General features: G+C 41.1%; 101 protein-coding genes, 1 tRNA gene, 1 other RNA gene and 2 pseudogenes (1 of these 105 running past the window's edge). 40 read left to right on the top strand and 65 right to left on the bottom strand.

Annotation, left to right across the window (positions count from 1 at the left end):
• Nucleotides 1-310: 310 nt before the first annotated feature.
• The gene (locus tag FDF36_RS08740) at nt 311-2,470 is read right to left on the bottom strand and encodes a glycoside hydrolase family 97 protein (RefSeq protein WP_220391070.1); all 2,160 of its coding nucleotides are present in this window, start codon (nt 2,468-2,470) and stop codon (nt 311-313) included.
• 151 nt (nt 2,471-2,621) lie between these two features.
• Between FDF36_RS08740 and crcB the strand changes: the two genes are divergently transcribed.
• The 3 genes from crcB (at nt 2,622) to eno (ending at nt 5,120) form a co-directional block, all read left to right on the top strand.
• Nucleotides 2,622-3,008, top strand: coding sequence for a fluoride efflux transporter CrcB (gene crcB / locus FDF36_RS08735; RefSeq protein WP_220391069.1), 387 nt, complete (start codon nt 2,622-2,624; stop codon nt 3,006-3,008).
• Between the two features lie 8 nt (nt 3,009-3,016).
• Nucleotides 3,017-3,682 (top strand): pentapeptide repeat-containing protein, encoded by a 666-nt coding sequence (locus tag FDF36_RS08730; RefSeq protein WP_220391068.1) that lies wholly within the window; start codon nt 3,017-3,019, stop codon nt 3,680-3,682.
• 148 nt (nt 3,683-3,830) lie between these two features.
• A complete protein-coding gene (gene eno, locus FDF36_RS08725) occupies nt 3,831-5,120 on the top strand; it encodes a phosphopyruvate hydratase (protein ID WP_005775910.1) in 1,290 nt (429 codons plus the stop codon).
• A gap of 172 nt (nt 5,121-5,292) precedes the next feature.
• On the opposite strand, the gene FDF36_RS08720 is transcribed toward eno, so the two are convergent.
• Nucleotides 5,293-5,366, bottom strand: a tRNA-Thr gene (locus FDF36_RS08720).
• Between the two features lie 307 nt (nt 5,367-5,673).
• On the opposite strand from FDF36_RS08720, the gene FDF36_RS08715 reads away from it, so the two are divergent.
• From FDF36_RS08715 to FDF36_RS08690, 6 genes are all read left to right on the top strand, one after another.
• The gene (locus FDF36_RS08715) at nt 5,674-6,222 is read left to right on the top strand and encodes a DUF4199 domain-containing protein (RefSeq protein ID WP_011202309.1); all 549 of its coding nucleotides are present in this window, start codon (nt 5,674-5,676) and stop codon (nt 6,220-6,222) included.
• A gap of 26 nt (nt 6,223-6,248) precedes the next feature.
• On the top strand, nt 6,249-7,202 hold the full coding sequence (locus tag FDF36_RS08710; protein ID WP_220391067.1) for a glycosyltransferase family 2 protein: 954 nt from the start codon (nt 6,249-6,251) through the stop codon (nt 7,200-7,202).
• 24 nt (nt 7,203-7,226) lie between these two features.
• The gene (locus FDF36_RS08705; RefSeq protein ID WP_220391066.1) at nt 7,227-7,754 is read left to right on the top strand and encodes a DUF6452 family protein; all 528 of its coding nucleotides are present in this window, start codon (nt 7,227-7,229) and stop codon (nt 7,752-7,754) included.
• Complete coding sequence (locus FDF36_RS08700; protein ID WP_220391065.1) at nt 7,711-8,466, top strand: DUF6048 family protein; 756 nt, start codon at nt 7,711-7,713, stop codon at nt 8,464-8,466. The genes FDF36_RS08705 and FDF36_RS08700 overlap by 44 nt, the downstream gene beginning before the upstream one ends.
• Nucleotides 8,467-8,470: 4 nt before the next feature.
• Nucleotides 8,471-9,055: a manganese efflux pump MntP gene (locus tag FDF36_RS08695; protein WP_008768073.1), complete on the top strand. Its 585-nt coding sequence runs from the start codon at nt 8,471-8,473 to the stop codon at nt 9,053-9,055.
• A gap of 71 nt (nt 9,056-9,126) precedes the next feature.
• The gene (locus FDF36_RS08690; protein WP_220391064.1) at nt 9,127-10,143 is read left to right on the top strand and encodes an FAD:protein FMN transferase; all 1,017 of its coding nucleotides are present in this window, start codon (nt 9,127-9,129) and stop codon (nt 10,141-10,143) included.
• A gap of 544 nt (nt 10,144-10,687) precedes the next feature.
• Here FDF36_RS08690 and FDF36_RS08685 read toward each other — a convergent pair.
• Together FDF36_RS08685 and FDF36_RS08680 are read right to left on the bottom strand one after the other, a co-directional pair.
• Nucleotides 10,688-11,056, bottom strand: a complete 369-nt coding sequence (locus tag FDF36_RS08685; protein ID WP_005785723.1) for a DMT family protein — start codon at nt 11,054-11,056, stop codon at nt 10,688-10,690.
• 13 nt (nt 11,057-11,069) lie between these two features.
• Entirely contained in the window at nt 11,070-11,819 is a 750-nt protein-coding gene (locus tag FDF36_RS08680) for a PP-loop family protein (RefSeq protein ID WP_220391063.1), read from the bottom strand.
• Nucleotides 11,820-11,960: 141 nt separating this feature from the next.
• Here FDF36_RS08680 and FDF36_RS08675 point away from each other — a divergent pair, with 141 nt between their 5' ends.
• From FDF36_RS08675 to FDF36_RS08655, 5 genes are all read left to right on the top strand, one after another.
• The gene (locus tag FDF36_RS08675) at nt 11,961-13,388 is read left to right on the top strand and encodes a tetratricopeptide repeat protein (protein WP_220391062.1); all 1,428 of its coding nucleotides are present in this window, start codon (nt 11,961-11,963) and stop codon (nt 13,386-13,388) included.
• A gap of 6 nt (nt 13,389-13,394) precedes the next feature.
• Entirely contained in the window at nt 13,395-13,865 is a 471-nt protein-coding gene (locus FDF36_RS08670) for an NfeD family protein (RefSeq protein ID WP_005785717.1), read from the top strand.
• A 25-nt stretch (nt 13,866-13,890) separates the two neighbouring features.
• The gene (floA, locus tag FDF36_RS08665; protein ID WP_005785715.1) at nt 13,891-14,892 is read left to right on the top strand and encodes a flotillin-like protein FloA; all 1,002 of its coding nucleotides are present in this window, start codon (nt 13,891-13,893) and stop codon (nt 14,890-14,892) included.
• A 127-nt stretch (nt 14,893-15,019) separates the two neighbouring features.
• Nucleotides 15,020-15,898: a nucleoside phosphorylase gene (locus FDF36_RS08660; RefSeq protein ID WP_220391061.1), complete on the top strand. Its 879-nt coding sequence runs from the start codon at nt 15,020-15,022 to the stop codon at nt 15,896-15,898.
• A complete protein-coding gene (locus FDF36_RS08655; protein WP_220391060.1) occupies nt 15,898-16,425 on the top strand; it encodes a 3'-5' exonuclease in 528 nt (175 codons plus the stop codon). Before FDF36_RS08660 ends, FDF36_RS08655 begins: the two co-directional genes overlap by 1 nt.
• Here FDF36_RS08655 and FDF36_RS08650 read toward each other — a convergent pair.
• Both FDF36_RS08650 and FDF36_RS08645 read right to left on the bottom strand, forming a co-directional pair.
• A complete protein-coding gene (locus tag FDF36_RS08650; RefSeq protein ID WP_135186877.1) occupies nt 16,409-17,059 on the bottom strand; it encodes an NAD(P)-dependent oxidoreductase in 651 nt (216 codons plus the stop codon). The two genes, FDF36_RS08655 and FDF36_RS08650, sit on opposite strands and share 17 nt — an antisense overlap.
• 90 nt (nt 17,060-17,149) lie before the next feature.
• Nucleotides 17,150-19,057 carry a PAS domain-containing hybrid sensor histidine kinase/response regulator gene (locus tag FDF36_RS08645; RefSeq protein ID WP_220391059.1) on the bottom strand — a complete coding sequence of 636 codons (1,908 nt, stop codon included), beginning with the start codon at nt 19,055-19,057 and terminating at the stop codon, nt 17,150-17,152.
• Nucleotides 19,058-19,178: 121 nt separating this feature from the next.
• On the opposite strand from FDF36_RS08645, the gene mnmE reads away from it, so the two are divergent.
• The 7 genes and pseudogenes from mnmE to FDF36_RS08610 form a co-directional block, all read left to right on the top strand.
• On the top strand, nt 19,179-20,576 hold the full coding sequence (gene mnmE / locus FDF36_RS08640) for a tRNA uridine-5-carboxymethylaminomethyl(34) synthesis GTPase MnmE (RefSeq protein WP_220391058.1): 1,398 nt from the start codon (nt 19,179-19,181) through the stop codon (nt 20,574-20,576).
• A 248-nt stretch (nt 20,577-20,824) separates the two neighbouring features.
• Nucleotides 20,825-21,727 (top strand): helix-turn-helix domain-containing protein, encoded by a 903-nt coding sequence (locus FDF36_RS08635; RefSeq protein ID WP_220391057.1) that lies wholly within the window; start codon nt 20,825-20,827, stop codon nt 21,725-21,727.
• Nucleotides 21,728-21,814: 87 nt separating this feature from the next.
• On the top strand, nt 21,815-22,921 hold the full coding sequence (locus FDF36_RS08630) for a site-specific integrase (protein WP_220391056.1): 1,107 nt from the start codon (nt 21,815-21,817) through the stop codon (nt 22,919-22,921).
• Nucleotides 22,922-22,987: 66 nt separating this feature from the next.
• Entirely contained in the window at nt 22,988-23,290 is a 303-nt protein-coding gene (locus FDF36_RS08625; RefSeq protein WP_220391055.1) for a helix-turn-helix domain-containing protein, read from the top strand.
• Nucleotides 23,291-23,293: 3 nt separating this feature from the next.
• Nucleotides 23,294-24,550, top strand: coding sequence for a type II toxin-antitoxin system HipA family toxin (locus tag FDF36_RS08620; protein WP_220391054.1), 1,257 nt, complete (start codon nt 23,294-23,296; stop codon nt 24,548-24,550).
• Nucleotides 24,551-24,716: 166 nt separating this feature from the next.
• Nucleotides 24,717-25,427: a hypothetical protein gene (locus FDF36_RS08615; protein WP_220391053.1), complete on the top strand. Its 711-nt coding sequence runs from the start codon at nt 24,717-24,719 to the stop codon at nt 25,425-25,427.
• A gap of 180 nt (nt 25,428-25,607) precedes the next feature.
• Nucleotides 25,608-25,805: pseudogene (locus FDF36_RS08610) on the top strand (helix-turn-helix domain-containing protein); the annotation flags it as partial.
• 139 nt (nt 25,806-25,944) lie between these two features.
• Here FDF36_RS08610 and istB read toward each other — a convergent pair.
• The 3 genes from istB to istA are packed head-to-tail and all read right to left on the bottom strand — an operon-like array spanning nt 25,945 to nt 28,268.
• Nucleotides 25,945-26,697, bottom strand: a complete 753-nt coding sequence (gene istB / locus FDF36_RS08605) for an IS21-like element helper ATPase IstB (RefSeq protein ID WP_009859890.1) — start codon at nt 26,695-26,697, stop codon at nt 25,945-25,947.
• A gap of 16 nt (nt 26,698-26,713) precedes the next feature.
• Nucleotides 26,714-27,253 carry a Mu transposase domain-containing protein gene (locus FDF36_RS21210; protein ID WP_259281399.1) on the bottom strand — a complete coding sequence of 180 codons (540 nt, stop codon included), beginning with the start codon at nt 27,251-27,253 and terminating at the stop codon, nt 26,714-26,716.
• Between the two features lie 28 nt (nt 27,254-27,281).
• The gene (gene istA, locus FDF36_RS21205; protein ID WP_259281398.1) at nt 27,282-28,268 is read right to left on the bottom strand and encodes an IS21 family transposase; all 987 of its coding nucleotides are present in this window, start codon (nt 28,266-28,268) and stop codon (nt 27,282-27,284) included.
• A gap of 113 nt (nt 28,269-28,381) precedes the next feature.
• Between istA and FDF36_RS08595 the strand changes: the two genes are divergently transcribed.
• The 4 genes from FDF36_RS08595 (at nt 28,382) to FDF36_RS08580 (ending at nt 32,061) form a co-directional block, all read left to right on the top strand.
• Nucleotides 28,382-29,146 carry a Fic family protein gene (locus FDF36_RS08595; protein WP_259281397.1) on the top strand — a complete coding sequence of 255 codons (765 nt, stop codon included), beginning with the start codon at nt 28,382-28,384 and terminating at the stop codon, nt 29,144-29,146.
• Between the two features lie 31 nt (nt 29,147-29,177).
• Complete coding sequence (locus FDF36_RS08590) at nt 29,178-29,942, top strand: metallophosphoesterase (protein WP_220391052.1); 765 nt, start codon at nt 29,178-29,180, stop codon at nt 29,940-29,942.
• 20 nt (nt 29,943-29,962) lie between these two features.
• On the top strand, nt 29,963-30,781 hold the full coding sequence (locus FDF36_RS08585) for a DUF2971 domain-containing protein (RefSeq protein ID WP_220391051.1): 819 nt from the start codon (nt 29,963-29,965) through the stop codon (nt 30,779-30,781).
• A gap of 395 nt (nt 30,782-31,176) precedes the next feature.
• A complete protein-coding gene (locus FDF36_RS08580; RefSeq protein ID WP_220391050.1) occupies nt 31,177-32,061 on the top strand; it encodes an SDR family NAD(P)-dependent oxidoreductase in 885 nt (294 codons plus the stop codon).
• Nucleotides 32,062-32,270: 209 nt separating this feature from the next.
• Here the strand turns inward: FDF36_RS08580 and FDF36_RS08575 are convergent.
• Nucleotides 32,271-36,137 (bottom strand): annotated as a pseudogene (locus FDF36_RS08575) (TIM-barrel domain-containing protein).
• 455 nt (nt 36,138-36,592) lie between these two features.
• On the opposite strand from FDF36_RS08575, the gene FDF36_RS08570 reads away from it, so the two are divergent.
• From FDF36_RS08570 to FDF36_RS08550, 5 genes are read left to right on the top strand one after another with little or no spacing between them, the layout of a single operon-like run.
• Nucleotides 36,593-38,587, top strand: a complete 1,995-nt coding sequence (locus FDF36_RS08570; protein WP_220391049.1) for a site-specific DNA-methyltransferase — start codon at nt 36,593-36,595, stop codon at nt 38,585-38,587.
• Between the two features lie 21 nt (nt 38,588-38,608).
• Nucleotides 38,609-41,641 carry a type III restriction-modification system endonuclease gene (locus FDF36_RS08565; protein WP_220391048.1) on the top strand — a complete coding sequence of 1,011 codons (3,033 nt, stop codon included), beginning with the start codon at nt 38,609-38,611 and terminating at the stop codon, nt 41,639-41,641.
• Nucleotides 41,642-41,656: 15 nt separating this feature from the next.
• Nucleotides 41,657-43,276, top strand: coding sequence for an RluA family pseudouridine synthase (locus FDF36_RS08560; RefSeq protein ID WP_220391047.1), 1,620 nt, complete (start codon nt 41,657-41,659; stop codon nt 43,274-43,276).
• Between the two features lie 10 nt (nt 43,277-43,286).
• Nucleotides 43,287-44,186 carry a GNAT family N-acetyltransferase gene (locus FDF36_RS08555; protein ID WP_220391046.1) on the top strand — a complete coding sequence of 300 codons (900 nt, stop codon included), beginning with the start codon at nt 43,287-43,289 and terminating at the stop codon, nt 44,184-44,186.
• A 58-nt stretch (nt 44,187-44,244) separates the two neighbouring features.
• The gene (locus tag FDF36_RS08550) at nt 44,245-47,103 is read left to right on the top strand and encodes a TolB family protein (protein WP_220391045.1); all 2,859 of its coding nucleotides are present in this window, start codon (nt 44,245-44,247) and stop codon (nt 47,101-47,103) included.
• A 13-nt stretch (nt 47,104-47,116) separates the two neighbouring features.
• Here FDF36_RS08550 and FDF36_RS08545 read toward each other — a convergent pair whose 3' ends face one another.
• From FDF36_RS08545 to FDF36_RS21200, 6 genes are all read right to left on the bottom strand, one after another.
• Nucleotides 47,117-47,536 (bottom strand): pyridoxamine 5'-phosphate oxidase family protein, encoded by a 420-nt coding sequence (locus FDF36_RS08545; RefSeq protein ID WP_005818742.1) that lies wholly within the window; start codon nt 47,534-47,536, stop codon nt 47,117-47,119.
• A gap of 91 nt (nt 47,537-47,627) precedes the next feature.
• On the bottom strand, nt 47,628-48,503 hold the full coding sequence (locus tag FDF36_RS08540; RefSeq protein ID WP_220391044.1) for a helix-turn-helix domain-containing protein: 876 nt from the start codon (nt 48,501-48,503) through the stop codon (nt 47,628-47,630).
• 101 nt (nt 48,504-48,604) lie between these two features.
• The gene (locus FDF36_RS08535; protein WP_005775879.1) at nt 48,605-49,819 is read right to left on the bottom strand and encodes a sodium ion-translocating decarboxylase subunit beta; all 1,215 of its coding nucleotides are present in this window, start codon (nt 49,817-49,819) and stop codon (nt 48,605-48,607) included.
• An 11-nt stretch (nt 49,820-49,830) separates the two neighbouring features.
• Nucleotides 49,831-50,271, bottom strand: a complete 441-nt coding sequence (locus tag FDF36_RS08530) for a LapA family protein (protein WP_005818740.1) — start codon at nt 50,269-50,271, stop codon at nt 49,831-49,833.
• Nucleotides 50,272-50,415: 144 nt separating this feature from the next.
• Complete coding sequence (locus FDF36_RS08525; protein WP_220391249.1) at nt 50,416-50,799, bottom strand: hypothetical protein; 384 nt, start codon at nt 50,797-50,799, stop codon at nt 50,416-50,418.
• 163 nt (nt 50,800-50,962) lie between these two features.
• Nucleotides 50,963-51,097 carry a hypothetical protein gene (locus tag FDF36_RS21200; protein ID WP_005775876.1) on the bottom strand — a complete coding sequence of 45 codons (135 nt, stop codon included), beginning with the start codon at nt 51,095-51,097 and terminating at the stop codon, nt 50,963-50,965.
• Between the two features lie 219 nt (nt 51,098-51,316).
• Between FDF36_RS21200 and FDF36_RS08520 the strand changes: the two genes are divergently transcribed.
• Nucleotides 51,317-52,912, top strand: coding sequence for a YfcC family protein (locus FDF36_RS08520; RefSeq protein WP_220391043.1), 1,596 nt, complete (start codon nt 51,317-51,319; stop codon nt 52,910-52,912).
• A 106-nt stretch (nt 52,913-53,018) separates the two neighbouring features.
• A complete protein-coding gene (locus FDF36_RS08515; protein WP_220391042.1) occupies nt 53,019-55,697 on the top strand; it encodes a transglutaminase family protein in 2,679 nt (892 codons plus the stop codon).
• Here FDF36_RS08515 and FDF36_RS08510 read toward each other — a convergent pair.
• From FDF36_RS08510 to ssrA, 6 genes are all read right to left on the bottom strand, one after another.
• Nucleotides 55,638-55,985 (bottom strand): hypothetical protein, encoded by a 348-nt coding sequence (locus FDF36_RS08510; RefSeq protein WP_220391041.1) that lies wholly within the window; start codon nt 55,983-55,985, stop codon nt 55,638-55,640. The two genes, FDF36_RS08515 and FDF36_RS08510, sit on opposite strands and share 60 nt — an antisense overlap.
• Nucleotide 55,986: 1 nt before the next feature.
• Nucleotides 55,987-56,415 (bottom strand): MBL fold metallo-hydrolase, encoded by a 429-nt coding sequence (locus tag FDF36_RS08505; RefSeq protein ID WP_220391248.1) that lies wholly within the window; start codon nt 56,413-56,415, stop codon nt 55,987-55,989.
• A gap of 112 nt (nt 56,416-56,527) precedes the next feature.
• The gene (gene dinB, locus FDF36_RS08500) at nt 56,528-57,622 is read right to left on the bottom strand and encodes a DNA polymerase IV (protein WP_220391040.1); all 1,095 of its coding nucleotides are present in this window, start codon (nt 57,620-57,622) and stop codon (nt 56,528-56,530) included.
• Nucleotides 57,623-57,755: 133 nt separating this feature from the next.
• Nucleotides 57,756-58,772 carry a response regulator transcription factor gene (locus FDF36_RS08495; protein ID WP_220391039.1) on the bottom strand — a complete coding sequence of 339 codons (1,017 nt, stop codon included), beginning with the start codon at nt 58,770-58,772 and terminating at the stop codon, nt 57,756-57,758.
• 38 nt (nt 58,773-58,810) lie between these two features.
• On the bottom strand, nt 58,811-61,498 hold the full coding sequence (locus FDF36_RS08490) for a sensor histidine kinase (protein ID WP_220391038.1): 2,688 nt from the start codon (nt 61,496-61,498) through the stop codon (nt 58,811-58,813).
• A 639-nt stretch (nt 61,499-62,137) separates the two neighbouring features.
• Nucleotides 62,138-62,535: a transfer-messenger RNA gene (gene ssrA, locus FDF36_RS08485) on the bottom strand.
• A 193-nt stretch (nt 62,536-62,728) separates the two neighbouring features.
• On the opposite strand from ssrA, the gene FDF36_RS08480 reads away from it, so the two are divergent.
• Both FDF36_RS08480 and FDF36_RS08475 read left to right on the top strand, forming a co-directional pair.
• Nucleotides 62,729-63,883: a lactonase family protein gene (locus tag FDF36_RS08480; protein WP_220391037.1), complete on the top strand. Its 1,155-nt coding sequence runs from the start codon at nt 62,729-62,731 to the stop codon at nt 63,881-63,883.
• 113 nt (nt 63,884-63,996) lie between these two features.
• Nucleotides 63,997-65,181: an OprO/OprP family phosphate-selective porin gene (locus FDF36_RS08475; RefSeq protein WP_220391036.1), complete on the top strand. Its 1,185-nt coding sequence runs from the start codon at nt 63,997-63,999 to the stop codon at nt 65,179-65,181.
• Here the strand turns inward: FDF36_RS08475 and FDF36_RS08470 are convergent.
• From FDF36_RS08470 to hpt, 6 genes are all read right to left on the bottom strand, one after another.
• Nucleotides 65,120-65,851, bottom strand: a complete 732-nt coding sequence (locus FDF36_RS08470; protein WP_005785544.1) for a M23 family metallopeptidase — start codon at nt 65,849-65,851, stop codon at nt 65,120-65,122. The genes FDF36_RS08475 and FDF36_RS08470 overlap by 62 nt on opposite strands.
• Nucleotides 65,852-65,862: 11 nt before the next feature.
• A complete protein-coding gene (locus FDF36_RS08465; protein WP_220391035.1) occupies nt 65,863-66,528 on the bottom strand; it encodes a B3/B4 domain-containing protein in 666 nt (221 codons plus the stop codon).
• 21 nt (nt 66,529-66,549) lie between these two features.
• Nucleotides 66,550-67,362: a peptidoglycan editing factor PgeF gene (gene pgeF, locus FDF36_RS08460; RefSeq protein ID WP_220391034.1), complete on the bottom strand. Its 813-nt coding sequence runs from the start codon at nt 67,360-67,362 to the stop codon at nt 66,550-66,552.
• The gene (obgE, locus tag FDF36_RS08455; protein ID WP_005785536.1) at nt 67,359-68,519 is read right to left on the bottom strand and encodes a GTPase ObgE; all 1,161 of its coding nucleotides are present in this window, start codon (nt 68,517-68,519) and stop codon (nt 67,359-67,361) included. Before obgE ends, pgeF begins: the two co-directional genes overlap by 4 nt.
• An 89-nt stretch (nt 68,520-68,608) precedes the next feature.
• A complete protein-coding gene (locus tag FDF36_RS08450; protein WP_005785533.1) occupies nt 68,609-69,178 on the bottom strand; it encodes an adenylate kinase in 570 nt (189 codons plus the stop codon).
• A gap of 55 nt (nt 69,179-69,233) precedes the next feature.
• A complete protein-coding gene (gene hpt / locus FDF36_RS08445) occupies nt 69,234-69,770 on the bottom strand; it encodes a hypoxanthine phosphoribosyltransferase (protein ID WP_005785529.1) in 537 nt (178 codons plus the stop codon).
• 247 nt (nt 69,771-70,017) lie between these two features.
• Here hpt and FDF36_RS08440 point away from each other — a divergent pair, with 247 nt between their 5' ends.
• Genes FDF36_RS08440 through FDF36_RS08430 form a run of 3 tightly spaced genes read left to right on the top strand, consistent with a single transcriptional unit; the run spans nt 70,018 to nt 74,270 of the window.
• Nucleotides 70,018-72,081 carry a TonB-dependent receptor plug domain-containing protein gene (locus FDF36_RS08440; protein ID WP_220391033.1) on the top strand — a complete coding sequence of 688 codons (2,064 nt, stop codon included), beginning with the start codon at nt 70,018-70,020 and terminating at the stop codon, nt 72,079-72,081.
• Between the two features lie 16 nt (nt 72,082-72,097).
• The gene (locus tag FDF36_RS08435; RefSeq protein ID WP_220391032.1) at nt 72,098-72,742 is read left to right on the top strand and encodes an HmuY family protein; all 645 of its coding nucleotides are present in this window, start codon (nt 72,098-72,100) and stop codon (nt 72,740-72,742) included.
• 13 nt (nt 72,743-72,755) lie between these two features.
• The gene (locus FDF36_RS08430) at nt 72,756-74,270 is read left to right on the top strand and encodes a PepSY-associated TM helix domain-containing protein (protein WP_220391031.1); all 1,515 of its coding nucleotides are present in this window, start codon (nt 72,756-72,758) and stop codon (nt 74,268-74,270) included.
• 100 nt (nt 74,271-74,370) lie between these two features.
• On the opposite strand, the gene FDF36_RS08425 is transcribed toward FDF36_RS08430, so the two are convergent.
• From FDF36_RS08425 to FDF36_RS08315, 23 genes are all read right to left on the bottom strand, one after another.
• Entirely contained in the window at nt 74,371-75,327 is a 957-nt protein-coding gene (locus tag FDF36_RS08425; RefSeq protein ID WP_220391030.1) for an MraY family glycosyltransferase, read from the bottom strand.
• Between the two features lie 118 nt (nt 75,328-75,445).
• Complete coding sequence (locus FDF36_RS08420) at nt 75,446-76,342, bottom strand: NAD-dependent epimerase/dehydratase family protein (RefSeq protein WP_220391029.1); 897 nt, start codon at nt 76,340-76,342, stop codon at nt 75,446-75,448.
• A gap of 1 nt (nt 76,343) precedes the next feature.
• Entirely contained in the window at nt 76,344-77,465 is a 1,122-nt protein-coding gene (locus FDF36_RS08415; RefSeq protein WP_220391028.1) for a glycosyltransferase, read from the bottom strand.
• On the bottom strand, nt 77,443-78,510 hold the full coding sequence (locus tag FDF36_RS08410) for a glycosyltransferase family 4 protein (RefSeq protein WP_005798389.1): 1,068 nt from the start codon (nt 78,508-78,510) through the stop codon (nt 77,443-77,445). Before FDF36_RS08410 ends, FDF36_RS08415 begins: the two co-directional genes overlap by 23 nt.
• Nucleotides 78,511-78,512: 2 nt before the next feature.
• Entirely contained in the window at nt 78,513-79,574 is a 1,062-nt protein-coding gene (locus tag FDF36_RS08405) for an EpsG family protein (protein ID WP_220391027.1), read from the bottom strand.
• A gap of 13 nt (nt 79,575-79,587) precedes the next feature.
• Complete coding sequence (locus tag FDF36_RS08400; RefSeq protein WP_220391026.1) at nt 79,588-80,616, bottom strand: glycosyltransferase family 2 protein; 1,029 nt, start codon at nt 80,614-80,616, stop codon at nt 79,588-79,590.
• The gene (locus tag FDF36_RS08395) at nt 80,606-81,391 is read right to left on the bottom strand and encodes a glycosyltransferase family 2 protein (RefSeq protein ID WP_220391025.1); all 786 of its coding nucleotides are present in this window, start codon (nt 81,389-81,391) and stop codon (nt 80,606-80,608) included. Before FDF36_RS08395 ends, FDF36_RS08400 begins: the two co-directional genes overlap by 11 nt.
• Nucleotides 81,392-81,451: 60 nt before the next feature.
• Entirely contained in the window at nt 81,452-82,015 is a 564-nt protein-coding gene (locus FDF36_RS08390; protein WP_229128121.1) for an acyltransferase, read from the bottom strand.
• Nucleotides 82,012-83,439 carry a lipopolysaccharide biosynthesis protein gene (locus FDF36_RS08385; RefSeq protein ID WP_220391024.1) on the bottom strand — a complete coding sequence of 476 codons (1,428 nt, stop codon included), beginning with the start codon at nt 83,437-83,439 and terminating at the stop codon, nt 82,012-82,014. Before FDF36_RS08385 ends, FDF36_RS08390 begins: the two co-directional genes overlap by 4 nt.
• Nucleotides 83,440-83,494: 55 nt before the next feature.
• A complete protein-coding gene (locus FDF36_RS08380) occupies nt 83,495-84,487 on the bottom strand; it encodes an alpha-2,8-polysialyltransferase family protein (RefSeq protein WP_220391023.1) in 993 nt (330 codons plus the stop codon).
• 11 nt (nt 84,488-84,498) lie between these two features.
• Complete coding sequence (locus FDF36_RS08375; RefSeq protein WP_220391022.1) at nt 84,499-85,596, bottom strand: N-acetyl sugar amidotransferase; 1,098 nt, start codon at nt 85,594-85,596, stop codon at nt 84,499-84,501.
• A gap of 46 nt (nt 85,597-85,642) precedes the next feature.
• A complete protein-coding gene (locus FDF36_RS08370; RefSeq protein ID WP_005798400.1) occupies nt 85,643-86,380 on the bottom strand; it encodes an SDR family oxidoreductase in 738 nt (245 codons plus the stop codon).
• On the bottom strand, nt 86,377-87,294 hold the full coding sequence (locus FDF36_RS08365; protein ID WP_220389928.1) for a Gfo/Idh/MocA family protein: 918 nt from the start codon (nt 87,292-87,294) through the stop codon (nt 86,377-86,379). The genes FDF36_RS08370 and FDF36_RS08365 overlap by 4 nt, the downstream gene beginning before the upstream one ends.
• A complete protein-coding gene (locus tag FDF36_RS08360; RefSeq protein ID WP_220389927.1) occupies nt 87,291-88,013 on the bottom strand; it encodes an acylneuraminate cytidylyltransferase family protein in 723 nt (240 codons plus the stop codon). Before FDF36_RS08360 ends, FDF36_RS08365 begins: the two co-directional genes overlap by 4 nt.
• Nucleotides 88,014-88,016: 3 nt before the next feature.
• Entirely contained in the window at nt 88,017-89,054 is a 1,038-nt protein-coding gene (locus FDF36_RS08355) for a nucleotidyltransferase family protein (RefSeq protein ID WP_220389926.1), read from the bottom strand.
• A 5-nt stretch (nt 89,055-89,059) separates the two neighbouring features.
• Nucleotides 89,060-90,214, bottom strand: a complete 1,155-nt coding sequence (neuC, locus tag FDF36_RS08350; protein ID WP_220389925.1) for a UDP-N-acetylglucosamine 2-epimerase — start codon at nt 90,212-90,214, stop codon at nt 89,060-89,062.
• Nucleotides 90,211-91,218, bottom strand: a complete 1,008-nt coding sequence (neuB, locus tag FDF36_RS08345) for an N-acetylneuraminate synthase (RefSeq protein WP_220389924.1) — start codon at nt 91,216-91,218, stop codon at nt 90,211-90,213. Before neuB ends, neuC begins: the two co-directional genes overlap by 4 nt.
• Nucleotides 91,218-91,850: an acetyltransferase gene (locus FDF36_RS08340; protein WP_220389923.1), complete on the bottom strand. Its 633-nt coding sequence runs from the start codon at nt 91,848-91,850 to the stop codon at nt 91,218-91,220. The genes neuB and FDF36_RS08340 overlap by 1 nt, the downstream gene beginning before the upstream one ends.
• Nucleotides 91,847-92,995, bottom strand: coding sequence for a LegC family aminotransferase (locus FDF36_RS08335; protein WP_220389922.1), 1,149 nt, complete (start codon nt 92,993-92,995; stop codon nt 91,847-91,849). The genes FDF36_RS08340 and FDF36_RS08335 overlap by 4 nt, the downstream gene beginning before the upstream one ends.
• 11 nt (nt 92,996-93,006) lie before the next feature.
• Nucleotides 93,007-94,215: a UDP-N-acetylglucosamine 4,6-dehydratase gene (locus FDF36_RS08330; RefSeq protein ID WP_220391021.1), complete on the bottom strand. Its 1,209-nt coding sequence runs from the start codon at nt 94,213-94,215 to the stop codon at nt 93,007-93,009.
• A 23-nt stretch (nt 94,216-94,238) separates the two neighbouring features.
• Nucleotides 94,239-94,634: a UpxZ family transcription anti-terminator antagonist gene (locus tag FDF36_RS08325; RefSeq protein ID WP_220391020.1), complete on the bottom strand. Its 396-nt coding sequence runs from the start codon at nt 94,632-94,634 to the stop codon at nt 94,239-94,241.
• Between the two features lie 147 nt (nt 94,635-94,781).
• A complete protein-coding gene (gene upcY, locus FDF36_RS08320; RefSeq protein WP_032531822.1) occupies nt 94,782-95,300 on the bottom strand; it encodes a capsular polysaccharide transcription antiterminator UpcY in 519 nt (172 codons plus the stop codon).
• A gap of 700 nt (nt 95,301-96,000) precedes the next feature.
• Nucleotides 96,001-96,636: a class I SAM-dependent methyltransferase gene (locus tag FDF36_RS08315; protein WP_032531821.1), complete on the bottom strand. Its 636-nt coding sequence runs from the start codon at nt 96,634-96,636 to the stop codon at nt 96,001-96,003.
• Nucleotides 96,637-96,883: 247 nt separating this feature from the next.
• Here FDF36_RS08315 and FDF36_RS08310 point away from each other — a divergent pair, with 247 nt between their 5' ends.
• From FDF36_RS08310 to FDF36_RS08300, 3 genes are all read left to right on the top strand, one after another.
• On the top strand, nt 96,884-98,224 hold the full coding sequence (locus FDF36_RS08310; protein ID WP_101602835.1) for a DUF5690 family protein: 1,341 nt from the start codon (nt 96,884-96,886) through the stop codon (nt 98,222-98,224).
• Between the two features lie 43 nt (nt 98,225-98,267).
• Nucleotides 98,268-99,779: an NAD(P)H-hydrate dehydratase gene (locus FDF36_RS08305; RefSeq protein ID WP_220391019.1), complete on the top strand. Its 1,512-nt coding sequence runs from the start codon at nt 98,268-98,270 to the stop codon at nt 99,777-99,779.
• A 72-nt stretch (nt 99,780-99,851) separates the two neighbouring features.
• Nucleotides 99,852-100,907 carry a DUF4831 family protein gene (locus FDF36_RS08300; protein ID WP_005801184.1) on the top strand — a complete coding sequence of 352 codons (1,056 nt, stop codon included), beginning with the start codon at nt 99,852-99,854 and terminating at the stop codon, nt 100,905-100,907.
• Nucleotides 100,908-101,040: 133 nt separating this feature from the next.
• On the opposite strand, the gene FDF36_RS08295 is transcribed toward FDF36_RS08300, so the two are convergent.
• The 14 genes from FDF36_RS08295 to FDF36_RS08225 all read right to left on the bottom strand — a co-directional run.
• Nucleotides 101,041-101,406: a PqqD family protein gene (locus FDF36_RS08295; protein WP_032562508.1), complete on the bottom strand. Its 366-nt coding sequence runs from the start codon at nt 101,404-101,406 to the stop codon at nt 101,041-101,043.
• 2 nt (nt 101,407-101,408) lie between these two features.
• A complete protein-coding gene (locus FDF36_RS08290; RefSeq protein WP_032562507.1) occupies nt 101,409-102,020 on the bottom strand; it encodes a hypothetical protein in 612 nt (203 codons plus the stop codon).
• Between the two features lie 50 nt (nt 102,021-102,070).
• A complete protein-coding gene (locus FDF36_RS08285; RefSeq protein WP_032562506.1) occupies nt 102,071-103,186 on the bottom strand; it encodes a 6-bladed beta-propeller in 1,116 nt (371 codons plus the stop codon).
• A gap of 6 nt (nt 103,187-103,192) precedes the next feature.
• Nucleotides 103,193-103,522: a hypothetical protein gene (locus tag FDF36_RS08280; protein WP_032562504.1), complete on the bottom strand. Its 330-nt coding sequence runs from the start codon at nt 103,520-103,522 to the stop codon at nt 103,193-103,195.
• Between the two features lie 750 nt (nt 103,523-104,272).
• Nucleotides 104,273-105,943 (bottom strand): MFS transporter, encoded by a 1,671-nt coding sequence (locus FDF36_RS08275; RefSeq protein ID WP_032562503.1) that lies wholly within the window; start codon nt 105,941-105,943, stop codon nt 104,273-104,275.
• Nucleotides 105,944-106,099: 156 nt separating this feature from the next.
• Complete coding sequence (gene secG, locus FDF36_RS08265) at nt 106,100-106,480, bottom strand: preprotein translocase subunit SecG (RefSeq protein WP_005785472.1); 381 nt, start codon at nt 106,478-106,480, stop codon at nt 106,100-106,102.
• A gap of 4 nt (nt 106,481-106,484) precedes the next feature.
• Nucleotides 106,485-107,240, bottom strand: coding sequence for a tetratricopeptide repeat protein (locus tag FDF36_RS08260; RefSeq protein WP_220391018.1), 756 nt, complete (start codon nt 107,238-107,240; stop codon nt 106,485-106,487).
• Between the two features lie 5 nt (nt 107,241-107,245).
• Nucleotides 107,246-107,767: an LPS assembly lipoprotein LptE gene (gene lptE, locus FDF36_RS08255; RefSeq protein WP_008658877.1), complete on the bottom strand. Its 522-nt coding sequence runs from the start codon at nt 107,765-107,767 to the stop codon at nt 107,246-107,248.
• Nucleotides 107,754-108,980 carry a sigma-54 interaction domain-containing protein gene (locus FDF36_RS08250; RefSeq protein WP_220391017.1) on the bottom strand — a complete coding sequence of 409 codons (1,227 nt, stop codon included), beginning with the start codon at nt 108,978-108,980 and terminating at the stop codon, nt 107,754-107,756. The genes lptE and FDF36_RS08250 overlap by 14 nt, the downstream gene beginning before the upstream one ends.
• 24 nt (nt 108,981-109,004) lie before the next feature.
• Nucleotides 109,005-110,102 (bottom strand): 4-hydroxythreonine-4-phosphate dehydrogenase PdxA, encoded by a 1,098-nt coding sequence (gene pdxA, locus FDF36_RS08245; protein WP_220391016.1) that lies wholly within the window; start codon nt 110,100-110,102, stop codon nt 109,005-109,007.
• Between the two features lie 4 nt (nt 110,103-110,106).
• On the bottom strand, nt 110,107-111,153 hold the full coding sequence (locus FDF36_RS08240; protein ID WP_220391015.1) for a DUF4837 family protein: 1,047 nt from the start codon (nt 111,151-111,153) through the stop codon (nt 110,107-110,109).
• Between the two features lie 74 nt (nt 111,154-111,227).
• Complete coding sequence (rlmN, locus tag FDF36_RS08235; RefSeq protein ID WP_220391014.1) at nt 111,228-112,262, bottom strand: dual-specificity RNA methyltransferase RlmN; 1,035 nt, start codon at nt 112,260-112,262, stop codon at nt 111,228-111,230.
• A gap of 178 nt (nt 112,263-112,440) precedes the next feature.
• Nucleotides 112,441-114,579, bottom strand: coding sequence for a peptidylprolyl isomerase (locus FDF36_RS08230; RefSeq protein ID WP_220391013.1), 2,139 nt, complete (start codon nt 114,577-114,579; stop codon nt 112,441-112,443).
• A 120-nt stretch (nt 114,580-114,699) separates the two neighbouring features.
• Nucleotides 114,700-115,343, bottom strand: the 3' portion of a protein-coding gene (locus FDF36_RS08225) for a hemolysin family protein (protein WP_220391012.1). The gene runs 613 nt beyond the window's last position; only the last 644 of its 1,257 coding nucleotides appear in the window; its start codon lies off the right edge, out of view — the gene reads right to left on this strand; the stop codon is at nt 114,700-114,702.

The raw sequence follows: 115,343 nt of genomic DNA, 5'->3' as shown, positions 1-115,343 counted from the left end.
ATTCCCTCTGTACAAAGAACAAATCTTTTAAATGCAAACAACTTGTTCTTTGCATTTAAAAAACAAGCTTTAACTCTATGTTAAAGTTAGCTTTATAAACATTCAACATTAGGCTATTAATCAATTGATTAAAAACGATATAATCAATAAAGATAAGAACAGCAGATAAAAAGAGAAAGTCAAGAGATGACTCACTTAATTGACAATATAGTAACTATCAACAAAAGGAGTCCGGACATACATATTGTGTATCCGGACTCTTTCATTTCAAAAAAATAACCAAACTAATCTTTTTACCACTAACCCACCTTTATTTCCACTTTTTAAGTTCTTTTCGGTCGGCCGGAGTAGCTTCTATCAGACTGAGAGCGAAACCTCCACTACGAGCCAATTTAGTAGAAATCTTGGTTTTATTAGTCACTATACCTTTTTTAATCTCATAAGAGGTAGGATTCTTCTCATAATCCGCATCTTTCCCATCAGCATATAAAGTGGCTACATACTGTTTCCCCGGATCCAGGAAATCAAGAACGAATGTAGAAGTACGGGAATTTTCACCTGTAATACCTCCAACAAACCAATTATCGGTTCCTTTGGCTTTTCGAGCCACCGTGATATATTCTCCCGGTTCTGCTTCAATATATTTACTGTCATCCCAGTCTACTGCCACATCTTTAATAAACTGAAATGCGTCCATGTGGCGCTCATAACTCTCCGGAAGGTCGGCAGCCATTTGCAGCGGACTATAAAGTGTAACATAAAGGGCCAATTGTTTTGCCAAAGTGGTATGCACAAAACTATGTTCACCACTCAAGAAAGACAATTGAGTGTCAAAAATACCTGGAGTATAATCCATTGGACCACCAATCAGGCGTGTAAAAGGAAGCAATGTAGTATGGAATGGTTTATTCCCACCAAAAGCTTCATATTCTGTTCCACGGGCAGACTCGTTACCGATCAGGTTTGGATACGTACGGCACAATCCGGTTGGACGAACGGCTTCGTGAGCATTCACCATGATTTTATGATCGGCTGCTTTCTTCACTGCATAGAGATAATGACTATTCAGCCATTGCCCGTAATGATGCTCACCGCGTGGGATTATATTGCCTACATATCCGCTCTTCACAGCGTTGTAGCCGTTATCTTCCATAAATTGGTAAGCTTTGTCCATATGGCGTTCATAGTTACGGACAGATGCAGAGGTTTCATGGTGCATCATCAACTTTACCCCTTTATTCTTGGCATATTCATTCAACATTTTCACATCAAAGTCGGGATATGGAGTGACGAAATCAAACACATAATCTTTTGACTTGCCAAACCAATCCTCCCATCCTTCATTCCAGCCCTCGACCAATACCTGGTCAAAACCGTGTTCAGCGGCAAAATCAATATAACGTTTCACATTCTCATTATTGGCACCATGACGCCCATTGGGCTTAGTCTTAGCATAATCGGTCTCACCCAACTTCACTGAATAAACGTCGTCAGTATAAGCCCATGTACTTTTACCCGTAATCATCTCCCACCATACACCTACATATTTGACAGGCTTAATCCAGGAAGTATCCTCCAATTTACATGGCTCGTTCAGGTTTAATGTTAATTTGGAAGTAAGAATGTCACGTGCATCATCACTGACCATGATTGTACGCCATGGAGACTGACAAGGAGTCTGCATATATCCTTTATCTCCCTGTGCATCAGGAGTCAGCCATGATTCAAAAACAAAGTTTTTATCATCTAAATTAAGATGCATACAAGAGTAATCCACCAAGGCAGCTTCATGAAGGTTGATATACAATCCATCATCGGTCTTCATTTGTAAAGCAGTCTGAACCCCGGTAGGAGAAAAAGGAGTCTGGGAAGCATTGGGAGTAACAGCTGTTTTCATCAGGCCACGTATTTCCGAAAGCTTCGATCGAGTATAATCATATTCTTGTGTATCATAATCGCCCGGTATCCAGAAAGCAGTATGATCACCTGTCATAGCAAATTGGGAATGCTCCTCTTTTATCACAAAATAATTCAGATTCTTTTGCTGCGGAAATTCATAGCGAAAACCGAGTCCGTCATTGTACAAACGAAAACGAATCAACATCTTACGATCCTGAGCTTTTTGGTCTAAAGTTACCGCAAGTTCATTATAATTGTTACGGATTTGCTTTACTTCTCCCCAAACAGGTTCCCAGGTTTCGTCAAAAGAAGAAGTCTTGGCATCAATCAATGTAAAACCATCCATCAAACCGGGATCATCTTTCAGTTCAAGGCCCAGTTTAGAAGGTTTAATCACTTCTTTACCCTTATAAGAAAGTTCATACACAGGCTCCCCTTTTCCATTCACCGAAAAGTTCAGTTTCAAGAGTCCATTTGGAGAAGTAATGCTTTCGGCCATTGCCACACTACTCATTAAAAGAGAAAGAAAAAAGCAAGCCAACTTAAAAGTCAGTTTATTCATGTTCTTCATGATATGGTTTAATATAAATTAGTAATCATGCAACAAAGATAAGCAAGAAGCAGATTCCGGTTCGACGAATAGAACCGAAATAAAGAAGATTTATCAGAAAACGTTTGCATAAACAGTTGACAGTGGTAACTTTGCCAACAAAACAAAAAAGATGAAAGAGATTATTTATATATTTATCGGAGGAGGGATAGGAAGTGTAACCCGCTATCTGGCACAAATAGCCGTCAACGAGAAACTTAGCCCTACTTTTTTCCCCTTTCCGTGGGGAACGTTTGCCGTGAACATTGCAGGGAGTTTGTTAATAGGATTATTTTATTCACTTTCGGAACGTCTTGATCTATCTTTCGAATTAAGGCTATTTCTGACTGTTGGTTTCTGTGGAGGCTTTACCACATTTTCTACTTTGGCTAATGATGGCCTGAGTTTACTGAAAGGAGGCTTCTACGGCATATTCGCATTTTATACATTAGCCAGTATGATACTCGGGCTTTTAGCCGTATTAGGTGGAGGATACCTCGGAGAACATTTAAAACAATAGACTAATATATGAAACCAGCAATTAAGAAAGTCCAACCTGTTAAAGTCATAGCCCCATTCATCAATGAGCAGTCCGAAAGCATCACTCCGCTCGATATTTTGGTGGATGAAGAGAAAATTTCTGATTTATATTTCTCTAAGGGAGTTGTCCGACAAGTAAATAAGCCCTATCTAAGTATTAACAATTGTACTTTCAAACAACAAATATTCAACGAATGTCGGTTGAAATCAGCCCAATTAACAGACATACGTTTTGAAAATTGCGACTTATCCAACGTGTCCTTTGCCGGAACTACTTTCTACCGGGTAGAATTTATATCATGCAAGCTCTTAGGAACAGGTTTTCCGGAAGCCACCCTAAACCATGTCCGGATGGAGCATTGTTATGGACAATATATCAATCTTTCCATGACGAAAATGCGAACCGTTCGTTTCAGCCATTGTGATTTTCGAAACGCCAGCCTCAATGACAGTAAATTAATACCGGCAGCTTTCGACAATTGTGAACTGCTTGAAGCAGATTTTTCGCATACGTCTTTAAAAGGTATCGACCTCAGGAGCTCAAGAATAACAGGCATTCAACTAAACATAGCCGACCTGAAAGGGGCCATAGTCAGTTCATTACAGGCAATGGACTTACTGCCTCTGTTAGGAGTCAAGGTTGAAGACGACTGAACTTTTCCACCCCTCTCTTTGTTTTATAGTATAAAAGCGATAATACTGATTTATAGGGAAAGAGGCCGCACGGAATACCTATTAATAGTTATTCTACCGCTTCCCATAAGTGAGTACATTTGCAGAGACTAAAAAAACAAGAGAAACAATGAAAATAGAAAAAATTACAGGACGAGAGATTCTCGACTCAAGAGGTAACCCTACAGTAGAAGTAGACGTAGTATTGGAATCAGGCATCATGGGACGTGCATCCGTTCCGTCGGGCGCATCGACCGGTGAGCATGAAGCGCTTGAACTCCGCGACGGTGATAAACATCGTTACGGCGGTAAGGGTGTACAGAAAGCAGTAGAGAACGTTAATAAAGTCATTGCCCCACATCTGATTGGTATGTCAGCCCTCGACCAAATGGGCATTGACCATGCTATGCTGGCACTGGACGGAACAAAGACAAAAGCCAAACTGGGTGCAAACGCTATCCTGGGTGTTTCACTTGCCGTAGCCAAAGCAGCTGCCAATTATCTTGATATTCCCCTTTACAGATATATCGGCGGCACAAATACTTATGTTTTGCCCGTCCCAATGATGAATATCATTAATGGAGGATCACATAGCGATGCCCCAATCGCCTTTCAAGAATTTATGATTCGCCCGGTTGGTGCAAACTCTTTCAAAGAGGGACTGCGCATGGGTGCCGAAGTATTCCATGCCTTGAAAAAAGTATTAAAAGACCGTGGTTTGAGTACAGCTGTAGGTGATGAAGGAGGCTTCGCTCCGAATCTGGAAGGCACAGAAGATGCACTAAACTCTATCCTTGCCGCTATTAAAGCTGCCGGATATGAACCGGGTAAGGATGTAATGATCGGCATGGACTGCGCTTCTTCCGAATTCTATCATGACGGTATCTACGATTACACCAAGTTTGAAGGTGAAAAGGGTAAAAAACGTACAGCCGAGGAACAGATTGACTATCTGGAGAAACTTATCAACGAATATCCGATTGATTCCATCGAAGACGGTATGAGTGAAAATGACTGGGAAGGCTGGAAGAAATTAACTCAGCGTATCGGCGACCGCTGCCAGTTGGTAGGTGATGACCTTTTCGTTACTAATGTTGATTTCCTGGCAAAAGGTATCGAAAAAGGTTGTGCCAATTCTATTCTGATTAAAGTAAACCAAATAGGTTCGCTGACAGAAACATTAAACGCTATTGAAATGGCACACCGCCACGGATATACGACAGTCACCTCTCACCGTTCCGGCGAAACAGAAGATGCAACCATTGCAGATATTGCCGTAGCAACAAACAGCGGACAGATTAAAACCGGTTCGTTGAGCCGTTCGGACCGCATGGCGAAGTACAATCAGTTGCTCCGTATAGAAGAAGAATTGGGTGACCGTGCTGTATATGGTTACAAACGAATTACCGTAAAAGGCTAAATAAAATCATGATAAGCATAGCATGATGAAAGGTTAGTTATTTATAATAATTGAATGTAAACGCAAAAGGGATGTACCGGTATTATGGTCATCCCTTTCATTTCTCATGAATCATCAGGAAAATAAAAACAAAAAAGCACCCCGGCAATACCGAGATGCTTTTCCTTTTTTGAGCCTCTTGTCGGATTCGAACCAACGACCCCGAGATTACAAATCACGTGCTCTGGCCAACTGAGCTAAAGAGGCAAGTGGGTAAGCTTACTATATCGCGCCGCTACAACCAACTACCTTTGCTGCGATCAAGCCCTGGAGGATTCGAAGGGAGCTGGCCGTATAGGACTTACCCGGGTGCAAAGGTAGGTATTTTTATTAAACCTGCAATAGGGGATCGGTACTTTTTTGCATGCTTTACCGGTAAGCTCCTACTTTTCAGAGATTTAAAATCAAAAAAAAAATGTTTTTTTTCTGACCGGATAGCTTTATTAACTTTAACAGGCATAAATTCCATACCAAACAATATTATTTGTACCTTTGTGCGCTATTTATTAATAAAATGACAGAAAGCAGAAGCAACTTACAAAAATATGCCATGCATTTTGGCACCTATATGGGAGTATACTGGATACTTAAGTTCATTCTATTCCCATTGGGATTGTCCATTCCGTTTCTTTTATTCCTGTTTTTCGGGCTTACTTTAGGAGTTCCGTTTATGGGATATTATTATGCACGTACCTATCGTGACAAAGTATGTGGCGGCTCGATCCGCTTCCTGCAAGCATGGGTATTCATCGTTTTTATGTATATGTTTGCGGCACTCCTTACGGCAGTGGCCCACTACATTTATTTCCGGTTCATCGACCATGGTTTCATCGTAAACACTTACATGGGCATGTTTGACGAACTGACCAATAAAGAAGTACCGGGAATAGAAGGGTACATCAGCCAACTGAAAGAAGTGATGGAAATGATCAGTACATTGACGCCGATAGACATTACTATGCAACTGATGTCACAGAATGTGTTCTATGGCAGCATATTGGCTGTCCCCACTGCCTTGTTTGTGATGAGAAAGCCCAAATCACCGGAGGTGCAACCTCTATAGTTTGTAATATCTAATTTATAAGTAAAATGGATATATCTGTTGTAGTACCATTGTTCAATGAAGAAGAATCCATTCCGGAACTTTTTTCCTGGATTGAAAGAGTGATGAAAGCCAATAGCTTTTCATACGAAGTTATCTTTGTAAATGATGGTAGTACCGACCGTTCTTGGGAAATTATCGAAGAGCTTCAGAAACAGTCGCCCACTGTGAAAGGGATCAAATTCCGACGAAATTACGGAAAATCTCCGGCTCTGTACTGCGGTTTTGAACGTGCCGAAGGAAATGTGGTGATCACGATGGATGCCGACCTACAGGATAGTCCCGATGAAATACCGGAATTATACCGTATGATTACCGAAGACGGATATGACTTGGTTTCAGGCTATAAACAGAAAAGATACGACCCGCTGTCGAAAACTCTACCTACCAAACTATTTAATGCCACAGCACGTAAAGTTTCAGGGATTCATAATCTGCACGACTTTAATTGTGGATTGAAAGCTTATCGCAAAGCTGTTGTAAAAAACATCGAAGTATACGGAGAGATGCATCGCTATATCCCGTATCTGGCAAAAAATGCCGGATTCCAGAAAATAGGCGAAAAGGTGGTGCACCATCAGGCACGTAAATTCGGAAAAACTAAATTTGGAGGATGGAATCGCTTCTTTAACGGATATCTCGATTTAATCTCTCTTTGGTTCCTCTCAAAGTTTGGAATTAAACCAATGCACTTTTTCGGCTTATTAGGCTCATTGATGTTTATACTGGGATTTATTTCAGTGGTTATTGTCGGAGCCAGTAAATTATATAGTATGAATCACGGTATGCCTTATCGGCTGGTAACAGATTCTCCCTATTTCTATCTGTCGTTGACTGCCATGATTATTGGAACACAACTCTTTTTGGCAGGATTTCTTGGCGAACTGATTTCACGCAACGCCCCGGAACGCAATAATTATCAGATAGAAAAAACAATATAACGAACGATTAATGAAACCTGTACAATGAAAAAATTAATAAAACTGGTACTCTTCCTGATGGTAGCCTATCCGTTAACGGGTGCTATCCTTTCGGCTTGCTCGGAAGAGAGTGATTGCTCCATGACCGGACGCCCGATGGTCTATGCAAAAATGTATACCATCAATCCGGAAACTAAGGCTGTACTAAATGACACCCTCGATTCATTGAGTGTGACAGCATTCGGGAGTGATTCAATAATCATCAATAACCAGAAAAAGGTGCATGATATCGCTCTCCCACTACGCTATACAAGTGACTCGACTATTCTTGTATTTCATTACACCCGGTTGTTAAAAGATACAATGGTTATCCTGCAAACCAATACTCCTTATTTTCAGTCGATGGATTGCGGATATAGTATGAAACAAAATATCATCAGTATTCATCCGATCGATTATACAGATACCAATAAAAAGAAATATCATAGCATAGACTCTCTATATATCAAATCAAATGCAGCTAACATTAATGGAACAGAAAATCTCAAAATATTCTACCGCTACAATCGTTAGCCTGCTGTGCCTCGTATTCAGCCTTCCGCTTCAAGCACAACAGCAAAGGGCCACCGGTGCACGTCCTGCTGTCAAGCAGAAAGCTAAAGAGGAGATAAAAGTGGATACGATTCCCTTTTACAATGGGACGTATGTCGGTGTAGACTTATTCGGGTTGGGCAGTAAACTACTCGGAGGAGATTTTCTAAGTTCTGAAGTAAATGTGAGAGTAAACTTAAAAAAGAAATTTATTCCTACAGCAGAAATCGGTTTCGGACAAACAGATACCTGGAGTGATACCGGTATCCATTATAAAAGCGCCGCTCCTTATTTTCGCGTTGGAGTTGACTATAATGTCGTTAAAGAATATTTGTATGTAGGGCTACGTTATGGATTTAGCAGTTTCAAGTACGACATCTCAAGTACACCTTTTTCTGACCCTATTTATGGCGGCAGTATGGCTAATCCCGGATTGATAGACGGCATTTGGGGAGGAAGCGTGCCTTATCGTTACAACGGACTGAAATCTAACATGCAATGGCTTGAGTTGGTGGCCGGAGTCAATGTTCAAATCTATAAAAGCTTCTATATGGGATGGACCTTACGCTTCAAATTTAAAACTGCAGCCTCGATCAGCGAACATGGAAATCCATGGTATGTGCCGGGTTTTGGTGAATATGACTCCTCAAACATAGGTATCACATATACACTGATTTATAAATTACCATTTTAACGACATGACAGGATTAGAGATCTGGCTACTTGCAATTGGTTTAGCGATGGATTGCCTCGCTGTCTCTATTGCAAGTGGTATTATTTTAAGGCGTATCCAATGGCGACCTATGCTCATCATGGCATTTTTTTTCGGACTTTTCCAGGCTATAATGCCTTTATTGGGATGGTTAGGAGCAAGCACATTCAGTCACCTTATCGAATCGGTTGATCACTGGATTGCCTTTGCTATTCTGGCCTTTCTGGGTGGACGAATGATCAAAGAATCTTTTAAAGAAGAAGATTGCTGCCAAAGATTTAACCCTGCAAGCCTGAAAGTAGTGATGACAATGGCTGTTGCAACCAGCATTGATGCATTGGCCGTAGGAGTATCCTTTGCTTTTCTGGGTATCAAAAGCTGTTCGTCTATCCTTTACCCGGCAGGAATCATCGGATTTGTTTCTTTTTTTATGTCCCTTATAGGATTAATCTTCGGCATTCGCTTCGGATGCGGCATTGCCAGAAAACTTCGTGCTGAATTATGGGGAGGAATCATACTGATCCTTATTGGAACGAAAATATTAATCGAACACTTATTTTTTAATAATTAGCTATCAACCTCAAACAACAAAGGGCTGTGTAATCATAAACAGATTTGTTGCTTACTTACTTTTTACTTATTATGGAAAAGAAAACAAGAAAAAGCTTCATTTGGCTGGCTATCCTGCTGTTGGGAACAATTTGGATACTAGCCCAACGAAATAAACAAATACCTTATAACAGTGTCAATGGGCTTGTATTCGGCACAGTATATAATATTACCTATCAATATGACGGCAATCTGAAAGCGGAGATCGATGCCGAATTAAAAAAATTCGACGGTTCACTTTCTCCATTCAATGATACGTCTGTCATTACCCGTGTTAACCGTAATGAAGAAATCGTCACAGACACTTTCTTCCAAACCTGTTTTAACCGATCTATGGAAATCTCTGCCGAAACTCGCGGAGCTTTCGATATCACAGTAGCTCCATTAGCCAATGCCTGGGGATTCGGTTTCAAAAAAGGAGCCTTCCCCGACTCGATCATGATAGATAGTCTACTCCAAATCACAGGATACCAAAAAGTAAAACTGGAAAACGGCAAAGTGATCAAAGAAGACCCTCGGGTGATGCTAAGCTGTAGTGCTGTAGCCAAAGGATATTCCGTAGATGTAGTAGCCCGGTATTTGGATAGTAAAGGTATCAAAAACTATATGGTAGATATAGGTGGCGAACTGGTGGTAAAAGGGGTGAATCCCAAAGAGGAAGCATGGAGAATCGGTATAAACAAGCCTGTAGACGATTCCCTGTCGCTTAACCAAGAGATACAAACAACATTAAAACTGACCAATGTAGGTATAGCAACTTCCGGAAACTATCGCAACTTTTACTACAAAGATGGCAAAAAGTATGCCCACACCATCGACCCACGTACCGGATATCCGGTTCAACATAATATTCTTTCAGCAACCGTAGTTGCCGATGATTGTATGACTGCCGACGCATTAGCCACAGCTTTTATGGTGATGGGGCTGGATGAAGCGGAAGCTTTTACAAAATCACACTCCAACATAGGTGCTTATTTTATCTACAGTGATGAAAAAGGAGAATTGAAAAGCTATTTTACAAAGAACATGGAGCAATATCTTGACAAATAGCATGAATTGCTTCCCATAACGGAATCCATGCGAGCAGGTATTCAGAATGACCGGCACAGAAATTACCAAGAAAGCAAGTTGATTCTGAAGCAAGCATAACGCATTATCAATAAACACATTACCTCTTTTTAAGGCATCTTTATCTCAGCCCGGGTACACGGGCCCACGAGCCCAGGTATGCGGGCCCATCAGCCCGGGTATGCGGGCTCATCAGCCCGGGCATGCGGGCCAAGATAAGCTCCCTACCATTTTCACTAAAGATACTAAGAAAAACAAACTGCTTTAAATGGTATAAACGGATAGGATAACAGATACATCTATCTGCATATCAAACCTATACCCTGAATCAGACCTACCAAATCGAGGGTGGAAGATGGAAGATGAAGGTGGAAGATAAATGGCATAAAAACTGCATCTTCCACCGGGACAGATATCTTGTAATCAACAACATACGTCCTAAAAGGTGGAAGATGGAAGATCGGAATGCATTTTTCGTATGAGAGGGCTAAAAATGCTTTTGACACCCCATACCGGCACAAACCGCCTACCTCATAAACACGAAATATACCGCTGCTATCAAGCAGACAAAAGCTGCCACATGATTCCAATGCAGTGACTCCCCTTTAAATAATAAGGTAGAAAAAACGGTAAATATAATCAGTGTGATCACCTCTTGGATAATTTTGAGTTGCATCAATGAAAACGGTCCTCCGTTTCCGCTGAACCCCAGCCGGTTGGCAGGAACCTGACAAGAATACTCGGCCAACGCAATCACCCATGAAAACAAAACCACGCCATACAAAGGCCAATTACTGATTATTTTTGTTTCCTGTAGTTTCAAATGCCCGTACCAGGCAAATGTCATAAAAATATTGGAAACGACCAACAGCGAAATAGCATAAATACCTTTCATATTTTATTCAAAATTAAAACTCCACTTCTTTGGGTAACAATTCTTCCTGTACATTTGTCATGCTCCCCCACAGACTGTACCGAGCCTCCGGATTCATCTTTTCCAATTGTCGGAGTATCCCCTTCATATCGCTACGGCTCGATTGGGATTCATAAGGACAATTTTTCACTTGTTTGCGATATCCCCGTATTTGCGCCAACTCCAACAAATCCGCTTCATGCACCAGGCACATCGGACGAATAATGGTCATATCAAATTTGTTCATTACCAAACGTGGTGGCATTGTGCTGAATGCACCCTGATAGGTAATGTTCATTAATAAAGTTTCCAAAATATCGTCCATATGGTGTCCAAGGGCTATTTTATTGCAACCCTGCTCTTTAGCAACAGTAAACAGAGCTTTCCTCCGGTTCCATGAACAGAGAAAACAAGGTGATTTACGCGTATCGGTAGAAGGATCGAAAGAAGTCTCGTAAACAACTAAAGGAACACCATTCTTCTCAGCATGTTCACGGAGGTAATCCCAATCACTCTGGTATGGAATATTCTTCATAACCACATGTACAGCCACCACCGAAAAACGAGGTTTGAAAATATGCGAACGTTTACCCAGCAATTCGACTAATGCCAGAGAATCTTTTCCTCCTGAAAGGCCGACAAGCACTTTGTCACCCTCTTCAATCAATCCATATTGAACCATACCTTTGTTAAAACGCTTTTCGATACGCCGAATGGTTTTCTCTTCTTTCGTAAACTGTGCCATAACTTTTTTGAAAAATCGGTTGCAAAAGTAAGAGAAAAGAATGATTTAAAGAAGAATTAACATAATAGAAAGAGGAGAAAAAAGGTTTATTTCCAATTAATTTGTATTTTTGAACTTCTGAATAATAACCCAAGACCATTTATGAAGAAAAAAAATATCGTATTCTTTATATTATGCTTTCTCCTGCCAAGCCTATCGGCACAAACTTTGGAACAAGCAAGGGGCATGTATGGCAGAGGGCAATACGCTGAAGCCAAACCTGTTTTTCAAAAATATGTCAAATCGCAACCGGCAAACGGTAATTACAACCTATGGTACGGCGTGTGTTGCCTTAAAACAGGTAATGCTGCCGAGGCCCTAAAATACCTGGAGACGGCAGTAAAAAAACGCATTCCGAGCGGACAGCTATATCTGGCTCAGACTTATAATGATTTATACCGCTTTCAAGATGCAGTAGATTGCTACGAAGAATACATTGCAGACTTGTCTAAACGCAAAAAGCCGACAGAAGAAGCCGAGCAACTTTTAGAAAAGGCTAAAGGAAATCTTCGCATGCTGAAAGGGGTGGAAGACGTATGTGTTATTGACAGTTTTGTAATAGACAAAGCCAATTTCCTCAAAGCTTATAAAATCAGTGAAGAGTCCGGAAAGCTCTTCACTTACAATGACTATTTCAAGACGAAAGGCTATCATCCGGGAACGGTTTACGAAACAGAAATCGGAAACCGTATTTACTACAGCGAGCAGGGAGAAGAGAGTCTGAATATTCTTTCTAAAACCAAGATGCTGGACGAGTGGAGCCAGGGGAAACCACTTCCGGGAAGCATCAACGCCTCCGGAAATGCCAATTATCCGTATGTACTGTCGGATGGAGTGACCATTTATTATGCCTCGGATGGTGATGGCTCCATGGGAGGATATGACATTTTTGTAACCCGATATAACACAAACACTGATACCTATCTGGTACCGGAAAACGTGGGTATGCCTTTCAACTCACCTTATAACGACTACATGTATGTCATTGATGAATATAATAATTTAGGATGGTTTGCTTCTGACCGGCATCAACCTGAAGATAAAGTTTGTATCTACGTATTCGTACCCAATGATTCCAAACGAACTTACAACTACGAAGCTATGGAACCGGAGAAAATGATTGGATTAGCCCAGCTCCACTCCCTGGAGAGCACTTGGAAAGACTCTAAAATAGTGGATGACGCTCGTCAACGACTTGAAGCGGTTATCAACCATAAACCGGCTGTAGAGCAAAACTTCGATTTTGAATTTGTCATTGATGACAACTCTACTTATCACCACTTGACGGATTTCAAGTCTCCAAAAGCCAAACAACTGTACCTGAAATATGAACAGATGGAAAAAGATTACCGCCAGCAAACCGGTAAACTGAAGAACCAGCGTGAAGGGTTCGCACGGTCTAATAAAGACGAACAAAGTAAAATGGCACCGGCTATCCGCGATCTTGAGAAAAGGGTACTTCAGATGTCAGAAGAGTTGGATAAACAGGCGATTGAAGTCCGGAACGCAGAAAAACAAAATTTAAAATAACAAACTATGGATGTACTGATCATCATTGCACTGATAGCTGCCGCAGTAATACTCTTTTTAGTCGAACTGTTCGTAATCCCGGGTATCAGCCTCGCCGGTATTTCAGCTTTGGTCTGCATTATCTATGCAAACTATTATGCTTTTGCTAACCTGGGAACAGGTGCAGGGTTTATAACACTCATTATATCGGGAATTGCCTGTATCGGCTCGCTTGTCTGGTTCATGCGGTCGAAAACCCTGGATAAATTGGCATTGAAGAAAGACATAACATCCAAAATAGACCGAAGCGCTGCCGAAAAAGTAAAAGTTGGCGATACAGGTATCACGATTACCCGACTGGCTCAAATTGGCAATGCTGAAATCAATGGCAATATCATAGAGGTCAAGTCAATGGACGGATTACTGAATGAAAAAACTCCGATTGTAGTCAATCGGATCACTGATGGAATAATCTTTGTCGAAAAATTAAAATCCTAATATTCACTTAAAATCAAGCACAATTATGAATGTCGAACCTATGTATCTGACTATCTTCTTGATAGCGGGAGGTATTATCTTCCTGGTTCTTTTCTTTCATTATGTACCTTTTTTCCTATGGCTATCAGCCAAAGTATCAGGAGTTAATATCTCTTTGGTACAACTTTTTCTGATGCGTATCCGTAATGTTCCGCCATACATCATCGTACCGGGTATGATTGAAGCACATAAAGCAGGTCTGAGCAACATCACCCGTGATGAACTTGAAGCACACTATCTGGCAGGCGGACACGTAGAACGGGTAGTTCATGCATTGGTATCTGCATCGAAGGCCAATATCGAACTTCCATTCCAAATGGCTACCGCAATTGATCTTGCAGGTCGCGATGTCTTCGAAGCCGTGCAGATGTCGGTTAATCCTAAAGTTATCGACACACCACCCGTAACGGCTGTTGCGAAAGACGGTATCCAGCTGATAGCCAAAGCACGTGTGACGGTACGTGCCAATATTCGCCAATTGGTGGGTGGTGCCGGTGAAGATACAATCCTGGCACGTGTAGGTGAAGGTATCGTTTCGTCAATCGGTTCCTCAGAAAATCATAAGTCAGTACTTGAGAATCCTGATTCCATCTCAAAACTGGTGCTGCGAAAAGGACTCGATGCCGGTACTGCATTTGAAATTCTCTCTATTGATATCGCTGACATTGATATAGGTAAGAATATTGGTGCCGCCCTGCAAATAGACCAGGCAAATGCCGACAAGAATATCGCGCAGGCCAAAGCAGAAGAACGCCGCGCAATGGCTGTGGCTACCGAACAAGAAATGAAAGCCAAAGCGGAAGAGGCCCGTGCTAATGTAATTCAGGCAGAAGCGGAAGTTCCGAAGGCCATGGCTGAAGCTTTCCGCAGTGGAAATCTCGGTATTATGGATTATTATAAAATGAAAAATATTCAAGCTGATACATCAATGCGTGAAAACATAGCTAAACCTATCGGTGGAGCTACCAGTAAACCGTTGAGCGATTAGAGAAAGTATTCACCACAAACAACAGAGAGCAGTACAACCGCCGGAGAGAACAATCTCGGGAAACAAGCGGTTAATCTATGTAGTTTGTGGTGAACTCTTATTTATTAAACTAAAACCTTTCAATAGCATGAAAAAGTATTTTCCTTCCTCCGAATTAATTATCAACGAAGACGGTTCGGTGTTCCATTTGCATGTAAAGCCGGAATGGTTGGCAGACAAAGTAATATTGGTAGGTGATCCCGGACGGGTGGCACTCGTAGCTTCTCACTTCGAAAATAAAGAATGTGAAGTGGAAAGCCGCGAATTTAAAACAATTACCGGAACTTACAAAGGCAAGCGGATAACTGTCGTTTCTACCGGTATCGGTTGTGACAATATCGACATTGTGGTCAATGAACTGGATGCTTTGGCCAATATCGACTTTCAGACTCGGGAAGAAAAAGAGCATCTCCGCTCTTTAGAGTTAGTTCGCATCGGTACATGCGGAGGACTGCAACCCAACACACCGGTCGGCACATTTGTCTGTTCCGAAAAATCAATCGGTTTTGACGGACTGCTGAACTTCTATGCCGGACGCAATGCTGTTTGTGATCTTCCCTTTGAACGGGCATTTCTGAATCACATGGGCTGGTCCGGTAACATGTGTGCTCCCGCACCTTATGTTATTGATGCCAATGCAGAATTAATAGACCGTATTGCCCAAGAAGATATGGTGCGTGGTGTTACTATTGCAGCCGGTGGTTTCTTCGGACCACAAGGACGCGAACTCCGTGTTCCCTTGGCGGACCCCAAGCAGAATGATAAAATCGAAAAGTTTGAATATAAAGGTTACAAGATAACTAACTTTGAAATGGAGAGTTCCGCCCTTGCCGGCCTCAGCAAGCTGATGGGACACAAAGCCATGACCGTTTGTATGGTTATAGCTAACCGCTTGATCAAAGAAGCGAACACAGGCTATAAGAATACCATCGATACATTAATTAAAACAGTTCTCGATCGAATCTGATGAATCTATCATTTGCCGCCATTGACTTTGAAACCGCCACAGGATACATGGAAAGTGCTTGTGCGGTAGGTATCGTTACCGTCACAGACGGAGAGATTACAGACGAATATTACAGCCTGATTCAACCACCGGAGAATGAATATTGGCGTGCAAATATCCTTGTACATGGAATAACCCCGGGAATGACAGAGTCACTCCCGGGATTTCATGCCATCTATCCCGAAGTCAAAAAGCGTTTACAAGGCAACGTAGTAGTTGCGCACAATGAACAATTCGACCGCAATGTACTGAAGAATACCATGCGGATGTACGGACTGGATTATGACGAGTTATCGCTTCCGGAACGTTGGGAATGTACCTGCCGCATCTATCGTTCTTTGGGATATAAGCCGGTCAATCTAAATGCTTGCTGCGAACGGGAGGGAATTGAACTTAAGCACCATGAAGCCCTTTCCGACGCCCGGGGATGTGCAAAGCTATATCTCAATTTCCTTGAGAAATACCGTCCGCTCAGTACCCTATGGTGAAGCGCTCCTGATGATGCTCCGGCTTCTCAAGCTCATCAATCATGGCAGCCGCATAATCTTCCACAGATATATGACTGTTACCTACCATATCCACAATCATCTCATCTTTCCCCAGGCGATATCTGCCTGTACGTACTCCAGGAGCCATATCTGCCGCCGGCGAGAAGAAAACCCAGTCAACCTCTTTTTCTTTCTTCAGAAAATCAAGATAAAAATCACTCAAGGCTCTCACACCAGGCAATATCTTTTCGGGAACTTCTCCCGAATCGACCAGTCGGATGCCGGGAGCAATAAACAGTGAACCGGCACCACCCACCATCAAAAAACGATTAACTCCAGCCTTTTTTACACCATCGATAATCGTCAGATAAACCTCAATGGTTTCCTTGTATATATCGGGATTATTCCACCCCGGGTTGAAAGCACTGATCACGGCCTCAGCACCTTTACAAACCTTACAGACTTCATCCAATGAAGAAACATCAGCTCTCTTCACTTCCAGATTTTCATTCTCTATCTTGATCTTTTCAGGATGACGGACTACCGCCGTCACATGGAATCCACGGTTCAAAGCTTCATTCAGAATAGCCGAACCCACGAAGCCGCTGGCTCCGATTAGTACTACTTTCTTCATAATCCAATTTATCTTTATAGCATTATTTATTTACTACATAACATACTATATCATAAATTGTTGCATTGAAAAACCGACTATCTCTCCCTCCTATAAATAAGTTTCGATAGTTTCTTTCAGTTTCTCCAAAGGATATGGTTTTGCAATCACTTCGTTACACCCTGCTTCAAGAGCTCGCTCTCCTTCCGGACAAAATGCATATGCTGTAACTGCTATAATCGGTATCTCTTGTGAGATAGCACGAATCTTTGCTGTTGCCTGAATGCCATTCATCACCGGCATTCGGATATCCATCAAAATCAAGTCGGGCTTCTCACGTATGAAACTTTTTACAGCTTCTTCTCCATTAGGCACCCAAAGAATCGTATATTCTTTCTTCAGAAAGGCATTAATCTGCAGATAACTGGACTCCACATCTTCCGCAATCAGTATCTTCTTCTGCCGGTTGCTCAATCCCACAGTGACGGTTGCATTTCCTCTTTCACCAACCGTAACTTTTTGCTCTTGCCTATTGGGCAGATAAAGAGTGAAAGTGCTACCCTTCCCAAACTCGGATTCCACCTCGATCCGACCGCCCAACCGCTCTACAATACTCTTACAGATAGGTAATCCCAGTCCTGTTCCTTGTACAAAATCATTCAACTTCTCAAAACGGGTAAATATCAAAGGTAATTTCTCTTTGGAAATACCGCAACCGGTATCTGTTACATAAAGTTTAACCCATTCTTCCTCTTTTACAAGTCCGAAAGTAATGCTACCCTCAATTGTATTTTTAATTGCATTCGACAAGAAATTGAACAATACCTGCGTCACACGATTCCTATCTGTCGAAATCCAAATTTCCTCTGATGGACGAATCACATTCAGCTCGACTCCTTTCTTCATTTTAAGACGATGTACCTTATCCACTTCATCCACCAATCCGCTCATTTCCATCAACTGACAATGCATTTCCGACTTACCTGACTCTATTCGTGACAAATCGAGAATATCATTAATCAGTTGTAACAGTAGATTACTATTCTGCTGAATGATCCCTAAATACTCTTCTTTCTCCTTTTCATCCTCAGTCAAAGCTATAATTTCCGAAAAGCCTACAATAGCATTTAAAGGAGTACGTATCTCATGGCTCATATTAGCCAAGAACAGCGATTTCATCCGATCCGCCTCTTCTGCCCGTCGTTTAGCATCGAGCAATTCTTGCGAACGTCGTATCCGATCACCAATATCATGAATCAGAGCTAATACTTTATTCCCCTCAAACGGAGCAATGCGTGCCTGAAAAAAATGTCTGCCGGCTTCGACATCCACAGGATACTCTATTTCTTTTAACTTCCCACTTTTTAGGCATTCATGAATACTGCTAATAAACAAGTCACTGACCTCAGAAGAATAAATAGATCGCCCATCTGCTCCTTTCAACACTTCCACCGGATGCAACAACTCTGTATCGGGTGCCATCAATACATCCGTAATAAAAAAATTGTCATCAAAAATAAATATGAACTCCGGTAGTGCTTCAATAATTTTCCGGTTTCGTTCCTCAAGCTGCCTGATCTGGGCTTCTTTTTCACAACGTGAAGTGATATTGGCAGTATATGCTATAATTTTATCAGAGCCATTCTCCTTATTCTTCTTATAAGCAATAAAATTATCTTCAAGCCAAATTGTTTCTCCTTGCCTCCCTACACAACGTACCACAATTTGGGAGATTTTTGTTTCCGACTCAAGCATCCGCGCAAAAGTCGTTTGATAAGAGATAACATCCTCCGGATGGGCAAACCTATAAAAGTCATTAATATCTCTGAATATGATTCCGGCCTCCTTCAGCCCTAAAATACGGAAATATTCATCTGTGAAATTGCACTTTCCTGTAGGAATGTCATATTCCCAAAATGCAATCTGATGTCCTGCCAGGACAGAAGTGATTTTCTGATAATTATCTTTCAAATTCTCAAGGTCTCCGGTATCCGGGAATGAATCCAGTGTGTGTTCCATAGCTATAAAGTTTGTCTTGCTGTATGCGAACAAAGATAAAATAATAAAGTATAACTTCTATCTGTTTGCTCTGTTTTTTACCAAGAAAGCTCTATCTTTGCTTCTCAAAATGAATTAGATAATGAATCAAGACACAATTTGCGCCATAGCAACCGCTCAAGGAGGAGCCATCGGAAGCATTCGTGTTTCCGGACCTGAAGCTATTACCATCACCAGCCGTATTTTTACTCCGGCTAAACCCGGAAAGCTACTGAGTGAACAAAAGCCTTATACGCTTACTTTCGGCCGAATTTATAACAGAGAAGAAATGATAGATGAAGTTCTTGTCAGTCTCTTCCGGGCTCCACACTCTTATACAGGGGAAGACAGTACTGAAATTACCTGTCACGGATCATCTTATATTTTACAACAAGTGATGCAACTACTGATTAAGAACGGGTGTCGCATGGCACAACCGGGAGAATATACTCAACGAGCGTTTCTTAATGGTAAAATGGATTTAAGTCAGGCTGAAGCCGTTGCCGACCTGATTGCATCTTCCTCTGCTGCTACCCACCGTCTTGCCTTGAGCCAAATGCGCGGTGGCTTTAGCAAAGAATTGACAGCTCTACGTGAGAAACTGCTGAACTTCACCTCAATGATTGAACTGGAACTGGACTTCAGTGAAGAAGATGTAGAGTTTGCGGACCGTTCCGCCCTACGCCGACTGGCTGACGAGATAGAAGAAGTCATTGCACGTCTGGCCAATTCGTTCAGTGTAGGGAATGTCATAAAAAATGGTGTACCGGTAGCTATTATCGGAGAAACCAATGCAGGAAAATCAACTCTACTGAATGTCCTGCTGAATGAAGACAAGGCTATTGTAAGCGATATTCACGGCACTACACGGGATGTCATCGAGGATACTGTGAATATAGGTGGCATCACTTTCCGTTTTATCGATACAGCCGGCATCCGGGAGACCAGTGATACGATCGAAAGTCTGGGTATCGAACGGACTTTTCAAAAACTCGATCAGGCAGAGATTGTACTTTGGATGATTGATTCGGCTGACGCAATTTCACAGTTGACACTGCTCTCCGATAAGATTCTTCCTCGTTGTGAACACAAACAATTGATTTTAGTCTTTAATAAGGTAGAACTGATAAATGAAACTCAGAAAAACGAACTTGCCTCACAATTTCCTAAGCATATAGGTTCGGAAATAGAATCTATTTTTATTTCTGCGAAACAACGTTTGCACACGGATGAACTCCAACAGAAACTCGTAGCAGCCGCTCATTTACCAACAGTCACCCAGAATGATGTCATTGTAACAAACGTCCGCCATTACGAAGCACTAACACGTGCGCTGGATGCAATTCACCGGGTACAAGAAGGATTGGACGCAAATATCTCCGGAGATTTTCTTTCACAAGACATACGCGAATGTATTTTCCATTTATCCGATATAGCAGGGGAAGTGACAAATGATATGGTGCTGCAAAATATATTTGCGCATTTCTGCATCGGAAAATAATTGATGATTACCAACGATTAGCATAAATTACTATTGATTGATAAGGCGTTCATTATGAGCGCCTTTCTTTTTGCTCGTATGAACGATGGTTATCGTTGATACTCGTTTTTCAGCTCATTTTTGTACCGTATTTGGGTCTCGGTGGTTTGCATAGTAAAAACCATCGGCAAGGTTGTGGTCACTGTGGTACGCACTGGTACGTGTTGGTACGCAATGAAACAGTTTTGGCGAAATAACAAGAGAAAAAAATGAGCAGTAAAATCGAAATTCAGAAAAAATGTGATTGTTGTGGGACAATTTTCACTGCACGTAAGACAACTACGGCATATTGTTCTCACAAGTGTGCAAACCGTGCCTACAAAGACAGAATCAGAAAACAGCGTGTCGAAAGTCTACAAATTGAGTTTAACAAGAAAACTCAAAAGAATCCTGATTTAGAAAAAGAGTATTTAACACCTACCGAAGTATCAAAACTACTCGGTATTGGTAGAACATCTACTTATAGATATATCAGAACCGGACAAATAAAAGTTGTTCGATTTAATGGTAAGACCTTGGTAAGACGCATCGACATCGAACAAATGTTTGACTTCTTACAAGTACAAGATATAGAAAGCAAGCCAAAAGAAAAAGCCCCTATTACCGAGTTCTACACCACTGCGGAAGTAAAAGAGAAATATAATGTGGTTGAATCGTGGATATTTGTGGTTGCCAAGAAGCATAATATTCCACGAACCTTTAATCGGGGTAAAACTTACTGGAGTAAAAAGCATATAGATAATTATTTTGGCAAGAAGGCTGCTGATCCGGGAATTACTGAGTGGTACAGCGTGCAGGAGATTCAGGATAAATTCGGTATGAGTTTGGCTGCCATCTATACGCTTGCTTCAAAGAATGCGATTCCTAAAAAGAAAGAGGGGGTGATGGTGAGTTACTCTAAAAAGCACTTTGATATTGCCAAAGGAATAGCTCAGCCAGATGAACCGCAATATTATACGGTAGCTGAAGCAATGGCTAAGTTCAACCTTACACGTGATCAACTTTACCATTATGCCAAGTATCACAATATCCCACGGGTAAAAGTGGGCAAATACGTCAAGATATCACGACCCGAACTCGATAAGCTTTTTGAAGCTCCAAAAATAGAATAAGTTATTTCGGGGTGATGGTGGTCACCACTATATCACTGATTTCCTTTGCGATCAAATTTATATGTATAACTTTTAAATAACAATTGTATGACACACACATGTACCAAAGTTACAGTACGCCAAAGAGCGATCCGTAACGACAAGATTTCACTTTATCTGGATTATTATCCGGCAGTTCGTAACCCCGAAACCATGCAAATGAGCCGTAGGGAATATCTCGGTATTTATATCTACGCTCATCCGAAAAATGAAATGGAGCGTGAGTTCAACAACGATATGTTGAACAAGGCAGAAGCTATTCGCTGTATCCGGGTACAGTCACTAATCAATGAAGAGTTCGGCTTCTTAGATAAACACAAGATGAAAGCTGACTTTCTTGCGTACTTTGCCAAAATGATGCGTAACAAAGATCAGAAATGGAAAGTGGTTTATGCTCACTTTTCTAACTTCGTGCAGGGCAAATGCACGTTTGGTGAAGTGAATGTTGATCTATGCAAGCGATTCAGAACTTATCTGCTGAATGCCAAGCAGCTAAAGCATACGCAACACAAAGTATCTCTGAACTCCGCAGCAGGCTACTACTCCACGTTTAGAGGTTTGCTAAAAATCGCGTATCGTGATAAGTTGCTTCGTGAAAATATCAACGACTTTCTGGATAAGATAGAATATCAGGACGTTAAGAAAGAGTATCTAACATTGGACGAGGTGAAACAGTTAGCAGCCACACCATGCGACATTCCTGTTCTCAAAGCAGCCTCTCTCTTCTCTTGTCTGACAGGACTTCGTATCAGTGATATCATGAACCTGCAATGGTCGGACTTTGGCATTGCCCCTGACCACGGCTATTGCATTCGTATCCGTACCCAAAAGACCAAAACCGAAGCCACACTACCTATCAGCCAAGAGGCTTTTGAACTCTGTGGAGAGGCTGGAACGGGGAAAGTATTTAAGGAACTTAGCCGAAGCATGATAAATTACCCGCTTAAAAACTGGCTAAAGCAAGCTAAGATACATAAACATATCACTTTCCATTGTTTTAGACACAGCTTTGCAACTATTCAAATTGCTGCCGGAACAGATATTTACACCGTCAGCAAGATGCTGACTCATCGGAATGTATCGACTACGCAAATATATGCGGAACTGGTGAGCGAAAAGAAACGGGAGTCGGCAAATAAGATATCATTGAAATAGATTCATAATGTTTGCAATCATGAACAATATTCATTATATTTGCGCATTATCAGATACATTATCATCATGAAAAGAGCTTTATTACCCAGTCAACAGCGAACGCTGACAACCTTAGGAGAAAATATCAAATATGCACGCCTCCGCCGTGACCTCTCTTCTGAACAGGTTGCAGAGCGTGCCGGAATATCACGAAACACTCTTATCAAGATAGAAAAAGGAGACGAGGGTGTCGCTATCGGGTATTATTTTCGTGTGTTAGCAGTCCTCGGATTAGACAAGGATATTTTATTAGTCGCAAAAGATGATGAACTTGGTCGTAGATTGCAGGACGCTAAATTAACCGTAAAAGAACGAGCTTCAAAAAAATAGAAAATGGCACAGAGCAAAGATATATATGTATATATGGATTGGCAAGAAAGCGATTCTCCAATTCAAATGGGCGTATTGCATAGTGAAGTTTTACGCGGCAAAGAGGTGTTTTCTTTTGAGAATAGCACCGACTGGCTAACCTACAAACAATTCAGAGCCTTGGATCCTGACTTAGCTCAATTCTCAGGGAAACAATACTTGCCTGCTGACAAAAGTAATTTTGGAATGTTTCTCGATTCATCCCCGGATCGTTGGGGACGTATGTTGATGCGCAGACGGGAAGCGATAAATGCCCGCTTAGAAAACAGACCGAGTAGAACACTCACCGAAGCTGATTATCTATTAGGTGTTTACGATGGAAACCGAATGGGAGCTTTACGATTTAAACTATCGCCCGATGATGAATTTATGGACAATGATAAAGCGATGGCAACGCCACCGTGGACATCTATTCGTGACCTTGAATATGCAAGTCTTCAACTTGAAAAAGAAAATTTGAAAAACGATGCAGAATATGCAAAGTGGCTCAATATGCTCATAGCACCCGGCTCCTCATTAGGAGGAGCTCGACCAAAAGCTAACATTCTGGATAATGACGGAGCACTTTGGATTGCAAAATTCCCAAGCGGACACGACACCAAGGATATGGGAGCATGGGAAGCTGCTACCGCAGAGATGGCAAAAAAGTGTGGTATCGAGATGGCTGAATGCCGGGCACAAAAGTTCAGCAACAGACAGCATACTTTTCTCACAAAACGATTTGATAGGATAAATGGAAAACGAATTCACTTCGCTTCTGCTATGACATTGTTGGGTTATACGGATGGTGCAGACTCGGCAGAAGGCATCAGCTATTTAGAACTTGCAGAGTGGATTGCCCGAAACTGCGACAACGTGTCGCAGAATCTCGAACAATTATGGCGACGCATCGTTTTCAATATCGCTGTGTCGAACTGTGACGACCATCTTCGCAATCATGGTTTCTTACTTACGCCTAAAGGTTGGACACTCTCACCTGCGTATGACATCAACCCAGATGAGCATGGCATGGGATTAAAACTGAATATTTCAGAAGATGATAATTCTCTTGACTTCGAATTAGCATTGAGTGTTGCTGGCTATTTCGGATTAGATAATGCAACCTCGAATGAAATAATAAATCAGACAAAGAAAGTAGTATCAAATTGGCAACAACTTGCCACCCAATATGGAATTTCACGCTCTGAACAGGAAGATAATGCTGGAGCTTTTCGGTATTGAATAGTCTATAAATCCACAGTAGCAACTTTTGCTATTGTGGATTTTCCTCTTGTTAGGGTAGACAAATAATACCATTTCAACGACACAAGCTGCCACTTTATCCAGAAATTTCAAATCAATAAGTTATTAGTATATATTTGCGCACAAATGATAACTATTGATTAATATGACAGCTAAAAAGTACGACTACATTATTATATATTCATTCCTTTGCGCATCAATATTAAGTATTGCTGTGTTGGCTCGCCTATTTGTTATAACAGAACTGAAAATGGATAACTTTTCAGGAATTATGGCTTTTATTGTTGTATGTCTTTTATTAACGGCTTCCTATCTCAGTTTTCAATCAATTATTAACGACTGGCTATTACCAAAGGTAGAGTGCATTTTCAGAAAGAAGTATCCACAAGTAGAACCAACGTTGGATTTGATTTCCATTACACCACCTGCCATACAAGAAAACATAAACGTACCCAACTATGAGGAATACAGATTAACCGCACAGCAAAAGATTCAGCAGGAACAAAGTCTACTTTTAGAAAACGTACTAATCTATACAAGTCAAGAGCTCTCCTTGTATATGGATGAAAGCGAGATACAAAAACTTTGTGAACATATTCGATTCTATCAATATGCCACTGAACAAGAGTGTGATAAAATTCAATCATCAGTTACTGTCAATTCAAAACTACGTCCAATCGACCTTATGCACTTCGGTTGGAACATCGGTAATCAGTTCAAAAAGTCAGGTATAGAAACAGCAACATTTATTAAACGAGTATTTGCCCAAAGCCTGCAAGATAGTGAAATTTCTACCTTGAAACGAAAACTCAGAGTAGAAGGAACCTGTATCATCAAAATCAAAGAGAAGTTATAAGCTCAATATTCTATGAATACTTCAGTAATCCTGCTCACGACCTCTATTTCACACCGTAACCAACTGATATAAAGCAACAATTATCTTTAAACAGTTACTTCGCAGTTATACTCCGGTGGCTAATTTCACCATAACATCACCAGTTTTCTTTGCACACGAACAATTAAAAACAAAATGTTTATGTGCAAACAAGAAATCACTTTTGATAAGCTACCGCAAGCGATAACTTATCTGACCGAACAAGTCGCAGAGTTAAAACAATTAGTATCAGAGCTCCAACTGCCACAACCTGAAAAACATCAGTTAGTAGGAATTGATGATGCTTGCCGTATTATCCAAAAAGCAAAACCCACCATCTATGCTCTTGTGCGAAAGGGGTGGAAAATCCACTCAAACTATCCCCCTTAATTCACAGCAATTTGACCCCTGTTAAATTTTTCCATTCTTCCATCCTAATCATTCTTGTTTTCTTCTTATTCTTCTTGTCAGTTATACCAGGTTATACATTAAATTTCGTTTATAAATATAATGATTCTTTTTTACTTTTGCATTTCCGTAGCGACTCTCCGAAGAGTTCTATGCGTATAGCCTGGTGTACAATTCTGTCCAGGACGGCATCGGCAATCGTCTTTTCTCCGATAACATCATACCAATCCCTTACCGGAACCTGTGATGTTATGACGGTAGATTTTTTACCATGCCTGTCCTCTATGATGTCCATCAGGTTCATCCGTCCCTGGGAATCGAAGGGTTGTATGCCAAAATCATCCAATATGAGCATGTCCAACCTCTCGATTTTCTTAAGTTCTTGCAGGATCGTACCTTTCGCCTTGGCGACCTTAAGTATCCCCATAAGTCTGGATGTGTTGGCATATAAAACTTTATATCCTTTTTGGCAAGCCTGGAAGCCAAAAGCGGTTGCCAGATAACTCTTTCCTGTTCCGGCACTTCCGGTAATGAACAGGTCTTTGCGTTCTTTGACAAAAGTCAGGTCAGCCAAACGCCCGGTAAGATTCTTGTCCAGCCCTCTTTCCACCGAGAAGTCTATTTCTTCAATGGTGGCCTTGTATCTGAATGAGGCCTGCCGGATAGCCCTCTCCACCGCACGGTTTCTGCGGTCATCCCATTCACTCGAGATCAGCCACGAGACGAACTGGTCAGTGGTCATGCTCTCCGTCCGATGTGTCTCCAAACTTGTTTTAAAGGCATAATACATGCCTTTGAGGTTCATGCCGAACATCTTTTCCAATGTGTCTTGATTCATTTCCATATTGCGTCTGATTAGTTTATTGATAATATTCTTTTCCTCTGATATTCCCGTGGGAAGGCATTTCCTTTTCTTGCCCGGCACTGTCTTCCAGCGGAAACTCATCTTGCCGGTTGTTAAGTATGCGTTCGATGATGGGATAATTGTACAGCCCGTAGCTTGTGGCCCAACGGCAGGCATTGGTCAGTCGGGTATTGCCGACCCTGCGTGCGAAGCTAAGAATGCCCTGGCATGATTTATAGGCTTGCTCCGGATGCTTTTTCTCTTCCATCACCTGACGGATATATGCCTCCACATCCGGATGGATAGCCGCCGCCTCACGTATAAATTTGTCCGGATTCCATTCCGTGATATAGCGATGATGTGAGGCCAGGTGCTCTTCCATGGTCGTGTACCGGCAACGGGCTCTATTACGGATATGGGAAGCGATCAGCTCGTAACCGCAATAGATGCATACCTCGCGTGAGCTATACAGCAAGATGACCTTCTTGCCTATATAACGGCAAGGCACGCTGTAGTAATGGGCGTCTTCTCCCAGGCGGACATGGCCGTTTTTCATGACGGTAGCCCTATAACGCTGTTTTAGCTCAAAGCGGATAGGGTTGTTTGCGCAAGGAATCCCGTTCTACCTCCTCGAACTGTTCCCGCCGGCTGCATTTACGACCTGTCAGGGGAGCGTTGTTGTGGAGTTCCAGTGCAACACGGATAGCCGCGTTCAGTGAATCCAGGTCATAAAACTCACGTTCCTGTATCTTGGGATAGATACTGCGGTAGATTAGCTTGACCGCGCCTTCGACCAGTGCCTTGTCACGTGGCTTGTAAGCCCTGGCGGGGATTACGGTGCAACCGTAATGTTCGGCGAAGGCTGCAAAATCCTCATTCAGGATCGCCTCGTATTTACTGCTCTTGGTAACAGCGGACTTGAGGTTATCCGGGATGATGGCAGATGGAACTCCCTGGTAGTATAACAAAGCGTTTTCCGAAGCACGGATCAAATCCTCCTTTTTCTGGCTCATGACCGCTTCCACATAGGTTAACTGGCTGCAGGGCAGAATCGAGACAAAAACCTCGACAGGGATGATTTCTCCCGTATCAAGATCGATGATGGAGAGTTTGTCCCCGGCAAAGTCTATGAACACTTTATCACCGGCTTTATGCTCAAGATGCATGATAGGACGGCTGCAAGCTATATGCTGCTGAATCAGAATATAGAAGCGGGTGCGTCCATAACCATCCGGATGGGAAGAGAGATACTCGCGGTGTAGAGCCTCACGCGTAACCCCTTTCTTCTGAAGCCGCTTGCAATACTCAGGCAGCAACGACTTTAGTTCTTCCATCCGCTCACTTTCGGTCTTCACTTTGGTCTTTTCGTGGAATAACTCAGAGAGTTCCTGATCTGAAAGGGACAGTATCCCTTCATAATCCAAACCACTGCGTTGAAATACCTGTAAGTATTTCTTTACCGTGTTGCGGGAGACGGTTAACATACTGCTGATACTTTTAGTCCCATGACCCTGGGAGTAACAACGTAACACTTGACGAATCTTTTCCATTCCTAATTGTTTATTGGGCATAACTGACTTTTATTTGTTTTTAACAAACAAAATAGAATTATAGGCCGGATAAACAAGAATGATGCGCAATTTCTAGGGATCACTTTCGAGTGAATTTAAGGGGGCACTTTCGAGTGAATTTAGGGGATCACTTTAAAGTGAACGGAGGGGGGCAGCTACGAGTGAATTTTCCAACAAGCTATCAAACCGCTTTGGGTGAATTTTCGTCAGCAAATGGAGATCTACGTTTACTAAATGTCACAGCTGGTACTGGAGGCCGTTCTTATATGAACTACTCTAAGGTGCCAATAAAGTTATCAGAACTCTGCGAAAGTATAAATCAAAGACGAAAGGTTCTTTCAAAGGAAAATATTAGCGAATGCTACAAATTGAGCTTCGATGCTCACTTTCATTTGGTAACTATCCACCCTTGGGCTGACGGCAACGGCCGAATGTCTCGTTTGCTGATGAATCAGTTGCAGTTTGAATTTGGGCTCATCCCCACCAATATTAACAAAGATCGTAAAGCGGAATATATTGAAGCCCTTATTGCCACCCGTGAAAATGATGATATTGAGTTGTTTCGTAACTTTATGTTTGATGAACATATTCGTAACTTGGAGGAGACAATTCGTAATTATCAGGCATCAATAGAGGATGAAGGTATAGAGCCTCGTGTTGATGTCGGTATAAATGTCGGCATAAATGTCGGTATAAACGAACAGCGTACATTGGAACTTATTCGAATTAATAATCGGACAACTGCAAAAGAGGTCGCAGAATCGCTCTCGGTTTCCTTACGGCAGGGTGAACGTATTATGGCAACACTTAAGGAGAAAGGTTTAATTAAACGTATTGGCTCTAATAAATCGGGGCATTGGGAGTTGAATGAGCCATAAATATCTGTAGAAATTAGCAAATAAATACCCTATGCGCATACAGTTTGCATCCGACCTACATTTGGAGTTCAAAGAGAACCTCGCTTATATTCAGAGTATCCCGTTTGAGATAACAGGAGATATTTTGATATTAGCTGGAGATACTTTCTACCTCAAAGACAGGACTATGCCAAATATTAAGTTTTGGAGATGGGCTTCTCAGAACTATCAACAAGTGATATTGGTGCCGGGCAACCATGAATTTTATAACAATGGTGACATAACTGCTCGTGGTGACTCTTGGCAATATATGTTTCTCGAAAATGTGGGTTACTATTATAATAAGGTAATACAAATAGGTGATGTTGATATTATTCTCTCAACTTTGTGGTCACACATTCGTGAAGAAAACGAGGTTAGTGTATTCAGAGGAATGAACGATTTTTGCCAGATATTATATGATAAGCATCGTTTACGCATAGAGAATTTTAATGTAGAACATAAAAAATGCCTTGCCTTTATCAAGCAAAGTGTCCTCGAAAGTACCGCTAAACACATTGTTGTCGTAACCCATCACCTACCTACTCTTCAAGTTGTTGCCAAAGAGCGAATAAATGATAGCATGAATAATGCCTATGCTACAGAGTTGGGAAACTTCATTGCCAATAGTCGAATTGATTATTGGATATATGGTCATTCTCACAAAAATATTAATACCAAGATTGCGGCTACTAAAATTATATCCAATCAGTTGGGGTATTTGCTCAATGGAGGCCAAACAGAGGAATTCAGTACAAGTCGATTTATTGAGTTATAAAAAATCAAAAGAATATAAACATGAAAATACATCACTATACAAACTTAGAATCATTAGCAATGATTCTAAAGAATAGGACTATTAGATTTAATCGCCTTGATAAAGTAGATGACCTTGAAGAAGGTAATGCTGAGTCATTAGGCGTTCGCTTTTGCAAATATGTATTTGTTTCATGTTGGACGGAAAATTCGGAGGAAAGTGTTCCCCTTTGGAAGATGTATGGTGGCGATTTTGGCGGTATTCGAATTTCAGTAGAGAAAGAAATGTTTCAAGAGTATCTCGTATCTGATTTAGATTTTGGAGGTCAGAAATCACAAGGCTCTATTATAACAAAAATTCCACCACAAAGCCTAACTCATCCAGATTTCTTGATTATCCCTATATTAGATTACAATAATGACTTGTTTTATCGACACGTAGAATACGTAGATGATGTTTTTCAATACACCAAAGATTGTATTCAGATTACTAATATTAAAGATGGTCGAGGAGATATGAATATGCAAATGAAGCCTTTTGGATATTACAAAAACAAACGTTGGGCATTTCAAGATGAAACAAGATTTGTGCTCTATGTGCTTCCCTGCAACCCCATGTTAGAGGAAGCTAATCCAGAAGTCTCCAGCATAGTTATGCAAAGCCTTTTAGGTAACAAGTCTTTACCTTTCACATACTATGATATGCAACTTAAAGATGAGGTTTTAGAAAAAATAGAAATCACACTCAGCCCATCCGCTTCTGAAGCTGAGAAAATAATAACACAGGCCTTAATTGACAAATATGCTCCCAAAGCTCAAATTAAAGACAGTACTTTGGGAAAAGTAGTTCGACTAAAGTAATAATCAGAAAAACTAATCTTGCAAATGAATAGTGTCGTATTCAATAATAAGTTCTATCTTTGCCTCTGCAAACCATTTGTAACCACAATGCGGTAACACCCACCAAATCAATCCTCTAAAATTGATTGGGAACTTCCGCAAACAGGGCTAAAAAAACGCGGTACAACACGTATATCGAAAACACTGAAAACCAGCACATTGAATTTCCTGGTACTTTCAATGTAATTGTAAAAATAAGGTTTGTACCGTTTAAAAGAGCAAAACGCTGACAATTAATAGTGCAAATATGCTGCATCGGCAAGTAAACAACCTAAGATTCATTGCCTTATACCCAATTTGAATACCTAAATATTACCTTAGATTTGCATCCGAGGATTACAGATAAAATAGAAAGTATGGCAGACAATTATATCGAAAGACAATACGAGCAATATGAAGCCAGAAAAGCGGCTTGGGAAAAAGCACGCAAATATGGCAAAAAGAAAACGGGGATCACTCACCCTGCTAGAACTGAACAACCGGGCCAAACGACAACAGAGCCCCATAATTATAAAAGAGTATTTGTTACGGGAGGAGCCAATGGAATTGGTAAAGCCATTGTAGAAATATTCTGTAAAAGTGGGTACCGGGTGGCATTTTGTGACAAAGACGAAATAGCAGGAAAACATACTGCAGAAGAAACAGGAGCCATTTTTCATCAAGTTGACATAAGCGACAAGGATATGCTTGAACACTGCATGCAATCCATCATTGAGGAATGGGATGACATTGATATCTTAATCAATAATGCAGGTATCAGTGACTTCTCTCCTATCACTGAAACAAGCGTAGAAGACTTCGACAGGATTCTATCCATTAATCTACGCCCGGTATTTATTACTTCACACTTCATGGCTATCCACCGTCAATCGCAAACGACATCCAATCCGTACGGAAGAATCATCAACATCTGCTCTACCAGATATTTAATGAGTGAATCCGGCAGCGAGGGATATGCAGCCTCTAAAGGGGGAATCTATTCACTGACACACGCGTTAGCCTTGTCACTTGCCCAATTCCATATCACAGTCAATTCTATTGCGCCGGGCTGGATACAAACCCATGACTACGATCGTCTCCGTCCGGAGGACCATGCGCAACACCCTTCAAGAAGAGTCGGTAAACCGGAAGATATAGCCCGCATGTGTAGATTCCTTTGTGAAGAAGGAAATGACTTTATCAACGGTGAAAACATCACGATTGACGGAGGGATAACTAAAAAGATGATTTACACGGAATAATATAGTTCCAAACCAAACATACAGAAATAAATGGAATATGGTATTATAACGTACTAAAACCATCTCCACTTTTCCACTCCATGATACATTTTACTTTAAAGTCCTTGTTTCTATTTAAATGATACTCCAAATAAAAAGCTGCCCGGAAAATTTCCGGGCAGCTTTTTATTTGCCTCCGTTCAAACAACGGAGTATTCTTTTACAGAAGTTTAAAACTTACGTGTGTTCAGGTTCTTGTCGACCAAAACGCCATCAATAGCTTTCAGATCAAACTTCACAGCGCGTTTCGCTTTCAGCTTCAGAATAAACAGATCGTTTGTTCCTTCGAGGGCTTCTTTAGCTCCGAGGTTAACAAATGTAGGATAGAGTGCTTTTGTACCATTGGTATGGAGTCTGTCATAAGTCAGATTTTCCATAGCTTTGAGGTTCAGAGGTTCTACACCCACGAATTCATAATCCTGCTGATTGTATGGCAACGCAAAACTCAACGCATTTACAGAGCGGAGGTTGACACCTTTTACAAGTACTTCAACAACCTCACCCTTACTGTAATTCCGTTTAGCAGTACTGATTTCAATGGTACCATCCAGTTTCTCAATCGGCTCTTCACTTACACCATCTTCCAATTGTGTTGCCACTACAGAAATATCATAAGCGTCAATCAAACCATTCTGATCAATGTCGCCTACACTGATATAGCCTTCATAGTCGGAATCACCTTTTCTCAGACCGGTATAGTTGGTATACGAGGTTAAATCGTTATTGTCGATCTTACCATCGTTATTGATATCACCCTGCAAACGGCTCTCGGTTCCGGGAACTTTAAATACATACAATTCCCTACCCGAACCATAGTTGTTTACACCTTCTGTTACAGCCAGTTTGATATAGCGTGCAGTCGGACGTTCAGTAAATGTAAATACTTTCACATCACCATTACGTTTCCAGTCGATTGCTCCGGCCTCGGTCCAGTTTTCCTTATCCATACTATAATATACAGTACCTTTCAGGATCGTTCCGTTACCACCATCGGTACGTGGCAGGTATTCGAATTTATCCAGCTGGTTCACTGTTCTCAGATCGATAATCATATCATAAGGCAGTGCTTTTGCTCCATACTTCGTATGCCACATATCACCCAGCTCGGCAAAGTCGAACAAACGATCGATATCAAATCCTTCCTGATTCTTCGCAGTTGTTTCACCCTTGATTCCGTGAAGAGCAAATTCCAGCGGATTAGCTTTTGTCTTAGCACCGAATTCAGCCCAATCCGAATAGCCATCCTTGTTTACGGCACGAATCTTAAATGTATAGTCTGTTTCAGCAGCCAGTCCGTCAAACAGCAACTCAGTATCCTTTATTGTTGTATACAGCATGCCATTGAATTCTATTTCATAGAAATCAGCATTCGGCACTTTGTTCCATGTCGGCTTCAAGGTATAAGCCTCAATATCTTCGGCAGCAATTCGGGCAGCAGGAGCGGTCAACGAACCGGAGGTTACTCTGTAATTATCGGCAGGTGCATATTGGAAGCCTTCGATATCCATTACAACTTGATTTTTAGTAATATCGGTAGCGGCCAGTTTCACAAGAACTTGAGGATTCTTAGTGATAACCTTCTTCTCAAATTCACTGCCCTTTGTAGCAAACTTATTCAAATTAGGAGCAGCGTCATAGAAGTATACGTTTTCACCTTTCCGGAAATCATCCATAGAAGACACTTCGGTCAACTTCACTTTGCCTTTACCTATCTGAGCAGAAACCTTCTTCGGCTTAGCAGTAACATTTACTCTGAATTCTGTGGCTTTCTCTTTTACAAAGCCATCGAAATCACCCTGTGTAGGACGAATCGAAATCTTCACATTATTCTTTGAATCAACATTCGATTCAATGAAAGTAGTGGTTCCTTTACCCTCTTTATATGCTTCCGATACACCGTCATCGTCATATTCAACGGTCATCATGTGCTTATACGGATAGATTTCGTAGATACGAAGTCCCTTATTAATTTCAGCAACGTTATTATTAGGATTGGTCATCGGGATGATAGCTCCGTTCTTTACGAATACCGGAAGCTTCCAGAGAGGAGCGGCAAAATTGTTGAGAACACAGTTACCCTGATATTTCTCTCCGGTAAAATAATCGATCCACTCTCCTTCGGGCAAATAAATGCCATCACGGATATCATTGCCTTCAGCATCTGCTTTGGTAGCTTTGTAAATGGGGGCTACTAAAAAATCGGTACCATACATAAACTGATACTGCGTAGTTGTTCCCAAGGTGTAAGCATTCGGATATTCCAGGAACATGGCACGGATAAGCGGCATACCGGTTACAGCCTCTTTTGCGAAACTATAAGTGTAAGGCAGTAATTCCGATTTCAGTTTCAGATACCAGCGATTGATAGAAGTGGCAGGTTCGCCCAGAGCGTGAGGATACTTTTCATTAGATCCCCATCCGTCCATATTCAACTGCATCGGAGTGAAAGTTTTCCACTGGAAGTCTCTGGTGTTGACAATCATATTCTTGCCGCCAAAGATACCATCCATATCCGAAGAAATATTAGGCTGACCTGACAGGCCTGAACCGATATAAGTCGGGATATGGAAACGGATGTACTCCCATACACCGCCTGTCTGGTCACCCGACCAGATTCCGGCATATCGTTGCGTACCGGCCCAACCGTCAAGTGAAATAATGAATGGACGTGCATCGTTACCGTAATAAGGCATAATGTGACCCACATCTGCTACTCCATTCAATCCGAACGAATATCCCCAACCGACCCATGCTACGTCTGTTTTCAACACACGCACACCGGCATCTCTAACTTCTTTCACGATATCTCTTTGCAGCAATGCACTGACGCCTTCTTTCGGATGTAAATCCGATTGTGTCCACAATCCAATTTCAACGCCATTCTTACGGGCATAGTCACCCAGACTTTTCAGATTCTGAATATTTCCGTCGAGTGTTTCCGTCTGTCCGTATCCGGCACCATATCCATCATTCGGCAGGAGCCAACCCAACGGCATATCGTGATTCTTGTAACGGTCAATCACTGCACGGGCCGAGAACTGATAATTATTCTTTTCACCGTTCAATGATTCTTTGATTCCGCCATTATCTTTCTGACTTTCTTTATAACGCTTTCCATCTTCGAACAAGATTCCTTTTTCGTCTTCCTTCCAGTAATCACGGTTATAGGCATTCAAGTGACCCTGATAAAAACCGAACTTAGGCAACAGCACCGGATTACCGGTCAATTGATAAAAGTCATTCAGAATCCCTACGGCACCATCACTAACCATATAGAATACATCAAGATAAGGAGAATCGTGCATAAGCTTCACTTTACCTTTTTCTTCCGCACCGAAATCATATTTACCCGGTTTGAAAGTATACCACATCATACCATAGCCGTTAGTAGACCAATAGAAAGGTGTGGGTGAAGCTACTCCACCGTCTGTCCAGCTATTTTCGTTTACAATATTAATTGCTTTTCCTTTGTGTGAAAAACGTCCGTTCTGCACACCACCGCCATAGAAGTATTCGTTGGGGTTCTCTTTCAGAGTTACAGTAACTTTTCCTTTATCAAAAAGTACCGGTTCGGCCTCTTCAAAAGCTACAGCATTCTTTTCCAGGTCGATCACTTTCATCAAAGAAGTATTCTTGTCGATTTCCACTTTGATTTTCCCCGTAGTGATAGAGATGAGATTGCTGCCATCATTCAAGTTGAGTGTAGAAACTGTGTTTCTGGGATTGTTTACCAGAATTTGTGCTTCAGGTTTTGCTTCCGGATCACGGATGATTCCTCCGGCATTGTCCTGAAATACTCTGAAGATGTTTTCCCCGTAGAAATCGAATGTCATTCTCTGATTATTAGAGAATAATACTTCAATCGTAGTCGGATTGATTTTCTTTGCACTAACGATCTTCAAGTTTTGTTGTGTCACTTCTCTAACGATTTCGGACCGATGCATAGCCTACATAGGCGAACCGGAAAACATCAGAGGCAAAGCGAGGGCGAACAGCACTGCTTTTCGCTGCCTACAATTACCAATTGCGTTTTTCATGATTTTTACTATAAAATTTCAACTAAATATTACTCCATTCTGTCAATAGATTGAATACGCAAAAATAGGCAAAAGTATTCAGAAAGGCATATTCTATGAAAATAAATACAAGTAAATACGCTTGCTTCCTATAATTCAGGAAGTACTTTCGCACCTTATGCCTCTCTCCTCCTAATCATCAATCTCAAAACATGGGGATGTTCTTATACTAAACATCCCCATGTTGCCCACCTAAACATCCCCATGTTTTGATAGCAAACATCCCCATGTTTTTCTATGTGGGATTAGAACATAAGACTATCCGGTCAGCAAGATAAAGCACTTGCCTTGTTACGTAAGCTAACAACCGGTTCGTGATATCGGTAGGTTACTTCCTTAAACACACATTATTTATAGAGGAAATTAGCCAATCAGAATGAAAATCTTAACTTTGCAGGACAAAAATGAAATCATATATGGAAAAGCTAAAAATGGAATCTGTGAGTATCGCAGAGGACAGCCTGAATAAAATAGCCGAACTCTTCCCAAACGTAGTCACTGAATCGATGGGTAAGGACGGACAACTACATAAAGCTATCGACTTTGATAAACTGAAATTCCTCCTTACAGCCAACCAAGCAGAAATGGGAGTGGTATATGATGACGACGAACGTTACGAATTAACATGGGTGGGCAAGAAGCAGGCGATAAGAGAGGCGGCGCATCCTATCCGCAAAACATTGCGTCCCTGCCCGGAAGAGAGCAGGAATTGGGAACAGACCCAAAACCTATACATCGAGGGAGACAATCTGGACGCAATGAAACTCCTGAAAAAGAGTTATGCAGGAAAGGTAGACGTTATCTATATCGATCCGCCTTACAACACGGGTAAAGACTTTATCTTCAATGATACATTCGCTCTTTCACAGGAAGAATCCGACGAGAAACAGGGAAGATATAATGAAGAAGGGCAACGATTGTTTCAGAATACGGAGGCTAACGGAAAGTTTCACTCCGATTGGTGTAGCATGATGTATGCCCGGCTGATGCTTGCCCGTACCCTGTTAAATGATAATGGCATCATTTTCATTTCTATTGATGATCACGAACTGGCAAATCTGATTAAAATAGGCAATGAAGTATTCAATGCTTCTAATTTCATCGATGTATTTAATTGGGCAAAGACGGAAACTCCGGAAAATCTCTCGAAAAAAAGCAAGCAAATCATCGAATACATCGTCTGCTATCAGAAGAAGAAAAACGACATGAAATTCCAGGGTCTGAAGAAGGAGTCGGTCAGTTCAAACGGTCTGTTGAATCAACCGAATTCCGTCGGCATTCTGACTTTCCCGGCCAACAAAGTAGTTACTTCCATCCCCGACGGAGTGATCAAAGCGGGCATGTACGGAACAGATGCGTATGACGTGGAATTACTGGAAGATACCACCGTACGTGACGGACTGTTTACAACTCCCGTCAAGCTGAAAGCCAAATTCAAATGGAGCCAAGCGAATCTGGACAAAGAGATACAAAAAGGAACAACAATCAAAATACCGACTCTCAAGTTAAGTCCTTCGTACGAAAAGCTGGAATATGATCCGGAAGTTCCGCCCAACCTGATCAATTACAAAGTAGGAGTTGAAACCAATGAACAGGCCGGTAACCATCAACTACAGTTCTTTGATAAGAAAGTGTTCAACTTTCCGAAACCTGTCAGTCTGATTCAATATTTATGTGAGTTTATCGACACCAAAAACAAAGATTGTATTGTAATGGACTTCTTCTCAGGTAGTGGCACTACTGCCGAAGCGGTTATGCGGATGAACATGAAACCACGTAAAAACAAGGTGAAGTACATTCTCGTGCAACTGCCGGAAGATGTGACTGAAACAATAAAAAAGGCCAAGACTCCCAGTGAAAAAGAGATCATGCAAAATGCGATCGACTTCCTCACGGAAAAGCATAAAGCATTGAACATCTGCGAACTGTCCAAAGAACGTATTCGACGTGCCGGAGACACAATTGAGGCGGAATGCAACCAACTTAAATTAAAGGACCGCCCGGACATCGGTTTCCGTGTTTTTCGGATTGCCGACAGCAATATGAAGGACGTGTACTACAGTGCAAAGGAATATTCACAGAGTGATTTATTCTATTTCACTGATAATATCAAAGAAGACCGTACCGGACTCGATCTGCTTTATGGTTGCCTGACCAACCTGGGACTATCCCTGTCACTCCCACACAATGAAGAGGATATAAATGGATACACGGTTTATTCTGTCGACAAGACCGAATTAATGGCATGTTTCGCTGAACAGATTCCCGAAAAAGTCTTCCGTGAAATAGCCGGCAGGCAACCGCGCCGGGTCGTCTTTCGGGACGCCTCATTCCGTAATAGTGCCGATCGTATCAATATAGACGAGATATTCAAAACATTATCTCCCGGTACTACGATCGAGATTCTTTAAACAGAGAAGGAAGATACAGAAATGAAATTAAAATTCAAACATCAGAAGTTTCAGGAAGACGCAGCAAAAGCGGTATGTGATGTTTTTGCCGGGCAGCCATACAAGATGCTCGACTATCAAATAGAGACCCGGAAGAAAGACGGCCAGACCAGTTACGAAAGATTTACAGGATTCCGTAACCACCCTGTCGTACCCCAACTCACAGATGAAATCGTTCTGAGACATATCCAGAATATCCAGCGTGCCCAACAAATCAAACCGTCGGAAGCACTGGAAGGGAAATACAACCTCACCATCGAAATGGAGACGGGTGTAGGTAAAACGTATACCTACATCAAAACCATCTTCGAACTGAACAAACGCTACGGTTGGTGCAAGTTCATCATTGTCGTACCCAGTGTTGCCATCCGCGAAGGAGTCCACAAAAGCCTGGAGATTATGAAGGAACACTTTGCCTCGGATTACAGCACCCCTCTGTCTTATTTCATCTACGACTCCAAACAGTTGGGTGAATTGAACGCATTTGTCACAGACAGCAAAATCCATGTAATGATCATCAATTCACAGAAGTTCAATGCAACGAACAAAGATGCCCGCCGCATCTACATGAAGCTGGATGATTTTGGCGGCAACTGTCCCATCGATGTGATTGCGCAGATGAACCCGATACTGATTATCGACGAACCTCAGTCGGTAGAAGGAGCCAAAACAAAAGAGGGATTGAAACGATTCAATCCCCTGTTCACACTGCGTTATTCGGCTACACACCGCGAACTCTATAATCTGGTCTATCGCCTGGACGCGATGGAAGCTTACAACCTGAAACTGGTTAAGAAGATTGCCGTCAAAGGCATTTCCATCAGTGGAACAACAGCCACTGAAGGCTTCGTCTATCTGGAAGGTTTAAATCTGTATCCGGACAAAAATCCGACTGCCAATATCGGATTCGAAGTAAAAAGAACCAAAGCAGTGAATCAGGTAGTACGGGCTCTGAAAGTAAATGATGACTTGTACGCTAAATCAAACCGTCTGGAAGAATACCGGAACGACTATGTAATTACAGATATCAACGGCGTTGAAAATTCCGTCACCTTCCGGAACGGCATCAAGCTTTATGCAGGTGACGTAACGGGTAGCGTCAACGAAACTCAACTACGACGTATCCAGATACGAGAAACCATCTTATCACATATTAAGAAAGAACAGGAACTGTTTGAGAAAGACATCAAAGTTCTCTCCCTTTTCTTCATCGATGAAGTAGCCAAATACCGCCAGTATAACCCGGACGGAAAAGGAGAATATGCCGAGATTTTCGAGCAGGAATATACCGATATCATAAAGCACTTGGACCTTTCGTTATTCAATCAGCCGGAATATATCAATTATCTAAAATCGACCGTGGCATCAAAAGCTCACGAAGGGTACTTCTCCAAAGATAGAAAAGGAAAGCTGATTGACAGTAAAACCGAGCGGGGAACCAAAGAATCGACAGATGAGGAGGCATACGATTTGATTATGAAAAATAAAGAACGCCTGCTTGACCGAAAAGAGCCGATCCGCTTTATTTTTTCACATTCCGCCCTGCGGGAAGGATGGGATAACCCGAACGTCTTTCAAATCTGTACCCTGAAACAAAGTTCGGCAGAGGTACGCAAGCGTCAGGAGGTGGGACGCGGGCTGCGCCTCTGCGTAAACGGACAGGGAGATCGCATGGACGCCAACGTTTTAGACGAAGAAGTACATCGTGTCAACCTACTGACCGTGATAGCCAGTGAATCGTATGAATCGTTTGCCAAAGGCTTACAGACAGAAATGGCAGAAGCCATAGCCGACCGCCCACAAAAAGTAACTATCCAATTATTCAAGGACAAGACGCTCCGATTGCCTAATGGTGAAACCATCATAGCAACCGAAGATATAGCACAAAGTATCTACGACTCTTTACTTGAAAACAAGTACATCAAGAAAGGAGAACTGACAGACAAATTCTATGATGACCGTAAACAGGGAGAAGTGATTTTCGACGATGAGCTCACCGATTATAAGGCGTCTATCATGACCATCCTAACCTCTATCTATAATCCAAGAGAGATGCAGCCGGACGATGCAAGGAAATACAACATAAATCTTCGGTTGTCGAAAGATAAACTTGAAAACAGCAAACTTCAGGAATTGCTGAAGCTGCTATGCAGTAAGTCAACCTACACCGTAAAGTTTGACGAAAAAGAATTGGTAGAGAAAGCAATCGGGAGCTTAAATGAAAAGTTAAGAGTACCCCAGCTCTATCTTTCTGTCATTACAGGCAAAATGGACGAAATCAAGTCTAAAGCAACTTTGGTTTCGGGAGAGGCATTTAAAGTAGATCCCAATCAGGCGCACTATGAAAAGATAGATGCCATGGCAAACGATCAAGTAAAATATGACTTGCTCGGTAAACTCACAAACGCCACAAATCTGACCCGAAAGGCAGTTGCTCAGATTCTTGCCCGGATAAAACCGAATGTATTCGCCCAATTCAGAAATAATCCCGAAGATTTTATTATTAAGGCTTCGGAACTGATTAACGAAGAAAAAGCGCGTCTGATAGTACAACATATCGAATATAGCCCAATCGACCAGTACTATGATGTATCGGTCTTTACCCAGACAGCTGTTCAAGGATGTTTGAGAGTAAACACAATGAAAGCAGATAAACATCTGTACGACCATGTGAGATTCGACTCTCGAAATGAAAAAACATTCATGGAAAAACTAGAAGAAAATGACGAAATAGAAGCTTATGTAAAACTACCCAGCAGTTTCTATATCCCTACTCCGATGGGAAAATACCATCCGGACTGGGCCATCGTCTTCAAACAAAAGTTGTCGAAGTATCCTTATTTTATAGCCGAAACCAAAGCCAGCGATTCTTCCCTGCAAGACCGGGAAATAGAAAGGGCAAAGATAGAATGTGCCAAAAAACATTTTGCGAATGTAAACGGTGGAAAGCTTAAATATGATAAAGTAAGTTCCTTCGAGGAACTTTTGAAAATTGTCGCACAAGATCCCGTTTAAATCCAATAAAATAGCATGTTTCATTCCTTCCAGACCTCCATTGCCGGCATCGAATTGCCCCACTTGTTTACTTATCCCTTCCATTACACTCCTCATCCGTTATGTGTAATGGCAGCAGGAGAAGTACAGGCTTACATAAATAAACAGACAAGATGGAAAGAAGAATTGGACAAAGGAAAAATGTTCGGCGTATTGATAGTCCGTACTTCTAACGGACAAATGGGATATCTGGCTGCTTTCTCGGGTAACTTGTGCGGAAGCAATTCACACTCTTTCTTTGTACCACCGGTATACGATTTGTTGCAACCGGATGGTTTCTTCAAGATAGAAGAAGAACAAATCTCGGCTATCAACCGCCGAATCGGACAATTGCAAAACAGTGACCGGTATGTGAAACTCCAACAAAGGCTGGCGAAAGAAACAGCCTCATCACAACAGATATTGACCGAAGCGAGAAAGACTCTGAAAACGGCAAAAGAAAAACGGGAACAGCGCCGGCAGCAGCAACCGGATGAAGATGAACAAGCTGCCATGATACGTGAAAGCCAATATCAGAAAGCAGAATTCAAACGTCTGGAAAGATATTGGAAAGAGCGAATTTCCGAAGTGAAAGCAGAACTGGAAAGTATTTCATCGCAGATTGAATCTCTCAAAGCAGAACGCAAAAACCGTTCGGCGGCATTGCAGCAAAAGCTATTCCATCAATTCAGCTTTTTGAATGCCAGAGGAGAAAGCAAGAACTTGTGTGCTATCTTCGAACAAACTATTCAGCAGATACCACCTGCCGGAGCAGGTGAATGTGCCGCGCCCAAGCTATTGCAATATGCTTACCTAAATGGATTGAAGCCCATTGCCATGGCCGAATTCTGGTGGGGAGAATCACCGAAAACAGAAATCAGGCGTCACGGTTATTACTATCCGTCCTGCAAAGGAAAATGCGGGCCCATTTTACGTCACATGTTACAAGGTCTGGATGTCGAACCGGATCCTTTGGCAACAGCCCCTGCCCCGCCAAAGGAAATAGAGATTCTCTTTGAAGACAAATGGCTTCTGGTTATCCATAAACCGGAAGGACTACTCTCCGTACCTGGAAAATCGGAGGAACTGTCCGCCTACAGTCTACTCAGAGCCCGCTATCCTGAAGCTACGGGACCGATGATCGTACATCGACTGGACATGGCAACTTCAGGATTGTTGTTGGTAGCCAAAACCAAGGAAGTACATCAGCACTTACAGGCGCAGTTTGAAAGCCACAGCATTAAAAAGCAGTATACAGCACTGCTGGAAGGTATCTTACCGACTGACGAAGGAACCATCGATCTTCCCATTTGTCCGGATCTTCTTGACAGGCCCAGACAAAAAGCAGACAGAGAATCAGGCAAAAAGGCTGTCACCCGATACTGCGTAATAGATCGCAAAAACGGACGAACCCGTATCGCTTTCTTCCCGCAAACGGGACGTACGCACCAGTTACGCGTTCACTCCGCCCATCCGTCAGGTCTGAATTGCCCCATCGCAGGTGATGAACTCTACGGCAAGAAAGCAGAGAGACTTTATTTACATGCAGAACGTCTGGAATTTACCCATCCGGTGTCCGGACAACGAATATATATTGAAAAGAAAGCTGACTTTTAACAAATAACCAATGATAGAACAACCTAACATACACGAGTATGATGAGCTTCTTCAGGTTTGGGAGGAGGCAGTTCGCACTACCCACCACTTCCTGACCGAAACGGATATACAGTTTTATAAACCTTTGATCCGGAACGAATACTTTGCCGCAGTACAACTTTATGTCATCCGTGAAGATGCGGGAACCATCGCTGCCTTCATGGGACTGAGCACCGATTGTATCGAAATGCTGTTTGTCAGTCCTAAGGCTCAGGAACAAGGCTATGGCAGTGAACTGGTTGAATTCGCCATCCGTGAAAAATACATTTATAAAGTAGACGTAAATGAGCAAAACACGGCAGCATTAGGATTCTATCTACATCAAGGATTTGAAGTGACAGGCCGCGATGCCTTGGACGGAACGGGAAAACCATTTCCTGTTTTACACCTGCAAATCCCTCCTGTCCGGCTGCGAAAAGCAAGGATCCAAGATATGGGTTTGCTGCAAACAGTGTTTACACAAAGCGTACAGAACACTTGTTCTGCCGATTATAATCACCTACAGATTCAAGCATGGATCGGACGAGGAACTCAACAACGTTGGCAGGAATTATTTCAAAGTGACTTATGTTTTCTGTTAGCAGAAGATATCAGACAATCACAAGTAGCCGGATTCACCTCTATCAGCCCTAAAGGGTATCTGCACAGCATGTTCGTCCATCCCCAATATCAGCATCGGGGTATCGCTTCCAGTCTGTTGAGAAAAGCTGAAGAGCATGCCCGCAATTGTCGCGCTGTATCGGTTCACTCGGAAGTAAGTATCACCGCCCGGTCTTTTTTTGAAAAACACGGATATATCACCGAAAAAGAACAAACGGTCGATGTGAACGGCATAGAAATGACTAATTTCTTGATGTATAAACGAATTTAACAGAACAGACTGAGATTTTTTTATAGCTTTGCAACAGATAACTATTTAAAATCAGCTCATGTTACAATCCAAATATCTGTTTCTTTCGCTTCTTTGCCTGCTGGCACCGCTCCGGCTTCATGCACAATTCATGGATTACGGGTCGGATCCCGCCCGGTTTAAATGGAACATAGCGAAACTGCCTCACTATGATCTGGTATACCCGCAAGGAAATGATTCAATGGCCTATCGATATGCTATCTTTCTTGAAAATGTATATCCCCATATGTCCAAGACCATCGGAAAGCCGATCAAAGCCCGTTTCCCGGTCATTCTCCATCCGGCCAGCATGCAATCCAACGGAATGGTTTCCTGGGCACCGAGACGGATGGAACTGATTACGACTCCTTCTTCGGACCTAAGTACTCAAAGATGGGATAAACATCTGGTATTGCACGAGTCGCGCCACGTATTCCAGACCGGAAAGGTGATGCATGGTATCTTCAAACCTCTTTATTATATAATAGGTGAACAGGCAGCCGGCGTGGCCTCCTTTTTTCTTCCGGTGTGGTTTCTCGAAGGAGATGCGGTAAGCACCGAAACTGCCATGTCAAATGGCGGACGGGGACGTCTTCCGGAGTTTAACATGATCTATCGTGCCCAATTATTAGCAGGCGGAAAGCCTTATACTTTCGACAAGTGGTTAATGGGATCTTACAAAAATTATACAGGAACTTATTATGCATTGGGCTATGATATGGCTTCATATGCCCGCCAGCGTTATGGAGCTGATATCTGGGATAAAAGTACCAGCCGTTATGTCCGGAATTTATTATTTGAAGGCTCATTCAAGCATTACACAGGAAGCAGTTTCAAACGGCTTCAGCACGACACATTCGATTTCTTGCGGAAAGAATGGGAAAAACAGGATACCTGTACACTTGTGCCCGACTACCTCTCTTCTACCTCAAAAGCCTATACCTCTTATCGATATCCCCAATCGATCAATGATAGTGTAATTATTGCCGTCAAATCCGGACTGAAAGATATAAACTCTCTGGTAGCCATCAGCAACGGTAAAGAAAAGCATCTGAGTTATATCGGAAGTATCAATAGTCGTCTCAACTTCCAGAACAACCGGATTTACTGGAGTGAATTGGTTCCCGGGCTCCGTTGGACGCACGAGAACTATTCCGTTCTGAAATATTATGATTTGGATAAAAAGCAGATAAAAACAATCACCCCACGCCAACGTTATCTGGCCCCGGCTATCGACAAGTCCGGTCAGACCATTGCGGTCTCCCGCCCCACTGTAGAAGGCAAAAACCAACTTGTATTGATAAATGCGGAAAAGGGAAAAGAACTATCCTCTTTCGACGTACCTGACAACGCATTTATCAAAGAACTCACATTCGGAGAAGGCCTTGATATTTTCTCCATAGCCGTAACCGATTCGGGAATCAGTCTGTTGGAATTCAATCCGCGGTCCGGAGAGTGGAAGGAGTTGATAAAAACCACCTCGGCCAACATCACCTCTCCTACTTGGAAAAACGGAAAACTCTTTTTTGAGTCGGGAGCCAACGGCACAAATAATATCTACTGTCTTCATCTCGCCGACAAACAGGTTTATCGGCTGACAGCCGCTCGTTTCGGTGCATTCGATCCTTCATTTTCCCAGTCAGGCAACCATCTGCTTTTTGCTGATTATCAAGCAGACGGATACCGGATTGCTGCGTTGCCGACTGACAGTTTGCTATTTGAAAAGGCCGATTTAGACCGTCCTGCTCCGATGCCATTCGTTGAAACATTGGCTGCTCAAGAACAGTTCGACCTTGACTCTGCCCGTCTGGATAGCATCGATTTCACCCCCAAACGCTATCATAAAGGTACACATACTTTCAAGATACACAGCTGGGCACCTTTCTATTATGATGTGGCCGAAGCAATGAACAGCAGTGCAAGTGATTTAAGTACAATTGTCAAGCCGGGAGCAACCATTATGTCACAAAATACACTGAACACCGCCATCATGCAAGCCGGCTGGTATTATGACGAAGGCTACCACCACGGTAAACTGTCATTCACCTATCAGGGCTGGTTCCCTATAATCAATCTTGCTGCCGACTATGGTGATAAGGCTTTCAATATCGGCTGGACCAAAGATGACAAAGGTCAGGATATCACCAAAGGATATTATCCCGGACGCAATCTACTGGAAGCGGAAGCGCGAGTTTACCTCCCTTTCAACCTGACACGTAACCAACGCATACGAGGCATACAGCCTGCTTTTACTTACTATTTCACAAACAATAAGTATCAAGAGTATCATAGTGGAAAGTATCGCAACTTCCAATACATTCTCCCGGAAATCCTATTTTATGATTACAGACGAAAAGCACAACGCGATATCCTTCCCCGAAACGGTTACCAGCTTCGGCTACAATACTTGAAAACCCCGTTCAATAAGGAAAATTTCGGTAGTCTGTACGCTGCCCGGCTGACTACCTATTGGCCGGGTATCATCAGGAATCACGGATTGATGCTACGCTTGGGTTACCAATATCAAGACCTTGACAATAAATCACTGTATCTCCCCAAACATCTGCTGGAAAAGCCTCGCGGATATCATTTCCAATATCAAACCCGCCAACAATGGGCCTTCAAAGCAGATTATGCTTTACCCCTGCTTTCGCCCGACCTGAGCATCAGTTCACTGATTTACATACGCAGGCTGCGTGCAAATCTTTTTTATGACTTGTCACGCAACCAAGCCAGTCGCAAAAGCAACTGGAGCACACAAAGCTCTTACGGAGGCGATCTTATTTTCGATTGGAATGTACTGCGTATGAGTTATCCGCTCACGACAGGCGTACGGCTGATCCAGCCGATCGACTATGGAAAATTCCAGGTAGAAGCACTGTTTTCAATCAGCTTTTAAGATTGAAAACAGCCTACTCTACCTCAAAATCTTCCGAACTGAAGTTTCCATAACGCCTGCCGGTGATAGCGGTAAACTTCAGTACACAATAGTCCGGATCTGTAACGCCAAGCGGATAGTAGAGTGTATCGCCTTCTCTCCATATCATTTCTTTGGTGGAATTATCTGTAAGCACTTCCATCTTACCTTTCAGCATAACTCCCCTAAAAAAGCGAGAGTCACAGAAGTAGACACAAGCATGCTGGTTCTTCAGGTATTGAGTGGTACGCATAGAAGAGGTATTGGTGGTAAAATAAAGAGTCCGGATACCTTCACGCTTCCGGGGCTGTAACATCGCTTTAATATTGGGGAAGCCTTCTATATCAACAGATCCGATAAATGCGATCTTTTGCTTATCAATCAGATTCCCAATCGTTTTCTCTACATCTTTCATTGTTCTAAATTTTAATAGTTTTACACTGACACAAAGGTACAGAAAGGAAAAAGAGGATATGTGACAGAAACAAAGGTAGAAATGATACTTTTTATGGTTTATGTCCTCTCCGGTAGGCCAAAGGAGTTTCTCCCGTATACCGGCGAAAACAACGGCTGAAATAAGAAACCGTTTCATAATTCAGTTCGAAAGCGATTTCGGCAACCGGCAAATCCGTGTAAGCAAGCATCCGCTTTGCTTCTTCCATCACTTTATTCAGAATATATTGCTTGGCGCTTATCTGCATAGCGGTACTCACTATTTCATTCAGATAGTTAGGAGTAATACACAGTTTTCCGGCATAATACCGCACGGTACGGTATTCACTGAACGCACGATCGACCAGCTGTACAAACTGAACAAGATACGGACTGCGTCCTTCCTTGTTTATCCCTGCATCCGATACGGTCTGCACGTAAAAACGGTTAAGCAGCATCAACGCTTCATAAAGTTGCGCTCTCAACACATGAACGTCATTCTGTCTGAACAGATCAATCTCCTCCTTAATAGATTGCAGAAGTTGCAACATACGCAGAAAAGAGCGTTCCGGCAAATGTATTTTCAACGATTCCTTCACCGGATTGAAAAAGGAAAGATGCTGCACAAACAAAGAATCTTTAAAGAAAGAAGATAAAAACTCTTCTTCAAATATCAGAGCATATCCATTCACAATCGCATTTGTATCCCAGCTACGTATCTCTCCCGGCTTGGAGAAGAACACATCTCCCACACCGCCCCGGTAGGTATGATTATCAAGAATGAAACTTCCTTCCCCTTCGGTGATAAAGGTAATGTCATAATAAGTCAGAGTATGAACAGAACTTTTAACGACATATTTCTTTATATCTTTCAGTTCTACTATGTCCACCAGCAACTCACTGCCGTACTTATTCTTTAAAAAGGTATATTGAGGGATAAGTTTTTTCATAACCTTGTCTTTCAAACTATCTGAGAGCAACAAATATACAAACTGTAAATGGATAAACTCTGTCAGTCACTCATGAAATCATTCTGCCAGTTACAACATTATTATAAATAAGGTATAATCGTTATGTAAATACCCGTAATGATAGCCGAAGTGATTACTCCTGAAATGTTTGCACCCAGTGCATCCCCCAGGATGAAAGAGTTCGGATTATCTTTACTTACCAACTTCTGGGCAACCTTTGCCGTAGTAGGTACACAACTCACGGCAGCAATACCGATCACCGGATTATAGTTTCCTTTCTTAATGAAATACATGATGTAACCACCCATGATTCCCCCGATACCCGACAATAACAAAGCAAGCATACCCAACACCAAAAGTTTCAGAATTTTCGGATCGAGCAACAAATGGGCATCACAGAGCACACCCAACAGTAATCCCAGCATAAAGGTAGAACCATAAAGCAACGGACCACTTACAAAATCATAGATATGCTTCATGCCGGACTCGCGTACAGCTACCCCTAAGAAGAGGGAGAAGAATAGTGGAGAAGCAACCGGAAACAAGAAACACAGCACAGCACACAGAATAGCAGAAAAGGCAAGCTTCACTTTTGCGTCATAATTTTTAGGAGCTTTCTTCTCCACCATCTTAATAGCACGCAGACGTTTAGGAATCAGCAGCTTTACCAAATAAGGATATCCCCCGTATGTTAATCCCAAATACAGATAAGCCACCACCGTAATAGGCACAAACAAGTGTTTGGCCAAGGCAAGCGAAGTAAACAGCACCATCGGTCCATCGGCTCCGCCGACCATTGCAACAGAAGCGCTTTCCTTTAAAGACAACCCCAGACCCGAAGCGATAGGCACTGTAAGGAAAGTCCCCAACTCAGCACAAAGGGCCAGGAAAATACTGGCAAACGGTTTCTGCAACAAGAATCCGACATCAAGCAACGTACCGATTCCCATAAACACAAAGCAGGCTATCAGTCCGTTACTAAACGTCAATGTATATACCGGTTGCAGAAAGTCAATCTGCATCGTATTCATCAACGCGTCCGTATCCGATAACATAGGGTCCAGAAAAAGGTTCCCCAATGCTCCGTCGGGCATAATCAGTGTTCCGCAATTAATGGCTACCATCCCCAGTCCCATCGGAATCATAACCATCGGCTCAAGCACACCTTTCCAGCCCAGATAGATGAGCAGAAATCCCAAAGCTATTAAAAACATACGGGCACTGGCCAGAAACCATCCGCTGGCCATCATTGTTCCAAATCCCTGAAACAGGGTTCCAAAGTCTATACTTTCCATACTATCAAGATTTATTTGTTTTTATTGGTTGAAGATGCTTTCTTATTGTTCTTTTTGTCATGCTGTAACATTTGCTCTTCTTTGCGAAGAAACATGGATCTTGTATCTTCCGGATAAAAATAATCCATCAGTCCGCGTTCCGGCTCACCGGGACTGACACCATGGTAGAACCCGCGATTGTCTCCGGGATGTTTGGTGATGCCCCTGCTGAAGTCTTCACGTCCGTCACTCCCGTACTCCTCGTCGCTAAGGGCACTTTCGGTTATCAAGATAGCTACTTTCTGATGAAGTTTCCGAATACGTTTCAACCGGGCAAGCTCTTCCTGGTGTGAACTGTAGAAAGCCAATGAATCAGCCGCAGAAGCAATCAGCTTTATTACTCCGGCAACGAAAAAGCCAATGACGAAGGTAAGCCCCATCATGGCAAAAGTGGATAACAATAAACTAAACATAACATGGTATGATTTTAGATTGAAAAATAAAATGCAACGAATGCCGACTGCCGGGGGGAGACAAGACACACTTCCCCGGCATTTATCGAAACAGATAAATGGGGTTACCCAATCACTTCAATACGGAAGTGTGAAACCGAAAAGCTAAATCAGGATATGCCCTAACGAGTATACATAATACCCGCTGGAATATTTAATGAAGTTATGATTGAAATCCGGATAAGCATCTCCCTTCTCCGACTGGCGGATATGAAAGGTATTAAACAAGCGGATGGCAGTCTGTAATTTAAGTTTTAATACTTTGGATGAACCGAGTTCCCGTGAAAAAGAACCGTGAGGAAGGATGGCATCACTCACTTTCGAGTCAGCCGTCTGGTCATTAAATAAAGAGTGGTCTCCGGCACATTGCGATATAAAGGTTGTAGTAACTCCCGCAGGAAGTTGCGCGTTCTCTTCTGCAGGGGCTGTGCAACCGGCTCCATACATTAAGAAGATACCTATCAATATGCAGAATACGTACTTTATCATAGTGACCGCAAACGTAGTAATAAATTTGAGATAAAACAGGATTCGTTGTTTAATTAACGAATATTTCATAATGATTGTTCCCGGTACAGACAGATAAATGACAAAAAAAGCGGAGAATCATCCGATTCCCCGCTTCTTATTCATATAATATAGGTGTGTTTAATTACATGGTAACCTGCTTTGCAAGCAGTTTTTGAAGTTTGCCATTCAACAGCTGGCACATTGTTCCATTTCCCATTGCTTGGTAACGTTTGATACGGTACTGCAACATCATAATTTCATTTGCATTCTTTTTCATAATTTTGGTCCTCTTTTTTTGCTCTCCACGTTTTGAAGAGCGGTTTTACATCTTGTTTTCTTTATTAACACTGCAAAGATACGAAATGTTTCCGAAAACATGTTCTAAAACATAAGAAAAGTGTATTATTAGTTGATTTTTCTTTTTATAAGGACAAATTTGGCAAGTGCATATTACAAATATATTGCATAACTTTGCGCTTTATCAAGAAAAACGACTATGCTAAAACGGATACCCCACACATACACCATCATTTCTTCTGTCATCTTGCTCTGTGCAGTGCTTTCCTGGATCATTCCCGCAGGTGAATATGTGCGCGAGACCATTGACATCAACGGCATTTCCCGCACAGTCATTATAGACCACTCTTTCCACCGGGTAGAACAGACACCACAGACCTGGCAAGTGTTCAGTGCTCTTCTTGAAGGCTTCGAACGGCAAGCGGGAATCATCGCCTTCTTATTGATCATGGGAGGTGCCTTTCAGATAATGAACAGCAGTCGTGCCATCGATACCGGCATCTTTTCGTTTCTGAACTTTACGAAGGGGCTTGAAAAGCACAGACTGATTAAATCATTGGGTGTAAATAATGTGGTGATTTCCTTAGTCATTATTCTTTTCAGCCTCTTCGGCTCCGTATTTGGCATGAGTGAAGAAACCCTGGCCTTTGTCATTATCATCGTCCCGTTGGCCATTTCGATGGGATATGATTCCATCACGGGGCTTTGCATGGTATATGTTGCTGCCCACATAGGTTTTTCGGGCGCCGTACTGAACCCGTTTACCATTGGCATTGCACAAGGCTTGTCCGACTTACCGCTATTTTCCGGATTTGAATATCGCATGCTTTGCTGGCTGATACTGACCACGGTCCTGATAGTCTGTGTACTCAGATATGCCGCTGTCATTAAAAAGCATCCGGAGAAATCACCCATGTATCATGCCGACGCTTATTGGCGAAAACGGGAAGAAAAAAGCAGCGGAGAGATATCCCGTGTCACGACTCGTCCGGCATGGATCGTCTACATACTGTTACTCATATCCTTATGCCTGTTTTCCATCATTTACCCAACCAGTACCTTCGCAATAGGCGAAGCGTCTGTCACCTGCTATGCAGTGCCCGCCCTGTCTGTTTTATTTGCCGTCTTCGGCTGGCTGGGTTTACGTAAATCCAACCAGTTCTTCATACTGACCTTGCTTGCGTTCACCATTCTTTTCCTGATTACCGGTGTCATGGGACATGGCTGGTATCTGCCGGAGATCTCCGCCATCTTCCTCGCAATGGGTATTCTTTCGGGATTTGCCAACAGTGAAAAAACAGATAACATCATCAGGCAATTCATGGACGGAGCCAAAGATATGCTATCAGCTGCCATTGTGGTAGGTCTGGCAGGAGGGATCATCCAAATACTGCAAGACGGACATATTATCGACCCGATCTTACATTCTCTGGCTTCACTGATGGGAGAAACCGGAAAAATAGTATCTTTGGGGGTGATGTACCTGATACAGACACTGATCAACCTGATTATCCCGTCCGGATCGGCCAAAGCTGCATTAACCATGCCTATCATGGCACCTTTTTCCGATGTCATCGGACTTTCGCGGCAAGCTACAGTAATGGCTTATCAGTTTGGTGACGGATTTACCAACATGATCACACCTACTTCCGCCGTATTGATGGGAGCCTTGGGCATCGCCCGCATCCCCTACGAGATATGGGTGAAATGGTTCTGGAAGGTACTTCTTTTATTCATCATTTTGGGAATGGTATTGCTGATCCCCACAGTACTCTTCCCTATGAACGGATTTTAGGAAACAAAAAAAGCAATCATAATCAAATATATAAACCAACAGCATTCACTCCTCCCCTCTCTCCGGGAGAGAAAAAGGAGCGAAGCCTTATTTAACAACAAATTGTATGAAAACCCTGACCCGCTTTCTAATCATCCCGATGTTGTCGGTTGCGTTTTTTTCATGCAGTGAGTCCCACTTCCTGAAAGATGAGACTTACCGTAGCCAAGTGACGCAAGATTTTGAAAAGAAGAAGCAACAGCTCCCTAACGGAGATCTGTTCGCAGTGTTCAATGAAAAACTCACCACTTCCGAACAGGAGGCTTTGATGTTCCTCTATGCCTATATGCCCACAGGTGACGTGACGGATTATACAGGTGACTACTATCTGGAGAATGTCAGACTCTCCGATCAGGCGCGTCGCGAAATGCCTTGGGGAAAAGAGATCCCCGATGACGTATTCCGCCATTTCGTACTCCCTATCCGGGTAAACAACGAAAATCTGGACGACTCGCGCCGGGTATTTTACAATGAACTGAAAGATCGTGTGAAGAACCTGTCGCTGCACGACGCTGTGCTTGAAGTGAACCACTGGTGCCACGAAAAGGTAGTCTACACCCCAAGCGATGCCCGTACCAGTTCCCCACTCGCTTCGGTAAAGACTGCCTATGGCCGTTGTGGTGAAGAATCGACCTTCACTGTAGCCGCTCTCCGCTCGGTAGGCATTCCGGCACGGCAGGTTTATACTCCGCGTTGGGCGCATACCGACGATAACCATGCCTGGGTAGAAGCCTGGGTAGATGGTAAATGGTATTTTTTCGGCGCCTGCGAACCGGAACCGGTACTGAACCTGGGCTGGTTTAATGCTCCTGCCAGCCGTGGCATGCTGATGCATACCAAAGTATTCGGACGCTATGCCGGACAAGAGGAAATCATGTACGAAACTCCGAACTATACGGAAATCAATGTAATCAACAACTATGCCCCGACGGCCAAAGGCTCGGTATTGGTGACAGATGCCGAAGGGCAGCCGGTATCCGATGCCACTGTAGAGTTCAAGGTGTACAATTATGCTGAATTCTACACCGTAGCCACTAAACATACGGATAAGGCAGGACGCGCATCGCTGACTGCCGGCAAGGGCGATATGCTGGTATGGGCCTCTAAAGACGGACGGTTCGGTTATTCCAAATTGTCATTCGGCAAAGATAACGAACTGAAGATCGCACTGGACAAAAACGCCGGTGAAACCTATTCACTCCCACTGGATATTGTTCCTCCGGCCGAAGGTGCCAACCTGCCCGAAGTGACTCCGGAGCAACGTGCTGAAAACGACCGCCGCATGGCACAGGAAGATTCCATCCGCAATGCTTACGTAGCCACTTTCATTACCGAAGAGCAAGCCCGGACTTTTGCCAAAGAGAACAAGCTGGATGAAACCGAAACAGTACGCCTACTGATAGCTTCCAGAGGTAACCATCAGACTCTGACAAATTTCCTTTCTGCTGCCGTAAAAGCCGATAAAGCCGGTCAGGCCATCAGCCTGCTGAAAGTAATCTCGGCCAAGGACTTAAGAGATGTTAGTTCGGAAGTACTGAACGATCATCTGAATAACTCCGGTCTGCCCGGTTCCGAGGACTTCTGCAGCAACGTACTGAACCCTCGTGTGGCCAACGAAATGATCACTCCCTACAAAGCATTCTTCCAGAAAGAGATCCCGGCAACTGAAGCGGAAGCTTTCCGAAAGAATCCACAGGCTTTGGTAGAATGGTGCAGAAAAGAGATCACTATCAACAATGAACTGAACTCACAACGTATTCCGATGTCTCCAATGGGAGTATGGAAAGCCCGGGTAGCAGACGAAAAGTCCCGTAACATTTTCTTTGTATCCATGGCACGTAGTCTGGGTATCCCCGCCTGGATAGACGAAGTGACCGGAAAAATTCAATACCGGAGTTTCAATGACAACGACCTAAAGAACGGTAAAGTCTACGATGTGGATTTTGAAGCAGCACAGCAGACACAGGCACCGACCGGAACACTCGTAGCCCGCTACCAGCCTATCCCTTCGTTGAGCGATCCGAAATACTATTCACACTTCACTCTCTCGAAATTCCGCAACGGGACTTTCCAATTGCTGAACTACGATGAAGGGGACGTAGATATGGGCGGAGGAGCCACCTGGTCGAACTTACTGAAAAATGGCGCTCGCATGGATACCGGATACTACATGATGGTAACCGGAACCCGTATGGCAAGTGGAGCAGTGTTGGCCAACATCACTTTCTTCACCATCGAAGAGGGAAAGACAACAACTGTCGATCTGGTGATGCGCGAAAGTAAGGATCAGGTGCAGGTGATCGGTAATTTCAACTCCGAATCCACCTACCTGCCGATAGGAGCCTCCGAACCGCAAAGCATTCTTCAGACTTGCGGACGGGGATATTTCGTAGTTGCCGTGTTGGGAGCCGGACAAGAACCGACAAACCATGCTCTCCGAGATATTGCGGCTTTAAGCAGCGAATTCGAAAAATGGGACCGTAAAATGGTACTGCTTTTCCCTAATGAAGAACAATATAAGAAGTTCCGTCCGACAGAATTCCCCGGACTGCCTTCGACCATTACCTATGGTATCGATGTAAACGGAACCATCCAGAAACAAATTGCCGAATCGATGAAATTGCCTAACAGCACCATCTTGCCGATGTTTATTATCGGTGATACGTTCAACCGGGTAGTTTTTGTTTCACAAGGCTATACCATCGGACTGGGCGAACAACTGATGAAAGTGATACACGGATTGTAGCAAACAGATTCCGGCGGCTTCAAGGACTTTTGCGGAGAAACCGGCAATTTCCCCGGATGCAACCGGGAAAAGCACCGGAAGCCGGTTGCTCCGAAAACAAATGAAGTAAGCACTTGCCGGAAACAGAGACTCTACAGAAGCAGAACAGAGGCTCCATCCGTAGCAAACAAAGGCTCTGTTCATGGCAAACAGAGCCTCTATACAGAAAGGGCGAAGTTTCGACTTCTCCCTTTCCTTATAATTCATAAAACGAAGACAGACATTCAGGAGGCCGTCCCGAGTCATCATACTATCCTCCAAATATAAATGTACCCTTTATGGGCATATCCCCCGGAGAGTAACTTGTTATTCCTATTTTCCCTTCATAAAAGGAACTCTCAACCACGACCGTTACCTTCTCCGTGTTATTTAATAACAGTGACACATCTTCTTTCCCATCAGCAGACAATTCTATATCAGGAACTATTTCCTGTCCGCGATATTCCAGAACTCCATCCGGAAGATAGTGGAAACCTGCAATATCCATCGAATATATTCCATAATAAATATATACTTTAGCATTATAATCCGGATGTATTCCGGATCCATCGTTATATTTCACAATGAAGTTCGCGGTTCGTTTGTCGGTCGGAGGTGTATCCTCCCTGTCTTCATCATGGCAACTACAGAACAACGCAAATAGTAGCAACAAGAGAATTGGACATCTGCTCAGGTTCATCATATTTTATAATTTATTAGTTCTCAATGCCGTATCACTCCCAAAGATAAGAAAAATAATACTAAACAGATACAATCACCCGACTATTTCATCCCCGCATCCCGATCTTTAACTATTTTACCCAGTCACTGAACTCAAAACTCAATTGTTCCCACACTCCCCGATGCTCATCTGTCTCCTCTCTCGGATTCGACACCGAAAGCCCTATCAACCGAATGGGATGTTGCTCATACTCCACCTCTTTCAGCAACTGTTTGGCAAGAGGCAGAATTCTTTCAAGGCTCGTCAGTTCCTGAGCCTGCGTCATGCTCCGTGTGATCTGGCTAAAGTCATGAAATTTGATTTTCAGCGTCAGCGTCTTTCCCCGGAAGTCCTTCCGTTGCAACCGTTCCACAAGTTCCGTAGCTACGTGATAAAGTTCTATAATCACAGCCGATTTCACATGAATATCTTTCTCCAACGTATGTTCGCAACCAATTGATTTACGTATCCATACCGCTTCTACGGGACGGAGATCGATTCCTCGTGCAAAATCATAATAGAGCAGTCCTACTTTACCAAACTGCCGTACCAACATTTCCGACGAACAGCCACGTAGCTGAAGGCCATTGTGAATACCTAACAAATGCATCTTCCGGGCAGTCACCGGTCCTACTCCCCAAAATGACTCGATGGGCAGACGGGCGATGAAATCGAGCGCCTGATCGGGATGGATGGTACAAAGTCCGTCGGGCTTGCGAAAATCCGAAGCAATCTTTGCCAGAAATTTATTATAAGATACACCCGCCGATGCTACCAGGTTCAACTCTTCACGGATGCGCTGCTTGATAGCCTTGGCTATATCTACCGCCAGCGAGATCCCCTGTTTATTCTCTGTCACATCCAGGAATGCCTCGTCCAACGAAAGGGGTTCAATCAAATCGGTGTATTCATGAAAGATCTCATGTACCCGGCGGGAAACCGATTTATATACGTCCATCCGTCCGGGAACGAAAATCAATTGCGGACACAGGCGTTTCGCCTTCTGTGACGACATAGCCGAACGCACTCCGTACCGACGCGCTTCATAGCTCGCCGCCGCCACTACTCCCCGCTCCTCGGCATGCCCCACGGCAAGCGGTTTACCACGCAATTCAGGATGATCCCTTTGCTCCACAGAAGCATAAAAGGCATCCATATCGATATGTATAATTTTACGTTCATTCATCTCTGCAATCCTTCTGCATCGCAGTTCTCCTTTCGGATAGCAAAGATAAGAGTAATTCTCTCAATCCAGTCGACCGGATTAGTTAATAAAATGAAGACCGGCAAGGTGGCTCCCTTGCCGGTCTTCCGCCGGTCTATAAATTGTTTATATACTTCGTTGGTGAGCCCCCATAATGTTTCTTAAACACGATCCCGAAATATTTAGGATCACTGAAACCCGTCATGTCCGCAACCTCAGCCACCGTATACTTTCTGCTCATTAACAAAACCAATGCTCTGTTGAACCGCACATTACGCACATAGTCCGCAGGAGCATGCCCGGTTATCTCCTTAATCTTATTATAAAAACTCGAACGACTCATATTCATACAGTCGCTCAGTTCACCAATCTTAAATCCGGAATCGGTCATCCTCTCTTCAATCAGACTTCTCACCTGACGGATAAACTCCCGATCACCTTCTGATGACTCTACCTCTTTATCGATAGGTCCCGAGGCCTCAACCCCCAACGCCAAACGAATATACCTCTTACGGATAATTTCCCGGTTAGCAATCAAAGCTGCAATCTCAGTCTTTAAAGATGATATGGCAAAAGGCATCCGCACATAAAGATCGGCATTCCGTTGAATGTATCGGTCATCCTCTCCCGGTTTCAGTAACAGTATTACCGGAATATGTGCTACTCTGTCATCTGATTTAATCCGAACAGCAAGTTCCTCACCCCCAATACGGGTAAGAACAGAAGAAGCCAGTACTGCATCCGGACATTGTTCACACACAGTCTCAAAGGCTGTCTCCGCATCACAAACAGACACAATCTTATACTCCTTCATCAGGATTTGCACAAGATAATTGCACAAATCCTTATTCCTTTCAACCAATACCAGAGAACGTCTCTCCTTTTTCTTATCCGGACGTTTCTGCTCAGAAGTTTCCACTGCCGGCAGCACTCCGGTAACCGACAACAGCTCACTATTTCCAGTGGAGACCTCCGGAACGGATAATATCCCGGAAAATTCAGAAACTCTCTCTGATTGCCGGATGACAATAGGAAAAATTAAAATAAGCACCAGTTTATGCTCTTCTTTATAAGCAAATTTGATTTTACCTTTATGCAAACAGATTAATTTACGTATAAATAACCAACTCATTGTCTCGGAAGAACCTCCCGAAACGAAGCCTTTATAATTTAGAATTTTTTTTTAAGAAACCCGTTATCCTCAGATTCCAGCCTCAACTCCCACTTTTGATTGTTACACGAAGTACTCAGAAGTATTTCACCACCTCGATCCATACTGTCTGTAAAAGCCATTAACAGATTTCTAAGAATAGCAGACATCTTATCCTGATCAAGGCATACGGTAGCAAAGGCAGGCTCCTCCGTCCAACGGAGCATAATGCCCTTCTCACCGACATAATCTCTAATTCTGGCTACTACCTCTTTCAGGAATGTGGACAACTCATAGTCGGCAAGCGACAGATACCCCGAAGCAGCAGAAACACGACTGATATTTTCCAGCTCGGCCAATAAATTATTCACTCCCTTTATCTGTTGTAATACGTTGCTAACAAGTTCGGAAGATGATTTTTCATAAAGATATTCCAAAGGAACTTTTATCAGTGTAAGTGGCAGGCAAAGGTTACGTGTCGTATTCACAAATAACCGTACCTGTTCTCTTGAAAGGTTTCTGTCTTGCCATACGAACCATGAACGTACGGCCAGAGAACCCAATATAAGTGCCAAAAGACCGTAACAAAGGAAAGCTCCACCTGTCTTCCAAAGGGGTTGACGAATGATGATATGCATATTTCTTTGCGCAAACGGCCGACCGTTATCAATGGATAACGCCCGCACTGAAAAGATATATTCACCCGGAGGAAGGTTCGAAAAACGAATTCTATTATCTACAGACGGAGTACTCCAATCCGTATGATCGAGTTTCCAACTGTAAGCTATGTCCTGCTTTTCTGTATAACGAATGGCAGTAGCCGTAAACGAAAAAGTATTTTCATTGTGCTCCAACCGCAACGTAGCTGTATAGTTCAGAGCTTTCTCCAATGGAGAATTCTCCGTTTCGACGGTCACCTCCTTGTCCAAAACCCGAAGTTCATCCAAGTAAAATCCTAAACAAGCTTTACGCAGCGGTCGAGTGTCTTGTTTATCATACTCAACTGCGCCTTGATAGGTGCCCAGAATATGTCTTCCATCACCTAAGAAAGCTCCCGATGTAATCCGGATTCCTTTACTGAGAAACCTGCGATATGAATGTTGTACAAGATCGACCGAGAAAGCAAACCCATCACTGCTACCCATCAACCGCCTGTTGCCATCCGACCAAACAGCGTATACATTACCGGTTCCTAAAGCACCAACCGTATCGATCTGCCCATGCCTCGGATGGTAAACCATTAATCCATTTCCTTCAGTCCCAATATAAAGACAATCATCGCCTGACTGATGCAAAGCATGAACGTGTAAACCGGACAAGCGTTTTACCTCCACGATACTGTCATTTCCCGGACAATAAAACAATACCCCTTCATCCGTTCCAATCCAAAAACCGTCCTTATCCTTACGGCACAATGCGTTTACTCCGGAAATATGTGCATACGGTGTAACCGAATAATTACTTTTCTTTTGGATGAAGTACAAACCGTGTACATAGTTCCCGACACATATCTCTCCCGGCTTTACTTCACACAATGCAGTATACATCTGACAAGAAAGGGGCGTAACAATCCGGTTCCATAAGCCTGTCGACGGATGAAAACAACTGATACCGTAATCCGTTGCAAACCAGACATCCCCATCCGAATCATGCAGAATCGCATTTACCCGATTGTTGGTCAGTGAATGACTGTCCCCGGACCGTGCCCTGTACCATTTGTAATCATCCGGAGATTCCACATCGATCATTGATACACCTTCCGGATAATCCGCCACCCAGATAAGTTTCTGATCATCTACAAACACGTCGGCAATCCGGTTGGTACGAATTGAATTATCATTCTCAAAATCAGTTTGTATAAAAGATGTAATGTCCGGATTAACTATATCCATACGAAATAGTCCCTCACCATCCGTAGCTACCAAAACAGTCTGGTCATCCCATATCCTCAGACCACTAATCCGACTATTCAAAAACCGGTTCCAAGTACCAACCAATTGCTCCGACTTCATATCCCATACCCCTAATCCTTCCGAATAATCAGACACAACCAGTCTTTGGGTATAAGGATGAAAAAGTATTTCGTGTATCCGGCTACATCTTTTACCGGACAATTCTCCGGTTTGCCTGTCAACGGCATAATTCTTTATTGTAATTCCGAACAGCCCTTCATCCGAACCTACAAAATACTCTCCCGGAGCCACCTCTACCATACAGGAAATCGTTGCCAGGCTATGATCCACCCGATGAAAAGTATTGGATAGTATTTGATAGGCTATCAACTGGTTTCCGACAGAAAACCAGATATGACTACTGTTATCTACGCAGAGAAAATGAAAGGAAACATCATTCGGAATAGCCAGATGATTCCTGCATTCGAATTTATCCAATGATGGATTGTACATCCATAAATATCCGTTATGGGTAACTACCCACAACCCATTCCGATTATCTGTAAGCAACCGGCAATTGCCCATATGATAATCCACGGTTCGCTCTTCAGCCGACAGTTCATAGTGTTTTAGCTTTGTCCCATCAAACCGACTGATTCCGGCATGGTTCATAAACCATATATAACCCAGAGCATCCCTTTGGATCTGATACACTTTACGAGTATTCGTTTCATTTCTTTCTACAATGTGTTTGCAAACGATGGCATGACATAATGAACCATACAACATCATCATGAAGTATATAATATATTTCATTCTATTTGTTTGTTATAATTTAAATGGAGTAGCTTATAAAAAGCAAGAATCAAATAAGAGGTAGCGAGGGGGGAAAAGAAATACTACCTTCTTCACGTCATGCAAGGAGGTGATCGGATTTGTAGCGCTTCTACACGCCTTAAATCCCTCTCAGTTATCGTAGTGGATATTAACAAAATAACAGCAATGAGATGTTCACATAGTTTATTTATTAGTAACAAGACATTGAGAGAGGTGACTTACATGAAAAATCAATCTGATCTACATTAGAACGGGATAATATTCAATTTGTTTTCCAAATATGGTTTCTAATAAAAAAAGACAGATTAACGGGGTATTTGTCGGAATATGAATTAGGAACAAATATGGGTAGACAATAATTCCTTAACCAGACTTGGAACCAGATTGTTTTTCATTTGTCAATTCTCTATGACAAATTACTCTGGAGCCAAATGTAGAGTGTTTATTTAAAAAAACAAAATAAACTACCCGGACAAATAATTGGGGATAAAATACAGTTAATCCAATATATATCAACAACTTGTGTTAGGAAAGAGCTTTATAACCCGGACAATTGAGATCTTATTAACCCAAAAGGTCCCCCTGAATTTATAAGTTCAAGAGGACCTTTTTGTCATAAAGTGGAGCTGGAGGGATTCGAACCCTCGTCCAAACGAGGAAATCATAAGCTTTCTACATGCTTATCTTTGCCTAAGTTTTTCGTGCAGGAGCAGAACCAAAGCCATCAATTCCTGCCTTATCCCCTAAAGTTTCATCAGAAGCGCGAGGCCACTTCTGACTATCCCCGATGTAACTGCACCACTGAACCGGAATGCTTCGGAGCAACAGCTTCCGAGTGATGTCTCGTCCTGGCACCTGGTGCCTGGATTAAGCTAATCTACTATGATTCGATTAAGCAGCAAGAGCGTAATTAGTTTCGCCAGATAAAATTTTGATAACTGAGATTAAAGTGCAAATCACCGACGCACTGCATGCTTACCCACCATTTCTGCCCGCTGTCAAAACCAGTCAACCCCTTTTGAAATGAGGAAGTGGTAACCACTTATGTGGATGCAAAGATAGATAATATTAGTCATATAGAAAGAAAAAGAGGGTGGATTTTAGATATTTTATTCATTCCGGAAAGAAACACAGGAGATTATACTAACTTTGTATCTTCAGAATGTAACAAAGACAACCAACAAAATCTCAAAACAACATCTATTCATTATGGTCAAGAAAATCATTAGTATCTGTGCTGCTGGTATGATTGTAGCCAGTTGCTCCCCCAAAAAGACAACAGTTCAGCCGACAGATCCGTCAACCACTGACAGTGAATTAACAATGCTGGTCGGAACTTACACTTCCGGCAACAGCAAAGGCATCTACACTTTCCGATTCAACGAAGAAACCGGAGAATCGCTCCCACTGAGTGATGCGGAAGTAGCAAACCCTTCATACCTCATTCCATCAGCGGACGGAAAGTTTGTCTACTCCGTCAATGAATTTAGCAAAGACCAGGCCGCAGTCAGCGCCTTTGCCTTCGACAAAGAAAAAGGAACTCTACACTTATTGAATACACAAAAAACAATGGGAGCCGATCCGTGCTATCTGACCACCAACGGAAAGAACATCGTCACAGCCAATTATAGCGGTGGAAGTATTACCGTCTTTCCCATCGGACAAGACGGAGCATTGCTACCCGCCTCAGACGTAATCGAATTTAAAGGTTCCGGTCCGGACAAAGAACGGCAGACGATGCCTCACCTACACTGTGTACGTATTACCCCCGACGGTAAATATTTACTGGCAGACGACTTAGGTACCGATCAGATACATAAATTCAATATCAACCCTAATGCCAATGCCGATAACAAAGAGAAATTCCTCACAAAAGGTACCCCGGAAGCTTTTAAAGTTGCTCCCGGTTCCGGCCCCCGGCATCTGATATTCAATTCAGACGGTAAGTTTGCCTACCTTATTAATGAAATCGGAGGAACGGTAATCGCTTTTCGATATGCTGACGGAATGTTGGACGAAATTCAAACTGTCGTGGCTGACACTGTAAACGCACAGGGAAGCGGTGACGTCCATCTTAGCCCGGACGGAAAATATCTCTATGCCAGCAACCGCTTGAAAGCAGACGGAGTGGCTATCTTTAAAGTTGATGAGCCCAACGGTACCCTAACCAAGGTAGGTTATCAGTTAACGGGAATCCATCCACGCAACTTTATCATCACTCCCAACGGCAAATACTTATTGGTAGCTTGCCGCGACACCAATGTCATTCAAATATTTGAAAGAGATCAGGCTACCGGATTATTAACTGATATCAAGAAAGATATAAAAGTAGATAAACCTGTTTGCCTGAAATTTGTAGACTGATAGAAAAAGAAGGTAAAGGAGAAACAGGCAGTTTTTACCCTAGAATAACCGAAAGGAAGACGTTTTTTTATTATTTTTGCATCACTTTATTAACCCTAAGAGATTTCACAAATATGAAAAGACACGTCTTCCTTTTGGTAACCTTGTTTACCATGAGCACTGTTGCAGCTCAACAACAACCAATTATTTCTCCCAAAGACTCTATCCCCTCTGTGATCGAACGCATCACCGGAAAAGAGAACAAAGGATTTTCCGCCCACATGAATCTCCAATTATATACTTCATGTGCTGCCTCTTTTACTGAAAATGAGTTAGATGAAGTTGCTTTCAAGTTAAACCGGTTTAAGCTGGAAATCATAGGAAACATCAACCGGAAGTTCTCTTACCATTTCCGGCAATCTTTTAATAAATACAGCAACCCCTTTGCTCTGGATAATCTGTCCTCTTCCGTAGAGTATGCTTATCTGACCTATCACCTTTCCGATCGCTTTTTCATCACGGCCGGAAAGCAATTTCTTATGTTGGGAGGCTATGAGTACTATGTCAATCCGATTAAAGTACGTGAATTCAGCGAGTTTAATAATTATGTAAACTGCTTTCTGGCAGGAGTATCTGCCACTTGGAATGTGACTCCGACTCAAGAACTCAATTTTCAGATAGTCAACAACCGTAACGGTGGAGACGCAGACACTTACCTTCACGGCCTGCCGGCAGATGTCGAAGCTACCAAAGTACCTCTGATATCGACCATTAACTGGAACAGTTATTATCTGGACAAAGCCATTCAGTTGAGATACGCCGCTTCATGGGGACAGCAGGCCAAAGGAAGAAATATAATGTATCTTACCGCAGGCAATGTTTACGAAAAAGGTCCATGGATCGCTTATATGGATTTCATGTACTCCCGACAAGGAATCGATAATAAAGGCATTATCAGCGCCTTACCTCGCATAGACTTGGAAAACCCGCAGACAGCCCAACATACCGAGTATTTCACCATGATTGCCAATGTAGACTACCGCTTCCACCCTAATTGGAATGCTTACTTGAAAGGTATCTACGAATCCGGAAAAATTTATAAAGCTAACGGTATCTTTGAAAAAGGTACCTATCGCCGTACATGGTGCGGACAAGTTTGTGTGGAATACTATCTAATGAGGAACAGCGAACTATTGATCTTCTTGCACTATCAATACAAACGAAACAAACTATTGAAACCCGCCCGCAATTTAGATGCTATAGACCCGAATACGCAGCGGATCTCGCTAGGGCTGGTATATTCCATACCGGTTTTTTAATCCCGGGCAGCTCATATAAGAAAGGCGAAAGAGTTTTATATTTAGGAAGGACTTTTTCGCTTTTCAAAGCTTTAACAACAATTCCCTTACCTTTCTTCGTACATTGCAAATAATCAGTACGCAAGGTTCCCTTCTTCATATCAAAAATAAGACCGGGATTAAAGTGTTGTCCGTTAATCCGCGTCTCAAAATGCAGATGCTCGGTAGTAGCCCGTCCGGTACGTCCGGTCAGGCCAATAGCCATTCCGGCTTTCACCACATCCCCACTCTTTACCAGATTCTTCACATTATGACTGTATACCGTCTCCAGCCCATTGGGATGTCGTATCACAATCACATTGCCATACGCACCATAAGGTTTAGCCATACGTACCACCCCGTCAAAAGCTGCACGAATCGTATCGCGGGCACAAGTTTTTATGTCGTCACCGCTATGGCCTCCACGTGTTCCATAGCCCGAAATGACTTTGCCTCCCGGCAAAGGGAAAGAGTAATTCCGTGACAGGGACTTCAGATCCAGCATGACACAATTCTCCTTGGAAAAAAGTCCCGGTGTAGCCACCCGGACATGATTGACCTCCATATCCGAAAATTTGTTCTGTGCCCTGCCCGATATGTTGGCACACAAAAAGCATACAGATAAAATCAGTAAAGTGAATATGTTTTTCATGGGGATATTCGTTATTCAAAGTAAGTAATTGTTCCTCCGTCCGAGTCAGCGTATTTTTTCAATAAAGTTTGTATCATTTCGGCAGCTTCCTGCAGTCCTTCTTTACCATTATAGCCATTAACGATAGCCAATATATGTGTTGTTTCCAGCCCCATCTTTGTCCGTTCGTTATCACTGGTCGGAGTCCCTATTCCCCCCACAGCATCCCGGTACACCGGCAGCCCCTCGATATTCAGCACACCACGCCCGATCCCTTCGAAAGGCTCGTTCATCTTACCGATCCCCAGTTCCAGACCAGTGCCCGCTATCTTATCGGCATCAAAACCACCTATCGAATGTCCGGTCCGGAGAGAAACCAGATTAATCAAATCGACCAAAGTATCAATCTGATACAAAGCAATCCCCCGCATCAATCTGCGACGTAACGCTTCGGCCGACGGCCGATATCTCCCGGGATCTTTCCCGCAGCGTTTGTAGGCTTCACGTGTGGCAGCTATCACAGGTTGTCTCTTAATATCTTCCAACCGGGTTGTTGCAGTGAGCATTTCTGTAAAAGATTGAATCTCCTCCCAAAGCCCTTCACAATAAGAAGTGTTTTTCACTTCAGCATATATAGCAGCCCCTGCAAAAACAGGACATGCTTCTTTTAACTCTTTCGATACAATAATGGTATACATAATAAATCAAAATTTTATCTATCAGCTATTTATCATAATGCCCGACAAAATACGTCCGGACTTTATGCCCAATCTTCGCGCTGAAAAGAAATCCTCATACCGGATGTATGTACAAATATCCGCTATTTCAATTTGCGCTCCCGGTACTCCAAAATTTAAAAGCTGCTGCCGGTTGGCTTCCCATAAGTCAATATGGTACTTATGTGTAACCGAATGTCGGAAAGAGATACGCGACATATCAAAACCATTCAAACGAAAAGCTTCATAAACTTCATCCCCCACCTCGAATGATTGCAGAGAGATACCCGGACCGATACATGCGATTACCTCTTGTCCTTTCGTCCCAAAAACAGCTCGCATCTTCTCAAGCGTATGTCCAACAATATACTCCACTGTCCCCCTCCATCCGGCATGCACAGCCGCTACAGCATGATGTACTCTATCGTACAACAATACCGGGATACAATCTGCCGTGGAAATACAAATGCAGCATCCCGGCTCAGCGGTAATCAACGCATCGATCCCGTTTAGCATTTCCTGTTGCTGCTGCCCAGAAGCTCCAAGAAATTTTTCATCGACCGGAAGTATTTTCGTTCCGTGTGTCTGAAAAGGAATAATCAAATGCTTAGGGGCTTGTGATAGTGATTGAAACAACAACGTCTGATTCTTCTCTACCCTTTCAAGTTCATCTCCCGAAAAAGGCGAACAATTAAAAGAAGCATACGCCCCCTCACTATAACCGCCGTGACGGGTCGTTACAAAATGAGAAATGTTGGGGTATGCGCCCAACAGCCCATACCCCAACATTTTTCTATCGTCAGTGAGTGAAATCATTTATCTTCCCAATCCTCTTCTTCGTATTCGTAATCCAAATCGTCCTCATCACCATCATCCTCATATTCATAGTCGAGTTCTTCATCCTCACCCATATCTTTGAGTTCCTGCTGCAATCGGCTGACATCCTTCGGACGATGCACAATAGCTTCTATTTTATTGCTTTCCTTATTCAACTCCGTCCATAAAATGTCCTTTAGCACCGAGATGCCCAAACCGGATACAGATGAAATGAATACATGAGGAATTCCCTCCGGCAATGTCGGTTCTATTTCATCCATCAGCTCCTGATCCAGCATATCACTCTTAGTGATGGCAAGTACCCGTTGTTTATCCAGCATTTCAGGATTAAATGTTTTCAGTTCGTTTAGCAGCACTTCATAATCTTTACGGATATCATCGCTATCCGCCGGTATCATGAAAAGTAACAAAGAGTTGCGCTCAATGTGACGCAAGAAACGCAATCCCAATCCCTTACCTTCACTGGCACCTTCGATAATTCCCGGAATATCAGCCATCACAAACGACTGTCCGTCACGATAAGATACAATACCCAGGTTAGGCTCCAATGTTGTAAACGGATAATCGGCAATCTTTGGTTTTGCAGCAGAAATAGCAGATAACAAGGTAGACTTACCTGCATTGGGGAAGCCTACCAGACCTACATCAGCCAGCAACTTCAATTCAAGGATTACGGTCATCTCCTGCATCGGTTCGCCCGGCTGGGCAAAACGGGGAGCCTGACGGGTAGCCGTCTTGAAGTGCCAGTTTCCCAATCCGCCACGTCCGCCTTTTAAGAGAATGACCTCTTGTCCGTGTTCTGTTACATCACATACATATTCACCTGTTTCGGCATTGTAAACCACCGTACCACAGGGAACTTCAATAATCTTATCCGCTCCGTCTTTACCAAAACTACGGTTCTTACTGCCCGACTCCCCATGACCAGCCATTGCATGACGATCATATCTCAAGTGAAGCAATGTCCAGTAATTCCGGTTACCACGCAGGATAACATGGCCTCCTCTTCCGCCATCTCCTCCATCAGGTCCACCGTTAGGAGTATATTTTTCTCGCCTCATGTGCGTAGAGCCTCTTCCGCCTTTACCCGAGCGGCAGTATATCTTTACGTAATCAACAAAATTCGATTCAGCCATAACCAATTATTTTTTCGATGTAATCATGTGCCAATATGTCCATTGGCTATAAATAGCTCATGGAGCATATCAGCACACATATTTTATAATTATAATGTATCTACCGCTTTACAAATATCTTCGAAGATACCTTCCATGGTTCCAAGACCATTGATATGCTGGTATTTGCCTTCGCCTTTATAATATTCTTTCAACGGTGAAGTCTGTGTATTATATACAACCAAACGTTTTTTGATGGTCTCTTCATTGTCATCTGCACGGCCCGATTCCTTACCACGTTTAATCAGACGAGTCATCAGTTCTTCTTCCGGAACATCCAGATCCAGCATCACAGAGATATCCTGTCCGCGTTCTTTCAACATCACTTTCAACGCCTCAGCTTGCGGAATAGTTCTTGGGAAGCCGTCAAAAATAACCCCTTTGCTATCTTTGAAACTATCAAACACACTTGCCAGAATGTCTACCATCAATTCATCCGGAATCAACTGTCCCTGATCAATGTAGCCTTTAGCTGTTTTACCCAGTTCTGTGCCGTTTTTAATTTCTGCACGCAACACATCTCCTGTTGAAATGTGATTAATTCCGTATTTCTCAACAATACGTTCGCTTTGTGTTCCCTTTCCTGAACCGGGAGCACCGAAAATTACAATGTTCAGCATCTTGTTAATTTATAATTCTACATTTTACCATTACTGGTATACCTATTATTTTATGTTAGTCTACAACTGTATAAATATCCGGATAGTTACGGCCGAAACCATCATAATCGAGACCATATCCTACAATGAAATCATTGGGAATATTCATTGCCACATATTCAATATTCAAGTCCACCTTCAGTTTATCCGGTTTCACCAGCAACGAAGCAATATGAATTTCTTTTGGTCCGCGTGTTCCCAATGTTTCCAGCAGACGCTGCATAGTCAGTCCCGTATCCACAATATCTTCTACAATAACGATCGTACGTCCCGCTATGTCTTCATTAATACCGATCACTTCTTTAATGGAACCGGTAGATGATACTCCCTGATAAGAAGCTAACTTTACAAAAGAGATCTCGCAAGGGATCGTAATGTGTTTCAGCAAGTCGGCAGTAAACATAAACGAGCCATTCAACACACTGAGGAACAACGGGTTCTTACCCGCCAAATCACGATTAATTTCGTTCGCCACGCGAATCACTTCTTTCTGAATCTCTTGTTCCCTGATAGAAACAGTGAATAGTTTATCTTTTATCTGAATGGTATCCATAACCGGTTATTTTAAAAAAGTTGGTTGCAAAAATACGATTTTTATTCCACTCCTTACATCATCTCCTGCAAATTCTTTAAGAGAAGTCACAGAATCCCTCCGATATGCAAGGTGTGAAAAGCCATTCGGAAGTTGAACTAATAATTTCAATGAAATTAGTACCAACCGGCATCCGTCTTTTACCTATTTTTAGGTATTTCACACTCTTTAAGGACCCTCTATCTTTGCTGTCTCAAAAACAAAGATTATGATGAAAACAAAATTAGCATTACTACTTACTCTTATAGGTACACTTCCTTTAGCAGCACAGAATGTACGGCAAGAACAGGACACAGTCTCTTATATGACCGATGATCCTTTCAATCTTGAACAAATTGTGGTTACGGCAACCCGAACAGAAAAGAAGATTAAGAACACACCGGTCATCACTCAGATAATCACCTCTAAGCAAATAGAAGAAAGAGGAACCGGTAACATTCAGGACCTTCTGACTCAAGAGGTTCCCGGACTTAACTTTCAGGAGGTTGGCTATGGAACCAGCATCGATATACAGGGATTAGGTTCCAAACACATCCTTTTCCTGATAGATGGCGAACGTATAGCAGGCGAAAACGGTGGCAACATCGACTATTCGCGAATCAATCTTTATAATATCGACCATATCGAAATAGTCAAAGGAGCTTCTTCGGCCCTCTATGGTTCTCAAGCGATGGGCGGAGTTATCAACATCATTACCCGTAAAGCCAAAAAGAAATTCGAGGCTTCCGCAGGCATACGCTATGCAGGAAGAAACCAGCAAAACTATAAAGATACTCCCAAAGATCATTCGCAATACAAATATCGGATTCATCTGGATAAACCCAATCTGAACACCAATCTGTCTCTTGGATTGAACCTGGGCAAGTTCACCATGAACACCGACGTACTTTACAAAAGTTTCGATGGATACCAATTATTCGATAAAAAACCTCTCGTGAAATATTTTCCGGCCTATAACACCACAATTACCGAAGAACTCAGTAAAACCCCGACCAGTATATCGGGATACGAAGACGTACAAGTAGCCCATAAAATGGACTATCGTTTCAGCAAACGGCTCAAAGTCCAGTTAAAGGGAAGCTATTATATGCTGAACAAATATGATTTTCAAGCAGATAATATATTCGAGAAATCAGAGGACTATACCTATGGCGGAAGCATAGATTACACGATTTCCGACAAATCCTCTTTGGTAGCCTCTGTTCATACCGATCACTACAACCGATATGATAAATACGAACTGAAGAGCGGTCGTCGTCTCGAATATAAAAACAATATTATCCAGCCCCGTATCGTATATAGCACTACGGCGCTCGATAAACAGACCATTACGGGAGGATTGGAATATTACAGAGAATCATTATTCAGTGATAAATTTGAAACCGGTGTGAAAGAAAACAAAAGCCAATGGTATGCCACCGCTTTCCTCCAGGATGACTGGAGCATCAACAAACAATTCTCCGTAATAGCGGGACTCCGCTGCGACTATCACGAGAAATACGGTACCAACCTCACTCCCAAAGCTTCCGTGATGTATAAGATCTTTCCATTCACTGTCCGCTTTAACTATGCACGCGGCTACCGTTCACCCAGCATTAAAGAGTTGTACATGAACTGGGACCATCTGGGCATGTTCTGGATATATGGCAACAGTAAACTGAAACCCGAAACCAACAATTATATCTCTCTTTCGGGAGAATATGTGAACAGTTGGATCAATATCAATACCAACGTTTATAGCAACTGGTTCCGAAACAAAATAGAAGGAATGTGGAGCAATGACCAAACGGAACTCCATTATGTCAATATAGGAAAAAGTCGCCTGGCAGGAGTAGAGACCATGTGCAAAATACAAATAAACAGACATATCAATGTGCATGGAGCATACAATTATCTGTACACAAGCAAAGATGCGGATGGAGTCCGGTTGAGCTCTTCCAGTCCACATTCCGGTAATATTCGTGCTGAATATAACACACGCATCCCACGCTATGCCACCGTTGTCAACCTGTCCGGCAATATTATGGGGAAAAAGAAATTCGATGTGTTGGATGAACTGGAAATAGACGGAAAGAAGGTAGAAGCCTACTATCAGGCTAAAGTAAACCCTTATTGTCTTTGGGATCTGACAGTATCTCAATATATCATGCAGAATCTGAGAATCACAGCAGGAATAACCAATTTGTTCGATTATACTTCAGATCGAGTGACTTTCAATACTTCCACTTCACCGGGAAGAAACTATTTTATCGCATGTAATTATACACTTTAATTAAACTAAAACAATAATGAACAACAAAAACAAATTCAGATTCGCCATTCTATTATTTGGCGTACTTTCAGCGTTTATCACCACCGCTTGCTCAGACAACAATAGTCCCGACGCCCCTTCACAAGGAGAAAACACGTTGCCGGTAAAACAAGTAAGCCTGAGTCGGAAAACAGCATACGGAAACGACTGGATCTATTATTCACTTGAAAAAGGAAAAGAAGTAAGCGTCAGTGAAGAATCCCATGCCGAAAATACAGACTGGGACATCGCATTCAATCGTTACAATGTGCGTACCAACAGCGGTGCATCCGGCAAAGGAAAAGGTGGAGCATTACTCACTAACATTAAAGATATGGCAGCCTGTACGACAGTTCCGCAGGGAACATTTACTGTCGACGCAGCCTATACCATCACTGCTCCCGGCACAGGTTTCCCTCCTCCTACCATGGAGTCCACCGCTAATGAGGTTCTCTGTAAAGCAATCACTTTTGCCGGCCCTCCTCCCACTTACACCCCAAGCGATTACGTATTTATCGTTCGCACAGCCAGTGGGAAATATGCCAAGTTGAAAGCCAAGAGTTTTTATGATGACGAAGGCAAAAGCGGTATTTATTCATTTGAATATGCCATTCAGCCGGATGGCAGTACAAATTTAAACTAAGCAAAAATCTCTAATGAAAAATTTCTGGAAGAAATACCATAAATGGGTAGGTTTATTCTTTAGCTTTTTTATCCTGATGTTCTGCTTTTCCGGTATTGTACTCAATCATCGTACACTCTTTTCAAAAGCTGAAGTCAGCAGAAACTGGATGCCGGAAAGCTATCACTACAAAAATTGGAATAATGGAATCATAAAGGGAACACTACGCCTACCCGATGGGAAAATTCTGGCATATGGTAATGCAGGAGTCTGGAAAACAGACTCCTGCATTGCTACATTTGCCGATTTCAACCGGGGTCTGGCCGAAGGAATCGACAATCGTAAAATAAGTAATATCGTCCGTGTAGCCAATAACGATATCTGGTGTGCCGGATTATATTCTATCTATCTCCTGAACCATGACAGTTGGAAAGAATATCCGATAGCCGGCAATGACGAACGAATCTCAGATATCACTCAACGTGGGGATACCTTAGTCATATTGACACGTTCTTATCTTTATACGGGTGTTTCTCCTTATGACGAATTCCGGAAAACAGAATTGAAAACACCGGAAAACTATTCACCCAAGACCTCTTTGTTCCGGACCATCTGGCTGCTGCATAGCGGAGAGTTATTCGGTACCCCCGGCAAACTGGCAGTCGATTTTCTGGGAGTAGTATTAATCGTTCTCAGTGCTACAGGAATCATATACACCCTTCTTCCCCCATTCATTCGCCGGAGACACAGAAAAAGACTTCCTGTCAAGACACAGGCAAAGGCTCTGAAAACTTCACTGAACTGGCACAATAAATTGGGTACATGGTTGATCGGACTGACCCTATTGCTATCTGTCACAGGCATGTGTCTGCGACCTCCATTAATGATACCTTTTGTTCTGGTCAATACCCGGCCTGTCCCCGGGAGTACACTCGATTCGGATAATCCCTGGCACGACAAGCTTCGCAGTATTCGTTGGGACGCATCCCGGAATGTCTGGCTGTTATCTTCGTCAATGGGATTCTACCGGATAAACGATTTACAACTTCCACCGGTTAAGTTAAAACAAACTCCACCGGTAAGCCCTATGGGAGTAAATGTATTTCATCTCCAAAGTCCGGACGAATGGCTGATCGGATCTTTCAGTGGCCTCTTTGTCTGGAATCCTTCCACCGGCACCGTCCTCGATTATTATACGGGACAACCTCCTGCAGCCGTTCACGGACGACCACTCGGCGGCAGTCTCGTCAACGGATTCACTGACGATTTAGTTACCCGTGAAGTAATCTTCGAATACGACAACGGAGCACGCAATAAAGAGAACAATTTAGTATTACCGGCAATGCCGGACCTTATAAAACAGCAACCCATGTCGTTATGGAATTTCTGTTTGGAACTTCATGTCGGTCGTTGTTATTCCCCATTCTTAGGTGTTTTTTCAGATCTATTCGTTTTTATTTCCGGCCTTCTGCTAACGTTAATCCTTATTTCGGGATATATCGTATATAAAAGACACCATAAACGAAGCAAAAAAATAAGGATGCATTAATGCATCCTTATTTTTTTGCTTATAGAACCCCCAAAAGCTAGTTATAGTTTTTAGAAGGAATTAATAACGGTCATAACTAAAATTATTATAGATACAATAATTATCTTTTAGATAAAAGATGCAAGTGAAAATATTTGTGCATAAACACAATATATATTCCACTCAGCAAGAGGATACAGCCCAATAAATACCAATAACCATAATTTTGGCAATATAAATATCCGATGATAATTATAATTTGCGCAATCATATACACCAACGATACTACTACGTGCGGTATTCCCAGTTCATTAGCCATTATCTGATATAAATGTTTCCGGTGAGGCAAACCAATATTTTCGTGAAGCATCAATCGATGAACGATCGTCAACACACTATCTACTCCATATACAGCAAGCAATATAAGCCAGCCAAAATTCTCTGTTTTGATCATTAAACTTCCGATCAGGAACAGGATTACAAAAGCTATACAGACCGAACCGACATCACCGGCAAAACATCTCGCTTGCTTGCGGAAATTAAAAAAATTAAAGACCAATACTGCGCAAAGCATAGTATAAATAAGGTCCGGTTCAACAAATGGGACATATATCCTATTTATGTAGGCCAATGCTATCAGAATGATCAATGAATATCCGCCTGTTATGCCATTAATGCCATCCATAAAGTTGTAAGCATTAATAATCCCAGTACAAATGATTAGGGCAACAAGGATCGTCCACCAAGGCAAGCTAAACAGCCCCCATTGATAAAACATCAAGGCCATTGCAGTAAAATGAAAGACCAGACGAAGTCCTTGCGAAGTAGAACGGATGTCATCTATAAAACTGATAAAGGTTATCAGACTCAAAGCCAGCATAAACCATGGATATTCAAAGTGGTTTGTGAGAAAATAAGCCAACGCCCCAAAATAAAAGATGATCCCTCCACCACGCAGTGTAATCCGGGTATGTGAACTACGTTCGTTAGGCTTATCGATAATGTTACACTTATCCGCAATACGGAAATAAAAAAGTTCTACTAAGAATAGCAGAACTAAGATTATTAGATAGTACATAAGTTATTCGTTCTTTTTAATGAAATAAAACAAGAATTGAAGTCCTAAAAAGGTAAAAAAAAGACTCCCTATTAGGATTCCTATAATCCAAAGAAAAATTTCCATTTAGAGCACCTCCTTATTCTATCCGAAAATTTTTCAGAACATTCATAGGCTTCCATCCAAGTTCACGCATTGCTTTTTCATTACTAAAAGTCAAAGAATTTGTGATCTTGCGAAGCTTCAGAGAGTTTATCGGAGCTCTTTCCCCCAGATAATCACCAACAATAGCCATAGTTTTAGCAAGCCAATAAGGGATAGACAAAGGTCTTTTTTTATTTAGCTGCCGGCAAACCATCAACTCCAATTCACGAAAACTGGGTTGATAACTATCACAAACATTATATGTTCCTCCTTTTTCTATTAATAGAGGAATCAAATTAGCAATATCCTGCACCATCAAAACACTCTTTTGGGCTTTTCCACCGGCAATACTCAAATACTTGCCACTCTTAATGCCACAAATCATTGCGCCCAAATTACCAGGAGGATTAGGACCGACAATTAAAGAAGGACGCAGTATACTCAATTTTACATTGTGCATAGCACACCATCCTTCCAGATATTTTTCTGCCTTGATTTTACTCAGAGCATAAGGAGTTGTTCCATTCAAAGAATGCTCTTCCGTAATATTCTCACCCGAATCACAACCATAAACAGCAACGGTACTAATGAAGATAAACGCTTTAGGAATTCCACTTCGCTCTAAAGCAGTACACAAATTCTTAGTACCTTGAAGGTTCACATCAAAAAAAAGTTGTTTCTCCATCTCTGTTTTAGGCATTGAATGAGCTTTGCCTGCAGCATGAAAAACGATATCGATTTTTTCACTAAACTTAGGTATTTCTGTTGCCAAATTCGCCACATAATAATTTAAAGGAGTTAGTCCTACAGTCTTTATAGCATATTTGTCTTTCAATATAGGACAAATATTACGGCCCAAAAATCCGGAAGCACCAGTTAACAACAACTCCACTTTACCGTAACATTTTTTCGTAAATTGTCAAAATATTATCAATCATATTTTTTTTAGTGAACAAAGTTTGATATCTCACCAATGCCCCCAAAGAAAGTTTATGATACAAGGCATCATCAGATAATATCTGCTTAAAAGCCATAGCCAATCCTTTAGAATCACGACATTCGACGTTTATTCCTGTCACACCATCTTCATTTACCCATGCTACACCAGAGCCTGGTATTTTAGTTGCTACTATAGGTTTACCAAAACTCATAGCTTCAATTTGTGCTATTCCAAAAGCTTCTGTTCTTTCAATAGAACTCATACAAAAAAGGTCACAAGCTTGGTAATATTTAGACATCATTTCATCAGCTACCCTCCCTAGCAATTTAACTTTTTCTTCAAGTCCTTTATCTTTAATCTGTTCTTGTAACAAAGTATACATTGGCCCCCCTCCTCCAATCAATATAATATAATTATCATCTAAATAAGAAGCAGCGTCAATCAGATATTCATAGCCCTTATAATATATTAATCTTCCCAAAGAATATATTATCTTTCTCCCAGAATATTTTTTTTTAATTAAATGAATATCACTCCCGTCTTCGGCATCAACTTTCTTATCAACACCAATGGGCACAGAAACACATTTCTCTTTAAAATCATGTAGAAAAGGAGATCCATCCAAGTATAAAGGAGATGTAGTAACAACTAATTTACTACGTTTTAACAACCAATTTTGAAGAATTGAATAAAAAAGCAACATCTTTTTCTGTTTAATAATGTCACTATGCCAATGCAAAATAACAGGACCAGTGAATCCTGATAAAAATAGAGCTAATGCAGCCATGGGATCAGGATGATGTATATGAATTATATCATAATTATGCATTATCCTTTTCAATTCAAAAATCATTGAAGGAGAAATAATAGTACTCATTATCTTTACATAACTATTAGCAGCATAAATACTAAACTTATCATTAACAGTAATATCTAAATTACCTTTTCCGACAACACTAGCACATAGTATGTCACAACGAATATTTCGTTCCGATAAACCATCAGCAAGGTCGTACATAACCCTTTCAATTCCTCCTGAGAAAGGATAAAACTTACCGAGTTGTAAAACTCTCATAACTATTTATTATTTTTAATATAACATTTGCAGCATATCTATAATCAAACTGAACAGGTAGAATAAAATTAGAAGATTTCTTTTCCACTCCATTCAACATATATTCGGCTAACTGATGCGTTGATTCCAAATCATAAAAGCAGACATCCAAATTAGCGTATAACTCTTTAAAAACAGGAATATTGGATAAAACGACTGGTGTACCTAAAAACAATGACTCTAATGGAGGAATACCAAACCCCTCATATAATGAAGGCTGAATTAGCATTGATGCCCCCCTCATAATAGTATATAATTCTTCGTTAGTAACTCTGCCAGTAAATATAATATCAGGATTGTTAGATATCCTACGAAGAACAACCTTATCTCTTGTTTTAAAAGACTTATAATCACCGACAATTACCAACTTTCTAAGATCACCAGATCTCCTTACCAAAGAGTATGCATCTAATAACATAGACAATCCTTTATGGGGTTTTATATTACCAACATAAAGAAAATAATCAAAATTAAACCGAGGTTTTACACATGTGCTATCATAGTTTAACAAAGCACGATTTATTCCGTTATATGTTACATATATTTTTTGTTTAGCAGCTAAAAGTGAAATTATTCGTTCTTTTGAAAAATTAGATACAGTAAATATCACATCAGCCTGTTTTACAGCTCTTTTAACATATAATAATCTAATATACCTACCCAACGGTGATGTAAATCTTGGTACTTCTAAGAAAACTAAATCATGAATAGATAATAAAATTGGTATCTTTAATCCCATCGGAAAATTAAAATTAGGAGAATAATAAATCGTACATTCGTTAATACGCTTAGTATTCATGAAAAGAAGTTCACTTATAGTAAATATTCCAGTATTAGTATATAGATATTCACAGTTATTACGGTTTTCATATTTTGATAAATGTTTTTTTTCACCTATAAGCAAAAAGGAATACCTACTACTATCTAGCAAATATTCTAATATATTTTCCAAATAGACTCCTATTCCACTTTTGGTGAGCATACGACAATCGATTGCAATTTTCATTTCTAAATAATAAAAATATTTTTATACGGCAACAATCCCCCGTTAGGGATAGACAAGGTCTGATACACCTGCCATTCAACATAAATTAAGATCAATAAAATAGCGAATATCCGAGAATGTGATTTAAAAACAAATGGAATAAACGAAAACAAGATACATTCAGTAAATCTAAATGGCAATGATAATCGTGTAGCAATTATTTCGTATTGACAAAACAAAAAATAAATAATAATATTTATAAATGCAGTCATATTCAAGGCCTGTTTCAAGTTATTATCAATATCTATTTTTTTCAACACAAATAATGTTAAAAAGAAAATTAATATACGATGTACGGTTGTGAAAGAAAAGATTATATTAGTACCAAAAGCATCAGAAAGTGCATAAGATAATGCTTTATTTGTTAAATAAGACTCTCCTATTATTTCCCCTAATAGCAGTAATAACCACTCTGATATATGGAAATAAGCTAAACATACGACCAAGCATAAAACAACAACTTGGTAAAAATAAGATACTTTCAATTTTACCATCCAATAAAAAGGTAAAAAACATATAGCAGAAGCATGAAAAGATATAGCTGCTAATACAAACAATAAATAATACCTTAAACGTCTCCTATATGCAAAATAAAAAGCAATTCCTGTAAATGACAAAGACATACCCTGCCGTATTCCATTCAAGTCATACACTAAAAACCAAAACCCCAAATATATCAAGAGAGAGATTGCAAAAGAAGAGGACAAACGATTAAAGAGCCATAGCTTCAATACAAAAGACAACAAAAAATATACAAACACAAAAACTTGATACCCACATGATAAGAATTTCAAAACATTTGATATAAAACCTGTTGAGACCTCCTCAGCTTCTTTATATCCTAAGAATATATCTAAATATGAATACCAATCAGCTCCAACTTGATATCTAAACCCCGCAACATAAATTATAAGAAAAAATAGAAAAAAAAGACCACAATAATATAGGTTACGGTATTTAGGATACTTAGAATATGAAATAACGGCAGCGACAAACGCACACCAAGGAAGAAAATAATAAAACAAAATATTTAAATGGTTATTTTTTTAGATTCAACATTTTATTACAACAATAAAAAAGTACATCGACGCCAGACAAAGGAAGATACAATAAAATAAACAAAATCAAATTCCGGATTTTCTTAGCTGAACAATAATGATTTAGATAAACTTTTCTATGCAAACGAAATTCGCGAACTAACAAAGTTAATCTCACCGAACGATCATATTGAAACATATACATATTAAGTAGTGCCTTAATCCGTTGTGTCAATCCATAGTCAGTGTACAACAAGTCAATATAACCATCATCCAATAGCACAAACTTCTTCAACAACACTTTATACTCTTTAAAAAATAAATCCGAAGCTTTGAAAAGCATTTGAGGATCGTGCCGTTTTTTAGACAATGTATTGACAGCTTGATTTATCATATAATGATAACCACACCCCTTCTTCAAACATATCCCTTTTACATATTCATGATATTTCAAAACGAATAAGTGATCCTCATGAGTTTGTAACCCTATCTCAAAACGTAAATTATACTCCCTTATTATAGACAAATTAAATAATTTAGCCACTGGATATCCGCTATGAAATAATTTATATTTAGGAATAAAATATGAATAATTTTTCTCATCTACAATACTATCAGGAAATACATCTGTCAATTTCGTACAATTAGTATATTCACGTTTTATACCTTGAATATATAACATATTTAAATCAAGGTAATCATCACTAAAAAAAGAAGCAATATAATCCTCTTCAACCCAATCGTCACCATCAATAAATGATATAAAATCACCTTTCGCAATATCAATTCCGCGATTCCTAGCACTTGACACCCCCTCATTAGATTGAGAAATCACCACAACATTATCTGACACAAATGATTTGCAAATATTTAAGCTAGAATCGGATGAGCCATCATCAATCAAAATTAATTCATAATTATCATAAGATTGACTTAATATACTATTAATACATCGTTCTATATACTTCTCTACATTATAAACTGGAACTATAATAGAAATCAATGGTTTACAAATCATATTACAACTCATACGGCATCACATTTTTTCTTTTTTTCCTAACTATCATCAGCTCATAATACTTCTTTTTAGACAATATCATTTTTAACATAAAATCAATAAAAACACAAAAAGCCAAATACACTTTATCCACCAGATAAGAGCAGCCATTTATCAAAGAATATTCTTTATACAATAAGAAAGGAGTAGAAGAAGACAAGCCATCTTCTGCCTCATATACAGATATCGGAAGATCAACATAAACAAATATTTTACCTTGAGCATATAAATTATAGAATAGCCCATAATCCGCTGCTATTTTAAAATGAGAATCAAACGGATGATTTGCAATAATTTCCCTTTTTACTAAACTAGATTGATGACAGAAAATCATATGCCTATTAAGCTCACTTAAAGATTTTGCTTTAACCAAAAATTTACCATAAGAATAAAGCAATACAGTATTTCCATATATAACATCAGGAAAATCATGAATATTTGAAAATAAATTAAGCAATACATTGCTATCTACAAAAATATCTCCGCTATTCATAAATATTACATACATACCAGTGGATATTTGAACCCCTTTATTCATCGCGTCATAAATCCCATTATCTGGTTCAGAAATCAAACTAGAAATATTAAGAGAGTATTTTTCAATGATATCCAATGTTGAATCTCTACTTCCTCCATCAACAATTACATATTCAAAATTGGGATATGATTGAGAAATTACACTTTCAACAGTCCTCTCAATAGTTTTTTCAGCATTATAACACACTGTTATCACAGATACCTTGATCATCTTTCACATATTATTTTGAATCGACTGAATTAAAACCAGCAAATTACATTAGTCAACAAGTCAATTAAATTTATTTTCTTTTTTAAGTTTCTCAAAAGCATCCTGATCTCTATATTTTATTACAGAGGCTGGATTTCCTCCAATAACAGCATATTTAGGAATATTTCTAGTTACAACCGAACCTGCACCAATAACCACACCTTCTTCAATACAAACCCCAGGAAGTATTGTGACATTTGCCCCACACCAAACAAAATCTTTAATTACCACTGGTTTATGAATATCAAGACTATCATATGGAAGTGATGATGGCCTATTATAATTATGATTAGAAGAAAAAATAGTCAAATTGCGTCCTGTATGAAAATATTTGCCAATAAAAACCCCACCAGAACATTCTATAAATGTATCTGACTTCAGATGACTAGTTCTGTCTATACTAAAATTAAAAATTCCATTACTTGCAACAATTAAGGGATAATTATGTCCTTGCTGCACATAATTAACAGACATATTCAACTTTTTTTTCGTTCTTTCCCACAAAGCTAAATCCAGTATTGTTTTAATTTTCCTATATAATAGATCTATTTTAAGGAAAAGAACTGCACGAACTAAAAACATCATTTTTTAAATATTTGAAATATCACATTAAACTCAAAAGAAAAAAACTTATAACAATAAACGATATAGAGAAATAACATCAGCAATAATGTCTTAATGACCAACTGACAACAAACAGATACAGACGACATATCAATCCCCCCGCTTATCAAACAAACAACAAACACCAACAACAGACTTTTCATAGGTAAAGGAATATAAAAGGCTCTTTTAGCCAAAAAGAACACAAAAACAATGATACAAAAAGACACTATTAAATTATTTATTGCGGCAAATTTAGCCCCAAAAATAGGTAACAAAATTACATTCAGACACACACTAATAACGCCTGCCATAACCCCACACATTGATATACCTACAGTCTTCTTCCTTTGGTAGATCATCAGATTATACAAACCTGATATCTGAATAATCCAAGCAGCAATAGAAAGCACATAAATATACAGAAATGAATCATAGTAAATTTCAGAGAAGAAGTAATTTAAAACATGCTTTCCATATAAGACTACCAACAAGAATGCAAAGCTTATCAATAAGCACAATATATTATTTATTTTTTTTAGCTTCGATTTAGAAGCCTCCATTTCCATTGTATTTGAGATTTCAAAAAACACTGGTTGATATGCTTGAAACAACGCTGCAGAAAACAATGTAATAATAGAAGCGAATTTAGCTCCTATAGCATATAGCCCCACTGCAGTAGATGACGTATATCTGGAAATAAATAGCCTATCAGACATACTGAACATCCATACAAACAGCACAGAAAATAACATAGGCATACTGCATTTTAACGCATGTAATAAGTAGCGTTTATCAAACTTAAGCACGATATATTTTTTCCCGTAAACAATTGCCAAAGGTGTTATAATTATATAAGCTATAAAAGTTGAATATATAAGAGAATTAACACTTGGATCAAAATAAAATATTGAGATAATATTAGACACATTGACTATTAACATTAAAATCAACGAAAAAATTACATACCTCAAAGCGTTCTGATTTATTTGATTTAGTGTCTGAAAAAACAGGAATATATTTTGCAAATAAGTATATATAATGGTCAATACAACGCAAATAGAAATAATATTTATATTAAGAAAGCCAATTATAATATTTCGACACAAAACACATAATAGTATTATAAAGAATCCAAATACTAACATAGATAACAATAATGTACCAGCAAATTTCCCCTTATCTTCAATGACAACACTATCATAATACAATATGTATAGCGATTTCTCTAGCGAAAGTCCTATTACAATGATTAACACAGAGGATAAAGTTTGCATCAGATTGTAAATTCCCAATTCAGAAACACCTATTTTATTTGAAATTATAGGAAATACAACAAAGCCAATAAATGCTGTTGCAATATTTGACAAGGAATACACAATGGTATTTTTTATCAACTTAGACATTATACAAATACTAAACTATTTTCTTACACTAAAAGAATAACAAACCTCAAAAGAACTATTTTATAAAATCTAGATTAACAGCAAAACAGATTTTATCGCCAGACATTCTTAACAAATATTTTTCCATTATCGCATATTGCTCTTTTGAAATAATATTCAACATAGGAAGTAATGAAAAAGTCTGAATATTATTCTTTGCAAATCCAACTAACGCAGTTGAATCAAACCCTAAACACAAAGTAATGTGTTTTGTATCAATAAATTCACTTGGAATATATTCCGGGATTATATTTACTTTTACTCCTCTCAACTCCTTATGCAAACCCACTCTAGGATGAGGTTTCAGATAAACATCGTAACCCATCAAGTAAAGTTTATCAATAACATCTACTACAACTTTTATATACGAAGTATATATATACAATTTTTCACCAGCTCCAGATAAAAACAGCAAACAATTCTTCCGCCCAGTCAATTTATAACAAAATTTATCACTAACCTTATTGTTGATATTAGCAATTATACACTGGCAATTATTCTTAGGAAGAGAATATTCTGGAAACATTTCTGCTATTTCCCCTTTAAACGTAACTCCTGTTATAAACTTTAAAAATAAAAGACGAATTCGATTTGCAACAGAGACTTTCTGTTTAGTATATAAGTCAGGATTATCATAATGGTTGTAATAATAAATAGTATTACTACAATTCACACTTATTCTATTCAAGAAATATCCTGTAATCCAGTCCTCAAATCTAGAAAAGAAATATATATCGGAGTTAGAAAAATAAATTTTATACTGGCCCCAAAGGCTGTTAAGCCTCTTTCTTTCCTTCATTATATCAACTAAGTTTTTAAATGAATGTAGCTTATATGGGATATAATATATCTCAACATCTAAATCTAATGATTTCAAGAAAAGAAATACATTGAATACGTTAATTACAAAAATACTATTACAACGAGCAGAATTATCATTATACATATTCACAACGTATTGAACATCTGCAGGAGCTTGACAAATAATAATAAGATTTCTGTCACTCATAAATCAACCTATCACCTCAACTTCCATTGAAACAAAGAATCTTGATAAAATAACTCTTTATTATACATTCTATCTACAATATCCCAAAATTCCTTTTCCGTATACCCCAGGAATTCACAAAAATCTCTCACACAAAGAGGATCCAGTGCATGATCATGTTCCTTTACCAATTTAAAAGCTTCGTCTCTTGTTATCATACCATAACGTACCATACGGGCAGCATAATCCGTAGCAGAGGCATGACCGAATTTAGGATACTTCATCCAGGAATGTACCAAATAAGCACGACTGTCCACTTGGTCCATCTGCTCCACATGATGCGTTCTATTCCATTCGTGAGTTAAGTCATGAAAACCGTATCGCTTAGCTATTTCATAATTCTTAAAACTATTCCACTCCACAAAATAACTCATATAGATCGGGTCAAGACTATTGATATCTTCAAGCGCAGGAGGTTCGAAAAAATTTAAATCTTTCAGAGTAACGCCATCACCTAATAAATCTCCAGTAGGTATACCGGCTCCTACTCCATTAGATATCTGATCCTTGGCGGAATAAGTTTCCACAGCACCATTACCACCATATTCATAGCTGACATTCTCTCCGTAAACTAATAAAGGAGTATTAAATTTCAATGCCATGTGCAAAGGATAAGTATAGATATATCTATCTATAAAATAAGTGGGCTTACCATATCGTTCAAAAGTTTTCTTCATTATTATCTTTTGAGCGCGGATATTGGGTTTCATACTTATAATATCACACCCGAAAGCTTCTGAAATATTTTTTAAGTTATGAATGCCGGCCTTAGTCATCGGAAGATTATCCTCCACAGAAACAAGCAACGGGTTCATATGAAGCACTTCTTTCATCATATAAACTTGAAAATGGCTATCTTTTCCCCCACTTACAGCAACCATACAATCATAGCCATTAGGTCCATTCATACCACGATACTTATCGCAAAGAGCCTTAAACTCCTCAAAACGAACTTTATAATTCACTTTCTTACGATTTTCGTAAGACTGGCAAGCTGAACACACGCCTTCTTCATTAAAAGTAATACCCGGCCTCGTATCCGGCATCACACATTTTGTACAATATTTCATAATCAAATAATTTACTTATTTTTATTTTTTACAAGATAAGACTCTACTAAATGGCCGTCCAGCCACCATCAACTATTAAATTCTGTCCCGTTACATATCGGGCACCATCTGAAAGCATAAACGAAACAGCTGGAGCAATGTCCGCAGGAGTACCCATTCGACGCATTGGCACCTTAGCACAGTAACGCTCAACAAAAGAGGGAGGTTGATGATCAAAAATGCCACCGGGAGAAACACAATTAATCCGAATATTATTCTTACCATAATAAGAAGCCAAATAGCGGGAAAAATTAATGATACCTCCTTTTATGGCGCAGTAAGCGGCCGGCGAAGTTCCCCCATATTCTTCATAAAGAGTAAAATCATTACCCACAACTCCATAAATAGAGGCGATATTGACAATAGAACCATATCCTTGCCCGGACATAACCGACAATACAGACTGGCAAATGACAAAACAACTATTCATTTGCAGATCTACATTCTTCCTCCAGGAAGCGGGAGCAATATTTTCGAAAAAAGCTCCCCAGTCTGGAGTACGCGGATACGCACTATTTACCAGTCCGTCTATCCGGCCAAACGTTTCTTTGACCATAGATACCAGGCTGTGAATTGATAAATCATCTGAGATATCCAAATGATAGGTACCTTTTTCAAGGCAAGTATCGACATTGATATCTGCGTTTATTGCAATTCCACCTTGACGACGGATGTCCGAGACTATTTCACGTCCGATAAGGCCACTGCCTCCCGTTACTAATATTATTTTATCTTTTAATATCATGATTCCAAACAAATTTGAAGTACATTATATGCATCTGTTATTGTATTGAATGTAGGTTTTCCCACACGTAAGCAATCCAAAAAATAAGCAAGTTGGAGTTGATAAGTATCCGCTATTCTTTGGCTGGAGCGAAAAGCTATTTCCCCGTCTATAGACACACAATTCTCCAACAAGTCAACATAAATCGTCTCACCCTCACAAACGATCTCTAAAGAACGCCGGGCATCACGACGATAATAATTAAGAATAATACTCACATGATAATCATCATAGCACAGACAGTAATTGGCATAATCATACGATTTTATTCCCAAGGAAGAAGAACTGGAAAATATTCTTTGAGTGCATGATGGAGTACCACACAACCAATAAATATAATCGATTTCGTGTATCAAGTCTATATGGACGCCACCACCAAGTTCAGGAATAGCACTATAATTCATTGTATAATCAACCCCTTCCCCCCTCCAGGAAGGCAAATAAGAGCCACAATAAACATTGATCTCATTGATTCGTAAGCCGGATCCGGCAATATATTGCTTAGTAAAAAGAAGAGCATCCAAAAAACGAAGGTTACATGCGACATAAGTTAGAATGTTTTTTCGTTCAATCTCTGCAACTGTTTCCTTGACGTCCAGTTGATGAGAAAGAGGTTTCTCGATAAAAAGCGGAATATTTAATACTCCCATTTGTTGAATTGTCTTCTGATGTTCTGACGTTGGATTAGAAATAATTGCAAAATCAAAAGAATATTCTTCTACCTCTTTCATGGAAAACAAGTCTGTTACTCCATCGACAGAATTAGAAAACCTGGTTGAGCGTAAAGCATAAATTCGCACTTCAGGATCAAGACTCCTCAAAGCAGCGATATGTTTCCGGGCAATTGAACCTAATCCGACAATCAAAACATTCATAATAAGAAATCCAGTTTATTATTCGACATTAAATAAGAAATTATCTCAAAATCGATCGGATGGTCCAAGTCAAAACAAATGTGGGGTACCTTATAAACCAAAGAACGGTCTGTGATCGCCCCTTTATAACCCATGTCAAAAAAAGATCTTTTATAGAAATAAAAAGAAGCATTCAAGTCGTAAACCTGAGGAGCAGATTGTCTGGTAAAAACATTATTATCAGGCATTTTCACTTGGGCATAATATCCATTTTCTTTTTGTTCTACCATATTGAAATAAGGACTTCTGCCGGCCTCACTTACTGAAAATAAGTTTATTGCATTTTCATCAGAACGGAGAATATCAAAAGCAATCTTTAAATCTTGTAAATTCCTTAATGGAGAAGTCACATCCAAATCTAAAATATAATCATATATTTGCCCTTGTTTACTCTCCGAATATAAAACAAGATCTTTTATAGCATCAATCTTACCAACCGTATCATTAGCCAAATATTCCGGACGTTTATAATCTGATTTAAGCCCGTATACTCCAGCCACTCGAATAATTTCTTCCGAATCGGTAGAAAGCATAATGTCAGTACCTTCAAATACTGACTGAAACTCTTTTGCCACGGCAATCGAATATCCTATTAAAGGCTGCCCGTTCAACGGCTTAATATTCTTACCGGGAATTCCCTTAGAACCGCCACGAGCGCATATAGTGATCAAAATTTTCATATATCATAAATGTTTAACTAAATCTTGTGCCTTTTTATAATCTTCATGTTTACCTATATCAATCCAATAGCCGGTTATAGGATAACGGACTACTTTCAGGTTATTATGAATCAACAGTTCCATAAAGTCCGTGGCATTATAAAAACAATTATCAGGCATCATATCCAACAAACTCTTTTTTATCAGATAAATTCCGGCATTCGCATAATAGTTATAGGTCGGCTTTTCTTTGACCCCATGAATGTTACGCCCTTCTAATTCAAAAATTCCATAGGGTACAGAGATAGAATAAGGAACGGCAGCCACGGACATATCAGCATCGTGTTCTTTAAAATGGAGATAGAAATCTTCATAATCTATATTGGTAAACAAGTCTGAGTTCATGACTAAAACCGTGTCATGACAAAAAGGATATACAAATTTGATTGAACCGATAGTGCCCAAATAGCGAGGTTCACGGACACATTTGACCCGTATACCATCACGCGGTTCCTTGAAATGATCCTCCAATTGCTCTCCCAGGTAATTCACAGTAACCGAAATATGTTCCACTCCATAAGAAATCAGACGGTCTACGTTATAATCAATAATGGCTTTATCACCGACATGGAGTAACGGCTTAGGAATTGTCTCTGTTAACGGACGAAGTCGCTCTCCTTTTCCACCCGCCATTAACACGGCATCTATAGGAAGAATGGATTTCCGTTTCTTCAGGTTAATAACCTTCAGTATTCTCTTCTTCCCATCCAGGCAAGGAACCAAAGATATACCACGATCTTTGTACTCTTTTATTGTTGAGAAAGGGGAATCTTCCGTCATAAACAAGAAAGACCTGGTCATTGCGCCACAAACACAGTCTTTTATCTCACCTCCGCCAATCAGATAGCGGCGAATATCACCATCAGTCAATGTCCCGACCATCTGGTCAAATTCATTCATAACAAAAAGGACAAGTACATCGTGAGATAAATCATTCAAAGCAACCAACGCTTCGCGGATAGTTGCCGTATGAGGAATTAAATATTTGGAATAATCAGACATTGTAATTAAAGGTCATAAAAGGATTTTGATGTCAGGCCATCCAAAGAGACGGTCTTCAAAATAGTGCATATGGCATCCGCCGTGCCCTCCTTATCATAAGGATTCCGTTTCTGTTTGGCGATTCTGGCAACCGGATCCGACAATACCGTTTGTATACCCAGACAGATATCTTCTTTCGAAGTTCCACAATGGACAACACTGCGGGAGCTTATCCGTCCTTTTTGTCTATCGCCGATATTCAATGTCGGAATACCGAAGCTGGGAACTTCAATGATACCGCTGGAAGAATTACCGACAACGGCCGATACATATTGTAAAGTGGAAAGATAACGGACCTTACCCAACGAAACGAAAGCGACTGACTCACTACGGTGTCTTTCCACAAATCGCTTGATTAAATCAATTATTATACGACCATCCGTATCCGAATTGGGAAAAGTAAAAATTATCCGATAATCAGGAAAGGACTCCAAAGACTCCAAAAGATTCATGCATTGCTGTTCGGCCGTAGAGTTTTCCAAGGTGACAGGATGGAATGTGACCAGCAAAGACTTATCTCCCAACTGAAAATTAAGGCTCTTTTCCAGCTCCTCTTTGGACAGTAAAGGCACATGTTTGATATTCTCCACTCCAAGAGCGCCGACATTAAAAACCCTATCAGGACTCTCGCCCAATTGAATGACCCGTCTGCGATAAGGCTCTGCCGATGTAAAATGAAGATGGCTCATCTTCGTAATGGCATGCCGTATATTATCGTCATAAGCGCCTTCCGTTATCTCTCCTCCATGTATATGCGCAACAGGGATCTTATAGAAAAGGGCGGCACTCACAGCAGCCAGTATCTCAAAACGGTCTCCCAAGACCAATATCAGATCAGGAGACAGGTCTTCAAACGCATCGGCAAAACCTATGGTAGCCAATCCGACTGATTTGGCGGTCCCATTGGCAGTATCAGAAGAGAGAAGCATCTCCACTTTCTTATCAATGCGGAAACCATCTGTTTCAATCTCTTTATAAGTCAGGCCAAACTCCGGAGAAAGGTGCATATTAGTAGCTATGATTTGCAGCTGCAAATCCCTGTCAAATTGAATCTTGGCCATCAGACTACTGAGTAGGCCATATTCCGCACGGCCGCCCGTTATAACACATATCTTCCTCATTGGAGTACTATCAAATCATCCTTTTTAAATGAACGGCATGCCTCAGTACCAATGACGGACTCCCATTGCATGGGTGAAATACCGGTACCGGGACGTTTGACAGTCAGGTTCTCTTCAGTCAACGGTTCCCCCTTTCGAATATCCCTCGCGGCAACAATACTCTTGCGGGCGACAATACGATTCCCGGATTCTGATAAAGATACAACTTTCTCTTCCCGGCCCAAGGCCTCTTCCACATTACGAATAGCCGAAACCATTTGTTTTAATTCGGAAGGCTCCAAAGAGGCCTTATGGTCGGGACCTTCCATGCAGCGATCAAGGGTAAAATGTTTTTCTATCACTGTAGCACCAAGAGCGACAGCGGCCAACGGGATCTCTATACCGAGCGTATGATCCGAATATCCTGTACGTACTCCAAACTCTTCATGGAGCTTGCACATAGCCTTCAAATTTACATCACACATGGGAGTAGGATACTCCGTATTACAATGAAGAATAGTTATTTGATCTGTTTTTACACCAAACCGGTTCAATAACGAGATGGCAGATTGGATTTCCTCCACTGTACTCATTCCGGTAGAAAGGATAACGGGCTCTTTCTGTTCCGCTATAAATTTGATATATGGATAATTGGTTATTTCACCTGAAGGTATTTTCCATAATCCAAGGTGAAGACCGGATAGGAAACGGAGGCTATCCATATCAAAAGCTGTAGATAAAAAGCGTACGCCTTTCAATTTACAATATTCTATTAATTCAAAATGCTGGTCCACAGACAATTCTAATTTCTTAAGCATAGAATACTGTGAACAATCAGTATCCGGCATGTTCCTTTGCTGATATTCCGCTTTGGGAGCGGAAAGAGAAACTAAATTCTCTGTCTTAAAGGTTTGAAATTTTACATAGTCCACACCGGCCTCCGAAGCAACATCTATTAACTTTTTAGCAAGGGCAATAGAACCGTTATGGTTTACCCCGGCTTCGGCTATAATCAAAGTATGCATTAAATCTTTATTTTCAAAGTTGCGGGATTACCCGAATAAATTCCCTTTTCCAGAATATCCTTACGTACTACCGAACCCGCACCGATGATACAACCGGAAATGATGGATGTACCATTCACCATTACCGACTGGCTGCCCAAAAAAGAACATTCGCCCACCTTGCAATCTCCATTAACCATAGTACCGGTTGATATATGACAATTGTCACCGATCAGGGCATCATGCTCCACATTTACAAAAGTATTGATGATACAACCACTGCCAATCCGTGCACCGGCATTCACAAAGGCATGATGCATGACCACAGTACCCGCACCGATCTGAGCATGTCTGGAAACATAAGCGGTGGAAGCAATCAGGGTACCAAAATGTCCGCCGGAAGTTCGTATTTTATCATGAATCTTCAATCGTAGAGAAGATTCCTTTATAAATCCGACAGTAACAATAAAATCAGCCTGATCCACAAATAAGGGGATATCATCATCAGTACCGAGAACAGGATAGCCTAAGATGGAATGGCCGACATTTTCCGGAAGATCCAATATACCCAGGATGGAATGCCCCATACTCTCAGCGACATCAATCACCGACTTGCAATGTCCGCCGCCACCGACTAAAATTAAAGGCTTCATACTCCCAAACGAACACTACTTGGTATATTCACAACTCTTTCTTCCAACCACACAGTATTCTCCAAACCATCCGTCTCGCATCCCCGAAACATCTCAAGTCTGTTCATCAATTCCCAAACGGGGCGGGTCATTACACCATGGTCATTCGTATATTCAAGGAAAGACTGTTGGGCCCGGCGGTCTTTCAGAAGTACAGCGTTCAACCAATAGTTAGAACGGCTGTTCGCAGGCTCAACAACAAACTCAACATCAGGAATACGAGAGAAAAACTCACGGTACCGTTCCGCTGTCTCACGTTTATTGACAACATACCTGTCAAGATTCTCCATTTGGGCACAACCCAATGCGGCATTGATATTAGGCATACGGTAATTGTAACCGATATGGTCATGAACAAATGCCCAACGGTGCGGAACTTTGGCCTGGGTCGTCAAATGTTTGGCAAACTTGCCCAGCTCTTCGTCCTGGAAAAGCAACATACCCCCACCACCGGTGGTGATCGTTTTATTACCATTAAAACTGATGGCTCCCACTCTTCCGAAAGTACCCGTATGACGGCCTTTATAGAAACTGCCGATACTTTCGGCCGCATCCTCGACAAGTTCTATATGATATTCGTTGCACACTGCCGACAATTCGTCAATCTTCATAGGATGCCCGAACGTATGCATAGGAACACAAGCCTTGATACGGCGTCCCGTCTTCTTATTATAACACTGCCCATTCCTTACTTCCGCATGCGTAGACAACCACCTTTTTACAGCAAGAGGAGAAAGACCCAAAGTATCTCTATCCACATCAAGAAATACAGGATGTGCGCCAATATAACTGATGGCGTTACAGGTAGCGATAAAAGTAAGAGCCTGAGTTAAAACTTCATCATCACGCTCAACACCGACAAGAAGCATACCCATGTGTAATGCATTAGTACCACTTACACAGACAACAGCTCTTTTTGAACCCGTATAGCAAGCAACCTGCTCCTCAAAGCGATCAACAAATTTGCCCACACTCGAGACAAAAGTAGTATCAATGCATTCTGCAAGGTATTTTTTTTCGTTACCGATAAATAAAGGAGCGTGCAACGGAACAAATTCATCCGTACCAAACAAGTTATGGATGAAAGTAGTTATATTATTATACATACTTGTAAACATTACATTTTCTGATCCAGATTCTTTCCTTTCTCCACGTGTTCAAAATTGGGAAGGAATCTTTTAAGTGCAGTCACGATATCAGACTTATGGCAATCCGGAAGGGCAAAGAGGGACTCCAGCTCATCAAAGAAGGAATCCAATTCAGACAAAGGACGTTTACTGACATCCTCAATCACACCCAAAGAAGAAAAACGTTCTAAATTTAACTTTTCACCGGGCACATAGAATTCTTCGTAGTCCTTTTCACCCGTAGTATCACTTTTAAAATAAACAACAGGGTATATCTTACTGTCATCCGCCATTTCGGCAGCATATCTTCTGGCTTCTTCATCTGTAGCACACTCTTTCTTTTCATAGCCCAGAGTACGGAGGAAACGGTCACAGATAGAAGAAAAAGTGATCATCTTTTCCTCACCCAGCTTTGGAAAGAAAATCTCTCCGTTATTTCCAAGAACACAGGCAAGCATACAGATCTGGCCGCTTTCCTCAGGCGAAACGAAATAGCGTTTCACGTCATTGGGGGCAGCCAGAGGCTGTTTCTTCATGATACGGTCAATAAAACCGGCCAATAGGGAGCCATTGGAAAAGGCGACGTTGGCAAAACGGGCAGTAGTGACCTTAAATTTAGATGAATATGCCATTATCATATCTTCCATGATACGCTTGCTGGCACCCATTATATTCACAGGATTGGCTGCTTTATCCGTAGAAACACAAAAGAAATGACGGGGAGGAAATTCCGATAATAGATCAAGCAGTTTCTTGGCTTTTATTACATTATTTTCAATCAGAGCCTGTACCGAATATTCATCTTTCTCACTCCGTACATGCTTGTGTGCCGAAAAATTGGCTACAATATCAAAACCCTGCTCCTTACGGAACATCCGCTCGAAGATGGGATCTGCAAAGTTCAAGGTATAAGTACGATACTCTTCCGGAATATGCAGCCCATAAGTGGAACGCAAATCACGGGTAAGTTCGGCCAATCCATTCTCGTTTAAATCGATCACAACAAGTTTAGAAGGCTTAAAAGGAAGAATGGCTTTTATATAGGAAGAACCGATAGAACCGGCACCGCCAATTACCAATAAACTTTTACCTTCAACCTCCTGGCGAAGACGATCACTGTTTGCTGCAATATCGGGAGCAAACATGCTGGAACGACGAAAAGTGATATTATCGCCAATAAAATTATCTATATTAAGCATATAATACAATACCTTGCTCTAAGTTATTCTATAATATCGGCTAAGCATCTCTTCGCCTCTCCTATCAACTCCTCTTCCCCCGTCTGCTCAAAACATTCCAGCAGCAATTGACACTTCAAACCTAAAGCCGGAAATTGTTCCAAAACCAACATCGAACGGTTCAATAGCTCTTGTATAACCTGTTCATTCTCTGCGGAGACATTAAACAACATGGCATCATAACCCTTGAACAAAGTGACAAGTATTTCTGCTTCTTCTTCGGGAGATTCCCCCTTCCGGAGAAGAAGATCGGCACACAAATTACGGAGTTCCTGGTTTAACGCAGTAAGTTCATTCACATAGACAGGAGTACCGTCCTCACCATACTCCAGAAGCTTTTTCACAACAGAGGACACAGAGTTACACAGAGAATTTTTCATTTTAAAAAGGAATGAATTATGATTCGTCGATTCTTTCTTCGGTTTTTGACTTATATAAAAGAGAATTGTATCTAATGACGTAACGGGACATTACATATATTGTTATCGCCATTACATATAATGGCATTTTCTTTACATTTATAGTTTTTATTTATCCTTTCGGACGTAACTGGCCGGAATAGTCACCATGGCGCTACCGAACATATCGATACGCACTAAAATGTGATATTTATTATTGTAACGGACCAACTCACCACGCAAGCCCTGCAAGTCACCTTTAGCTACTACTACACGAGTTCCCTGAGGAATGGTTTCACCGGTCAGAATAACTTGATCATGGGAATAATCGAGCATATAACGAAAATCAGCCATCTGCCTATCAGGAATACAAGTGGGAGCTCCGGTAGAACGATCGCGAAGGAAATCGTATACATTCAGGGTATTTCGTACGGCAAACATTTCCTGACGAGAGATGTGAACAAAAACCATACGGGGCAAGAGAAGGCGCTCACGCTCGATGCGCTTTCCTTCACGTTCGATGACACGATTTTGAACAGGGAGAAAAGTATCTACTTCCTGTAACTGAAAATAATCCCGAACTTTACGTTCCGAATTAGTTCGTGTCAATACGACATACCAATGTTTATCGTTATCTGTTGCCTCCAACGCTGCGTCCGTAAGAATAAGTTTGAATAATGAGTAGAAATGAAAATTTGTTAAAAACAGAAATTCTCAAAAAAGAAATCTGATTCTCAACAGTTTACAAATTAAGTTTTTTAATGATTGGATATAGAAAAAGTATTCGCATCAGATTTGAGAACCATCTGATACGTTGAATTATTTTATTTGAAATATATATTCGATTCAAAAAAGAGTATTCACACGCATATATATTTTCGGTTACAAAGGTAAAACCTTCTTTCGAGTCTCCAAAACTTTTCACAGATTATTTTCACAAAACATGGCTATACCCATGTAAATCAAAAGTATAATTCAAATCTTCATAAAGAAGGGAAGTACTATAATATATGTATTATAGAAAAATATAAAAACAAGCATTTAATTAAATAACAAGAAGTATTAATGCTAACTTGATAAATTGACAACTTCATATTTTAAATGTAAAAGGATGATTCTACCTGAACTAAACAACAAACATATAATCATCTGATTTCCTGCAAACAGGGTATTAATAAAATGATTATAGGAAGTTAACTTTAACACAGTGTTAAAGTTAACTTCGTAACCATAGGATATTAACTTCATAAAAATACGAAGTTAATAAGTTATCGGCAAGCAATTAAACTTCTCTTCTTACCATTAACATTGTTAATACATTCAGTAGTAAGCTAACCATCGGTATCCTTTACAACTGCATCATTTTCTTATGCCCTATTATACATAATTCCTCTTTTCTGCGGCGGTACATGGCTATATTGGTAAAACCGGCATTAACAAGAGTGGCCTTCAGCTGATCCTCGGAATACACCACCATTCCTTCGACACGACTGGTCCATACTTCATTCGTCGGATCACTCATTTCGCAACAGATAAGAAAAGCACCGCCAGGCTTCAAGACACGTGCCACTTCAGTAAAAGTATGCTGTAAGTCACTCCAGAAGTAAATGGTCTCAAAAGCGGTGACCACATTAAAACTGTGATCGGAATATGGAAGTTGATCGACACTCCCCTGCTCTACAAAACAACGTGTACCAAGTTGCCTTCTGTTTCTTTTTCGTGCAAAAGCAACACTTTCCGGTGAAATGTCTATGCCAAAAGCCTTACCTTGCGGGCAATATTTGAGGATTTGCGCCAGGTTGGCACCACCACCGCAACCTATATCAAGCACGTTCCATCCCTGATGCCACTCCATACAAGACATTCCCCAATGAGCCAACGAAGCATGTCCCTGATTCATTCCCCAGAGTATCATTCTTCCAAAGAATCCTTCGGGTTTACGGACATTCTGCAAGATTCTGTTAATAAGGCTTTTTCTTTTCATTTATTATTTGTTTTGGTTTCGCAAACAAAGTTACAGATTCCACATAAACAGGCAATACCTAAAAGTAGGGAATTTATTCGATAGAAGCACAGTATGAATTTCGTTTCTATTTCATAAATATTACATAAACATTACAACATAACTCTTTCATTATCAATATCTATTAATAATAAATATTCATATATTCAGTAACAGGTCTGTAATACGAGGGACCTATTTTTGCGCCAGAAAACAACAAGCAGATGTTATGGACAATGTACAACAAGTAAAAACTAATTCACAAAAGAAACTTTCCGATTTCCTTTTCATTCTTTGGGCAGGTGGTGCTGCATTGCTCTCCTACTCACTGGTTTATGCACTAAGAAAACCTTATACGGCTGCCGGATTCGATGGACTTGAGGCATTTGGAATGGATTATAAAGTAGTGGTCACTATCGCACAGATATTAGGATACGTACTTTCCAAGTTCATTGGGATCAAACTCATTTCAGAGTTGAAACGGGAAAACCGGATGAAATTCATCCTGATCTCCATTGTACTGGCAGAAGCTTCGTTGATACTGTTCGGACTACTACCTGCACCTTATAATATAGGAGCTATGTTTCTGAACGGTCTTTCATTGGGATGTATGTGGGGAATCATTTTTAGTTTTATAGAAGGACGCCGCATGACGGACATACTCGCCAGCCTGTTGGGTGTCAGTATGGTTATCAGCTCGGGAACAGCTAAGTCCGCCGGCTTGTTTGTTATGGACACTTTAAACATAAGTGAATTCTGGATGCCGGCTCTGATCGGAGGTATTGCTTTACCCATACTCGCCCTATTGGGTTATTCTCTGAACCGGCTCCCACAACCCACGGCCGAAGATATCGCCATGAAATCGAAACGGGAAACACTGAACGGCAAACAGCGTTGGGATATCTTCAAGAATTTTATGCCATTTCTCACCCTGCTCTTCATTGCCAATGTAGTATTGACAATCTTAAGGGATATCAAAGAAGACTTCCTGGTGAAGATTATCGATGTATCCCAATACTCTTCGTGGATGTTTGCTCAGGTAGACAGCGTAGTAACTATCATTATCCTTGTCATTTTCGGGTTGATGGTTTTTGTACGAAGCAACTTGAAAGCATTATCGATATTACTGGGATTGATCATCATCAGCATGGTAGTGATGGCAGTGGTTTCATTTGGCTACGAACAATTGCAATTAAACGCTATTGTCTGGTTATTCATTCAGAGCCTCTGTCTTTATCTGGCTTTTCTCACTTTTCAGACCATTTTCTTCGACCGTTTTATCGCTTGCTTCAAAATCCGGGGTAATGTAGGTTTCTTTATTGCCATGAATGATTTTCTCGGCTATACGGGTACGGTTATCGTATTGGCTGTCAAGGAATTCTTTTCACCTGACATTAACTGGACCGCTTTCTACAACCTGATGGCCGGCTATGTAGGAGTGATTTGTTTTGTCGCTTTCGTATGTTCATTTATCTATCTGCATCAACGTTATCGTAGAGAGAACTACGGAAAAACAGGCGTATTCAGAAAAAAAGAAGAAGAAAAAGAAGTTCCTGATTTCGTATATTAATTGCTATCTTTGTGGGTCAAAAAACTTAAAATAAAAGTTCACCATGAAGATTTTTCCAAGTAGCAGCATCAAAAAACTGGATGCTTACACCATAGAACATGAACCGATTGCATCGATCGACCTGATGGAACGGGCAGCGCAGGCACTGACAAAAGCCATCACTGAACGTTGGGACATCACAACTCCTATCACGGTATTTGCGGGACCGGGTAATAACGGCGGAGATGCCCTTGCCGTAGCCCGCATGCTGGCGGAAAAGGAATATAAGGTTGAAGCCTATCTGTTCAACCCGAAAGGAGAACTGTCAGCCGACTGTCAGACCAACAAAGAGTTGGTGGAAATGATGGATAATGTGAAGTTCAGTGAAGTAAGCACACAATTTGTACCTCCTACCCTGACAATGGATCATTTGGTAGTGGACGGACTTTTTGGTTCGGGACTCAATAAACCGTTAAGCGGCGGTTTCGCGGCTGTAGTGAAATATATCAATGCATCGCCTGCTACAGTGGTTGCTATCGACATCCCTTCGGGATTGATGGGAGAAGAAAACACATTTAACGTAAAAGCCAATATCATCCGTGCCCATCTGACACTGAGCCTGCAATTGCCCAAACTGGCTTTTCTCTTCGCAGAGAATGCCGAATTCGTTGGTGAATGGAAATTGCTGGATATCAACCTCAGCCATGAAGCCATCGAAGAAACAGAAAGCAATTATGCCTTATTGGAAGCAGAAGAGATACATGCTTTGATCAAGCCCCGCAGCCCCTTTTCACACAAAGGAAATTTCGGACACGCCTTGCTGATTGCCGGATCGTATGGTATGGCAGGGGCTTCAGTGCTGGCGGCCCGTGCCTGTATGCGTTCGGGGGTAGGATTGCTGACTGTACACGCACCCATGCGTAACAATGACATCCTACAGATTTCCGTCCCGGAAGCAATTGTCGAACTCGATGCCAGTGATTCCTGCTTTGCTTTTCCCACGGATACAGATGACTATCAGGCTGTAGGAATCGGTCCGGGCATCGGACGCTCGGAAGAGACCGAAGCTACACTGCTTGAACAACTCAGTGGTTGCCAGACACCTCTGGTACTGGATGCCGATGCACTAAACATATTGGCCAACCACCGCCACGCACTGACCACATTGCCCAAAGGCTCTATTCTGACTCCCCATCCCAAAGAACTGGAACGCATGGTGGGCAAATGCCAGAACTCATACGAACGACTGATGAAGGCCTGTGAACTGGCCCGAACCGCCAAAGTACATATCATATTAAAAGGAGCCTATTCGGCAATTATCACCCCCTCGGGCAAGTGCTATTTCAACTCTACGGGTAATCCGGGTATGGCAACAGCCGGAAGCGGAGATGTATTGACAGGTGTCGTGCTGGCTTTGCTCGCACAGGGATATCCGGCTGAAGAAGCTGCCAAAATCGGTACTTATGTACATGGTCTGGCAGGTGATTTCGCACGCAAAAAGCAAGGCGTTATCAGCATGACGGCAGGAGACATTATCAGTAATCTGCCATTGGCTTGGCGTCTGGTAAGCGAATAAAAGTTAACAACTTATGATTTTCCAAATAACTTCATTAACTTTGTTTTTTAAACCAGTTAAAATAAACCGGAAATGAAAAAGCTAATTATACTGACAGGGCTGTTACTCTCTACCTCGGCTTATGCCCAGACCGAAGTTACAGCGGGAGTTACCCGGGGAAAAGATTACGGTGTAACCTATGCACTTCCTAAAACAGCAATCAATATTGAAGTCAAAGTCAATAAAGTGACATATACTCCGGGAGAATTCAGCAAGTATGCCGACCGTTATCTCCGGTTGACCGATGTGTCGGGTGAGCCTCAGGAATATTGGGAACTGGTCAGCGTCAAAGCAAAATCTGTCGGTATCCCCGATAGCGAACATACCTATTTTGTCAAGCTGAAAGATAAAACAGTAGCTCCGCTAATAGAATTGACCGAAGATGGTATCGTAAAATCAATCAACGTACCGCTATCTCCTAAAAAATCGGCTCCGATGCAACCCGCCACGACACAGAAAAAGAAGATAAATCCACGTGATTTTCTGACCGAAGAGATTCTGATGGCAGGTTCTACGGCTAAAATGGCGGAGTTGGTTGCCAAAGAGATTTATAACATTCGTGAAAGTAAAAATGCCCTGGTACGCGGACAGGCAGACAACATGCCCAAAGATGGGGAGCAACTGAAGATTATGCTTGCCAACCTAGAAGAGCAAGAGGCTGCCATGACCGAAATGTTCTCGGGTACCTTGAATAAAGACGAAAAGATATTCAACATCCGCCTCACTCCGGATAAGGAAATGGACAACGAAGTAGCTTTCCGCTTTTCGAAGAAGCTGGGCATAGTTGCCAATAACGATCTTGCAGGAGAGCCGGTTTATATCACGCTGAAGAATCTGAAAACCGTCAACGTACCGGAAGACGATGGCAAAAAGAAGGTGGACGGCATTGCCTATAATGTGCCCGGCAAAGCACAAGTAACACTAACGGAGGGGAAAAAGCAATGGTTTAACGGAGAACTTCCTGTCACACAATTCGGTACCATCGAATATCTGGCTCCGGCGCTTTTCAATAAGAAATCGACTGTTCAGGTTACTTTCAACCCGGATACAGGAGGCTTGATCAAGGTAGATAGAGAAGAAGGAGAATAAAACATAATCAAAAACTCCGGCCGATCTTAAATGAAGTGCACCCCAAAAGTTCATGTTTAACTTTTAGGGTGCACTTCATTTTTAAATCAGCCGGAGTCTCTTTATTATATTCCGATAGTATATCGTAATGCAATCAGTTCTCAATCACTAATTTCACAAATCCGTCTTTCTGCAACTGAGTGATATAAGCCGTAATACGTGATTCGTAATTTTCTTCATAATTGAAGTGTTCTGCCAGCTCTTCAATAATCCGGCGTACGGTTCTCTTTCCGTCAATCAACTCCCATACGGCAGTGCCATGATCTTCCAGCCGGACATGAATATCCGCAGACATTCCTTTAGGCAACAAGAATCGCCGCATCCACTCGTATTTAAACCGGGGGAAAGCAATGGTAACGGTACCATCGCTTCCCTTTTCGGCCGTAATATTTTCACTACGGAAAGGAATTACATCCAGAAGATTTATTTTCTCTACGATATTATTAACAGAAAGGAGCATAGCTAAAGTGCATTGTTCTTAAGATATCTTGCTACAGCCAATAAATATTGTTCTGTATATTGAGGTAAAGCTTTATCTGGAGTAAACAACATTTTTATTTTCATGTTTTCATCTACTACAAAAAAGAAAGGTATACAATATGTTTCTACAGGTAAATACGATAATGTAACATTACTTTCGTATAAACTAAAACATCTATTTTTATATATCGTTTTTTTCTCTAGTGAAGATACGTCAGATAAAACGATCATAACATTAGATTTCTCATTTATTTCACCAAAAACATTTTCCAACTGCTTACGTCCAAACTCAATGCAATCTGAACACATATTGCCAGATACTCGATATATTAATTTAGGCGTTGTCAACAAAGAGGATATTGGAACTAATGTAGAAGAATCATTCCCATAAAAAACATCTCGTTCTATCATATTCTGATTTTCACTTTCGAGCCAAAAATTAAACTGATCTTTTAAGTAATAATATTCTAGCTCTTTCGCTGTTTCCTTCTGCTTTTTTTCTCCCAAAACAGTAACTTTAGAATATATACGAACAGATAGTATCAAGCATAATATGAGTAGTAGCACTGACGATATCGATAAATATCTTTGCATATCCTTATTTTTTTAATGTATAAAAAATAAATTCAATAATTCATCTATTATCAAAAACTATATTTTATAATCAGAGGATTTGAATCTATAGGTAAACTATCTAAATATTCCCAAGTAGCATTAGAAAGCCACTCACGTTTCACGATACGTTTTAAATCAGATAATGAAACAATACTATATAAACATTCCCTATTCACAAAGAAAGGATAATAAATAAGCACATTATTCCTTTTATTAAATAAATAACGCTGCTTCTTATTCTCTTTATTTATAAACAAAGTATTAAAACCATAGTCATATGGGTAATGTAGCATAATCCAATTATCCGTTTCTGCATAATCAGATAAACAATATATCTTCTTTAAACCTTTGTTTTCATTTGAATAATAAGGGATTTCCTCATCTGCAGGTAGTTTCCTTGCATCATAGTCATCCTTTCCAAAAGAAAATTGACTTTCTATTTTAAGTTTACCATCCTGCATTACTTCATATATTCGTTTCTCAATAGAAGATAAAAATAACAAACGTCCTTCTACTTTACGGAACGGAGATTGAATACTTTTATATGGAGTCTTACACAAAAGAAATTCTTCAGACATTTTAAAATCTTGCAATATTCTATTCTTTTTTAAGGAATAAATCAAAAGTCTTCCATCTTTACATAATGAACTGAGAGCTAACAAATCTGAATTTATAGGAAAAAAGTAATGAACGGCTTGATAACGAATTCTATTAGAATAAATCAAACTATCTTTATCATCATAGATATTATACTTACCATATGCAGATAATGTAGAAATATTTAAGTTAGATGGGTCTACAAAAAAATCCTCTATATCAGAATAGCAATCTGGTCCTACTCCTTTTTTATTTAGTTTATGAATAAAAGCTCCAGTAGCATCAAATTTCAATATGTTATACATTCTCTTGTCTAAAATATAAATAAAACCTCCTTCAACACATATCTTATCAACGCCACTCATCAAGCATTCATCAGCCGTTTCTAGAGGTATTACTTCTATCTTAGAGAAAACATCATCTATAGATATACTATCATTTTTAGTATTAGCATCCACTACTAAAATATCTTCTTCAGTTTGGTATATGCAGCCACACCATATATTTGAAACTACTAATAGCCCCAAAAATAAATTCAAATATTTCATTTCTTCTTATGGATGAGGAGACATTCCAAAAATAGTACAAAACACAGCAAGAAATCCATTGCAATATTCTTCTGGATCTCCTGTTTTTATACAGTGTGCCGCTTGATTACCATTATTGCAAATGTATAATTCAAAGCGTTGACATTCCCCGTACCAACCACTACTACATGTTATAACAAACCCATCATCCCAACCATCTTCGGGATTAGCTAAAGATTCTAGATTAGCTAATGATGTTGTTCTCTCTACAAGATCTCTTTTCAAAGTCGGAAGTTGATACCAAAGAGAACTAACAACAACCGCAACAAATACTAATAATGCTACTATTTTTTTCATAATACAATATATATTAGTTTAACATTTTGCAATATAAGAAAAATAAAATTCAAAAAAAAGCATATATATATATTTTTAAAAAAAAATCTTAGATTTCCAATTTTTACCCTGAAATATGAATAACATGAGTTCGATATAAAATTAACTCCTTTGCAATAGAATTTAATTAAAAATAGCTAGTAGTGAATATTGCAGGAATTCAATCAATTTAAGATCTGAAGAAATGATGTATATTTTAAAAAAACGCCAAAGCAATTTTCTTTCACACGAAATAGTGAAGTTGCATTTTATCAGCCAATCTAGAAAAAGGAAAGGGCTATGAATCCACTCCAATTCACGGCATCAAAAACTCTGCAATAGTCTCTGAAAATATTACACTCTGTAAAATCTAAGTAAGATGACTTGGAGATTTTTTGTATCCTTATTATGTTTTTATATATTGATCGCCACTGATTGAATCTCTCAAATATATTTTCACAAAAGTGTCTAAAGCCAAAAGCCAACTAATTCGAAATAAATTAGTTGGCCCTAATTTAAGGAATATACCTAGTGTCATTCGACGGCACGTTCGCCTTCATGGCGATGCCCAGATTCAATATCAATTTTAAGCCAAGACAAAGTAAAGATAATGGCATCATCACTCCCCTTCTTAGCTATAATATTCTCACTATGAAAAAATATTATATCCAGAAGATTTATTTATTTTTTTGCGTCTGCCATATTTCCTACTTCTCTTGTTTAAAAAACACTTTATTTCTTGATATTGGCTTCTTCCAAACCATAATGCCTCTTTTTATCTTCTTTACGCAACAAAAACGCTATAAAGATAGCAATCAACCCAAAAACAGCAAAAATACACATTGGGATTGTATAATCATAGTCGACAATAAGCCCTGAAGAGTTTTTTACAGCAGCAAAATCATTGATAACCCAACCTATCAACAATGGAACCATAGACAAACCAATATTCTGAATATAAAAGATAATAGCATAAGCAGATCCTAATTGCTTCATTGGAATAATCTTTGGAACAGATGGCCACATAGCACTAGGTACAAGCGAGAACGCAATACCAAGAACAATCATCACAATAACAGCAAACCACCAAACATTCATCAATGGTAATGCAAAAAGAACATGTACAACAGTCAACATAACAGAACCTATAATCATCAGTGTGGCCCCCCTCCCTATACGGTCATACAAAGTTCCAAATACCGGAGTCAGCAAAATTGTGCCAAAAGGTAATAATGCAGGAATCAATCCTGCAAATGATTCAGGTACATGATATTTAAATATCATTAATTTTGTAGCAAATTTTAAAAATGGGAAAACCCCTGCGTAAAACATCAAACAGAGCAAAGTCACCAGCCAAAATCCCTTATTAGTAAAGATTAGCTTCAAGTCCGTCATTCTGAAACCTTCCTCATCATCCGATGACAGACTAGTGGCTGAAACTGAACTATCTTCTTTTTTATCTAATACACAATACACTAAATAGAAAAGAAGACCAACACACAAAGCAATAGCGCCAAACAGTACCGAATAAGAGATATCCTGCATCGAACGGGCAATAGGTAAACTGACACCTAATGCCAATGCCGTACCAATACGAGCCATGGCTACTTGAAGTCCCATAGCCAAAGCCAATTCACGGCCTGTAAACCATTTAACAATAATTTTAGATACTGTGATACCAGTAATTTCACATCCCACTCCAAAGATAGCGAAGCCTAGTGATGCCACTATTACCTGCATCTGCATACCAAACATCGTCGCCGAACCAAAGTCTACAGAAAGAGCATACCATTTAATTAATGCACCAACCAACATCAAACTAGCAGACATCAATCCTGTAAAACGTACTCCCATCTTATCAAGAATAATGCCACCAAAAAACAACATCAATAAAAAGACATTGATATAACCATAAGAGCCTGAAAAGAAACCATATTCAGTATCTTTCCAGTTTTTACCTTCAACGGCTGCATCCACTGTCTTTTCAATAACGACCGTTTTCAAGGAAATTCTACGAATAACACTATCATTAGCAATGATACCACTTCTCAGTTGCAAATTATCCGCTACAATACTTTGTACAGAGTCTATGACTTCACAAGTTTTTCCTCTCGTAAAAGAATTTAATAGCTCCTCATCAGTTGCAAACTGTTGCTCTAAAGTAGAAGAAGTCATGTCTGAAATCATTTCCACCGCTCTTATTTTAGCGACCAATGAATCCGCAAGCATGGATGTACCATCTGTGAAATAAACAATCTTCCCCTTTGTCGTCAATAACCGATCCAAGGGTGACATTACATCTGTTAGAAAATAGCCGCACATCATCGTAAACGAAACAATGAGCAATGCCGTCCAACGCGCCCAAGTCTTATCACTTAGTTTTTTTTGAATGGTTTCTGTCATATTTTAAAATTTTATGTTTTTATTAAGGACAAAGGTAATTAATTATAGAATGTCATCATCACCAAAAACTAAATTTTACAGCAAAGAATAAGCGAAGCTGCAAGTTTCGGTTTGAAATTGCAGCTTCGCTTATCGTTTCTTAAAAAGAATCTGTTGTTAGTTTGCCGGAGTAGCCGGAGTTTCTGTGGCAGGTGCTTCAACCGGAGCAGCAGCGTCTGTCTTCGGTGCAGTAGTACCTACGGGCAGGTTATAAGGGTTGGTCTGCTCTTCCTGCTGTGCCTGTTCCATAATGACATCTTGTGTTTTAGAAGAAGAAGTCGGAACGACATACGCAGTAGCAATGCTCATCACAACCATAAATGCAGCTAAGCCCCAAGTTGCTTTTTCCAGAAAGTCTGTAGTTTTGCGTACACCCATAATCTGGTTAGATGATGAGAACCCTGAAGCAAGACCACCGCCTTTTGAGTTCTGAATCAACACAATGAAGCACATCAGTATGGCTGCAATAACCATTAAGATAACTAATAATAAGTACATTTTGTTATTTTGATTTAGCGTTAATAATCAATTTCTCTAAAAATCTGATTTGGTCTGCAAAGTAAGCATTTTTTTTTGGATATTTCAAACTTAATTTTTTAATAATTTCAAGAGCCTTGGAATATCGATGCTGTTTGACGTATATTTTGGCCAATGTTTCGGTAAAACAGCTATCATCTTCATCTTCTTCATGATGCGTCTCGCTCTCTTCCTCTTCGGAGATAGCTTTATTTTCATCTGCCGGTTGCAAACGGATGGATGTTTCTTCTTCACTTCTTTCGATAAAGCCGTCAATCAATTCATGACCGCGAAGTTTGGGAGTTTCTTCCAGTTCCGGTGTATCGTCTTCTTGCAGCAAATAGGTGGTATAGTCCGTTGCATAGTCCAGGCTTGTCTGGGCTGAAATCTCTTCGGGCACGGTGGCCAGAAAAGCATCGATCAGGGAAAGCGTACGATCGAGGCTGGGCTCTTCCTCTAAAACTTCTGTTTCGGGAAGTGCGTTCTTTTTCCGAGGTTTCAAAATATATCGTTCACCCTCAATCAGATAAAACAACTTCCGGCGATCTGCCACATGCAATATGGCTTTACGAAGCTCGGCACCGAAAGAGATATCGTGCAACAAATATAGATTTTTAAGATAGAGTAATCGCAGTGACTGAAAATAAGGATAGCGTGTGACAAGCGTTCGCAACTCGTACAAAGTTTCTTTATTCAGCGTTTCCGGATGCTGAATCCATTGTTGTAAGTTAGCAGAAATCATTCTAATTACCAGTTTGCTACCGTTGCGTTAAATATTTGATCTGTAATCTCTTTGGTCATCTCCGCAATCAGTCCGTCCTGAACGGCTGTCAGCAACTCCCTCGAATCATAGACACGGAAGGCCGAGAACTGTTGCTCGAAGTCCTGTTCATGATTCGTATTGTTCACAAAACGAACATTCACTGTGATAGTCAGCTTGGTTTCAGAAGAGTATCCGTCGGCCGAAACAGCCTGGTTATACTGATTATATCCGGTAATCTCTCCATCAATCTCGAGGTCGGCATTATTATTCACCAGTTTCAGACGGGTCTGACGAAGGAAAATGTCTTTCAGATCCTCGTTGAACTTAGTGCCTAACGGTGCATAAACATAGTCCGACTTAATAGGAAAGTCGGCAATAGAGATAGTCTTTACCTTATCGTAATTGATATTACCACCATTAAACTTATAAGAAACAGTACACGAAATTCCTACTACCAGTGTGAAAACCAGCAGTGAAATTCGCATTATCTTTTTATTCCAATCCATATTCTTTTATTTTTCGGTAAAGGGTACGCTCGGATATATTAAGATCCTTTGCCGCGCTCTTTCGCTTGCCATGATGCTTTTCAAGGGCTTTGCGTATCATTTCTTTCTCGACTTCGTCCAACGAAAGCGACTCTTCCACATACTCTTCGGTATCTTGTATGTCATCGTCATCGGGACAATTGGGCTTGACCGGATGAATGATGGCAGGTACGGAAGGCGTAGGGGCTACTACCGGAGCCGGCGTATAAAACGTGCCGACATTGGAGGTTACCGCTCCGCGCTCGGACATAATTTCGTGTACAAGCTTTTTCAGCTCGGTCACATCCTGTCGCATGTCAAAAAGAACCTGATATAAGATTTCACGTTCACTTTCGAAGCTCTTCCCCGTCTTTACACCGAACAGGGCAGGCAATCGCTGCGTATTCTGGGCAGGCAGATAAGATTGCAAGATAGGGGCATTAATCTCACGATTGGTCTCAATTATAGAGATTTGCTCCGTAATATTCTTCAACTGGCGCACATTACCCGGCCAGGAATAAGACAGCAAAACCCGTTTGGCATCTTCGGTCAGCTGTATGGCGGGCATACGGTACTTCTCTGCAAAGTCACTTGCAAACTTACGGAACAGTAACAGCACATCCTCTCCACGCTCCCGCAAAGGAGGAATCTGGATGGGCACTGTATTGAGACGATAGTATAAATCCTCACGGAAACGTCCCTCTGCAATGGCCTGGGTTAAGTTGACATTGGTAGCAGCCACAATGCGGACATCCGTTTTCTGTACCTTGGAGGAACCTACTTTTATAAACTCCCCACTCTCGAGTACACGAAGCAAACGTGCCTGCGTGGGCAAAGGCAATTCTCCGACTTCATCCAGAAAAATTGTTCCGCCGTCGGCTTCACCAAAATACCCCTTTCGCTCACCGATAGCTCCCGTAAAAGCTCCTTTTTCATGGCCGAACAATTCTGAATCGATAGTTCCTTCAGGAATAGCGCCACAGTTGACAGCAATATACTGTCCATGTTTGCGACGACTGTATTGATGAATGATCTGAGGGAAACTTTCCTTACCGACACCACTCTCTCCGGTTATTAGTACGGACAAATCGGTAGGTGCTACCTGTATGGCAACATCTATCGCACGCGTCAAAGCTTCAGTGTTACCAATAATACCGAACCTTAGTTTTACCTGTTGTATTTCCGCTTTTGTCATATTCGCACTAAACTCCCTTCCTGATTAAATATCATCATCTACTGTATCGAGCTTCAGTTTATCACTGTCGTCTCGTTTTTCGTAATATTGTTTACGCAACGGATTGGCATGTGCTTCCTTCTCACGTTGGCGGTTACGGAATACGTCGATCGCTACATAAATAGCCTGACGGAATGAATCTTCACAAGCAACGCCTTTTCCTGCAATGTCATAGGCTGTGCCATGTGCGGGAGAAGTACGTATCACCGGCAAACCCGCCGTGTAGTTCACACCTTCATCCATGGCCAATGCCTTGAAAGGAGCCAATCCCTGATCGTGATACATGGCCAGTACTCCGTCAAAATGAGTAAAATTACCCGATCCCATAAATCCGTCAGCCGGATAAGGGCCATAGCACAAGATTCCCTTGGCAGCCATTTCCTGAATAGCAGGAGAAATGATTTCCTGTTCTTCCGTACCGAGCAATCCGTCGTCTCCGGCATGCGGATTCAGTGCCAACACTGCGATACGCGGCGCACCAATCCCGAAATCCTGTTTCAACGACCGGTTGAATATGACAAGTTTCTCCTGAATCAGCTCCTTGGTTATTGAAGAAGCTATCTCGCGAACCGGAATATGCCCTGTCACCAAAGCTACCCGGAAATCCTCTTTCATCAGGATCATCAGTGATTTAGAACCATTCCCCAGACGTTGTTCGATGTATTCCGTATGTCCGGGAAAAGCAAATCCTTCGGACTGAATCGTATGCTTATTGATAGGAGCCGTCACAATGACATCGATCAAGCCTTCCCTGAACTCCTCTATCGCCTTCTCAAGTGCTCCTAAAGCAGCTTTACCGGCTTCCGGATCGGGTTTTGAAAACTCCACTTTTACCTCGTCATCCGTACAGTTGACCACGCTCAGGCGATTGTGTGCAGCTTCTGCAGCGGTATTGACAATACTGAAGTTAGTAGGCAAATCGAGCGACTTGCGGTGATATGCAGCCACTTTCGGAGAGCCGTAAATGACCGGTGTACAGAGTTCCAACATGACGGGGTCGGCAAACGTTTTTAAAATGACTTCGTATCCTACCCCGTTTATGTCTCCCTGAGTGATACCAATTTTTATTTTGTTATCTTCCATTTTGTTATTTGTTAGTTTTCTCCTCCTGCTCTATGCCCATCGGAATCTGTTCCTGCGCCTTCTCGGTAGGAAGTTGCAAAGTATACAGAGATGCTTCCAACCGGCGCATCAGGTCACGCTTCATTTTATCGGGTGAGTAAATAAATACTTCTGTAGTGATAATACGGTGGCTGGCTTTATCCAGACGGGTGTGCGAAACAAACGGACCGCCCATGAAATCGCCCTTTATACGCCACAGTCCGCGTGCTTCCATTGTATAATCTCCATGAATATCGATCGGGCGAACCTCTACAGTAGACGAATCAGTTGTCATGTACATACCCTCTTTGGCACCCGGAATATTAGCCTTCATCACTGAATCGCGCTTATGGACGAAAAATTCTTTCGTAAAGGTATCCTTATCTGTATACGGGTAAGAGTAGATCACAAAGTTCTGGTCTCCGGTAGCGGCATTAGTACCTGCCCAGAAAAAGTCTTCTCCTGTCTTCGAACTGCTCAGTTCGGCCGGAAGCCAAATATCACTGTTGAACATGCTACCTACTTTCGTCGAAATATAGTCATTATGATTTTTCTCCAGGAAAGAGATCTGACGGTTCATTTCGGCACGGGTAAAGAAATCTATAATCGGCTGTTTGTTCTCTTCGACAAACTTCTCAAACGATGCCTCGTCCGGAGCCTGGATAGTCAGAATCATCTGGGGAGATGCATATACATCCTTGGCATACTTGAATTTAGGCTGAGTATAAATGTCCTGTATATCTACGATAATAATGTTGCGCACCAACTTCAGGATGGCATCAAAATCTTTGGGAGAGGTGGACATGATCCTGAACGAACGTTCCGATTGCGGAAGTCCGGGCACATCTGTATCGAGCACATTGTACAAAGCTCTACCGGCAGGACGCTCCCACACAGGCTTCTCAACCACAACGAGGACCTCGTAAGCACGTCCGCTGGAAGTTGGAGTAAACACACTTTTCTTGCCGCTTTTACAAGAAAACAACACTACTGCTACAAGAGCCATACTGAGGTAAAACAGGTACTTTTTCATATGCATCAATTTTAATGTTTTCACAAATCTACGAAATGGTCGTATACTTTCATCCAATGTGCTGATAATTTATATTAATTCTTGTTACTCTCCTCCTGTTTGGCCGTTGATAACATCCCGCAAGCAGCAAAAATATCTTCTCCCCGGGAAGCTCGAATCGTAGTGAACAATCCATGTGAAGTCAGGTAGTCACGAAATGACGTCATAGTCTCCATACCGGCACCCTCGAGGTCTACTCCGGGAATGGCATGAAACCGGATTAAGTTCACCCGACAGTCAAGCCCACGCAGCAATTTCAACAGCTCCTTAGCATAAATCAGCGAATCATTGACGCCCTTAAAAACAATGTATTCAAACGAAAGTCTGCGTTGTTTACTAAAATCATAGTTTTTTAACAGATCGACCATCTCTTTAATAGAGAAAGCCCTCTCGGCCGGCATCAGCTCAGAACGTTGTGAAGGAAAAGGAGAATGCAAGCTGATAGCCAGATGACATTCGCTTTCTTCAATAAAGCGTTGAAGGCCTTTCCGCAATCCTACAGATGACAAAGTAATGCGCTTGGGACTCCATCCGTATCCATACGAAGCGGTCAGGACGTGCAGCGCTTTTAATACTTCATCCAAATTATCAAGGGGCTCTCCCATCCCCATCATCACGACATTGGTCAACTTATCCCGCTCCGGCAATGCTGCGATTTGATTCAAGATCTGATTGGCTGTCAGACTTGCGGTAAATCCTTGTTTACCCGTCATGCAGAACTTACAGTTCATTTTACAGCCCACCTGAGAAGACACGCACAATGTCGCCCGATCCTCGTCCGGAATATACACCGCTTCAACAAAATGATTGTCACTCACCCGATAAAGATACTTCACCGTACCATCTACGGAACGCATCTCATCAACAGGCGCGGATATCCCCAAATCATACTCTCCTTTGAGCAACTCTCTATGCTTCAACGACAGATTGGTCATTTCATCAATAGAAGTCACTTTTTTATCGTATAACCAGGAAGCGATCTGTTTGGCTGCAAAAGCAGGCATCCCCAAATCTTTGGTGACAGATTGCAATTCGGTAAGGGTCATTCCTAAAAGTGGATATTTGGGCATATTTACTACAAATATTTATTTATTCATGCAAATGTAAGGAATAAAAGTCGATTTTAAAAAAGAGAAGGGACAAAAGTTAATAGGAAGAAGGAAAGAGATAGCAAAAAGAAAGGCTGTTCCTGTATCGGAACAGCCTTTCGTATATTAAAACGACGTTATCTAAAAAACAAATCTGTTTTTAGAAGAACAGGTATCGCTTATCTTTTACATCGCCTTTCAGATAAAGATCATTCATAAAGCGACTCGCCAGACGGGCATGCATGTTTTCCAATGTAGTCTCTTCTGATTTGGCATCAAATGTTTCGTTCAGCTTATCTTTGGCATATACCTGCAACACGAATACACCACCATTACCCTTGATTGGAGCACTCAGCTTATTGATATCCGAAACCGAAGCGTATGCACCTACCAGCGGCTCACTGCTGCGCAAAGCGGCTACATAAGCAGGCGCTGCAAATGTTACGTGTTTTACAGAATCACTTACGGCATTGGCCATTGATGTGTACTGGGCAATTGTAGTTGCATTGGCAGCCTTCATGTCGGCCATGATCTTCTCAGCTTTCTTATCACGAATAATTTCCGCTCTCAACTGATCCTGAACCTGAGCCAAAGGACGGTAACCTTCTTCAATCACGTTAACCAGACCTACAACCAACATACGATCACTTTCACCACATTCATACAAACCGGAAACTTCACCCGGTTTCGCAGCAAACGCCCACTTCAATGCTTCTTTGGTACCTCTGATACCGCCGATTCCGTGTTCCGAGCTATACAGATCATTTCTTTCCAGCAATTTGTAACCAGACTCTTCAGCATTAGCTGCCATCTTTTCTACTGTCGGATTAGCTGCGATAAACTGACTGAAGTCATTATAAGCCTTATTATAAGTTTCTTTGCTGAAATCAACTGCACGTTTAATAACGGCAACTTTATATTTATCTTTCACAGCTTTCTTGTCAGTCACCTGTAAAATGATATTGCCTTGTCCCAATGATACGTTAGCGAGTTCGTTTACTCCCAGATTGTTGATAGTGCTGATAAACTTCAAGTTATCACCATCAATCTGTGCATTTTCGTAGTTAGCAGACGAAATCCAGTTGGATTCACCTGTTTGTCCATACTTCTTAGCCAAAGCTGCAAAGTCGGCCCCACCTTTAACAGCAGTATAGATGCTATCAGCCAAAGCCTTTGTTTTAGCGGCGTCTTCAGCGTAAACCTGAATCTGACGGAACTGTACAGAATCGGCAGCAGCCACTTTAGACAACACCTTGAACGAATTGATAGTATTGTCGCTTGAATTGTAGTAAGGACCATATACTTGTCCTATCGAAGCCGAATCCATGCGTGCAACTACATCTGACGGGAAAGCTCTTTTAGTATAGTACAAGTCAACGTAAGGGTATTCCGACCCGGTGGAACGGATGAAAGTAGTATAATCACCATTGGCAGTAGCCAGTTGGTTTGTATAATCAGTCACTTCCTGCTGGATGGCAGCTCTGTCTTCTGCACTGGCTGTCACCTGCACATCAATGTATTTGATATTGCGTGTTTCAACATATTGTTTGAACTGTTCTTTCTTCTTATTATAGAGATCTTTCAGCTCTGACTCTTTCACTGTAATGGTAGAATCAACAATTGAAGAATAAGGCACAGCAGCCAACAGTACATCCGATTGGTTCACTCTTGCATCGAAAGCATCTTGTGCTTCAATCGGGTTAGAGAAAAGAGCCTTTGTCACCAATGCCTGATATTTTTCAGCCAGACGGCTCTGAATCAGAGTTTTTTCAACGAATGACCAAAGTTTGTGCATGCCTTCATAGTATTCTACATATTGAGACGGCATCTTAGTTTTGTCCATTTTAGAGTAGTCAGCCAAGAATTTCTTCAACATATCTTTATCGAAAGCACCCGTTTGAGGATTACGGAAAGGAGTCTGCTGCAGCAACGGATTCACACCTTCGTTAATGATTGATTGAATTTCAGCCTTCGAAACAGTAATACCGAGCTTCTTCGCTTCTTTTTCAATCAGTTTATTGTTCACATAACTACGCCATACTTCATCTTTCACCTGATTGGTCTGTTCATCATTCAATGAACTCATTCCGCTTGAGAACTTGATTACTTCGGTATATTCTTCTACCATGTTCTGGTAGTCCTGAGCAGAGAGAGTTTCTCCATTGACTTCGCCTACATCATGCGATTGGTGTGGCTGGAGAACTTTCCAGGCATCGCCCGCAATGAAAGCAAACAAAGCCAAACCAATAACGATCACCAACAGGGGTCCTTTGGATCTAATGTTTTGTAATGTTGCCATTTTGATTAATACGATTTATTTGTTATTATTATTTTCTTCATCTTTGGTTTTAGCGCACGAAGATACAAAAAATGCTAATATGCATCTATTTATTAGCTAAAAAATTACAGCTATCGATCATTATTCCATTACTTTCAGCCGAACAAGTTCGATTTTCGTTGCTGTAACCTTAATTATCTTAAACTGATATTTACCGACAGAGACCAATTCGTGCAATTTCGGAAAGCTCTGGTACTGATTCAAGATTAACCCTCCCACCGTCAGATAGTCATCGGATTCGGGAAGCTCCAAATTAAAGGTTTCGTTTACTTTTTCTATTTCCAGACGGGCCGAAAGCACATATTCATGCTCTCCGATCTGCTTACAAACATAGGAAGTATTGTCATGTTCGTCTTCTATGTCACCGAAAATTTCTTCAACAAGGTCTTCAAGGCTGACAATGCCCGAAGTTCCTCCAAATTCATCCACTACCACGGCAATGGTCTTTTTCTGCTGCATAAACAGCTTCATCAGTTTATGGGCCGCCATCGTTTCAGGCACTATGGGAACCTCTTTCACATGATCGCGCCAATCCTTCGGGTTACGAAACATTTCGGACGAATGAATGTATCCCACCACATTATCTATATTACCATCATAGACTATTATTTTTGATATGCCTGACTCCACAAACCGATTTTTAAGTTCCTCAAGAGTTGCATCTAATGCAACAGCTACCACTTCTGTCCGCGGGACGATGCAATCGCGTATCTTGACTGCCGAGA

This window comes from Bacteroides fragilis (assembly GCF_019583405.1).
Classification (GTDB): Bacteria; Bacteroidota; Bacteroidia; order Bacteroidales; family Bacteroidaceae; genus Bacteroides; species Bacteroides fragilis_B.
The sequence above is the reverse complement of the archived record's forward strand: the minus strand, read 5'-3'. Positions and strand labels throughout refer to the sequence as shown.

Coding starts and splice junctions, on each gene's coding strand:
- FDF36_RS08740 (WP_220391070.1), bottom strand. CDS start 2,470: ATGAAGAACATGAATAAACTGACTTTTAAGTTGGCTTGCTTTTTTCTT.
- crcB (WP_220391069.1), top strand. CDS start 2,622: ATGAAAGAGATTATTTATATATTTATCGGAGGAGGGATAGGAAGTGTA.
- FDF36_RS08730 (WP_220391068.1), top strand. CDS start 3,017: ATGAAACCAGCAATTAAGAAAGTCCAACCTGTTAAAGTCATAGCCCCA.
- eno (WP_005775910.1), top strand. CDS start 3,831: ATGAAAATAGAAAAAATTACAGGACGAGAGATTCTCGACTCAAGAGGT.
- FDF36_RS08715 (WP_011202309.1), top strand. CDS start 5,674: ATGACAGAAAGCAGAAGCAACTTACAAAAATATGCCATGCATTTTGGC.
- FDF36_RS08710 (WP_220391067.1), top strand. CDS start 6,249: ATGGATATATCTGTTGTAGTACCATTGTTCAATGAAGAAGAATCCATT.
- FDF36_RS08705 (WP_220391066.1), top strand. CDS start 7,227: ATGAAAAAATTAATAAAACTGGTACTCTTCCTGATGGTAGCCTATCCG.
- FDF36_RS08700 (WP_220391065.1), top strand. CDS start 7,711: ATGGAACAGAAAATCTCAAAATATTCTACCGCTACAATCGTTAGCCTG.
- FDF36_RS08695 (WP_008768073.1), top strand. CDS start 8,471: ATGACAGGATTAGAGATCTGGCTACTTGCAATTGGTTTAGCGATGGAT.
- FDF36_RS08690 (WP_220391064.1), top strand. CDS start 9,127: ATGGAAAAGAAAACAAGAAAAAGCTTCATTTGGCTGGCTATCCTGCTG.
- FDF36_RS08685 (WP_005785723.1), bottom strand. CDS start 11,056: ATGAAAGGTATTTATGCTATTTCGCTGTTGGTCGTTTCCAATATTTTT.
- FDF36_RS08680 (WP_220391063.1), bottom strand. CDS start 11,819: ATGGCACAGTTTACGAAAGAAGAGAAAACCATTCGGCGTATCGAAAAG.
- FDF36_RS08675 (WP_220391062.1), top strand. CDS start 11,961: ATGAAGAAAAAAAATATCGTATTCTTTATATTATGCTTTCTCCTGCCA.
- FDF36_RS08670 (WP_005785717.1), top strand. CDS start 13,395: ATGGATGTACTGATCATCATTGCACTGATAGCTGCCGCAGTAATACTC.
- floA (WP_005785715.1), top strand. CDS start 13,891: ATGAATGTCGAACCTATGTATCTGACTATCTTCTTGATAGCGGGAGGT.
- FDF36_RS08660 (WP_220391061.1), top strand. CDS start 15,020: ATGAAAAAGTATTTTCCTTCCTCCGAATTAATTATCAACGAAGACGGT.
- FDF36_RS08655 (WP_220391060.1), top strand. CDS start 15,898: ATGAATCTATCATTTGCCGCCATTGACTTTGAAACCGCCACAGGATAC.
- FDF36_RS08650 (WP_135186877.1), bottom strand. CDS start 17,059: ATGAAGAAAGTAGTACTAATCGGAGCCAGCGGCTTCGTGGGTTCGGCT.
- FDF36_RS08645 (WP_220391059.1), bottom strand. CDS start 19,057: ATGGAACACACACTGGATTCATTCCCGGATACCGGAGACCTTGAGAAT.
- mnmE (WP_220391058.1), top strand. CDS start 19,179: ATGAATCAAGACACAATTTGCGCCATAGCAACCGCTCAAGGAGGAGCC.
- FDF36_RS08635 (WP_220391057.1), top strand. CDS start 20,825: ATGAGCAGTAAAATCGAAATTCAGAAAAAATGTGATTGTTGTGGGACA.
- FDF36_RS08630 (WP_220391056.1), top strand. CDS start 21,815: ATGACACACACATGTACCAAAGTTACAGTACGCCAAAGAGCGATCCGT.
- FDF36_RS08625 (WP_220391055.1), top strand. CDS start 22,988: ATGAAAAGAGCTTTATTACCCAGTCAACAGCGAACGCTGACAACCTTA.
- FDF36_RS08620 (WP_220391054.1), top strand. CDS start 23,294: ATGGCACAGAGCAAAGATATATATGTATATATGGATTGGCAAGAAAGC.
- FDF36_RS08615 (WP_220391053.1), top strand. CDS start 24,717: ATGACAGCTAAAAAGTACGACTACATTATTATATATTCATTCCTTTGC.
- istB (WP_009859890.1), bottom strand. CDS start 26,697: ATGGAAATGAATCAAGACACATTGGAAAAGATGTTCGGCATGAACCTC.
- FDF36_RS21210 (WP_259281399.1), bottom strand. CDS start 27,253: ATGAAAAACGGCCATGTCCGCCTGGGAGAAGACGCCCATTACTACAGC.
- istA (WP_259281398.1), bottom strand. CDS start 28,268: ATGCCCAATAAACAATTAGGAATGGAAAAGATTCGTCAAGTGTTACGT.
- FDF36_RS08590 (WP_220391052.1), top strand. CDS start 29,178: ATGCGCATACAGTTTGCATCCGACCTACATTTGGAGTTCAAAGAGAAC.
- FDF36_RS08585 (WP_220391051.1), top strand. CDS start 29,963: ATGAAAATACATCACTATACAAACTTAGAATCATTAGCAATGATTCTA.
- FDF36_RS08580 (WP_220391050.1), top strand. CDS start 31,177: ATGGCAGACAATTATATCGAAAGACAATACGAGCAATATGAAGCCAGA.
- FDF36_RS08570 (WP_220391049.1), top strand. CDS start 36,593: ATGGAAAAGCTAAAAATGGAATCTGTGAGTATCGCAGAGGACAGCCTG.
- FDF36_RS08565 (WP_220391048.1), top strand. CDS start 38,609: ATGAAATTAAAATTCAAACATCAGAAGTTTCAGGAAGACGCAGCAAAA.
- FDF36_RS08560 (WP_220391047.1), top strand. CDS start 41,657: ATGTTTCATTCCTTCCAGACCTCCATTGCCGGCATCGAATTGCCCCAC.
- FDF36_RS08555 (WP_220391046.1), top strand. CDS start 43,287: ATGATAGAACAACCTAACATACACGAGTATGATGAGCTTCTTCAGGTT.
- FDF36_RS08550 (WP_220391045.1), top strand. CDS start 44,245: ATGTTACAATCCAAATATCTGTTTCTTTCGCTTCTTTGCCTGCTGGCA.
- FDF36_RS08545 (WP_005818742.1), bottom strand. CDS start 47,536: ATGAAAGATGTAGAGAAAACGATTGGGAATCTGATTGATAAGCAAAAG.
- FDF36_RS08540 (WP_220391044.1), bottom strand. CDS start 48,503: ATGAAAAAACTTATCCCTCAATATACCTTTTTAAAGAATAAGTACGGC.
- FDF36_RS08535 (WP_005775879.1), bottom strand. CDS start 49,819: ATGGAAAGTATAGACTTTGGAACCCTGTTTCAGGGATTTGGAACAATG.
- FDF36_RS08530 (WP_005818740.1), bottom strand. CDS start 50,271: ATGTTTAGTTTATTGTTATCCACTTTTGCCATGATGGGGCTTACCTTC.
- FDF36_RS08525 (WP_220391249.1), bottom strand. CDS start 50,799: ATGATAAAGTACGTATTCTGCATATTGATAGGTATCTTCTTAATGTAT.
- FDF36_RS21200 (WP_005775876.1), bottom strand. CDS start 51,097: ATGAAAAAGAATGCAAATGAAATTATGATGTTGCAGTACCGTATCAAA.
- FDF36_RS08520 (WP_220391043.1), top strand. CDS start 51,317: ATGCTAAAACGGATACCCCACACATACACCATCATTTCTTCTGTCATC.
- FDF36_RS08515 (WP_220391042.1), top strand. CDS start 53,019: ATGAAAACCCTGACCCGCTTTCTAATCATCCCGATGTTGTCGGTTGCG.
- FDF36_RS08510 (WP_220391041.1), bottom strand. CDS start 55,985: ATGATGACTCGGGACGGCCTCCTGAATGTCTGTCTTCGTTTTATGAAT.
- FDF36_RS08505 (WP_220391248.1), bottom strand. CDS start 56,415: ATGAACCTGAGCAGATGTCCAATTCTCTTGTTGCTACTATTTGCGTTG.
- dinB (WP_220391040.1), bottom strand. CDS start 57,622: ATGAATGAACGTAAAATTATACATATCGATATGGATGCCTTTTATGCT.
- FDF36_RS08495 (WP_220391039.1), bottom strand. CDS start 58,772: ATGAGTTGGTTATTTATACGTAAATTAATCTGTTTGCATAAAGGTAAA.
- FDF36_RS08490 (WP_220391038.1), bottom strand. CDS start 61,498: ATGAAATATATTATATACTTCATGATGATGTTGTATGGTTCATTATGT.
- FDF36_RS08480 (WP_220391037.1), top strand. CDS start 62,729: ATGGTCAAGAAAATCATTAGTATCTGTGCTGCTGGTATGATTGTAGCC.
- FDF36_RS08475 (WP_220391036.1), top strand. CDS start 63,997: ATGAAAAGACACGTCTTCCTTTTGGTAACCTTGTTTACCATGAGCACT.
- FDF36_RS08470 (WP_005785544.1), bottom strand. CDS start 65,851: ATGAAAAACATATTCACTTTACTGATTTTATCTGTATGCTTTTTGTGT.
- FDF36_RS08465 (WP_220391035.1), bottom strand. CDS start 66,528: ATGTATACCATTATTGTATCGAAAGAGTTAAAAGAAGCATGTCCTGTT.
- pgeF (WP_220391034.1), bottom strand. CDS start 67,362: ATGATTTCACTCACTGACGATAGAAAAATGTTGGGGTATGGGCTGTTG.
- obgE (WP_005785536.1), bottom strand. CDS start 68,519: ATGGCTGAATCGAATTTTGTTGATTACGTAAAGATATACTGCCGCTCG.
- FDF36_RS08450 (WP_005785533.1), bottom strand. CDS start 69,178: ATGCTGAACATTGTAATTTTCGGTGCTCCCGGTTCAGGAAAGGGAACA.
- hpt (WP_005785529.1), bottom strand. CDS start 69,770: ATGGATACCATTCAGATAAAAGATAAACTATTCACTGTTTCTATCAGG.
- FDF36_RS08440 (WP_220391033.1), top strand. CDS start 70,018: ATGATGAAAACAAAATTAGCATTACTACTTACTCTTATAGGTACACTT.
- FDF36_RS08435 (WP_220391032.1), top strand. CDS start 72,098: ATGAACAACAAAAACAAATTCAGATTCGCCATTCTATTATTTGGCGTA.
- FDF36_RS08430 (WP_220391031.1), top strand. CDS start 72,756: ATGAAAAATTTCTGGAAGAAATACCATAAATGGGTAGGTTTATTCTTT.
- FDF36_RS08425 (WP_220391030.1), bottom strand. CDS start 75,327: ATGTACTATCTAATAATCTTAGTTCTGCTATTCTTAGTAGAACTTTTT.
- FDF36_RS08415 (WP_220391028.1), bottom strand. CDS start 77,465: ATGAGAGTTTTACAACTCGGTAAGTTTTATCCTTTCTCAGGAGGAATT.
- FDF36_RS08410 (WP_005798389.1), bottom strand. CDS start 78,510: ATGAAAATTGCAATCGATTGTCGTATGCTCACCAAAAGTGGAATAGGA.
- FDF36_RS08400 (WP_220391026.1), bottom strand. CDS start 80,616: ATGAGTTGTAATATGATTTGTAAACCATTGATTTCTATTATAGTTCCA.
- FDF36_RS08395 (WP_220391025.1), bottom strand. CDS start 81,391: ATGATCAAGGTATCTGTGATAACAGTGTGTTATAATGCTGAAAAAACT.
- FDF36_RS08390 (WP_229128121.1), bottom strand. CDS start 82,015: ATGATGTTTTTAGTTCGTGCAGTTCTTTTCCTTAAAATAGATCTATTA.
- FDF36_RS08385 (WP_220391024.1), bottom strand. CDS start 83,439: ATGTCTAAGTTGATAAAAAATACCATTGTGTATTCCTTGTCAAATATT.
- FDF36_RS08380 (WP_220391023.1), bottom strand. CDS start 84,487: ATGAGTGACAGAAATCTTATTATTATTTGTCAAGCTCCTGCAGATGTT.
- FDF36_RS08375 (WP_220391022.1), bottom strand. CDS start 85,596: ATGAAATATTGTACAAAATGTGTGATGCCGGATACGAGGCCGGGTATT.
- FDF36_RS08370 (WP_005798400.1), bottom strand. CDS start 86,380: ATGATATTAAAAGATAAAATAATATTAGTAACGGGAGGCAGTGGCCTT.
- FDF36_RS08365 (WP_220389928.1), bottom strand. CDS start 87,294: ATGAATGTTTTGATTGTCGGATTAGGTTCAATTGCCCGGAAACATATC.
- FDF36_RS08360 (WP_220389927.1), bottom strand. CDS start 88,013: ATGAAAATTTTGATCACTATATGCGCTCGTGGCGGTTCTAAGGGAATT.
- FDF36_RS08355 (WP_220389926.1), bottom strand. CDS start 89,054: ATGTCTGATTATTCCAAATATTTAATTCCTCATACGGCAACTATCCGC.
- neuC (WP_220389925.1), bottom strand. CDS start 90,214: ATGAGGAAGATATGTGTTATAACGGGCGGCCGTGCGGAATATGGCCTA.
- neuB (WP_220389924.1), bottom strand. CDS start 91,218: ATGCATACTTTGATTATAGCCGAAGCCGGGGTAAACCATAACGGTTCT.
- FDF36_RS08340 (WP_220389923.1), bottom strand. CDS start 91,850: ATGAAGCCTTTAATTTTAGTCGGTGGCGGCGGACATTGCAAGTCGGTG.
- FDF36_RS08335 (WP_220389922.1), bottom strand. CDS start 92,995: ATGTATAATAATATAACTACTTTCATCCATAACTTGTTTGGTACGGAT.
- FDF36_RS08330 (WP_220391021.1), bottom strand. CDS start 94,215: ATGCTTAATATAGATAATTTTATTGGCGATAATATCACTTTTCGTCGT.
- FDF36_RS08325 (WP_220391020.1), bottom strand. CDS start 94,634: ATGAAAAATTCTCTGTGTAACTCTGTGTCCTCTGTTGTGAAAAAGCTT.
- FDF36_RS08315 (WP_032531821.1), bottom strand. CDS start 96,636: ATGAAAAGAAAAAGCCTTATTAACAGAATCTTGCAGAATGTCCGTAAA.
- FDF36_RS08310 (WP_101602835.1), top strand. CDS start 96,884: ATGGACAATGTACAACAAGTAAAAACTAATTCACAAAAGAAACTTTCC.
- FDF36_RS08305 (WP_220391019.1), top strand. CDS start 98,268: ATGAAGATTTTTCCAAGTAGCAGCATCAAAAAACTGGATGCTTACACC.
- FDF36_RS08300 (WP_005801184.1), top strand. CDS start 99,852: ATGAAAAAGCTAATTATACTGACAGGGCTGTTACTCTCTACCTCGGCT.
- FDF36_RS08295 (WP_032562508.1), bottom strand. CDS start 101,406: ATGCTCCTTTCTGTTAATAATATCGTAGAGAAAATAAATCTTCTGGAT.
- FDF36_RS08290 (WP_032562507.1), bottom strand. CDS start 102,020: ATGCAAAGATATTTATCGATATCGTCAGTGCTACTACTCATATTATGC.
- FDF36_RS08285 (WP_032562506.1), bottom strand. CDS start 103,186: ATGAAATATTTGAATTTATTTTTGGGGCTATTAGTAGTTTCAAATATA.
- FDF36_RS08280 (WP_032562504.1), bottom strand. CDS start 103,522: ATGAAAAAAATAGTAGCATTATTAGTATTTGTTGCGGTTGTTGTTAGT.
- FDF36_RS08275 (WP_032562503.1), bottom strand. CDS start 105,943: ATGACAGAAACCATTCAAAAAAAACTAAGTGATAAGACTTGGGCGCGT.
- secG (WP_005785472.1), bottom strand. CDS start 106,480: ATGTACTTATTATTAGTTATCTTAATGGTTATTGCAGCCATACTGATG.
- FDF36_RS08260 (WP_220391018.1), bottom strand. CDS start 107,240: ATGATTTCTGCTAACTTACAACAATGGATTCAGCATCCGGAAACGCTG.
- lptE (WP_008658877.1), bottom strand. CDS start 107,767: ATGGATTGGAATAAAAAGATAATGCGAATTTCACTGCTGGTTTTCACA.
- FDF36_RS08250 (WP_220391017.1), bottom strand. CDS start 108,980: ATGACAAAAGCGGAAATACAACAGGTAAAACTAAGGTTCGGTATTATT.
- pdxA (WP_220391016.1), bottom strand. CDS start 110,102: ATGGAAGATAACAAAATAAAAATTGGTATCACTCAGGGAGACATAAAC.
- FDF36_RS08240 (WP_220391015.1), bottom strand. CDS start 111,153: ATGAAAAAGTACCTGTTTTACCTCAGTATGGCTCTTGTAGCAGTAGTG.
- rlmN (WP_220391014.1), bottom strand. CDS start 112,262: ATGCCCAAATATCCACTTTTAGGAATGACCCTTACCGAATTGCAATCT.
- FDF36_RS08230 (WP_220391013.1), bottom strand. CDS start 114,579: ATGGCAACATTACAAAACATTAGATCCAAAGGACCCCTGTTGGTGATC.